Source organism: Mycoplasma sp. P36-A1, assembly GCF_049478495.1.
In the GTDB taxonomy this organism is placed as follows: domain Bacteria; phylum Bacillota_I; class Bacilli_A; order JAJDGJ01; family JAJDGJ01; genus P36-A1.
The window spans coordinates 1,384,116-1,499,458 of record NZ_CP168083.1 but is presented as its reverse complement, the minus strand read 5'-3'; the positions used below and the strand labels follow the sequence as shown (position 1 = coordinate 1,499,458).

Annotated in this window: 117 protein-coding genes, 1 tRNA gene, 1 other RNA gene, 2 pseudogenes, 1 riboswitch and 2 other annotated features (2 of these 124 cut by a window edge); of the genes and pseudogenes, 87 read left to right on the top strand and 34 right to left on the bottom strand. The window is 27.6% G+C overall.

Going from position 1 to position 115,343, the window contains the following annotated elements; all coding sequences use genetic code 4:
* From ACD762_RS07330 to recU, 10 genes are all read right to left on the bottom strand, one after another.
* Positions 1-239, bottom strand: partial view of an amidohydrolase gene (locus ACD762_RS07330; protein ID WP_423363327.1) — the 5' end (the start) only. Its footprint begins 1,081 nt before the window's first position; 239 of the gene's 1,320 nt are visible here — the first part of the coding sequence; its start codon is at positions 237-239; its stop codon lies off the left edge, out of view.
* A 21-nt stretch (positions 240-260) separates the two neighbouring features.
* Positions 261-731 carry a hypothetical protein gene (locus tag ACD762_RS07325; RefSeq protein WP_423363326.1) on the bottom strand — a complete coding sequence of 157 codons (471 nt, stop codon included), beginning with the start codon at positions 729-731 and terminating at the stop codon, positions 261-263.
* Positions 724-1,590 carry a DUF3100 domain-containing protein gene (locus tag ACD762_RS07320; protein WP_423363325.1) on the bottom strand — a complete coding sequence of 289 codons (867 nt, stop codon included), beginning with the start codon at positions 1,588-1,590 and terminating at the stop codon, positions 724-726. Before ACD762_RS07320 ends, ACD762_RS07325 begins: the two co-directional genes overlap by 8 nt.
* 381 nt (positions 1,591-1,971) lie before the next feature.
* Positions 1,972-3,057, bottom strand: a complete 1,086-nt coding sequence (locus ACD762_RS07315) for an ABC transporter substrate-binding protein (RefSeq protein ID WP_423363324.1) — start codon at positions 3,055-3,057, stop codon at positions 1,972-1,974.
* Complete coding sequence (locus ACD762_RS07310; protein ID WP_423363323.1) at positions 3,044-3,835, bottom strand: ABC transporter permease; 792 nt, start codon at positions 3,833-3,835, stop codon at positions 3,044-3,046. Before ACD762_RS07310 ends, ACD762_RS07315 begins: the two co-directional genes overlap by 14 nt.
* Entirely contained in the window at positions 3,829-4,647 is an 819-nt protein-coding gene (locus tag ACD762_RS07305; RefSeq protein ID WP_423363322.1) for an ABC transporter permease, read from the bottom strand. The genes ACD762_RS07310 and ACD762_RS07305 overlap by 7 nt, the downstream gene beginning before the upstream one ends.
* Positions 4,634-5,692 (bottom strand): ABC transporter ATP-binding protein, encoded by a 1,059-nt coding sequence (locus ACD762_RS07300; protein WP_423363321.1) that lies wholly within the window; start codon positions 5,690-5,692, stop codon positions 4,634-4,636. The genes ACD762_RS07305 and ACD762_RS07300 overlap by 14 nt, the downstream gene beginning before the upstream one ends.
* A 257-nt stretch (positions 5,693-5,949) precedes the next feature.
* On the bottom strand, positions 5,950-7,965 hold the full coding sequence (locus ACD762_RS07295) for a transglycosylase domain-containing protein (RefSeq protein WP_423363320.1): 2,016 nt from the start codon (positions 7,963-7,965) through the stop codon (positions 5,950-5,952).
* Between the two features lie 173 nt (positions 7,966-8,138).
* Positions 8,139-11,198, bottom strand: coding sequence for a transglycosylase domain-containing protein (locus ACD762_RS07290; RefSeq protein WP_423363319.1), 3,060 nt, complete (start codon positions 11,196-11,198; stop codon positions 8,139-8,141).
* Positions 11,191-11,781, bottom strand: a complete 591-nt coding sequence (gene recU, locus ACD762_RS07285; RefSeq protein ID WP_423363318.1) for a Holliday junction resolvase RecU — start codon at positions 11,779-11,781, stop codon at positions 11,191-11,193. Before recU ends, ACD762_RS07290 begins: the two co-directional genes overlap by 8 nt.
* 113 nt (positions 11,782-11,894) lie before the next feature.
* On the opposite strand from recU, the gene ACD762_RS07280 reads away from it, so the two are divergent.
* The 6 genes from ACD762_RS07280 (at position 11,895) to recA (ending at position 17,088) form a co-directional block, all read left to right on the top strand.
* The gene (locus ACD762_RS07280) at positions 11,895-12,218 is read left to right on the top strand and encodes a DivIVA domain-containing protein (protein ID WP_423363317.1); all 324 of its coding nucleotides are present in this window, start codon (positions 11,895-11,897) and stop codon (positions 12,216-12,218) included.
* 28 nt (positions 12,219-12,246) lie between these two features.
* Positions 12,247-12,598: RNase P RNA component class B (gene rnpB / locus ACD762_RS07275), an RNA gene on the top strand.
* Between the two features lie 33 nt (positions 12,599-12,631).
* Positions 12,632-13,570, top strand: coding sequence for a magnesium transporter CorA family protein (locus ACD762_RS07270; protein ID WP_423363316.1), 939 nt, complete (start codon positions 12,632-12,634; stop codon positions 13,568-13,570).
* Positions 13,571-13,822: 252 nt separating this feature from the next.
* On the top strand, positions 13,823-15,397 hold the full coding sequence (locus tag ACD762_RS07265; RefSeq protein ID WP_423363315.1) for a helix-turn-helix domain-containing protein: 1,575 nt from the start codon (positions 13,823-13,825) through the stop codon (positions 15,395-15,397).
* Between the two features lie 50 nt (positions 15,398-15,447).
* On the top strand, positions 15,448-16,020 hold the full coding sequence (gene pgsA / locus ACD762_RS07260; RefSeq protein ID WP_423363314.1) for a CDP-diacylglycerol--glycerol-3-phosphate 3-phosphatidyltransferase: 573 nt from the start codon (positions 15,448-15,450) through the stop codon (positions 16,018-16,020).
* 42 nt (positions 16,021-16,062) lie between these two features.
* Positions 16,063-17,088, top strand: a complete 1,026-nt coding sequence (gene recA / locus ACD762_RS07255) for a recombinase RecA (protein WP_423363313.1) — start codon at positions 16,063-16,065, stop codon at positions 17,086-17,088.
* Positions 17,089-17,195: 107 nt separating this feature from the next.
* Here recA and rpmB read toward each other — a convergent pair whose 3' ends face one another.
* The gene (gene rpmB, locus ACD762_RS07250; RefSeq protein ID WP_423363312.1) at positions 17,196-17,384 is read right to left on the bottom strand and encodes a 50S ribosomal protein L28; all 189 of its coding nucleotides are present in this window, start codon (positions 17,382-17,384) and stop codon (positions 17,196-17,198) included.
* Positions 17,385-17,824: 440 nt separating this feature from the next.
* Between rpmB and ACD762_RS07245 the strand changes: the two genes are divergently transcribed.
* The 7 genes from ACD762_RS07245 to ACD762_RS07215 all read left to right on the top strand — a co-directional run bounded on the left by ACD762_RS07245 (position 17,825) and on the right by ACD762_RS07215 (position 23,236).
* Positions 17,825-18,187, top strand: a complete 363-nt coding sequence (locus ACD762_RS07245) for an Asp23/Gls24 family envelope stress response protein (protein WP_423363311.1) — start codon at positions 17,825-17,827, stop codon at positions 18,185-18,187.
* 12 nt (positions 18,188-18,199) lie between these two features.
* Positions 18,200-19,813, top strand: a complete 1,614-nt coding sequence (locus ACD762_RS07240; protein WP_423363310.1) for a DAK2 domain-containing protein — start codon at positions 18,200-18,202, stop codon at positions 19,811-19,813.
* 289 nt (positions 19,814-20,102) lie between these two features.
* Complete coding sequence (locus ACD762_RS07235; protein WP_423363309.1) at positions 20,103-20,276, top strand: 4Fe-4S dicluster-binding protein; 174 nt, start codon at positions 20,103-20,105, stop codon at positions 20,274-20,276.
* A gap of 139 nt (positions 20,277-20,415) precedes the next feature.
* A complete protein-coding gene (gene miaB / locus ACD762_RS07230; RefSeq protein ID WP_423363308.1) occupies positions 20,416-21,843 on the top strand; it encodes a tRNA (N6-isopentenyl adenosine(37)-C2)-methylthiotransferase MiaB in 1,428 nt (475 codons plus the stop codon).
* Positions 21,836-22,174 (top strand): YlbF family regulator, encoded by a 339-nt coding sequence (locus ACD762_RS07225; protein ID WP_423363307.1) that lies wholly within the window; start codon positions 21,836-21,838, stop codon positions 22,172-22,174. Before miaB ends, ACD762_RS07225 begins: the two co-directional genes overlap by 8 nt.
* An 80-nt stretch (positions 22,175-22,254) precedes the next feature.
* A complete protein-coding gene (locus ACD762_RS07220) occupies positions 22,255-22,788 on the top strand; it encodes a transposase (RefSeq protein WP_423363306.1) in 534 nt (177 codons plus the stop codon).
* 136 nt (positions 22,789-22,924) lie between these two features.
* Positions 22,925-23,236, top strand: coding sequence for a hypothetical protein (locus ACD762_RS07215; RefSeq protein WP_423363305.1), 312 nt, complete (start codon positions 22,925-22,927; stop codon positions 23,234-23,236).
* Between the two features lie 19 nt (positions 23,237-23,255).
* Here ACD762_RS07215 and ACD762_RS07210 read toward each other — a convergent pair whose 3' ends face one another.
* Positions 23,256-23,525 carry a hypothetical protein gene (locus tag ACD762_RS07210; protein ID WP_423363304.1) on the bottom strand — a complete coding sequence of 90 codons (270 nt, stop codon included), beginning with the start codon at positions 23,523-23,525 and terminating at the stop codon, positions 23,256-23,258.
* Between the two features lie 156 nt (positions 23,526-23,681).
* Between ACD762_RS07210 and ACD762_RS07205 the strand changes: the two genes are divergently transcribed.
* The 5 genes from ACD762_RS07205 to ACD762_RS07185 all read left to right on the top strand — a co-directional run bounded on the left by ACD762_RS07205 (position 23,682) and on the right by ACD762_RS07185 (position 27,258).
* Positions 23,682-24,845, top strand: a complete 1,164-nt coding sequence (locus tag ACD762_RS07205; RefSeq protein WP_423363303.1) for an iron-containing alcohol dehydrogenase — start codon at positions 23,682-23,684, stop codon at positions 24,843-24,845.
* 9 nt (positions 24,846-24,854) lie between these two features.
* A complete protein-coding gene (locus ACD762_RS07200) occupies positions 24,855-25,370 on the top strand; it encodes a GNAT family N-acetyltransferase (protein ID WP_423363301.1) in 516 nt (171 codons plus the stop codon).
* A gap of 64 nt (positions 25,371-25,434) precedes the next feature.
* Positions 25,435-26,379, top strand: coding sequence for an AEC family transporter (locus ACD762_RS07195; RefSeq protein ID WP_423363300.1), 945 nt, complete (start codon positions 25,435-25,437; stop codon positions 26,377-26,379).
* A 266-nt stretch (positions 26,380-26,645) separates the two neighbouring features.
* Complete coding sequence (locus ACD762_RS07190) at positions 26,646-27,119, top strand: Rrf2 family transcriptional regulator (RefSeq protein WP_423363299.1); 474 nt, start codon at positions 26,646-26,648, stop codon at positions 27,117-27,119.
* Positions 27,120-27,172: 53 nt separating this feature from the next.
* Positions 27,173-27,258, top strand: a tRNA-Leu gene (locus ACD762_RS07185).
* A 186-nt stretch (positions 27,259-27,444) separates the two neighbouring features.
* Here the strand turns inward: ACD762_RS07185 and trpB are convergent.
* On the bottom strand, positions 27,445-28,635 hold the full coding sequence (gene trpB / locus ACD762_RS07180; protein WP_423363298.1) for a tryptophan synthase subunit beta: 1,191 nt from the start codon (positions 28,633-28,635) through the stop codon (positions 27,445-27,447).
* Between the two features lie 119 nt (positions 28,636-28,754).
* Positions 28,755-29,002: a binding site (T-box leader), on the bottom strand.
* A 571-nt stretch (positions 29,003-29,573) separates the two neighbouring features.
* On the opposite strand from trpB, the gene ACD762_RS07175 reads away from it, so the two are divergent.
* The 17 genes from ACD762_RS07175 (at position 29,574) to rpsR (ending at position 45,958) form a co-directional block, all read left to right on the top strand.
* Positions 29,574-30,371, top strand: a complete 798-nt coding sequence (locus tag ACD762_RS07175) for a lysozyme family protein (protein WP_423363297.1) — start codon at positions 29,574-29,576, stop codon at positions 30,369-30,371.
* 114 nt (positions 30,372-30,485) lie between these two features.
* Complete coding sequence (locus ACD762_RS07170) at positions 30,486-30,698, top strand: zinc ribbon domain-containing protein (protein WP_423363296.1); 213 nt, start codon at positions 30,486-30,488, stop codon at positions 30,696-30,698.
* A gap of 385 nt (positions 30,699-31,083) precedes the next feature.
* Positions 31,084-32,748, top strand: a complete 1,665-nt coding sequence (gene ilvD, locus ACD762_RS07165) for a dihydroxy-acid dehydratase (protein WP_423363295.1) — start codon at positions 31,084-31,086, stop codon at positions 32,746-32,748.
* Complete coding sequence (locus ACD762_RS07160) at positions 32,732-33,856, top strand: pyridoxal-phosphate dependent enzyme (protein ID WP_423363294.1); 1,125 nt, start codon at positions 32,732-32,734, stop codon at positions 33,854-33,856. Before ilvD ends, ACD762_RS07160 begins: the two co-directional genes overlap by 17 nt.
* Positions 33,849-35,519, top strand: a complete 1,671-nt coding sequence (ilvB, locus tag ACD762_RS07155; protein WP_423363293.1) for a biosynthetic-type acetolactate synthase large subunit — start codon at positions 33,849-33,851, stop codon at positions 35,517-35,519. The genes ACD762_RS07160 and ilvB overlap by 8 nt, the downstream gene beginning before the upstream one ends.
* Positions 35,520-35,540: 21 nt before the next feature.
* Positions 35,541-36,521, top strand: coding sequence for a ketol-acid reductoisomerase (gene ilvC / locus ACD762_RS07150; RefSeq protein ID WP_423363292.1), 981 nt, complete (start codon positions 35,541-35,543; stop codon positions 36,519-36,521).
* 23 nt (positions 36,522-36,544) lie between these two features.
* Positions 36,545-37,594: a branched-chain amino acid aminotransferase gene (locus tag ACD762_RS07145; RefSeq protein WP_423363291.1), complete on the top strand. Its 1,050-nt coding sequence runs from the start codon at positions 36,545-36,547 to the stop codon at positions 37,592-37,594.
* A gap of 122 nt (positions 37,595-37,716) precedes the next feature.
* Positions 37,717-38,961: a hypothetical protein gene (locus ACD762_RS07140; RefSeq protein ID WP_423363290.1), complete on the top strand. Its 1,245-nt coding sequence runs from the start codon at positions 37,717-37,719 to the stop codon at positions 38,959-38,961.
* A 146-nt stretch (positions 38,962-39,107) separates the two neighbouring features.
* On the top strand, positions 39,108-39,710 hold the full coding sequence (locus ACD762_RS07135; protein WP_423363289.1) for a TetR/AcrR family transcriptional regulator: 603 nt from the start codon (positions 39,108-39,110) through the stop codon (positions 39,708-39,710).
* Positions 39,711-40,166: 456 nt separating this feature from the next.
* Positions 40,167-41,021 (top strand): polysaccharide deacetylase family protein, encoded by an 855-nt coding sequence (locus tag ACD762_RS07130; RefSeq protein ID WP_423363288.1) that lies wholly within the window; start codon positions 40,167-40,169, stop codon positions 41,019-41,021.
* Positions 41,022-41,190: 169 nt separating this feature from the next.
* Positions 41,191-41,853 (top strand): hypothetical protein, encoded by a 663-nt coding sequence (locus ACD762_RS07125; RefSeq protein ID WP_423363287.1) that lies wholly within the window; start codon positions 41,191-41,193, stop codon positions 41,851-41,853.
* Complete coding sequence (locus ACD762_RS07120) at positions 41,834-42,514, top strand: hypothetical protein (RefSeq protein WP_423363286.1); 681 nt, start codon at positions 41,834-41,836, stop codon at positions 42,512-42,514. Before ACD762_RS07125 ends, ACD762_RS07120 begins: the two co-directional genes overlap by 20 nt.
* A 15-nt stretch (positions 42,515-42,529) precedes the next feature.
* On the top strand, positions 42,530-43,801 hold the full coding sequence (locus ACD762_RS07115) for a hypothetical protein (protein WP_423363285.1): 1,272 nt from the start codon (positions 42,530-42,532) through the stop codon (positions 43,799-43,801).
* The gene (locus tag ACD762_RS07110; protein ID WP_423363284.1) at positions 43,785-44,717 is read left to right on the top strand and encodes a DnaA ATPase domain-containing protein; all 933 of its coding nucleotides are present in this window, start codon (positions 43,785-43,787) and stop codon (positions 44,715-44,717) included. Before ACD762_RS07115 ends, ACD762_RS07110 begins: the two co-directional genes overlap by 17 nt.
* A gap of 192 nt (positions 44,718-44,909) precedes the next feature.
* Positions 44,910-45,197: a 30S ribosomal protein S6 gene (rpsF, locus tag ACD762_RS07105; RefSeq protein WP_423363283.1), complete on the top strand. Its 288-nt coding sequence runs from the start codon at positions 44,910-44,912 to the stop codon at positions 45,195-45,197.
* Positions 45,198-45,217: 20 nt separating this feature from the next.
* Positions 45,218-45,715 carry a single-stranded DNA-binding protein gene (gene ssb / locus ACD762_RS07100; RefSeq protein ID WP_423363282.1) on the top strand — a complete coding sequence of 166 codons (498 nt, stop codon included), beginning with the start codon at positions 45,218-45,220 and terminating at the stop codon, positions 45,713-45,715.
* 15 nt (positions 45,716-45,730) lie between these two features.
* The gene (gene rpsR / locus ACD762_RS07095) at positions 45,731-45,958 is read left to right on the top strand and encodes a 30S ribosomal protein S18 (RefSeq protein ID WP_423363281.1); all 228 of its coding nucleotides are present in this window, start codon (positions 45,731-45,733) and stop codon (positions 45,956-45,958) included.
* A gap of 102 nt (positions 45,959-46,060) precedes the next feature.
* Here rpsR and ACD762_RS07090 read toward each other — a convergent pair whose 3' ends face one another.
* Positions 46,061-47,341, bottom strand: a complete 1,281-nt coding sequence (locus ACD762_RS07090) for an ISL3 family transposase (protein WP_423363280.1) — start codon at positions 47,339-47,341, stop codon at positions 46,061-46,063.
* Between the two features lie 273 nt (positions 47,342-47,614).
* On the opposite strand from ACD762_RS07090, the gene ACD762_RS07085 reads away from it, so the two are divergent.
* From ACD762_RS07085 to rlmH, 6 genes are all read left to right on the top strand, one after another.
* Positions 47,615-48,823 carry a M20 metallopeptidase family protein gene (locus tag ACD762_RS07085; RefSeq protein WP_423363279.1) on the top strand — a complete coding sequence of 403 codons (1,209 nt, stop codon included), beginning with the start codon at positions 47,615-47,617 and terminating at the stop codon, positions 48,821-48,823.
* Positions 48,824-48,900: 77 nt separating this feature from the next.
* Positions 48,901-50,838: a DHH family phosphoesterase gene (locus ACD762_RS07080; protein ID WP_423363278.1), complete on the top strand. Its 1,938-nt coding sequence runs from the start codon at positions 48,901-48,903 to the stop codon at positions 50,836-50,838.
* Between the two features lie 5 nt (positions 50,839-50,843).
* Complete coding sequence (gene rplI, locus ACD762_RS07075; RefSeq protein WP_423363277.1) at positions 50,844-51,290, top strand: 50S ribosomal protein L9; 447 nt, start codon at positions 50,844-50,846, stop codon at positions 51,288-51,290.
* Between the two features lie 163 nt (positions 51,291-51,453).
* Positions 51,454-52,782 carry a replicative DNA helicase gene (gene dnaB / locus ACD762_RS07070; RefSeq protein ID WP_423363276.1) on the top strand — a complete coding sequence of 443 codons (1,329 nt, stop codon included), beginning with the start codon at positions 51,454-51,456 and terminating at the stop codon, positions 52,780-52,782.
* On the top strand, positions 52,782-53,522 hold the full coding sequence (locus tag ACD762_RS07065) for an MBL fold metallo-hydrolase (protein WP_423363274.1): 741 nt from the start codon (positions 52,782-52,784) through the stop codon (positions 53,520-53,522). The genes dnaB and ACD762_RS07065 overlap by 1 nt, the downstream gene beginning before the upstream one ends.
* Complete coding sequence (gene rlmH, locus ACD762_RS07060; RefSeq protein WP_423363273.1) at positions 53,512-53,991, top strand: 23S rRNA (pseudouridine(1915)-N(3))-methyltransferase RlmH; 480 nt, start codon at positions 53,512-53,514, stop codon at positions 53,989-53,991. The genes ACD762_RS07065 and rlmH overlap by 11 nt, the downstream gene beginning before the upstream one ends.
* Before the next feature lie 54 nt (positions 53,992-54,045).
* On the opposite strand, the gene ACD762_RS07055 is transcribed toward rlmH, so the two are convergent.
* Positions 54,046-56,478 (bottom strand): copper-translocating P-type ATPase, encoded by a 2,433-nt coding sequence (locus tag ACD762_RS07055; RefSeq protein WP_423363272.1) that lies wholly within the window; start codon positions 56,476-56,478, stop codon positions 54,046-54,048.
* Positions 56,479-56,702: 224 nt separating this feature from the next.
* On the opposite strand from ACD762_RS07055, the gene ACD762_RS07050 reads away from it, so the two are divergent.
* The 8 genes from ACD762_RS07050 to ACD762_RS07015 all read left to right on the top strand — a co-directional run bounded on the left by ACD762_RS07050 (position 56,703) and on the right by ACD762_RS07015 (position 64,075).
* A complete protein-coding gene (locus ACD762_RS07050; RefSeq protein ID WP_423363271.1) occupies positions 56,703-57,449 on the top strand; it encodes an alpha/beta fold hydrolase in 747 nt (248 codons plus the stop codon).
* A gap of 17 nt (positions 57,450-57,466) precedes the next feature.
* Positions 57,467-58,477 carry an alpha/beta hydrolase gene (locus ACD762_RS07045; protein ID WP_423363270.1) on the top strand — a complete coding sequence of 337 codons (1,011 nt, stop codon included), beginning with the start codon at positions 57,467-57,469 and terminating at the stop codon, positions 58,475-58,477.
* A gap of 88 nt (positions 58,478-58,565) precedes the next feature.
* Positions 58,566-59,111, top strand: coding sequence for a phosphodiesterase (yfcE, locus tag ACD762_RS07040; RefSeq protein WP_423363269.1), 546 nt, complete (start codon positions 58,566-58,568; stop codon positions 59,109-59,111).
* 75 nt (positions 59,112-59,186) lie between these two features.
* Entirely contained in the window at positions 59,187-61,892 is a 2,706-nt protein-coding gene (locus tag ACD762_RS07035) for a YhgE/Pip family protein (protein WP_423363268.1), read from the top strand.
* Positions 61,893-61,966: 74 nt separating this feature from the next.
* Complete coding sequence (locus ACD762_RS07030) at positions 61,967-62,248, top strand: hypothetical protein (protein WP_423363267.1); 282 nt, start codon at positions 61,967-61,969, stop codon at positions 62,246-62,248.
* Positions 62,248-62,517, top strand: a complete 270-nt coding sequence (locus tag ACD762_RS07025; RefSeq protein ID WP_423363266.1) for a hypothetical protein — start codon at positions 62,248-62,250, stop codon at positions 62,515-62,517. Before ACD762_RS07030 ends, ACD762_RS07025 begins: the two co-directional genes overlap by 1 nt.
* A 78-nt stretch (positions 62,518-62,595) precedes the next feature.
* Complete coding sequence (locus ACD762_RS07020; protein ID WP_423363265.1) at positions 62,596-63,063, top strand: GNAT family N-acetyltransferase; 468 nt, start codon at positions 62,596-62,598, stop codon at positions 63,061-63,063.
* Between the two features lies 1 nt (position 63,064).
* On the top strand, positions 63,065-64,075 hold the full coding sequence (locus ACD762_RS07015; protein ID WP_423363264.1) for an alpha/beta hydrolase: 1,011 nt from the start codon (positions 63,065-63,067) through the stop codon (positions 64,073-64,075).
* Between the two features lie 20 nt (positions 64,076-64,095).
* Here the strand turns inward: ACD762_RS07015 and ACD762_RS07010 are convergent, their stop codons facing one another.
* Positions 64,096-64,797 carry an MBL fold metallo-hydrolase gene (locus ACD762_RS07010; RefSeq protein ID WP_423363263.1) on the bottom strand — a complete coding sequence of 234 codons (702 nt, stop codon included), beginning with the start codon at positions 64,795-64,797 and terminating at the stop codon, positions 64,096-64,098.
* Positions 64,797-65,735: an aminoglycoside phosphotransferase family protein gene (locus ACD762_RS07005; protein ID WP_423363262.1), complete on the bottom strand. Its 939-nt coding sequence runs from the start codon at positions 65,733-65,735 to the stop codon at positions 64,797-64,799. The genes ACD762_RS07010 and ACD762_RS07005 overlap by 1 nt, the downstream gene beginning before the upstream one ends.
* 212 nt (positions 65,736-65,947) lie before the next feature.
* Between ACD762_RS07005 and ACD762_RS07000 the strand changes: the two genes are divergently transcribed.
* The 3 genes from ACD762_RS07000 to ACD762_RS06990 are packed head-to-tail and all read left to right on the top strand — an operon-like array spanning position 65,948 to position 67,386.
* On the top strand, positions 65,948-66,133 hold the full coding sequence (locus ACD762_RS07000) for a hypothetical protein (protein ID WP_423363261.1): 186 nt from the start codon (positions 65,948-65,950) through the stop codon (positions 66,131-66,133).
* 24 nt (positions 66,134-66,157) lie between these two features.
* Positions 66,158-66,727 carry a hypothetical protein gene (locus ACD762_RS06995; protein WP_423363260.1) on the top strand — a complete coding sequence of 190 codons (570 nt, stop codon included), beginning with the start codon at positions 66,158-66,160 and terminating at the stop codon, positions 66,725-66,727.
* Positions 66,712-67,386, top strand: coding sequence for an alpha/beta fold hydrolase (locus tag ACD762_RS06990; protein WP_423363259.1), 675 nt, complete (start codon positions 66,712-66,714; stop codon positions 67,384-67,386). Before ACD762_RS06995 ends, ACD762_RS06990 begins: the two co-directional genes overlap by 16 nt.
* Positions 67,387-67,447: 61 nt before the next feature.
* On the opposite strand, the gene ACD762_RS06985 is transcribed toward ACD762_RS06990, so the two are convergent.
* From ACD762_RS06985 to ACD762_RS06945, 9 genes are all read right to left on the bottom strand, one after another.
* A complete protein-coding gene (locus ACD762_RS06985) occupies positions 67,448-67,657 on the bottom strand; it encodes a hypothetical protein (RefSeq protein WP_423363258.1) in 210 nt (69 codons plus the stop codon).
* 152 nt (positions 67,658-67,809) lie between these two features.
* Positions 67,810-67,974 (bottom strand): hypothetical protein, encoded by a 165-nt coding sequence (locus ACD762_RS06980; RefSeq protein WP_423363257.1) that lies wholly within the window; start codon positions 67,972-67,974, stop codon positions 67,810-67,812.
* Between the two features lie 198 nt (positions 67,975-68,172).
* Positions 68,173-68,331 carry a hypothetical protein gene (locus ACD762_RS06975; protein WP_423363256.1) on the bottom strand — a complete coding sequence of 53 codons (159 nt, stop codon included), beginning with the start codon at positions 68,329-68,331 and terminating at the stop codon, positions 68,173-68,175.
* 178 nt (positions 68,332-68,509) lie between these two features.
* Complete coding sequence (locus tag ACD762_RS06970; RefSeq protein WP_423363255.1) at positions 68,510-68,668, bottom strand: hypothetical protein; 159 nt, start codon at positions 68,666-68,668, stop codon at positions 68,510-68,512.
* Positions 68,669-68,792: 124 nt separating this feature from the next.
* Positions 68,793-69,263, bottom strand: a complete 471-nt coding sequence (gene ribE, locus ACD762_RS06965) for a 6,7-dimethyl-8-ribityllumazine synthase (protein ID WP_423364722.1) — start codon at positions 69,261-69,263, stop codon at positions 68,793-68,795.
* A complete protein-coding gene (gene ribB / locus ACD762_RS06960) occupies positions 69,257-70,468 on the bottom strand; it encodes a 3,4-dihydroxy-2-butanone-4-phosphate synthase (protein WP_423363254.1) in 1,212 nt (403 codons plus the stop codon). Before ribB ends, ribE (ACD762_RS06965) begins: the two co-directional genes overlap by 7 nt.
* Before the next feature lie 11 nt (positions 70,469-70,479).
* The gene (gene ribE / locus ACD762_RS06955; RefSeq protein WP_423363253.1) at positions 70,480-71,109 is read right to left on the bottom strand and encodes a riboflavin synthase; all 630 of its coding nucleotides are present in this window, start codon (positions 71,107-71,109) and stop codon (positions 70,480-70,482) included.
* Positions 71,109-72,197 (bottom strand): bifunctional diaminohydroxyphosphoribosylaminopyrimidine deaminase/5-amino-6-(5-phosphoribosylamino)uracil reductase RibD, encoded by a 1,089-nt coding sequence (gene ribD, locus ACD762_RS06950; protein ID WP_423363252.1) that lies wholly within the window; start codon positions 72,195-72,197, stop codon positions 71,109-71,111. The genes ribE (ACD762_RS06955) and ribD overlap by 1 nt, the downstream gene beginning before the upstream one ends.
* Before the next feature lie 123 nt (positions 72,198-72,320).
* Positions 72,321-72,436, bottom strand: a riboswitch (FMN riboswitch).
* Positions 72,437-72,620: 184 nt separating this feature from the next.
* On the bottom strand, positions 72,621-72,953 hold the full coding sequence (locus ACD762_RS06945) for a hypothetical protein (RefSeq protein WP_423363251.1): 333 nt from the start codon (positions 72,951-72,953) through the stop codon (positions 72,621-72,623).
* 224 nt (positions 72,954-73,177) lie between these two features.
* On the opposite strand from ACD762_RS06945, the gene ACD762_RS06940 reads away from it, so the two are divergent.
* From ACD762_RS06940 to ACD762_RS06930, 3 genes are all read left to right on the top strand, one after another.
* Complete coding sequence (locus ACD762_RS06940) at positions 73,178-73,714, top strand: GNAT family N-acetyltransferase (RefSeq protein WP_423363250.1); 537 nt, start codon at positions 73,178-73,180, stop codon at positions 73,712-73,714.
* Between the two features lie 137 nt (positions 73,715-73,851).
* Entirely contained in the window at positions 73,852-74,547 is a 696-nt protein-coding gene (locus ACD762_RS06935) for a thermonuclease family protein (protein WP_423363249.1), read from the top strand.
* 2 nt (positions 74,548-74,549) lie between these two features.
* Positions 74,550-75,101, top strand: coding sequence for a hypothetical protein (locus ACD762_RS06930; protein ID WP_423363248.1), 552 nt, complete (start codon positions 74,550-74,552; stop codon positions 75,099-75,101).
* Between the two features lie 45 nt (positions 75,102-75,146).
* Here ACD762_RS06930 and ACD762_RS06925 read toward each other — a convergent pair whose 3' ends face one another.
* From ACD762_RS06925 to ACD762_RS06915, 3 genes are read right to left on the bottom strand one after another with little or no spacing between them, the layout of a single operon-like run.
* The gene (locus ACD762_RS06925; protein ID WP_423363247.1) at positions 75,147-77,036 is read right to left on the bottom strand and encodes an ABC transporter ATP-binding protein; all 1,890 of its coding nucleotides are present in this window, start codon (positions 77,034-77,036) and stop codon (positions 75,147-75,149) included.
* Entirely contained in the window at positions 77,029-78,771 is a 1,743-nt protein-coding gene (locus tag ACD762_RS06920) for an ABC transporter ATP-binding protein (RefSeq protein WP_423363246.1), read from the bottom strand. The genes ACD762_RS06925 and ACD762_RS06920 overlap by 8 nt, the downstream gene beginning before the upstream one ends.
* 10 nt (positions 78,772-78,781) lie before the next feature.
* Complete coding sequence (locus ACD762_RS06915) at positions 78,782-79,237, bottom strand: MarR family winged helix-turn-helix transcriptional regulator (protein WP_423363245.1); 456 nt, start codon at positions 79,235-79,237, stop codon at positions 78,782-78,784.
* Positions 79,238-79,352: 115 nt separating this feature from the next.
* On the opposite strand from ACD762_RS06915, the gene ACD762_RS06910 reads away from it, so the two are divergent.
* The 5 genes and pseudogenes from ACD762_RS06910 (at position 79,353) to ACD762_RS06890 (ending at position 83,155) form a co-directional block, all read left to right on the top strand.
* A complete protein-coding gene (locus tag ACD762_RS06910; RefSeq protein ID WP_423363244.1) occupies positions 79,353-80,720 on the top strand; it encodes an MATE family efflux transporter in 1,368 nt (455 codons plus the stop codon).
* Between the two features lie 1,165 nt (positions 80,721-81,885).
* Positions 81,886-82,035, top strand: a pseudogene (locus tag ACD762_RS06905) (leucine-rich repeat domain-containing protein); the annotation flags it as partial.
* A gap of 39 nt (positions 82,036-82,074) precedes the next feature.
* The gene (locus ACD762_RS06900) at positions 82,075-82,317 is read left to right on the top strand and encodes a hypothetical protein (protein WP_423363243.1); all 243 of its coding nucleotides are present in this window, start codon (positions 82,075-82,077) and stop codon (positions 82,315-82,317) included.
* Positions 82,318-82,386: 69 nt separating this feature from the next.
* A complete protein-coding gene (locus tag ACD762_RS06895) occupies positions 82,387-82,722 on the top strand; it encodes a hypothetical protein (RefSeq protein ID WP_423363242.1) in 336 nt (111 codons plus the stop codon).
* The gene (locus ACD762_RS06890; protein ID WP_423363241.1) at positions 82,706-83,155 is read left to right on the top strand and encodes a hypothetical protein; all 450 of its coding nucleotides are present in this window, start codon (positions 82,706-82,708) and stop codon (positions 83,153-83,155) included. The genes ACD762_RS06895 and ACD762_RS06890 overlap by 17 nt, the downstream gene beginning before the upstream one ends.
* A gap of 379 nt (positions 83,156-83,534) precedes the next feature.
* On the opposite strand, the gene ACD762_RS06885 is transcribed toward ACD762_RS06890, so the two are convergent.
* A complete protein-coding gene (locus tag ACD762_RS06885; protein WP_423363240.1) occupies positions 83,535-84,521 on the bottom strand; it encodes an alpha/beta hydrolase in 987 nt (328 codons plus the stop codon).
* Between the two features lie 65 nt (positions 84,522-84,586).
* Complete coding sequence (locus tag ACD762_RS06880; RefSeq protein WP_423363239.1) at positions 84,587-85,672, bottom strand: alpha/beta hydrolase fold domain-containing protein; 1,086 nt, start codon at positions 85,670-85,672, stop codon at positions 84,587-84,589.
* Between the two features lie 255 nt (positions 85,673-85,927).
* Here ACD762_RS06880 and ACD762_RS06875 point away from each other — a divergent pair, with 255 nt between their 5' ends.
* Genes ACD762_RS06875 through ACD762_RS06860 form a run of 4 tightly spaced genes read left to right on the top strand, consistent with a single transcriptional unit; the run spans position 85,928 to position 89,635 of the window.
* Entirely contained in the window at positions 85,928-86,629 is a 702-nt protein-coding gene (locus ACD762_RS06875) for a uracil-DNA glycosylase (RefSeq protein WP_423363238.1), read from the top strand.
* Positions 86,616-87,878 (top strand): bifunctional folylpolyglutamate synthase/dihydrofolate synthase, encoded by a 1,263-nt coding sequence (locus ACD762_RS06870; protein ID WP_423363237.1) that lies wholly within the window; start codon positions 86,616-86,618, stop codon positions 87,876-87,878. The genes ACD762_RS06875 and ACD762_RS06870 overlap by 14 nt, the downstream gene beginning before the upstream one ends.
* 27 nt (positions 87,879-87,905) lie before the next feature.
* Positions 87,906-88,877: a phosphate acetyltransferase gene (pta, locus tag ACD762_RS06865; protein WP_423363236.1), complete on the top strand. Its 972-nt coding sequence runs from the start codon at positions 87,906-87,908 to the stop codon at positions 88,875-88,877.
* A gap of 2 nt (positions 88,878-88,879) precedes the next feature.
* Positions 88,880-89,635, top strand: coding sequence for an SDR family NAD(P)-dependent oxidoreductase (locus ACD762_RS06860; protein ID WP_423363235.1), 756 nt, complete (start codon positions 88,880-88,882; stop codon positions 89,633-89,635).
* A 338-nt stretch (positions 89,636-89,973) separates the two neighbouring features.
* On the opposite strand, the gene ACD762_RS06855 is transcribed toward ACD762_RS06860, so the two are convergent.
* Positions 89,974-90,105, bottom strand: coding sequence for an ATP-binding protein (locus tag ACD762_RS06855; RefSeq protein WP_423364721.1), 132 nt, complete (start codon positions 90,103-90,105; stop codon positions 89,974-89,976).
* A gap of 580 nt (positions 90,106-90,685) precedes the next feature.
* Between ACD762_RS06855 and ACD762_RS06850 the strand changes: the two genes are divergently transcribed.
* The 22 genes and pseudogenes from ACD762_RS06850 to ACD762_RS06745 all read left to right on the top strand — a co-directional run bounded on the left by ACD762_RS06850 (position 90,686) and on the right by ACD762_RS06745 (position 112,206).
* Positions 90,686-91,186: a hypothetical protein gene (locus ACD762_RS06850; RefSeq protein WP_423363234.1), complete on the top strand. Its 501-nt coding sequence runs from the start codon at positions 90,686-90,688 to the stop codon at positions 91,184-91,186.
* Positions 91,126-91,755 carry a hypothetical protein gene (locus tag ACD762_RS06845; protein ID WP_423363233.1) on the top strand — a complete coding sequence of 210 codons (630 nt, stop codon included), beginning with the start codon at positions 91,126-91,128 and terminating at the stop codon, positions 91,753-91,755. Before ACD762_RS06850 ends, ACD762_RS06845 begins: the two co-directional genes overlap by 61 nt.
* A 408-nt stretch (positions 91,756-92,163) precedes the next feature.
* The gene (gene cysS / locus ACD762_RS06840; protein WP_423363232.1) at positions 92,164-93,495 is read left to right on the top strand and encodes a cysteine--tRNA ligase; all 1,332 of its coding nucleotides are present in this window, start codon (positions 92,164-92,166) and stop codon (positions 93,493-93,495) included.
* Entirely contained in the window at positions 93,495-93,869 is a 375-nt protein-coding gene (locus tag ACD762_RS06835; protein WP_423363231.1) for a Mini-ribonuclease 3, read from the top strand. Before cysS ends, ACD762_RS06835 begins: the two co-directional genes overlap by 1 nt.
* Positions 93,869-94,585, top strand: coding sequence for a 23S rRNA (guanosine(2251)-2'-O)-methyltransferase RlmB (gene rlmB, locus ACD762_RS06830; RefSeq protein ID WP_423363230.1), 717 nt, complete (start codon positions 93,869-93,871; stop codon positions 94,583-94,585). The genes ACD762_RS06835 and rlmB overlap by 1 nt, the downstream gene beginning before the upstream one ends.
* Positions 94,586-94,599: 14 nt before the next feature.
* A complete protein-coding gene (locus ACD762_RS06825; RefSeq protein ID WP_423363229.1) occupies positions 94,600-95,193 on the top strand; it encodes a sigma factor in 594 nt (197 codons plus the stop codon).
* A 75-nt stretch (positions 95,194-95,268) separates the two neighbouring features.
* A complete protein-coding gene (locus ACD762_RS06820) occupies positions 95,269-96,615 on the top strand; it encodes a hypothetical protein (protein ID WP_423363228.1) in 1,347 nt (448 codons plus the stop codon).
* A 106-nt stretch (positions 96,616-96,721) separates the two neighbouring features.
* Positions 96,722-96,871 (top strand): 50S ribosomal protein L33, encoded by a 150-nt coding sequence (rpmG, locus tag ACD762_RS06815; protein WP_423363227.1) that lies wholly within the window; start codon positions 96,722-96,724, stop codon positions 96,869-96,871.
* Positions 96,872-96,893: 22 nt separating this feature from the next.
* Positions 96,894-97,064, top strand: a complete 171-nt coding sequence (secE, locus tag ACD762_RS06810) for a preprotein translocase subunit SecE (protein WP_423363226.1) — start codon at positions 96,894-96,896, stop codon at positions 97,062-97,064.
* 1 nt (position 97,065) lies between these two features.
* The gene (gene nusG, locus ACD762_RS06805) at positions 97,066-97,593 is read left to right on the top strand and encodes a transcription termination/antitermination protein NusG (protein WP_423363225.1); all 528 of its coding nucleotides are present in this window, start codon (positions 97,066-97,068) and stop codon (positions 97,591-97,593) included.
* 24 nt (positions 97,594-97,617) lie between these two features.
* Positions 97,618-98,115 (top strand): hypothetical protein, encoded by a 498-nt coding sequence (locus tag ACD762_RS06800; protein WP_423363224.1) that lies wholly within the window; start codon positions 97,618-97,620, stop codon positions 98,113-98,115.
* Between the two features lie 143 nt (positions 98,116-98,258).
* A complete protein-coding gene (gene rplK / locus ACD762_RS06795; RefSeq protein WP_423363223.1) occupies positions 98,259-98,675 on the top strand; it encodes a 50S ribosomal protein L11 in 417 nt (138 codons plus the stop codon).
* A 68-nt stretch (positions 98,676-98,743) separates the two neighbouring features.
* On the top strand, positions 98,744-99,439 hold the full coding sequence (rplA, locus tag ACD762_RS06790; RefSeq protein WP_423363222.1) for a 50S ribosomal protein L1: 696 nt from the start codon (positions 98,744-98,746) through the stop codon (positions 99,437-99,439).
* Positions 99,440-99,465: 26 nt separating this feature from the next.
* Positions 99,466-99,582 (top strand) — a sequence feature (ribosomal protein L10 leader region).
* Positions 99,583-99,613: 31 nt separating this feature from the next.
* A pseudogene (gene rplJ / locus ACD762_RS06785) lies at positions 99,614-100,114 on the top strand (50S ribosomal protein L10); the annotation flags it as partial.
* 114 nt (positions 100,115-100,228) lie between these two features.
* Entirely contained in the window at positions 100,229-100,585 is a 357-nt protein-coding gene (gene rplL / locus ACD762_RS06780; protein ID WP_423364720.1) for a 50S ribosomal protein L7/L12, read from the top strand.
* Between the two features lie 51 nt (positions 100,586-100,636).
* Positions 100,637-101,227, top strand: coding sequence for a class I SAM-dependent methyltransferase (locus ACD762_RS06775; protein WP_423363221.1), 591 nt, complete (start codon positions 100,637-100,639; stop codon positions 101,225-101,227).
* Between the two features lie 143 nt (positions 101,228-101,370).
* Positions 101,371-105,648, top strand: coding sequence for a DNA-directed RNA polymerase subunit beta (locus ACD762_RS06770; RefSeq protein WP_423363220.1), 4,278 nt, complete (start codon positions 101,371-101,373; stop codon positions 105,646-105,648).
* A 20-nt stretch (positions 105,649-105,668) separates the two neighbouring features.
* Positions 105,669-109,328, top strand: a complete 3,660-nt coding sequence (gene rpoC, locus ACD762_RS06765) for a DNA-directed RNA polymerase subunit beta' (protein WP_423363218.1) — start codon at positions 105,669-105,671, stop codon at positions 109,326-109,328.
* Between the two features lie 299 nt (positions 109,329-109,627).
* Positions 109,628-110,197: an ECF transporter S component gene (locus ACD762_RS06760; protein WP_423363217.1), complete on the top strand. Its 570-nt coding sequence runs from the start codon at positions 109,628-109,630 to the stop codon at positions 110,195-110,197.
* Positions 110,197-110,946, top strand: a complete 750-nt coding sequence (locus ACD762_RS06755; protein WP_423363216.1) for a phosphopantothenoylcysteine decarboxylase — start codon at positions 110,197-110,199, stop codon at positions 110,944-110,946. The genes ACD762_RS06760 and ACD762_RS06755 overlap by 1 nt, the downstream gene beginning before the upstream one ends.
* Before the next feature lie 2 nt (positions 110,947-110,948).
* Complete coding sequence (locus ACD762_RS06750) at positions 110,949-111,500, top strand: flavoprotein (protein ID WP_423363215.1); 552 nt, start codon at positions 110,949-110,951, stop codon at positions 111,498-111,500.
* Complete coding sequence (locus ACD762_RS06745; RefSeq protein WP_423363214.1) at positions 111,484-112,206, top strand: type III pantothenate kinase; 723 nt, start codon at positions 111,484-111,486, stop codon at positions 112,204-112,206. The genes ACD762_RS06750 and ACD762_RS06745 overlap by 17 nt, the downstream gene beginning before the upstream one ends.
* A 64-nt stretch (positions 112,207-112,270) precedes the next feature.
* Here ACD762_RS06745 and ACD762_RS06740 read toward each other — a convergent pair whose 3' ends face one another.
* Entirely contained in the window at positions 112,271-113,074 is an 804-nt protein-coding gene (locus tag ACD762_RS06740) for a gamma-glutamyl-gamma-aminobutyrate hydrolase family protein (protein ID WP_423363213.1), read from the bottom strand.
* Between the two features lie 296 nt (positions 113,075-113,370).
* Between ACD762_RS06740 and ACD762_RS06735 the strand changes: the two genes are divergently transcribed.
* Positions 113,371-114,324, top strand: coding sequence for a D-2-hydroxyacid dehydrogenase (locus ACD762_RS06735; protein ID WP_423363212.1), 954 nt, complete (start codon positions 113,371-113,373; stop codon positions 114,322-114,324).
* 382 nt (positions 114,325-114,706) lie between these two features.
* Here the strand turns inward: ACD762_RS06735 and ACD762_RS06730 are convergent, their stop codons facing one another.
* Positions 114,707-115,343, bottom strand: the 3' portion of a protein-coding gene (locus ACD762_RS06730) for a LysR family transcriptional regulator (RefSeq protein WP_423363211.1). The gene runs 293 nt beyond the window's last position; only the last 637 of its 930 coding nucleotides appear in the window; its start codon lies off the right edge, out of view — the gene reads right to left on this strand; the stop codon is at positions 114,707-114,709.

The window sequence follows — 115,343 nt, the reverse complement described above, 5'->3', positions numbered from 1 at the left end:
GCGATGTTTGGACCATCAACATTTTCATTTGCAACTGCTTTGGCACCTGTTACAACGATTTCTTTTTCGGCATTTAGTTTTAATTCAGTTTTAAAGAAATCATATACTGCATTAGTAGTTTTAACTTCTTTGTATCCAAACTCTGGATTTTTATATATTTCTCTTCCTACATTAATAATTTTTTCTTTATTATCATCTATTGTTTTAATTATTTGTTCTTTTATTTGTTCTTTATTCATAGTAATTCTCCTTTGATATTTTTAGATTGCTCCTTGAAGTGTTAATACTACATGAGCAATAGTAGCACAGGCAAAGAAAATAGTTGTAAAAACTAATATTGATATAACTACTATTTTCCATGACATTTCTTTTAGTTGTTCTATTTTATTTCCGACTGATAATCCAGCAAATGCTAATAATGGTGTTGTTACTGCCATAAAATTAACATTGTTTGTATTTTCAAGAAAGATATCAGCTACTGGCGAAGCTGGCATACTTAATAATAATCCAATTATAGTTGCAAACCCAAAAGCAGGAAAGATTGATTTTGGAAATAGATCTTTTAATAATATTGCTAACATTGCAGTAACAATTATCATTATCATACCTGGAGTTGCAAGTATAATTGATGTTCCAGAACTAATTCTTTGACCAATTAAGATTGTAATTCCAATACAACACATAACTAATAATTGATAAGAAGTTCTTTTTAAATCGATATTTTTAAACATTGTCTGTCTCCTTTTCCACTGTTATTTTCTTTTCTTTTCTTTGTTTATGAAATTTTGCAAAGAATGGTTCAAATCTTGCATATAAGAAATTAGTAAATGGTAATGATACAAATACTAAGAAGATGATACCAGTAATACTTGACATCATATTACTTGTAGCAGCATAGGATAATATTGTATCTTCCATACCTGGTGGAAGGGATGCTGATAATGATGCAGCAGCAGCTGTCATCATACTACCACTACCAACTCCACATGCCATTGCTAATGCATAGGGATGTAATCCAGTAAATACTGCAACAGAACCAAGTAAAGAAAAATAAATTGTTCCTAATACTGTTCCCATTAGATATGTTCCTAAAACACCACTTCCTTCAGGTGAATTAATACCATATTTTTCTGAAATAACTCCTAGTGATGGCTCACGCGAAATACTTGCTGTAGCACCAACTGCTTCTCTTTTCATACCAAATAGTAATGCAAGTGGTAAAGCAACAATAGGGGCTAAGATATGCCCAAACTCTTGAGCTATAAATGCTGGTCCTGCTTGAATAATGTTTTCAATATTTGGACCAACGGTTGTACCATATTTAATACCTAGCATTACAAGTGCAATACCTACTACATCACCTGCAATATCTATTTCTTTTTCGTTGATATATTTTTTTAAAATCGTTATCTTGGATCCTAATAGATCTGGGGTAATACATAATGCAATTAATACAGCATATAGCATTGGGAAAAATGCAATATTGAATTTACCTAAAGTTAATGTTCTTGGTCCGATAAATTCACAAATAACGACTATTATTAATACGCAAGCAAAGGCATTAATAAAATTTTTCTTTTGAACTTTCATAAGATCCTCCATCTATTTTTTATTTAAGGACATGTCACAAAATGTCCTTTATCATATAATACTCATTTTTTTGACTTAGTCAATATATATTAACTAAATTATAACTAAATTATGGATATTTTATGAATATTAAGGCTTTTATAAGTCTATGAGTAAAAATTATAACTATTTATATAATATTTCTTTATCTTTAATTACTGATAAGGTATTGCATCTAATTATACTTACTATATTAAATTATAATATTATTTGACTTTTAATTTCCTAGGCAATATTTTAAAGATATATTATCAACATCTTTTAGATATTGCCGTAATTAATATATGAAATAGGGCACAAAAAAAGGTAACAAAATTTGTTACCTTGAGTAATTGATTAATATTATTTACTTTTTGATTGTGTAAACATTTCTTCTAGTTTCACCATGTAATCTAATCCTAAGAAATGATATGCTTGTGGTTTTAAACCTTTGATAGTACTTGCATCATAAAATGGATCTTCAAACAAGTAAGCTGTTTCTTCATCTTTTTTTAGTGCATCCATTACATTAACAAAAGGTGAAGCATAACCAATATAGCTTGCATTTTCAACTGCATTATCCTGTTTTAGCATAAAGTTTAAAAATTTATGTGCAAGTTCTGGATTTTTACTTGTAGATGGAATTACTAGACCATCAACCCAATAATTTGTACTTTTTGGTGTGTAAAAGTGAAAGTCTAAATCTCGACCATCTTCTTCTGCTGCAAACATCTCATCATAATAATCACCAGAGTATACTAGTGCTAAATCTAAATTACCTATTCCAACACTTTTTTTAAGATTATCATCACCATATACATCATAGTTCATTGATTTTAAAGCATCATATGCTTTGTTAAGTTCTTTTTCATTAGTTGCATTAACATCTTTGTTCTGATTTAATAAAGCAGCAGCAAAAGCATCACGACTTGAGTTATACATACCGATTTTTGCATTTGGTAGCAATGTATGATCAAATAAAACATTCCATCCATTTTTTTCGATAACATCTTTAATATTTGAAATATTTTTTGTACTATACATTATACCAATTGTTCCATTAAAGTAAGGAACATAATTTTTAGAATCAGGTCCATTTTCTTTAACTAGTTTATTTAAATTTTTGGTATCATAGTTACTAAGTTTTGAATAATCTATATCAGTTAGTAAATTTTCATCTTGTAGTTGTTCAATCATGTAATCACTTGGAACTGCAATGTCATAACTTGTTCTATTATTTTTAATTTGTTCATACATTGCTTCATTTGACTCAACTTCACTTAAGACAACAGTTACTTTATATTCATCTTCGAATTTTTTAATTACATCTTCACTTATATAATCTCCCCAGTTCATTAAGTATAGTGTATTTTCATTTCCACCTGAACCACTACAGGCACTTAAAACTACTGCAAATATTGCTACAAGTAATATTTTAATTTTTTTCATTATTTTTTGTTCCTTTCTTAGAAAACATATTTATATATATAAGTACCCCAAGAATTCCTAGTGTAATTATTGTATTGTATGCATAAGCTGCAGGAGAAAATGATCTTCTATTCATTCTTGAATATATCCAAGTTGAGAAATTTGAAAATCCATCTCCGGTTGTATAGTATGAGATGATAAAGTCATCTATACTCATAGTGAAAGCAATTAAAGCACCAGAGATGATTCCTGTTTTTATTGCTGGTATTATTACTTTTCTAATAGCTTGATAGTGTGTGCAGCCTAAATCTCTAGCTGCATCATATGTATTATTATCTATTTGTTTAAGTTTAGGCATTACACTTAAGACAACAAATGGTATACAGAAAAAGACGTGTGCTGTTAACATTGTGTATGGTCCAAAAGTAAACCCTAAAATTGAAAATACTAGCATTAAACTAATACCAGTTACAATATCGGCATTTAATATAGGCATATTATTTAAGAATAAAACAATATTACGGTATTTTCTTTTTAAACTATTAATTCCGATTGCAATTAATGTACCAGCTACTGTAGCAATTGCAGTTGCTGCAATTGCTATTGCCCAGGTATTCATTATTGCAGTAAATAAAGATTTATCGGTGAATATTTCAATATACCACTTAAGGGTAAAACCATTAAATTCATAAGGTCTTAATGAATCGTTTATTGATAGAAATGAAAATATTGCAATTGGTATATAAAGTAATAAAAGTGCTATTATAAAGATTAGTACTTTTGAGATCTTTTTTATCATAATAATAAGTCACCATCCTTGTCTTTACTGTTTATGAATATCATTACAACAAAGATAATGATTATTAGTATTACTGATAACAAACTACCAAAACTATAATTGAAAGATTTTCCAAAATTTGAGTTGATTAAATTACCAATTAAATTTATTTTTCCACCACTTAATCTTTCTGGTAAGGCAAAATTAGTTGCACTTGGCAAAAATGTCATGGTAATTCCACTATATACACCAGGAAGTGATAATGGCCAAATAACTTTGGTAAAAGTTTGAATTGTGGTAGCTCCTAAATCTTTACTAGCTTCAACTAATGAATTGTCTAGTTTATTTAAAGAAGTATAAATTGGGAAAATCATTAATGGCAAATAGGTTGAGACCATACCAATAATAATGGCAATTGGACTTCCTATTAAATCTAGGCTTATACCAAACATGTTTAAGATGCTTGAAGGACTAAATAGTATTTCCCATCCAATTATTCTAAGTAGCATATTTGACCACATAGGTAAAATCAGTAAGGCAAACATTAAGTTTCTTTTTCTTCCTTCCATCTTTGAAAGAAAGTATGCTACTGGATACCCAATCAACAAGCATAGTAATGATGCAATAGATGATAAGGTAATTGAGTTTATATATGCTTGTAAATAAATACTTGATGTTAAATTTTTAAAATTATTTAATGAAAAATGTATGTTATTAAAATCTAGTCCAATTGCATTGGTAAATGTTAAAAATACCATTAATAAAAAAGGTATTAGTACTAATACAAATAACCATATCATGTAAATTGGAATGATTAATCTAGACTTTTTCATTATCTTTTACCTTCATTAAATGAATTTCAAATGGATCAACACTTAATCCTATTTTAGTTCCTATTTCTTTATCTTCATAAGCGTTTACTACTAATTCTTTGTCTTTAATATTATCAAGTTCAATAATGAATTCGTAGTGGACACCCTTAAATACTTTATCAGTTATTGTACCGATCAGTTTAGCATTATCTAAATCAACAACATCAAAATCTTCTGGTCTAATTACAATATCACAAGGTTCAGATACTATAAAATTATCATCAACACAATCAAGAAGGGTGTTTGCAAATTCTACTACTCTATTACCTTTATATACACCTCTAATTATGTTAGATTCACCAATGAAATTTGCAACAAATCTATTTTTAGGCTCATTATAAATATCTTCTGGTGTACCGATTTGTTGAATTTCTCCGTGGTTTAAAACAACTACAGTATCTGACATTGTTAAAGCTTCTTCTTGATCATGAGTTACAAATATAAATGTTATACCTAAGTTTTTTTGCAATTCTTTCAATTCATATTGAAGTTCTTGTCTAAGTTTTAGATCTAAAGCACCAAGTGGTTCATCTAATAAAAGTACTTTTGGTTTGTTAACAATAGCTCTTGCAATAGCAACTCGTTGTTGTTGCCCACCACTAAGCTTTTCAATTTTTCTTTGTTTCATTTTTTCTAAATCAACTAGTTTTAAAGCCCAATTTACTAGTTCTTCAATTTCTTGTTCGGTTTTTTTCTTCATTCTTAGTCCAAATGCGATATTTTCATAAACATTTAGATGAGGGAATAAAGCATATTTTTGGAATACAGTATTTATTTGTCTTTCATTTGGTTGAATATGAGCAATATCTTTACCATCAAAAATAATACTCCCACTGTTTAATTCCTCAAAACCACCAATTAGTCTCAACAGTGTAGTTTTACCACAACCTGATGGACCAACAAGGGTTATAAATTCATTCTCGTTTATATATAGATTAAAGTCATTTAAAACTTCTGTTTCATCATAACTTTTAAAAACATTTTTAAGTTCAATTAGTTTTTTCATTGTAACCTCCTTGTTTATATTATAAAACTTTTTGTTTACTTACTAGTTAATTATAAAAGAATTTCTTCTTCTATTCAATGAGAATTTTGTTAGTATATAGTTAGTTTGTTATTTTTAAGTTAAGAACATAAAATATTTTTATATATCTAAATGGATGATATTTAAAAATAAAAATAATACTTTTAATAAAAAAGAGTGAGAATAAATCTCACTCTAATAATATAAATTGTCTAAGGGTTTTAATATTAACTTATTTGTTATTTATAGACCCAAGCACCGTTTGAACCGCGAACAATTCCACTTGGAGCCTTTTGATCCATATAACTAGTTTCATCGCCTGTAACCATTTTTCTCATTACTGCACCCCAAATTGTTGCAGCATAATCATGTTGGCTACCCCATTGTGGCCATTTACCTTTTTCAATACCTTTAGTATCATATCCTGTCCAAACTGACATAGTGTAAACAGATGTATACCCTGTATACCATGAATCTTTTGCTGATAAGTTAGGTATTCCATATCTAGCACCTTCTTTACCCCAGTTTGAAGTACCAGTTTTAGCTACATATGGAGCTTGAGAGAAGTTTGCAGCACTTAATAAGCCAGAGCTATTACCTTTTGTTGCTCTCTCTAATGAGTTTGACATCATAAATGCCGTTCTTTCATCTACAGCTCTTTCTTTTTTAATAGTTTTTTCTGTTTTCTTATTTGTCGTTTGATCAACAAATGAAGTAACTGTATGAGGTTCTATATAATAACCACCGTTTCCAAATGCTTGGTAAGCACCATTCATTTGTTTTGGTGATACTCCAGTTTGAGTTCCACCTAATGCATAAGCATATGTTAGTTCGGAAGTTTTGAAATTAAACCCAAGTTTTGTTAGATATTTATTAAGTCCTTTAAAACCAACTTTGTTAACAACAGCTTCTAAAGCACGAACTGCTGTTAGATTTCTAGATGATTCAAGAGCTTTATCCATAGTTAATGTTCCACCACTTTTTCCATCGAAGTTTCTGATTGATGTATTAGTTCCAGGATAATTCATAGCAGCATTAGAAATAGGTTGTCGATCTGACCAGTGTAAAAATTCAAAGGTTGGTGCATAATCTATTATTGGTTTAAATGCAGATCCAGGTTGATTTTGGAGGTCGATAGCATTATTTAATAATGATATACCACCATTTTTATATTGTTTCCCACCACCAACAGCTTGTATTTCACCTGTTTGTGTTTTTGTTAACATAAATCCAAAGTTCATATCTTTATCTGGTAAGGCTAATATTTCACCTTTTTGAATTTTATTTGCATATTTTTGAGCTTTTTTGTCCATTGTTGTATATATTTTATAAGAGTTATTTTTGAAGTCAGCTTTATAAGTGTCTTCCATTTCTCTTTTAACAACATCTATATATGATCCATACTCAGTTGTTCGAGATTGATTATTTATTTTTACAGTATTTTCAACTTGAACTTGTTGTAATAGATAAAATTCAGGTTCAGACAAATAGCCTTGGTTTTTTGATGCTAATAAAACATTGTTTAGTCTGTTTTTTGAATTGTTGATATATGTTCCATCTTTTTCATCATGGTATCCTAGTGGATTGTATGTTGATGGAGAGTTTAGAGTACCTACCATTAATGCAGATTGAACAGCATCTAATTGGTAAGCCTTTTTATCAAAAAAGTATTCTGAAGCTCTTTCTATACCATGAATATTGTTTTTACCATAAAAGAAATAATTAAAATAAAGTTCCATTATTTCTGTTTTATCTATTTCTTTTTCAGCTTTAATTGCTAACATAATTTCTTTTACTTTACGAGTAACACTTTTTTCATTACGATCCAAGTGTGTCCAACCAATTATTTGTTGAGTAATAGATGAACCACCACTTTTAGAGTCACTGTTTAAAATAATAGATTTAAAACCACTTTCTAAAGTATTAATTACATCAATTCCACCATGGGTGAAGTAAGATGAATCTTCTGTACCAACTAGAATATTGATTAAACTTTGATTTAATGCACTGTATTTTACATTTTCTTGATTTTCTTCTTTTCTTGATATAGTTCCTATTAGTTTTTTATTATTATCATAAACATAGCTATCATTTGGCCTTACCATACTTGCTATTTCTAAATCTGGTAAGTTTGAGTACATGTATATTGATAATACGCCAACAGCAATCATTCCGACAAAACTTAGGTTTAAAAATACATCAAAAACCTTTAGAATCGTGCTTTTATTTTTCTTATTTTTCTTATCCTTCGACATGCTTTCACCCTTTTTCAATTTTTTATAATTATAACATGATTTAAACCAAATTTAAACAAATATAAAAGACAAGACTGCCAATTTAGAATCTCTTCAGATAATAACTACATGGCTGTCCTTGTCTTTTTTCTAATTGCTTAAGTAAGGTATAAACATAAATCAAATAGTACTAATTAATTTGTATTATTTGGATTTCTTGTGTTGTTTTGATCATTGTTTTCATTGTTATTCTCATTGTTATTTTCATTATTGTCTTCAGTATTATCTTCAGACTCATTTGAATCTTGATTATTATCATTATTATTGCCATTTTCTGGAGTTTGAGTAGTGTTATTATCATTGCTATTATCTGTTTCAGGCTCTTGAGCAGGGCAAGTATTATACAGCTTTGAATTGTAGTAACACTTTGAAACTGTTGCATATTTTTTTCCGTTATAAAGAATATATGCTGAAATAGTATCATAATCACTTACACTAAGTGTTAATGAATTCTTCGAGGTTGAAGTTTCATTTCCACCTATAGATAATACACCTTCATAATCTTCAGGTCTTTTATTAAATGTTGCAGTTATACTTCCTTTTGCTACAGATAATTTTACACTTAAATCATCTGTATCTACTGAACTTGAGTAACCACTTGGAGCATTTGTTTTATAGAAGTATGCTGTTTGGTTACTTGAATATCCAATTTTATAAGGAGGTTCAGTAGTAGGATCAAATGTTGCTTCAATAATTCCATCTGGTAAATCCATAGCTAACCATGATTTTTCTTTTCCATTTACCATTTTTTTCATCATTGCTCCCCATATTCTAGCTGAGTAATCATGAGTACCATTATAGAAGTTAGGATATTTACCTTTTTTAATTTGATCTGCATCATAACCACCCCATGATGACATTGTATATTCAGTGGTATATCCTACAAACCAAGTATCTTTTGGTGCTAAATCTGGTATTCCATACTTAGCTCCTGCATCATCCCAGTTTGATGTACCAGTTTTTGCAGCATATGGAGTTTCATTATAATTTGCAGTTGATATGTATGCACCAGAAATCTTTGTTGATCTTTCAAGAGTTGTAGAAGTCATAAAGGCCGTTTTTTCATCTATTACTCTTTCCTTTTTAGTAGTATTTTTAATTTCGTTTTTATCTTCATCATCTGTATAAGAATTAATAGTAAACGGTTCTATATAATAACCACCATTACCAAATGTTTGATAAGCACCATTCATTTCTTTTGGTGTAACCCCATGTTTAAGACCACCTAAACTATATGCAGGAACAACTTCATTTGAACTAAAGCTAAAGCCTAATTTATTTAAGTAGGTTGTTAAACCATCAAAACCAATTTTATCAGTAACTGCATCCATTGCTCGTGCGGCAGTTAGGTTTCGAGATAAAGCAATAGCTCGATCCATTGTTAAGATACCACCACTTGTTTGATCGACATTGAATACTTCAGTTCCATTGTCCCAATAGTATCTAGCATTACTAATTGGAGTTCTATCAGACCACTGCAAGAATTCAAAAGTAGGGGAGTAATCAATAATTGGTTTAAAAGCAGAGCCAGGTTGCTGTTTGTTTTGAGTAGCATTATTAAACAAGGATGCTCCACCATTTCGATATTGTTTACCACCACTTAATGCTACAATAGCACCGGTTTGAGTTTTAGTAACCATAAAACCAAAGTTTAGTTGCGAATCAGGTACACTTACATGTTTCTTAGTTGTAAGTCCATGGGCATATTTTTGAGCTGTTCTATCCATTGTTGTATAAACCTTTAAAGATTTTGTATATGGATCAACATTGTATTTACTTTCTAATTCTTCAGCTACAACATCAATATAATCTTGATATGGATTAGCACTAACAACACTCTTATTTAAATCAATAACATTTTGAATGTTAACTTGTTGAAGTAAATAGTATTCAGGATTATCTAAATAGCCTTGGTTTTTATTTGAAAGTAAAACATTGTTTAATCTTCTTTGTGAATTATTTACATAAGTATCGCCAATATAACCACCTAAAGGATTATAGGCAGTTGGAGCATTTAAAGTTCCTACTAAAATTGATGATTGAACATAATCGGCATTACTAACACTTGTATCAAAGAAGTATTTAGATGCAAGCTCAACACCACGAACATTTCCTTGTCCAAAATCAAAGTAATTTAGATATGAAGTCAATATAGTTGATTTATCTAATTGAGTCTCAGCAATACCAGATAAGAATATTTCACGTATTTTTCTAGTAATTGAAGAGTTACCAATTCTACCAACATGAGTTTGACCTATAATTTGTTGCGTTATTGAAGATCCACCAGCACTTCCACTTCGTAGTAAAACAGATTTTACTCCATTTTCTACCGTATTAATAATATCAAATCCATGGTGTGAAAAGAATGTTGCATCTTCTGTACCAACTACTGAGTTTATAATTCCTTGGTTAAGTTGATTATAATGAATATTCTCAACATTAGCTCCATCCTCACGTCGCTGAATAATTTTACCAATCAATTTTTTATTGTTGTCATAAACCATTGTATCATTTGGTCGATAAATAAGTTCTTTTGTAAATTGATTAGGACTTGAAATAATTACAGCAGATACTCCAATAAAACCTATTATAAATAAAGCAAATGAAGCTCTTAAAAAATAATCAAATATTCTTAAAGGTTTAGATTTAATTTTAGTTCCAAAAAAGGCAAACCAAATATTATCAATAAATTTATTTTTAAATTTTCTTGGACGATTGTTGTTATCATCATTGTTATTACCACCACCACTAGCAAGTGGTTCTGGTTTATATTCATAATTTACATCAAGTTCATCATCATGAAATGGAATGTTACTAGTTTTTTGTACAGTAGAAGCTAAAGCGTTTTTATCAACTACAACCTTTTCATTTTGCATTGATTCAGGCTGTATAGCTTTAGTTTGCTGAGAACGTAGTTTACTTGCAATTTCATGAGTGCTAGGTTTAGTCGATCTAGTATTAGTTAAATCTTGAACATTACGTTGATGCAACTGATTACTCTGATTAGAAGAAGGAAAAATTTCCTTGCTATTCTTTTTATCTAATGGAGCAGCCTTAACTTTATCACTCAAGGATGACCTTGCTTTATTTGGGTTTATTGAAGAAGTTTTTCGATTAAGTGGTATATTAGTAGTATCACTGTTATCATTAACCTTATCGATTAAGGAACTTCTTGGATTTTTTTTATTATTCAAATTTTGACACCTCTTTATTTATAATATTATCTACACATTGCAGATAATCAATTCTTGGATTATATTTTTGACTAACGATGTAGCCATTAGCTTTTATTATATCATATTGTAGACTTTTATGACCATCATTTCTTGCTTTAATAATTATTTTAGCATCGATGACATATATTTCATCAAAGGGTATGAATCTTATAATAAAAAAGGCGATTCCACCATGCTTAATAACACTTTCTAAGTGGTTGAATTGATGTTGATGAATATTAGCAAATTTAAAAATAGTAGAATTTCTAGTCTCTTTAGCTTCAAAATCAATATAAAAGCCTTTATATACACCATTATAATCAGTTGTAGATGGTGTTTTGTAATATGCTTCAGTTATTCTAGCTTTTGATCTTTGTGGATAGTCAACTGAAACTACTTGAATTGGTGTAGGTTTTTTATGTATATTGGCTATTTCTTGAGCTAAATAAAATTTATTTGTACTGTCTAAATCTTTTTCTAAAGTCATACCTCTATTAGAAGCACTCTTTTTTGAATCTTTATGTACTGCTCTAAAATTCTTACCATTTGGATACTTAATCATGTAATCACACCTTCAATTGTAATTATATAATATCTTATATTACTTGAAAAGTATGAACATAAAATGTATAATAAATTAGATTATATATACAAAATTGAGAGGTGAGTCAATTTATGGAGAAACTTAAATTAAATAGTGAAATAATTTTAGACAAAGAATTTGATATAGATATTAAAGGATACAGTGCTAAACAAGTAGATATGTTTTTAGATATTGTATTTGAAGATTATCAGTCTTTTGAAAAGATTATTGATGGCTATGAAGCTCAAATAAAAGAGTTAAATGGGGAATTATCTAAAACTAAAGCAGATTTAGAAAGTACTCTTAAAAGTCAAGTTGTATCAAATGAAATGGTTCAAACTGAGAAAATTAATACTTTAGATATCTTGAAAAGATTATCTAAACTTGAACAAGAAGTTTATAACAATTTGAAATAAAGTGTAATATAAAGTTATAATAAAACTGAATATCAGGCAATCGCTGCAGATTTAGTCTGTAGAGGAAAGTCCATGCTCTTACAAGCTGCAATGCTTGTAGTGTTTGTGCTAGAGGAAAAAATAACTCTAGTCAGTATCGATGATATTGAAGGCTGCGCAAAGACCTAAGTCAAATGATATGGTTAATGCCTTTAAAAGTGCCACAGTGACGTAGCTGACTTTGAAAAAAGCCAGGTGGAACGAGGTAAACCCCACAAAAGAGAAACCCAAATTACGGTAGGGGAACTAGTATAAGCAAACTAAAGCTAAATACTGGATGTGTTATGCACATAGATAAATGGTTGCCACTCTGAATTAGAGAACAGAACATGGCTTACGATATTCAGTTTAATTTATAATAAGTAGGTGATTGAGTGTTAAAAATATTTAAAAACAATGGAATCAAATTAGCAGAATTAGAACAAATAGACAAAGAGTGTTGGATTCATTTAGAAAATCCTACTAAGGAAGAAATGATGTATGTCTATAAACAAACTAACTGCCACTTTGATTTTTTAAGTGCCCCTCTAGACTTAGAGGAAATGCCACGTATAGAAAGAGAAGATGATCAATTTCTTACTGTAGTAAATGTTGTAAACGAATCATTTGATGAAGAGTTAAATCTTTACTATGATACTATACCAGTTGGAATTGTAATGTTAGATGATTATATAATCACAATTGCACCACAAAGTGTTAGTTGTATAAATACTTTAATAAATCGTAATATTAGGATTGTCTCTACATTAAGAAGGAACAAATTATTAATTCAAATTTTATATTTTATGGCAGGCGACTACTTAAAAGCCCTTCAAAAAATAGATAAAATTTCATTGAAAATTGAATCCGATATGAAAAAGGCACCAGATAATAAGGCAATTGTAGAGTTATTATCATTAGAAAAAACATTAGTTTATTTTAAATCAGCACTTAGAGCAAATGAAAGTGTTATAAAAAAATTAAACAGATTTCAATGGATTCACAGATTTGAAGCTGATACAGACTTATTAGAAGATACAATTATTGAAATTAACCAAGCTACTGATATGACTGATATTAATATTAGTATCATCATTGGTTTAAGAGAAGCTTTTTCAAGCTTAATTTCAAATAATTTAAATATAACTATGAGAATTTTAGCAAGTATTACAATTTTGCTAACAGTTCCAACCATGATTTTTAGCTTTTATGGTATAAATACAAATTTAAGTGAGTTGCCTAAATTAATGCAATCAACTACCTTTGTATCTATTACTGCAGTATCGATAACGGCTCTAATATATATAATACTAAAAAAGAAAGATTTATTATAATGGTTTCAAAAGAAATCATTTTTTAATTAAAATTTAAATCTTCACAAATAAAACAGTCGATTTTATATTACATAAATAGTGTCTACTAGCAAATACAGTATATCAAATAGTCTATTTAAATGCCCATTTTAGCCATGTTTCAGGTTTATGAGCAATAGTTTATGTCTTTTTATTGTATAGGTTTAAAATGGTGTGATATAATCACACTATATAAAATATGTGACGTTTTGTAGAAATTAAAGAGGTGATTGAATGAGTAAAGTAGGGAATCAACTTAGGGAGAAAAGAGAATCTCTTGGATTATCAATAGATGATGTGGTAAACCAAACAAAAATTCAAAAGGTATATGTTGATGCAATTGAGAGTAATGATTTTTCATTTTTTCAAAATCAGGATTTTTATCAACAAGTCTTTGTTGGAAGATACGCAGACTTCCTAAGTATGGATAAGAATGCAATTTTGTCTGCATTACAGGATGATCGAAATGATTATACTGCAATGAAAGAGAAAAAAGCTAAAGAAATTAAGGAAAAACAAAACATTAGTGCAGATGAACTTCTACCAAAAGAACCGCTAATACCAAAGCAGTTTAAAAGAAGTAGTACTATTGAAGATGTGCAAGATGTACAAAATCTTACTAATGAAGAAGTTAGTGTAGAACCACAAGCAGAATTACATGATTCAAATGTTCTTTATGAAGCAGAAGAAGAGCTACTAGAAGAACCTATACTTCCAGAAACAGAGAAAGTAGAAGAAGTTGATGAACAATTTAATCAACTGCTTGAAGAAATCAACCAAAACGTTAATGTAGACAATAAAGATTATTTTGATGAATATGATAATCAAGAAATATATCCTGAAGATGAAGCTGAATCAGAGTTTTTAGCAGAGTCAGATGAGATTGATCAAGAAAGTACTCATTATGAGAATGATCTAATGGAAAGTGATTCATCAAATGAGGATGTTGAAGAAACAACATATGAAAAACAGGTTGAAGATTTAACACAGCCACTTGATGATGGAAGTGAACTTGAAATAGAAGTACTAGAAAATCAAACAACTGAACCACATGAACAAGTTGAAGTAAGCGCTGAAGATGAATATGAAAATAACTTAATGAATGATTCAATTTTTGCTGAGATAGACAAAATAAATCAAGATGTTGAAGCTACTAGAATTGCTAAAGAGGAAGAAAACCGCAAAGCAAAAGAAGAAGCTGAAATAGCAAGTTATAGCCATAATGAACCAGAAGCATTTGATTTTGATAAAATAAGTAATGAATTACAAAATACTCAAGTAATTGATTTAACAAAAGGGATCGACCTTGAAACAATAAATCAACCAAATACAGTAGTTGAAGATACAGTAGGAATTGTTGCAGAAGATGCACAACCTGTTACTGAACCTGCAACAGTAGTTGAAGAAAAAAATCTTGAAGTAGAAAATATTAGTACTAAACAAGTTACTAATCCAACTATTTCAGATCTAGAAAATAGAATGAATCAAAGTAGTGATAAAGCTGATGCTTTAGAAGAAACTACAAAATTAGATGATTTAGTTGCAGAAAAAGGACTTAATCAAAGTAATAATACAGAATTAGAACAAGTTTTAAATTTAAAAACTAGACCAAGAAAAAATGAAGATGCCCAAGAAGAAACTAAGCAAATGAAAGTTGCTAAAGCTTTAGGGGATAACAATGGTGTAGTAGATGAAGCAGAAGAAGCTAAAATAAAAAGAGCTAAAATTATTGATGCTGTTTTAATAGTATTGATAATCTTATTACTATGTTATTTGTTCTACTTATTGTTAACTAATAAAATATTTTAAAAGTAAAACTCAACTAGTTAAGTTGAGTTTTTATAAATAGGAGAACTTTTATGAAAATAAATACCGCAACAAAAATAACTATATTAAGAGTATTGCTAATACCAATAATACTGCTAGTGTTGCTAGTGTTAGCACCAAACAGTGTTGAATTTGTAGGACATAATTTTTACATACCTTATTTGATAGCTTTGATAATATATATAGTAGCGTCAGTTTCTGATACAGTAGATGGACACATAGCAAGAAGTACTAATACAATTACCAATTTAGGTAAGTTTTTAGACCCTGTAGCCGATAAATTATTAGTAAACACACTGTTGATATATTTCACAGCAACAGGGCATATACCGCCTTTAGTGACTATATTAATGATTGGTAGAGATACAATGGTTGATGCGCTTAGAATGATAAGTGTTGAAAATAATGTTGTAATTGCAGCAAGTAAATATGGTAAGTTAAAGACTATATTTCAAATGGTATCATTAGGCTTAATATTAATTTTTGCTTATCCTGGTATTGAGTTACCAAACTTGTTAAATTATCTTATCTATTTAACAACAATAATATCTGTTTTTTCAGGTTTAGATTATTTTATAAAAAATAAGGATTCTTTACTTAAATAGCATATTATATAATATAAAAAGCTTAAACATGCGGAGGTAAAAATGGCAAAAGAAGTTAAAAAAAACGAAGAGAATAAGTTAGAAGCATCACTTAAACAAATAAAAAAACAATATGGAGAAGGAGCCATCATGGTTCTTGGAGATCGTGCAAGCGTAAATGTTGATGCAATCCCAAGTGGATCATTGACTTTAGATTTAGCTTTAGGTATAGGTGGATATCCTAAAGGTAGAATAATTGAAATTTATGGACCAGAGTCTAGTGGGAAAACAACATTCTCATTACATGCGATTGCCGAAGTTCAGAAAAAAGGTAAAAAAGCTGCATTTATTGATGCAGAACATGCAATCGATCCAGTGTATGCTAAAAATTTAGGTGTAGATATTGATGAATTAATCTTGTCACAACCTGATAGTGGTGAACAGGCATTAGATATTGTTGAAATACTTGTTAGCTCTGGAGCAATTGACTTAGTTGTAGTTGACTCAGTAGCAGCACTTGTACCACAAGCTGAGTTAGATGGTGAAATGAAAGATGCTACAATTGGTTTACAAGCACGTTTGATGTCAAAAGCAATGCGTAAACTAAGTGGTATAATGAATAAATCAGAAACAACAGTTATTTTTATTAACCAACTAAGAGAAAAAGTAGGAATAATGTTTGGTAATCCAGAAACAACACCAGGTGGTAGAGCTTTAAAATTTTATTCTTCAGTTAGATTAGAAGTAAGAAGAAGTGAAGCGATAAAAAATGGTACAGAATTAATAGGTAATAGAACAAATGTTAAAGTTGTTAAAAATAAGGTGGCACCTCCTTTTAAAACAGCTTCAGTGGATATAATGTATGGTGAGGGAATATCTAAAACAGGAGAAATGGTAGATGTTGGTACCGATTTAGAAATTATTGATAAATCTGGTGCATGGTATTCTTATCAAGGTGAAAAAATAGGTCAAGGAAGAGAAAATGTAAAAAAATATTTAAAAGAAAACCCTGACTTTGCTAATATGCTAAGTGATAAAATTAGAGATAAACTAATGAATAAAGAAGAAGAAAAAGAAGAAACTAAATAATAAAAAGCGAGTTACTATGCATTTGTTGCAGATAACTCGCTTTTTCTAATATATATTTAAAAACAAAAAAAGTACCAAAAGGTACTTTGATTAGTTAATTTTAAAAATTAAACGTTTGCTTTTCTTAAAGATCTAATTTCTCTTGCACTAGCAATGATTTTTGTTGGTTTTCCATCAATCATAACAGTTGCTTTTTGTAAATTTACATTCCATTTTCTTTTAGATGTATTTAACGCGTGAGATCTTTTATTTCCAGATAAAGCTTTTTTTACACTGATGTTTTTAATTCTAGCCATCTCTTCTTACCTCCATAGTAATTTTTTACTTGCCTAGTAATTTTATCATTTTTTTATCACGATGTCAAACAGACATGAGTATTAATGCTAACAAAAAATAAACCTAGTTTACAATAAGCAATTGTTTAAGCTATCATGAAATATAGAAGCATTCTTAGATAATAACTCTTTACATTAATAGTTACTGCAATGGTTCATAATTAAAAAATAATAATATACTACTATGATATAATAACATATAATCAATGGTGGATACAATAAAAAATATGCTTATTAATTTAAATAGGAATAGAAAATTGTCATAATATAATTATATTACAATTTTGTTAAAAGAAATTATACTATTTGCTAAATATTATTTTGTTTTTCTAATGAAATTTAACACCTATTACGGTATTTATAGTATAATATAATAGTTTAAGATTGGAGGAATGTTTATAATGGCTTTTGAAAGAGAAAATAAACTAGGGAAACTGAATATAACAAAACAAGTGATTGCTGAAATTGCTGGTTCTGCTGCAGTAGAATGTTATGGAGTAGTCGGTATGGCTTCACAAAATGTGTTTATAGATGGAATTGCTGAATTATTGAATAAAGATAATTACACAAAAGGAATAGAAGTAGCTCAAACTCAAGATGGTGAGTTAATAATTGATATATATATAGTAATAGCTTACGGTGTTAAAATAAGTGAAGTTGCATGTGAGGTTCAAAAGAAAATTAAATATGTACTTGAATCAGCAATAGATGGATGTGTTCAAAGCGTTAATGTTCACGTTCAGGACATTAAGGTTATAGGATAAGGATGGTAATCAATGAAAAGAATTAATGGTAGTGAATTTAAATCAATGTTAATCAGTGGGGGTAATAATTTATATAATCATTATCCAGAAGTTGATGCATTAAATGTTTTTCCTGTGCCTGATGGTGATACAGGTACTAATATGAATTTGACATTTTCTAGTGGTATAAAAGAAATTGCAAATCATCATTCAAATAGTATTGGTGAAATTGCTAAGCTGTTTTCGCGTGGACTTTTAATGGGTGCAAGAGGTAACTCAGGTGTTATCTTATCACAAATATTTAAAGGTATCTCTAATGAACTTGAAGGTAAAGATAGTGTTGGTGCTGTTGATTTAGCTAAAGCGTTCAATATGGGGCGTAAAATAGCATATAAAGCAGTATTAAAACCAGTAGAAGGTACAATTTTAACAGTAATAAGAGAATCAAGTGAAAAAGTATTAAAAGAAGTGAAACATTCGCATACAATTAATGATGTATTAAAAAATATTTGTAAGTATGCTAATATATCTTTAGAAAATACTCCTGAATTATTACCAGTTTTAAAAGAAGCTGGAGTAGTAGATAGTGGAGGTTTTGGTTTAGTTAAAGTATTTGAGGGTATGCTAGCATATCTAGAAAACAAACCTGTTGTTAAAAAAGTAACTTCAGAAATAAATGCTAACTTTGCTATTGAACCAGAAGTGTTTATAGATAATCATGAAGGACAATATGGATATTGCACTGAATTTATAATAAAACTTAAAGAAGAAGATAAATTTAATGAACAAGAACTAAAAGATATGCTAGATGGAATTGGTAATTCTATTGTTGTTGTTAATGATGATGATATAGTAAAAGTACACGTTCATACATTAGATCCAGGTAAAGCTTTGTCAAAAGCAGTTGAGTTAGGTGACATGGTAAATATAAAAATTGAAAACATGCAAGAACAAGCAGATTCAAATGAGAATTTCAAAAAACCAGAACTTAAAGAAATAGCAATTATTGCAGTTTCAAGTGGTGAAGGTATTGATAATATGTTTTATGATTTAAGAGTTGACTCTATTATTGGTGGAGGACAAACAATGAATCCTTCAACAAATGATTTTATTGAAGCAATTAACAAAATAAATGCTAAGCGTGTAATTCTTTTACCTAATAATTCAAATATCATTTTAGCTGCAAACCAAGCTAAAGATGTAATTGAAGGTGTAGAAGTTGAAGTAATAGAATCAAAATCAGTAATTCAAGGAATGGTAGCTTGTATTAATTACAACCCAGAAGTATCATTTGAAGATAATGTTGCAGAGATGTCAAACGCTATTAAAGATGTAAAAGATGGTGAAGTAACATATGCTGTAAAAAATACTATCTTTGGTGGAAGAAAAATAGATAAAAATGATTTTATGGGGATCTTTGGTAAAGATGTTATTGCAAATGGTAAAAAAAGAATTGAAGTTGCACAAACATTAGCAAATTCAATGATCGATGAAGAAAGTGAATTAGTTACAATTATTTATGGTGTTGATGTTAAAGCAGATGAAGTTGCAACATTAACAGGATATATTGAAAATAATTGGGATGTAGAAGTAGAAATAGTAAATGGAAAACAACCATTATATTCATTTTACATTGGTGTAGAATAAATAAACTCAACGATAACTTTATAGTTATCGTTTTTTAATAAAGAATATACATTATAAATATATAATTAAAATAAATATAACAAAACTTATAACCATTATAAATAGAGTTGCGTTAAATTATAACAACTCTAAATTGAAGGCTAAAATACACAAAAAAGGCCTATTTAATCAGTTTTTATTAAGTTATTTTATTGCCTTTTTTAACTACTAATTGTATAATGTAGTTACTTAATCAAAGAGCTAGATTAAAGTGAAATTATAAAAAAACATTATAAAGGAGGTCTTTTAAATGCCAGCAGTAGTTAGAGAAGAAGAATGCATCGGATGTGCAGCATGCGTTAGTACTTGTCCAGTTTCAGTTATTGAAATGAATGATGAAGGAAAAGCACATGTAAACGAAGGATGTATCGATTGTGGTGCTTGCGTAGGAGTTTGTCCTGTAAGCTGCATCGATATGGTGTAATCTTTAAAAAATAAAATGAAAAACTAGATAGTTACTGCTATCTAGTTTTTTTTAGATCTTAAAATGTCTATTTGTAATTATTAGTTATCAACTAGATGTATATATGATATAATTAATTAGTTTAGGAGGTGCATAAACAATGATTAAAAATATGCCAGACTTAAAAAAGGCTCAAATAAGAAAAAAACATGATGTTCAAATAATAGAAGATTCAATTAGTATTCCAAATGTTATGCAAAATATAGGAAATGGGAAAACATATAACATAGTAACTTATGGTTGCCAAGCCAATGAAAGAGATTCTGAAACAATGAATGGTATCCTAGAATTAATGGGTTATACTCATAATGATGATGTTATGTCTAGTGATGTCATTTTACTTAATACTTGTGCAATTAGAGAAAATGCAGAACAAAAAGTATTTGGTAAAGTTGGTGCAATAAAAACGCTTAAAAAGACTAATCCTGATATTATCTTTGGTGTATGTGGATGTATGGCTCAAGAAGAAAGTGTAGTTAATGAGATATTAACTAAATATCCACATATTGACTTAGTGTTTGGAACTCATAATATAAACCAACTTCCAAGTCTTCTTTTAGAAGCAATGCAAGAAAAGACTACAATAGTTGATGTTTTATCTCAAGAAGGTGATGTAATAGAAAACATGCCATCTAGAAGAGAAAATCCATATAAAGCTTGGGTAAATACAATGTATGGTTGTGATAAGTTTTGTACATATTGTATAGTACCTTATACTAGAGGAAAAGAAAGATCAAGACTACTTGAACATATTATGGTTGAAGTTAATGAACTTAAAGAAAGTGGCTATCAAGAAATTACTTTATTAGGTCAAAATGTAAATGCTTATGGTAAAGATTTAAACAATGGTAGTGATTTTGCACTTTTACTAGAATTGGTTGCTCAAAGTGGTATTCCAAGAGTAAGATTTATGACATCACACCCATGGGATTTTACAGATGATATGATAGATGTTATATCAAAATATGATAATATAATGCCATTTATACATCTTCCAGTACAAGCTGGGAGTAATGAAGTATTGAAAATAATGAATCGACAATATACAATTGAAGAATACATAAAACTGTTTGATAAATTAAAAAGTAAAAAAGTTAATGCAAGTTTTTCAACTGATATTATTGTAGGGTTTCCAAATGAAACAGAATCGCAATTTCAACAAACTTTAGATATTGCTAAGCATTGTCAATTTGATAATGCATTTACATTTGTTTATTCACCTAGAAAAGGAACTCCTGCTGCAAAAATGGAAGATAATGTACCTTTAGATAAAAAGAAGGAAAGACTACAAAGACTAAATAAAATAATAAATAAATATATGCATGAAAGAAATGAAAGATTTGCAAATCAAATTGTAGAAGTATTAGTTGATGGTCCATCTAAAAAAGATGAAAATGTCTTATCAGGATATAGCGAACATAACAAATTAGTTAATTTTAAAGGATCTAGAGATTTAATTGGGAAAATAATTAAAGTAAAAATTATACAAGTAAAAACATGGTCTTTAGAAGGAGAAATAATTGAATAATTTAAATGAACAAGCAAAGCTAATCAATGACATGATAAAAGACTCTATAGAATATAAAGAATATATAGCTTTTAAAAACGCTTTAACAAACAACATAAAATTAGAACAAGAGCAAATCTACGAATTACAAAAAAAGATAGTAAACAATACTTATAAACTAGAATTAAATAATGATGTACTAAAAGATGAGTACAATACTAAAATAAATGATTTTATTACAAACGATTTTGTAATAGCATACCAAAATGCATATGACCAATTAGAAGAGCTAATAACCGAAATTACTGATTTTTTAGAAAATATAATTTGATTATCAAGTAATACGAGTTAAGTGCACTCAATAAGTTAGATTAATATGTAATGCACTCCAAAAGTTAGACCAAAAAATCTAACTTTAAGGGGTGTTTTTATATGGCTAAATATAGCCTAGAATTAAAACTGAAATTAAAAAATGAATGCAAAAATAAACGAAAAAGTATAACTAATATTGCTAAATCCAATAATATAGATAGATTAATGCTTCGTAAATGGATTAGACATTTTGAAGGAAAAGGTGTGAATTCATTAAAAAAATCAAGAACTAATAAAATATATGATCAAGATTTTAAATTTATGGTTGTTAAAGAATATTTAACTTCGAGTATTACTTATTTAGATTTAGCAATGAAATATGATATCAATAACTATGCAATGATAGCTAAATGGAAAATAGACTACGAAAAAGATGGTATAATAGGTCTACAAACAAAAAAGAAAGGTAGACCTACAACAATGCCAATAGATAAACCAAAGACTGATAATATAACAAAACAAGAAAAATTAGATGATAAACAAAAAATTAAAGAATTAGAATTGAAACTTGAGATAGTTAGTGCTGAAAATGCGTTGTTAAAAAAATTCCATGCCCTAGGGATACCAATACCAGAAGAAATGTTAAAGAAATAGTAAAAATAATAATAGAGTTAATGTCATTTAAAATGCAAGTGGTATAACTACTAGGTAAGACTGTTATTGAAAAAATGCCAAGACAAACATAACAGAAAGAAGATTCTGTACATATACAGCTAATAAAGCTAATCAAATGCATGAAAAAAGACTATACTTTAAATCAGTCACACTTGCAAGAAAAAGAGAGTATCGAAATACTAATACTACAACAACAGCACAAATATATAATAAATGGTTAACAGGGATTATAGATATGCAACAAGAAATTAATACATTAAGGCTGTTCTTAATGGAAATATTTATTTTAGCTTTATTTTTTAATGTTATTAGCAATTATATACCTGTATCATTAACAGGAAATATGATGATAAAATATACAAATAAATTAAATATAAGAAAAAGATTATATATTAACTATAATCCTTTTCTTAAAATAATTATTTAATTTTAGTAAAGCAAATAATCTATAAATAAACTAATTCATAATACTCAGCAATGACTTCTTCTAAATCTTCATATAGATTAGATGGAGCATTTTTATTTATAAGTAGTTCATGTAAGACAAGTAAATATTCTTCTAAATTATCAGGGCCATCAAATAGATTTTGTTGTTTTCTGTCAAAAAGAATATGATCACTATTACATAAAATAGTATATAAATCTTGATGATACATTGCATATTCTTTGTTAGTACTCAAATCTAGGCGATAAAGTATTTCATAATAACAATCCATGTACTTCCTCCTTTTTAATAAAAACCTAATATTAGTATATGAAAAAAGAGTAACTATTAACAGTTTAGTACATAAGATGTTAATAATAACTTAGTATAAATAGATTTTTAGAAAATGATAATATGGTATAATATAGATAATGGAGGCGATAAAATAATGAATAATTTTATATATCACAATCCAACAAAAATAATTTTTGGTAGAGATACACAAAAACATGTTGGAGAAGAAGTTAAATATTATGGAACTAAGGTTTTAATACATTATGGAAGCAGTAGAATCAAAGCAAATGGGCTATTTGATGATGTGGTTTCTAGCTTAAAAGAGAACGGTTTAGAAATATTTGAATTAGGTGGTGTTATCCCTAATCCAAGACTTTCTTTAATAGAACAAGGAATTAAAATATGTAGAGATGAAAAAATTGACTTTGTACTTGCAATTGGTGGAGGTTCGGTTATGGACTCTGCAAAAGCAATTGCAGGAGGTGCAATCAGTGATACACCTATATGGGATTACTTTGAAAAAAGACTTGCTGTTGAAAAATCATTACCAGTTGGAAATGTAGTAACTTTACCAGCAACTGGAAGTGAAATGAATGGTCGTTGTGTAATAACAAAAGATGATACTTTAGAAAAAAGAGGAACGACTTTTCCTAACCCAGTATTCTCAGTACTTAATGCAGAACTAATGGCATCATTACCAAAAAATCAAGTTGCCAATGGAGCGGTTGATATGTTTTCTCACTGCTTTGAAAGATATTTTACTAATACAGAAAATGTAGAGATAACTGATAGACTACTTGAAGGGAATATGAAAGCTATTGTTTCATTAGCTAAAGATGTTTATGAAGATCCAAGTAACTATGATAAATTTTCACAACTAGCATGGGCTGGAACTATGGCACATAACTTTATTTTAGATGTTGGTCGTGTTATGGATTTTGCATCACATCAAATAGAACATGAAATTAGTGGTATGTATGATGTTGCTCATGGGGCTGGACTTTCAGTAGTAATGCCTGCATGGATGAAATATACATATAAACATGATATGGCTAGAGTTGCTCAATTTGGAGTTAATGTTTTTGGAATAACTGCAGATTACATGGATATTGAACGTACTGCTTTAAAAGCTATTGCTGCTATGGAGGAATGGTTTAAAACTTTAGAAATGCCTTTAACTTTAAATGAAATAGGGGTTCCTGAAAGCGCAATAAAAGAGTTAGCAAGTAATACAACTCGTAATGATAAATTAATACAAGGTAACTTTGTTAAGTTGGATGCTCAAGCAGTTGAACAAATCCTTATACTTGCATTATAGGACATAAACATGAACATAAAAATAATTAAAGATAGTGAAGAATATGAAGGTGACATAGATAAAGTTATAAAAGAAACTTTTGAACAAGATGATGAAGCTAATCTTGTAAAACAAATTAGAAAAATAAGTAATTTTTATCTTTCATATATAGCTATAGATTTAGATGCTAAAAATAAAGTAGTTGGACATATTATGGTTTCAGAAATGTTACTTAACAATGAATCAATTATCTTATCTTTAGCTCCAGTAAGTGTAGCAAAAGAATACCAAAATTATGGAGTAGGATCAAAATTAATAAAGTGTGTTATTAAAGAAACTATGAAATACCAAGATAAATATAAATTATTAAGTGTATTAGGTAGTGAACATTATTATCAAAGATTTGGCTTTGAAAGTTTTGATTTAAAAAAATTCAGCATTCCATTTGAAGTAGAACCAAGATTTTTTCAACTTCTAGAATTAGAAAAAGATTGCTTGAAATATCTTTCAGGTAAATTTGACTACCCAGAATATTATAAAGACTAAAACCTTTTAAAGGTTTTTTTCTTTTTGACTATATGATATACTTATAGTCAGGAGTTGAATTAAATTGAATGATGTTATGGTTTTGATGTCAAGATTGGCATCTATTATTTTTATTGCCGCGATTGGTTATGTAGTTTCATATCGAAAGATAGTAAATGCAAATCAAAAAGGCGGAATTTCGCTAATTTTAAATAGATTAGCACTACCGATGTTAATAGTTACATCAATTGGAAAAATGCAATTAAGTGCAGAAACATTGTATAACTCAGGTATTATTATTGTAGGTACCTGCTTAATATATGCGATGTGTTATTTATACTCACATTTCATTTCAAAAAAATGGGATATGCCAAATAAAGAACGCTCGGTGTTTGTAAATGCTTCAGTTCATGGTAATGTTGCCTTTTTAGGATTTCCCTTATTATTAGCAGTATATGGAGAAGAAGGATTGTTTTATGGATCAATATTCTTTATGTGCGATAATGTATTAATGTTTACAGCAGGAATGAGAAGATTAATGAGAGATTATCCAAAGAAAAAAGAGTTAGCACCAGTAACAATAGCATTAATAGCTGGGTTAGCTATTATGTTAGTAAGTAATATAACAGGACTTAACTTAACAGATAATCCATTATTTACAGGTATGAGTGATCTAGGAACAGTAACAACCCCTCTAGCCTTTTTATTCATTGGATTTACAGTCCATGAAAATAATATAATGCCACTTTTAAAAGATAAGAGAGCATTAGTATTATTGTTAGGAAAGATGGTAGTAATACCATTAATTTTAATGTTTATTTTATTACCTTTTAAAACAATGATTCCAATATTGCTTTTAAAAGTAATTATTGTTGAGGCTTTAATGCCACCATATGCATCATTATTGTCAATGGCATATGAATATCAACAAGATATGAAACTTGCAGCTTCATTAGTTGTTGTTGGACATATTGCAGTAATTGTTACAATACCAATACTGTTTACTTTAATGAACTTTATGTATGTATAATTGAACAAAAAACAATTTTAAGCAATATTAAAGTGTAATTAAGGCATAAAATCAACAAGAAAAAAGTTTAAAGCACAAATTATAAATATAGATATAACATATCGAGTATAAATGTAATGTATATAAAGGAGCTATTTATTATAAGTAGCTCTTTTTATATACATAAAAATACTAAATATTTAGCTAGTGTTAACACAATTTAAATAGTAATATTTTATCTGAAACTGTATAATTATTTAAAATAGAAGTTTGAAAGGTGATAAAAAATGAAATTAACTAAAGGTTTTGAAAAAGTTTTAGTTATCATGGCAATTTTTGCGTCTCAAAAACCTGGGGTACCTATAAGTGCAGATATAATTAACCTCAAGGTAGGTGGGTCAGCAACTTACATGAAAAAATTGATGAGAAAGCTAGTAATTGCAGACATAGTTTATGCAACTACTGGTAACAGCGGTGGTTTTATGCTAAAGAAACCATTGAATGAGATTACTATTTATGAAGTGTTTGTTGCGATTGAAGGAGAATTACAATCTTATAGTAAAGAAAATATTTTAAAAGCGACATTTCCAAATTTAGAAAACTCAGAAAAGGGCGTTGAAGCAATAAGTGCTGCTTTTATAGCAGCAGACAAATTATGGGCAGATTCATTAAAAGGTATTACATGTCAGGATATCCTTGATCAATCACTAGGCACAGACTATATCAAGGTTCAAGACTGGAATGAAATACTAAGAGGCTAACTATACATTAATATTGCATTGTACATTAAATATGTGTATAATATTAATGTAATGCCTGTGTGGCGGAATTGGTAGACGCAACGGATTCAAAATCCGTCGGGTTTGACTCGTGCCGGTTCGACTCCGGCCACAGGTACCATATACAAACAAAACACCTTATCTAAGGTGTTTTTTTAATGCGAGTTTTTTTAATCACCTTAAAATCGTTAGTTATTTTATTGTTTAAACTTTATTACTTAATAAAAAAGTAGAACATAACATAATAATGTTGTTCTACTTTTATAATTATTCTTATGAATAATATAATTTATTTATTAATGTTATATTATAAAGCTAAATTGAATATTTGATCTAAGTCTTTATCACCTCTACCAGATAAGTTTACAATTACAATCTGATCTTTAGTATAGTTTGCTGCTGTTTTGATAATATAAGCTAAAGCATGAGAACTTTCAAGTGCTGGTATTATACCTTCTGTTTTACACAGTAAATAAAATGCATCTAATGCCTCTTTATCAGTGACACTATCATATGTTACTCTTTGAGATTCTTTTAAACTTGCATGTTCTGGTCCAACTCCAGGGTAATCTAAACCAGCAGATATTGAATAAGCTGGCATAGGCTGATCATTATCATCAGTAAATACATAAGTTTTCATTCCATGGATAATCGCAATTTTATCTTTTGCAAAAGCACTGGCATGTTTACCTGTTTCAATACCCATACCAGCACCTTCTACGCCATATATCTTAACTGATTCATCATTTAAGAAATCATAGAATAATCCAATTGCATTGCTACCTCCACCAACACTAGCAATCAAAGCATCAGGTAATACACCTTCTTTTTCAAGAATTTGTGCCTTTGCCTCTTCACCAATTATTTTTTGAAATTCTCTAACCATTTGAGGATAAGGAGCTGGGCCAACAGCAGAACCTAGTAAATAAAATACCTCATCAATATGTTCTATATAATATTCTAAAGCAACATCAACAGCTTCTTTTAAAGTTGCTAGACCTCTAGTAACTGGAACTACAGTTGCTCCTAACATTTCCATTCTTTTAACATTAGGGCTTTGTCTAGCAACATCTTCAGCACCCATAAAAACAGTACATTTCATATCAAATAAAGCTGCTACTGTAGCAGTTGCAACTCCGTGTTGACCAGCTCCTGTTTCTGCTATTAAATGATCTTTATTCATATACTTAGCAAGTAAAGCTTGCCCTATAGCATTATTAATTTTATGTGCACCAGTATGATTTAAGTCTTCTCTTTTTAAATATACCTTAGGTCCATTAATATATTTACTAAAATTCTTAGCATAATATAAAGAGCTTGGTCTACCAACATAATCCTTTAATAATCCAAGATATTCTTTGCTGAAAGCTTCTGTTGTACAATACTCATTAAATTTTTCAGTTAGTTCATCTAATATAGGTATCATTACATCTGGTACATAAGCATCTCCAAATCCATTAAAATTTTTCTCTGTGATTGCATTAATTTTTGTTTCCATAAGTTGTTCCTCTTTCGTTTTATATTTATATTATTATTACTACTCCACCACTCAATATCCATGTAATCACATCCTTTCAAAAAAAACTCTTGTCCTTAAGTGTAGATAAAAATCATACACTTAAGGACAAGAGTTGAATATACTCCTGCGGTACCACCTTAATTAGCTAAAAAGCTCACTTTATTCATGTACTATCATACATGTCTACTTTTTACAGGTTAGACTCCTGTCAACATCTACTAAGCTAACTGCTTTTCAAGTTGCCCTCTTCAGTCCATTCGCATAATCATAAATACAGCTTTTCACCAAACAACTGCTCTCTAGAATTTAAGAATTAATACTACTTACTCTGAATCAACGGTTTACATATTTAAATGATAATACCACTAGAATAAATATTAAGCAAGAAAATATAATAAACTTACTATATTATAATTAAAATGTTATTAATAATAAACTCTTAAATAAATTTTTAATTAAACAAAAAGATAATATACATAAACAACATACAACAATACTCATGGTTGAATATATTCAATTGTAATAAAACTATTTTAAAATATGACTTTAGACAAAAATAGATGATTATATAAAATTTTTATAGAAGTACAAATAATAAACACGATTATCTATAAAAAGTGTATGAAAAAAATGTAGATATTTGAACACAAGTATAATATATAAAAAAAGATATATTAAGCTAATATTAAGAAATTACTAACTGAAAAGTAAAAATACAAATTAGTTAATATTTAAACTAATCAAATAATAAAACAAATAATGTAAATTAGCTTACACTAGGAATTCACAATAATAATGATAATAAATATCTTCATAAAATAGACTAATAATAAACTTGAACTCATTATCTTTTAAATGTTAGAATGGACTTGTTTTCAATAAGAACAATAAATAAAAGAAAGAGTGCAGGTGGATATATGAATACATTTACAAAAAAGCTAAGTGTTATAGCTCTAGCAATAGTAAGTATATGTTTAAGTCTTAATGTTAAAGCTGAAACTAAAGAAACAGTAACAATTGATAAAAATGTACATGCTACACTAACAAATAAGTACAAGAAATCACAAGTTATCGTTCCTCAAGAAGTAGGTCGTTTTATTCTTACAGGCAGTTTAGTAGATTCATTAGATGTCAAAACAGAAGAACCTAAGCCTAAAAAAGTAGTAAAAAAATATAAAACAATAACAAAAATCACAAATGTGAATCTAACAGCAAATATAAATGATATGAAAGCAGATATAAAGAAGGCAATGAAGAAATATAAAGTAAATAGTAAGTATGAAGAGTGGATTTTTGCAATGGTTAGACAAGAGTCAGGTGGAAGTGGTAGTGATCCTTTTCAAGTAAGTGAAGCAGTATGTGGATCAATCGGTTGTATAAGTGATAGAACAGTATCAATTGATAAAGGTATTAAAGTTTTTAAACAAAGACTAAAAACTACTAAAAAAGTATTAGGTTATGAAGATATAGAAATAACACTTCAAACATACAATTATGGAACAAACTTTTTGCAATGGCTAAAAAAACAAGATGCAAAAAAATATAGTGTTAAACTAGCAAAAAAATATTCTAAAAAGATGTGTGGTCAAGCAGGTACAAGTGTTTCAACAGCAGTAAATAGTGATACATCAGCTTGTTATGGAGATTATAACTATGTTAATCACTTAAAAAGATATATTAAAGTTACAACAAAGAAAGTGCTAATAGAATCATAATGAGAAATATAGAGACATTAAATGACTAAAAATTGACTATATAATAATAATTATGAAAGTTGTTATAAATATATGGTAATATGTTTATAATAATAAAAAGAGGAGGAATATAAAATGGAAAAACAACAATATGTCTGTCCTAAATGTGGAAATAAAGAATTTACTCAAGATTCTTTTCAAGCAACTGGAGGAGGTTTTGCAAAAGTATTTGATGTGCAAAACAAAAAATTTCGTACAATTTCATGTACAAACTGCGGTTATACAGAAATTTATAAAGATATAACAAGTAAAGGAATGAATGTTATTGACTTCTTAATAGGAGGATAATAACCAAAAATAATACTTAATAAAAAAATATCACTTTAATTAGTGATATTTTTTTTAGTTAAAGCTTATACCTATCATATTTTTATATATGTATAAAAAATTGGTATAAAAAATTTAAATAAAAAGCTTTCTTTTATCAAAACTATAATGTATACTAGTGTGTATAAAAATAACGAAAGGTGAGTGATTAACATGACAACTCATAATAATAAACTTAATTACTCAATATTAATTATCATTATTTAGTGAAGAGACTTTTATTGGATGTGCCAAACACACTGTTCAAGAAGGTCTATTTGTTGTTCCTTCATAGAATAGTGAAAAAAGCTTTCTACTATTCTTTGAAGAATAGTAGAAAGCTTTTTTATATTAGGAGGAAACCAAAATGAGATCAGATAAAGTAAAAAAAGGAATATTAAGAGCACCTCATCGCTCTTTACTATATGCATTAGGCTTAGAAAAAGAAGATTTAGACAAACCATTCATAGGTATTGTTAATAGCTATAATGAAACAGTGCCAGGGCACAAACATTTAAGAAGTGTTGTAGAAAATATCAAAGAAGGAATATATAAGAATGGTGGAATACCCTTTGAGTTTAATACAATAGCAATATGTGATGGTCTAGCGATGAATCATGAAGGAATGTCGTATTCATTTGTATCTAGAAATCTAATATGCGATAGTATTATAGTTCAAAGTAAAGGATTTCCCTTTGATGGTTTAGTATTTGTTCCAAATTGTGATAAAGTTGTTCCAGGAATGCTTATGGCAGCAGCACAGTTGAACTTACCAAGTATATTTGTAAGTGGTGGACCAATGCTTTCAAAAAAAATGAATGGTACAAATAAAACATTAACAAGTGTATTTGAAGCAACAGGTGCATATCAAAATGGTGATTTAAGTTCAGAACAATTAGAAGAAATTGAAAAAATGGCATGTCCAACATGCGGATCTTGTTCAGGGATGTATACAGCAAATACAATGAACTGTTTATGTGAAGTATTAGGAATTGCACTAGCTGGTAATGGTACTATTCCAGCAGTATATAGTGAAAGAAATAGACTATACAAAAAAGTTGGCCGTCTAAGTGTTGATTTAGTAAACAATGATGTTAAATTTAGAGACATTGTCAAAAAAGAAAATTATGAAAATGCAATAGTTGCAGATATGGCAATGTCAGGATCAACAAATACAATATTACACTTGTTAGCAGTTGCTAAATCATCAGATATACAATTGACATTAACAGATTTTAGTAATAAATCAAAGATGACACCACAATTAGTGAAGTTAAGTCCTGCAAGTGATTACACAATTCAAGATTTTGATGAAGCTGGAGGTATGATGGCTTTATTAAAAGAGTTAGGTAGTAGTTATTTAAAGGATACTAAAACACTAACAAGTGATAGTTTATTTAAACAAATAGCAGAATATACTAATAAAAATAAAGAAGTAATACACTCAGTAAAAGATGCTTACTTTAAGGCAGGCGGATTAAGTATTTTAAAAGGTAATCTAGCAAGTCAAGGTGCAGTAGTTAAATCAGGAGCAGTTAAAGATAAAATGAGAAACTTTACTGGAAAAGCACTAGTGTTTGAAAATGAGCAACAATGTGTTAATTATTTAGAAGAGTTCAGAATCCAAGAAGACAATGAAAACAGAGTGCTAGTAATTAGAAATATGGGAATTAAAAGTGGTAATGGAATACCTGAAATGTTAACACCAACTTCATTAATTAAAGGAAAGAAAATGTCAGAGTTTACAGCATTAGTAACAGATGGAAGATTTTCAGGAGGATCAAATGGTCTAGTTGTTGGGCATGTTAGTCCAGAAGCAGCAGAAGATGGTTTAATTGCTTATGTAGAAAATGATGATTTAATTACCATCAACATTGATGAAGAAAAACTAACACTTAATGTAGAAGATAAAATTATCAAGAAAAGAAAAGCTAATATAAAGTTCAATAAAACAAATGATTATCTAGAATACTTTAGTGATAATGCATTGAACTCAAGTAAAGGAGGGGTATACAATGGATGATTTAGTTAGAAAAACAATGCTTGTAAAAAATGATAAATATACAAAATATACAGCAAATAATATCTATCTGAAATGTGAGAATTTACAAAGAGGAGGATCAGTTAAATTAAGACTATTACAACCAGTAGTACAAAGTTTATTAAAAAAAGGAATCAATAAAATAGCCATTCAATCTAATCAAAATTCAGCATTAGCAATAGCTATCTTAAAACAAGCATATCAATTTGAATGTGTAGTAATTTTACCAGAAAAAGCAAGTTTTGATACCCTTTCAACCTTAGCAAATCAAAATATAAAGATTATCTTTAAAAAACAAAACGAAACAGCCAAAAACTTATTAAAAGAAAATAATTATAGTGATTACTACTTAATAAGTGAAAAAGAAGAAGTGATAATGAAAGAAGCAACCTTTGAATTAGTAGAAGAGATAATAGCAGATTGTAAAGATGTTAATACAATTTTAGTACCAGTTGCCAATGGTTTTCTAACAAATATCATCAAAGAATATCTCTTAAAAAAGAACTATGATATTGATGTGATAGGAGTAAGATCAAATAACTATACTAAACTATCAGATGAAAATGAAATAGCTGAAGAAAACTATGCAGAGCAATTTATCAGAAATAATACTAATGATATTTTTATTGTTAGTGATGATGAGTTAATTGATACTTTTATAGATGTTATGCAAGAACATAAAATACTAGTAGATTATAGTGGGTTACAATCACTAGCAGGTTCAAAGTATTTAAAAAGTAAAAATAAAAATATCGTATGTTTATTAACATCAGGTAATATAGATACTACAACACTAAGTACAACCGTAATTACCGGATTAAAAAATAAAGGTAGGCTATTTACATTTTCAGCAATGTTGTCTGATAAACCTGGAGAATTATTAGAAATAGCACAAGTTATAGCAAACCATAAGGGAAATGTAGTCGAAATATCACATAATCAATTTAAATCAGTATCTAGAAAAAGTGAAGTAGAATTAGTGATAACAGTAGAAAGCATAGACTTAAATCATAAATTTGAGATATGCAGTAACCTTGAAGAATTAGGCTATTCAATTAATCTTTTAGATGATCATTTAGGAGGTGGAAGGTATGTCTAGTAATTTAGCAAATGTCTTACTAGATATGCTTATAGAAGCTAAAATAGTGAAGTCATTTGGCTATCCAGGAGGTGCTGTAATCCCACTGTTTGATGAAATATATAAACATAAGTGTTTTGAAAACATCTTAGTTAGACATGAGCAATCAGCAGCTCATGCAGCTGAAGCATATGGCAAAGTAAAAAAACATATTGGAGTATGTATTGCTTCATCAGGACCAGGAGCAACAAATTTAGTTACAGGTATTGCAAATGCCTATATGGATTCAAATCCTTTATTAGTAATAACTGGACAAGTGAATACTAAAGCACTAAATAAAAACTCATTTCAAGAAGTAGATATAGTAAGTATTGTGAAACCAATAACCAAAAAAGCTATCCATTTAAAAGAATCTTCACAATTGCCTTATGTATTAGCCGATTTATTAAAAACAGCATTAAGTGGAAGACAAGGACCAGTGTTATTAGACTTAAGCAAAGATCTATCCACAGAAATTGTTGATAAAAACCAACTAATGAAAATATTTAAAGAAGAATATAAAACAAAAATAACAAGAGAAGAAAACTATCAAGATAGTATAAATGAATTATTAAACTTACTTTCTAAATCATATAAACCAGTTTTTTTAATAGGAGCAGGAATAAAGAAAGCAATGGTAGAAGAAGAAATAGAAAGAATAATAAGATATTTCAAAATACCTACAGTAACTAGCTTACATGGATTAGGAGTAGCATCAAGTACACCATATTATATGGGTATGGCAGGAATGCATGGTAGTGTATTAGCTAATCAAGCATTATACAATGCTGATTTAGTAATATCATTTGGTGCTAGATTTGATGATAGAATAGTAGGAAATAAAAATAAATTTGCTAAAGACAGTATAAAAGTACATATAGATATAGATCCAACAAACTTCAATAAACTACTTAAAACAGATCTGAATATTCATGCAGACTTAAAAGACTTTATGAAATTACTATATAAAGAAAAAATTAATGTAAATACACAAAGTTGGCTCTTACAATTAAACAATTACAAGAAATACCTTGAAAAAGAGCAAATAGAAAATAATGAATTAATACAACCAAAAGAAGTCTTTGATAATTTAGATAATAACAATAATCAAAATGTAATATATGTAACAGATGTAGGTCAGCATCAAATGTGGAGTGCTCAGTATTTGAAAACCACAAGTAAAGATATATTTATTAGCTCTGGTAGTGCAGGAACAATGGGCTTTGGATTACCAGCAGCAATAGGTGCAGCAATAGCTTCACCAAATGCATTAGTGATATTAGTTGTAGGAGATGGTGGATTTCAAATGAATATTCAAGAACTAATATTATTAAAACAATACAATTTGAATATTAAAATATTGCTATTTAATAATCAAAGATTAGGAATGGTTAGACAATGGCAAGATATCTTTTTTGAGAATAGAAGAAGCAACACAGTTTTAAATTGTAATCCAGACTTTAAATATGTGGCTAGAGCCAATAGTCTTTATTACTTAAATATAAAAAATAAACAAGAATTAAAGAAAATAAATAGTGTTTTAAAAAATAAAGAACCATTTATTATTGAAATAAATATTGATCCAGATGCTAATGTATTACCAATGATACCAGCAGATCAATCATTTGAAGAAATAATATTTTAAATAAGAGAGGAAGAAAGTAAAATGAAAGAAGTATTATTAGATAAAGATATAAATAGTGAAGTATTAAAAGGTAAAAGAATAGCCGTAATCGGTTATGGTTCACAAGGACATGCTCATTCACTGAATTTAAAAGAAAGTGGATTTGATGTAGTCGTTGGTTTAAAAGAAACATCAAAATCAGTAAAGGTAGCTCAAGAAAATGGCTTAGAAGTTAAAAGTGTAGCAAATGCAGTTAAAGATGCTGACATTGTAATGATGTTAGTACCAGATGAAGTGTTACCAGAACTATATGAAAATGAAATTAAAGATAACTTAAAAAATAATGCAACATTAGCAGTAGCACACGGTTTTAATATTCACTTTAAACAATTAGATATCAAACAAGGAATGCAAGTATTTATGGTTGCACCAAAATCTCCAGGTCATCTAGTTAGAAGACAATATCAAAATAACAAAGGTGTACCATCATTATATGCAGCTACTAATGAAGATCCACAAACTTTAGAACTAGCAAAAGCATATGCAAAAGCAATTGGAAGTGGAAGATCTGGAATATTACATACAACCTTTCAAGAGGAAGTAGAAACAGATTTATTTGGTGAACAAGCAGTTTTATGTGGAGGCGTTGTCGATTTAATGTTAACTGGATTTGAAGTGTTAACAGAAGCTGGATACTCTGAAGAAATGGCATATTTTGAATGTATGAATGAAATGAAATTAATCGTTGATTTAATATATGAGGGCGGAATCCAAAAAATGAATGAATCAATTTCAAATACAGCTGAATATGGTGAATATGTAAGTGGTCCAAGAGTTATAACAAGTGAAACTAAAAAAGCAATGAAAGAAGTATTAAAAGATATTCAAACAGGTGAATTTGCCAAAGATTTCATTTTAGAAAACAAAGCAAATAATGTAAAACTATATGCCTGCCGAAATAAAACTAAAAATCATCCTGCTGAAAAAGTAGGCGCTAAACTAAGATCACTAATGCAATTTTAAAAATAAGAAACGAGGAAACAAACATGAATATACAATTTATAGAAAATACCAATAAAAGAACAAGACCTAAGCAGCATCCAAAATTTGGAGAGGTATTTACAAACTATATGTTTGAGGCAAAGTATGATAGAGATCAAGGAGGATGGATAAGTGCTACAGTAAAACCCTTTCAAGAGTTTAGTATGAGTCCAGCTGCACTTTGTTTACACTATGGTCAAACGATATTTGAAGGAATGAAATGCTATAAATACAACAATAGAAGAGTTCTATTTCGTCCTGATAGAAATATTGCTAGATTCAATAAATCAGCAATTAGAATGGGTATGCCTACAATAGATGAAAAATTATTTATGAATGGTCTAACTGAATTAATTAAAGCAGAACAAGACGAGTTTTTCTATCCTGAGTTAGAAAATTGCTATTATATTAGACCATTTATGTTTGCTAATCAAGCAATATTAGGAGCAAACGAAAGTAGTACCTATACTTTTTTAATTATACTTAGCCCAATGCAAAGCTATTATTCTGGCGAAGTATCACTAATAACAGAAAAGTTTTATTCAAGAGTAGCCTTTAATGGTACAGGAGAGGCTAAGAATGGTGGAAACTATGGAGCATCTTTTTATCCAACAGCAAAGGCAGAAGAAAAAGGGTATACTCAAGTGCTATGGCTTGATCCAAGAGAACATAAATATATTGAAGAAGCAGGAACAATGAATGTTTTCTTTGTTGTAGATAATAAAGTAGTTACACCAAAAGCTAATGGATCAATTTTACAAGGTGTTACAAGAGCTAGTGTACTTGAAATTGCTCCAGAATTAGGCTATGAATCAGAAGAACAAGTAATGTCAATTGATGATTTAGTAGAAAAGTATAAAGATGGTCGTGTTAGTGAAGCCTTTAGTGCTGGAACTGCTGCAAGCATTCAACCAATTACATCAATAACACATAATGACTTTAAAATGGAATTTAAATATGATGATAATAGCGCTTGTAATAAAATATTTAATTACCTAGATTCAGTAAGAAAAGGAACAATAGAAGATAAATATGGCTATATAGTTGAAGTGTAAACACAATAGTCTATATAAAAAGCACAATATCATGTTATTATTATCAAAGTTGCATAATAAATTAAAAACAGTAAACTTTATGTTATAATTTTTAATGAAAGAAAACGAAAAGGGGTAATAATATGATAGAAACAATTAAAGGATTATTGAATAAAACCAATAGTTCTGTATCAAATCAAAGGTTAAAAATACTAAGTATTTATATAATTCCAACAATAATATTTAGTTTAATAACTTTTGCATTTTTAACACTAGTAGTTATAACAGCTGCATCTATTTTCATTAACTCACAAGGCAGTTCAGCAACACTTAATACTGTAATGATATTTTTAATGTTTATAGCAATATTCATAGTGTCTTTATATTTCTCAGCCTCATTAGAGTTTGCACTAACATCTAGAACAAGAGATATTTATAGAAATCCAGATACTAAAATAAATGGTTTTCAAGACTTCTTCTTATTAACAAGATCAGACTATTTATTCCAATTTTTAATGATGTATTTTGTTAGAAGTGTATTTATAGTACTGTGGACATGTTTATTGTTATTTCCAGGTATATATAAATCAATATCATATTCACAATCAACATTTATCTTTCTAGATAAAATGGAAAAACAAAAAGAAATATCTGCAACAGAATGTATTACACAATCAAGAAAAATGATGAATGGTTACTTCCTAGTAGGCTTTGTTTGGATGCTTATACTTGGATTAATATTAAATGCAGTAAGTATTTTATTCTCATTAATCTTTAGAGAACAAAGCATGACTTCAATGTCAGGTATGAGTGGATCAGCTTATCAAGTATACGAATATATTACGATGATATTACCATCTGGAGCAGTAGGGTTATTAACAGACTTTTCAAGTACCTTTTCAATAATAAACCTAGTTTGGGTGTTATTTATGTATCCTTTCTATTATATGGGACTAGTTGTCTTTAATGAATATCTAATCTATTATGGTTTAAAAGATGATAATGGAAATCCAATTAAAAAAGAAAATGAAAAGCATGCAAATACTGAAAATGTCAATGAAGTGAAAGAGAAACAAACAATAGTAGATGATGTTATAATACCACCATTTACAGGTAACTCAGAATATACAACAAGTACTTCAGACAAAAATGAAGCAAACTATCATGAAGATATGTATCAAAAAGATCCAATGACAGAAGAAAAAACAGAAATTATTACACCAGAAGTTATGGACTTACAAACTCACACAAATGAAGAAGCTGCACTTGCAGATGATACCATAGTAGATGTAGATACAGATATTTCTACAGCTGATGATAGTAATACTATTAAAGATACTGATATACCAACAGAAGAAGATAGTGAAAATAAAGAAGAAACTTTATAAAAAATAATACAATAAAAACTAAGCAAATTTTTAAAATAAATGCTTAGTTTTTTTGTTGTTCAAAAATAAATAATCATTGTACATTAAAATGAAATTTGTGTAATATAAATTAGTTTGCTAAAATATAAATATAGGGAGTGACTACAATGAAAAAAACAACTAGAGATATCATATTAGAAAAAGGAATTAAATTATTAAAAAAAGAAGGATACAATAACCTCTCAATGAGAGATATTGCTAAAGAGGCCAATATAAGTGTAGGAAACCTTACATACTACTATAAAACTAAAGAAGAGATCCTTTTAGCATTTATAGAAAAAGATGAAGATAAAATAATAAAGTTTAAAAATCCAACCACTATGTTAGAACTAGATAATCTATTCACTACCATTGCATATAATCTAAGCACACATTTATATGAGTTTAATAGCTATGATCGATTAAAAGAAGAGTATCCCATTTTATATACAAAAGCAAATGAAAGATTAGATAAACTAAAAGAACTATTTAAACATTCATTAAATAATTTGTGTAATAACAAAGAATTAAAAAAAATACCAAATCCAAATGTAATAGATAATATTGTAAGTGTACTAGTTGCTATAAGTGTCTATAAAATCCCTTTTGATAAAGATAATGAAGAAAGCTATAGTGAAAAAGTGCGTTTTTGTCTATGGTCAATTATATATCCATACTTAACATTAAGTGGTTGGGAACAATACAAAAAAATCAATCAAGAAAATATTTAATCAAAAATTAACATAAGTTTAATTTTATATACATTTAAAGTCTATTATTAATATTATCAAACTGTTTATCATGATTATAATTATCAATATCCATATTTATTATTATTATTTAAAAAGAAATGTTATTAATATGTTAAAAAATAGTTTGACTTATAATAAATAAAATGTAATAATGTTTATGGGGAAGAAATATAGTTATAATAACATAATTTATTAGGGGGAAATATTATAGCTATACAAGGATGATTGTAAGTATCTATATTAAACATAATAATGAGAACTTCTTATTCTTTAAAAAAGTAGTGCTAATATTAGCACTACTTTTAATATGCCTAAGCAATAAAAAACAAAAAATAGTTGAATAATAAAAACAAATATAATTAAGACACAAAGAATTGTTCAAAATATATAGTCTATATGTTAAAATTTATTTAATAAAATAAGAGGGGTGGAAATTTGAGTAAAAATAATAATAATAGAATATTTATGGTAATTGCATTACTTTTAGTAGTAGTAAATGTAGCACTAGGTGTATTGCTATGGAATTCAAACAAAGAAAAAGCTATATACTTAAAACAATACAATGAAGTTAGTCAAAAATTTGATGAACTTGAAAAAGAAAATAAAACTAATAAAGAAGAAATGGATAAGTTGAAAAAAGATTACGATTCTTTATTAAAAACTAAAACAAATGCTAAAAAAAGAATTATATATCTAACATTTGATGATGGACCATCAGTTAACACACCAAAAATAGTGAATATTTTAAAAGAAAAAAATGTCAAAGCGACATTTTTTGTTGTGAATTCAGACAATTCAAATGGTTATAAACAAATATTGAATAGCAATAATCAATTAGCATTACATACATACACACACAATTATTCTAAAATTTATAAAAGTGCAAACGCTTTTATAGAAGATATTAAAAAAATTCATAATAAAGTAAAAAATGAGACAGGCATTGATGTTAAAAATATTAGATTTGCAGGTGGTAGTTCTAATAGTTACATGAGTGAAAAAGAGTTTGAACAAATTGCAAAACAACTTAAAAATGATGGTTATGATTACTTTGACTGGAATTGTGATAGTGGTGATGCATCCGGAATACAAATTAGTGAAAAGTATATATTAAAACAAGCAACAGCTTGTAAGATGAATAATATTAATTTGTTAATGCATGATGGTGGGGGACATAATAATACAGTTAAAGCTTTACCTAAAATTATTGAACACTATCAAAAAGAAGGTTATACATTTAAATTAATAGACCAAAATGCAACAGAAGTAAAACATAAAATTCTAAAATAAAATACTTATAATCAAGATAAAACGTCTGAAATGCACAATTTAGACGTTTTTATTATCAACATTAAAAAGACCTATAAAAATAAATTATTACTAACATATAACTGCAATAAATGTATAAAGAATATGCTATAATATTAATGCAAGACTTTTAATAAATAGGGGGATAATCATGAATAAAAAAGTCTCATATATTCAGTTATTAGTAATACCATTATTGGTGTTTGCACTTTACTATATATTTATGCAACAACAAGATACTATCAAACCAATAGATACATTATTCAAAAAGGGGATTATGAATGATTGTTATCATAATATTGAAACTAATGAAAAGATGGTCTTTGTAAATTTAGATGAAACTAAATTAACAAAAGCAAATAATAAAATAGTTGATGAATACCAATATAATAAGTGTGTTAAAAAAACTGCATATAATTATGAAGAAAAAATAATTTTAAATGATGTTGTAATTAAACATCAAAAAGGAACAAACAATACTAGATATCAATATTCTTATGTTAAACTATTAGAGCTATTAAAAAATTCACAAAACAAAACCAACTTAAGTAAAAAAATAATAAATGTTATAGAATATTTAAATGATAGCAATCAAGATAAAATCTTTGTACCAGTATCAGATGATCATTTTATGTATCATAAAGATATTATAGGTGCAAGTAACGATGATACTAGTGGTAATTATTATTTAACCTTAAATACTATATTGATAAAAAACGATATTTATGAGCTTAAGAATAATGAAAAAGTATTTAAAAATACGGTTTATACTTTTGATTCAATTGAACAAACTTATGAAAAGGCTGGTAAATAAAATGAAACCATTAAAATTACTATTTATCATATTTTTAATATTTTGTTTAAAAGGTTTATTAGATGGAAGTATTTTTGATAATAGTAGCGCTGAAAAAATTAATTATACATATAATAATACATATATATTTTCATTTAGAAATAATGCAATATATAACTATTGTCATTATGAAGATGTTCAAAATTTAACAAAAAATTACAATTTGAATAATACAGCTTCTGAGTTTAGTAATAAAAATATACTTAATAAAACATATGAAAAACAGAAAACACATTATATTAAAGATAATGAGTATGGAAATAATTGTGATTATGATTTGTATTATTATGATTATATAAGTGTTGAGAATGCTGTAAATATTGGAACTATAGATTTAAAAGCAAATGAAAATATTCATGGAAAAGATTTATTTGAACAAGGATATATAGATGAATTTATGAAAAAAGAACACGAATCAATAGATGAATTATTAGTGCATACTTTAATAAATAATCAAGGTAACAATAGTACATTGAATGAAAAAATAGTTAAAAAGACTAGTAATAACTATATAATAAAAGCAAGCCCAATATTTAGAATGTATTATTTTAAAGATAAAGATAATATTTTCAATCATTCATTTAGTGGAGTTTATGCTTTGGATATAGCATTAACAAATTAAAAAAGAGGTGATAGTTTGAAAAAAAATGATTTATATACATTAACAAGCGATACTGTAATAGATTTTCATGATTATAAAGTAATCAATCAATTATATCAACCAATTATGGGGATGATGGCAACAAATATTTATATGTTGTTATGGAGTGAGGTAGAGTTTAATAAAATATTGAATAAACCAATTTCATTAGTAGATAGACTTTGTAAAATAACTAACTTAGCAGATATAGATATCACTAAGGCAATTGATATACTTAGCTCATTAGATTTAGTAAATATATATATGAAAAGTACAGATACAAAATCTCATTATCATTTAATACTTAAAGCACCTATGAGTCCTAATTCATTTTATAAAACTATAGCACTACGCAATCAGTTATACTTATATTTAGGTAAAGATAATTATGAAAAAACAAAATTGTTATTTAAAATAAATACTGTAGATATAGAAGACTATAAAAATGTATCAAAGAAGTATTCTGATATTTTTGATTTAGGAAAAGTAAATTTTAATATTAATGATAATATTAAAACTGAAAAAGAAATAAGACCTCATTTACAAGGAAAGACAGATCTCAATTTAATAGCAATAGCCTTAAAACCATATAATATGGATAAATTACTAACCAATCACTTATATAAACAACACATAGAAATGGTAGATCTAGCTTATAAAGTAAGTATAGATCAACTTGTAGATGCAATCGTTGAAAGTGTTGATGGTCAAAATTTAGATGTTAATTTATTAGAACAAAAAGTAAAAAATAAAAGTGAAAATAATAAAAATAACAAGCCATTAAATTTAGTATATGTAAATCCTAAATCATCACAAGATGAATATGGAAACAATTCAGTATTAGAATTTATGAATAAACATTATAGTAGATTTAAATTAACAATCGATAAACTTAAAGAATTAGAACAAATTATGCAAGTATCAAGGTTAAAACCATCTATGATGAACATGCTATTAGAATATACTATAAATACTCAAAAATTCATTAATATTAAATGGATTAGTTTAGTAGCTAATACAATAAAGGAATATTCATTTGAAACTGATTTAGAAGTAGCAGATTATTTAAAAAGTTTAAGTAATAAAGAAAATAAATCCAAAGATAAGGCTAAGAAAAATTATCAAAAGAAAAACTATTATGAAAAAGAAACACTTGGAATAGATGATAATTTATATACAGATAATATAGAAAAGCCAGATGATCATGCTGTTAAAGAGGTTTTAGAAAGAATGAGAAAGGAGCGAGCTAACAATGAAAGAAACCACTAATGAATTAAATTTCATAAACTATAATAAAAGTGACTTAGAACTAGAAAAAATTAGAAAAAAAATTCAAATAGATAATCAAAATGATCCAACTTATAAAATGTTGATAAGTTATTTTACAGAAAAAAATATTAAAATGGACTTTATCGACTTTTTTGAAATATATCAAAATAGAAAACTTTGTCTTGATTGTAAATCATTAAATGATTGTAAACAAGCAAATCATGGCTTAAGAATGGATTATGAAAAAAATCAAATAGTATATGTTGTTTGTAATTTTCAAAAAGAAAAAGAACAATTAAAAAAATCATTAAATAATTTAGTTTATACAACGATTTCATTTGAGCAGAAACTGCCAAACATTATGGAAGATGTTGATATAGATAGCAATGAAAAATTTGATGCTTTAAATCAATACAATAAAATTAAAACAAATGATACAACACAAGGTTTATACATTTATGGATCACCAGGAGTAGGAAAAACCTATTTTCTAGAAGCTTTATTAGAGGATTGGTTAAGTACAGGTAAAAAGGCAGCCTATATTAAAATGAATGAATTCTACAATTCTATAAATAAATTATTATATAGTTTTGATAGTGATGATAATAACACACTTCAAAAATTATTTTTAAAACTGAAAAATGTAGATGCTTTGTTTATAGATGATTTAGGTGTTGAAAAAACTGATACGACTTTTAGAGATAATTTTATTTTAAGAATACTTGAAGCAAGAATGACAAATAAAAAAGTTACCTTTTTCACATCTAATATTCCAGTTGATAGTTTAAAAGATCATTATAAGCAAAACTCAGGAAACATTCCTAATAATTTAATTAAAGGACGCTTTGTAGAAGAAAGAATAAAAGCACTTGCAAAACCAATAAAATTTGAAGGTGAAAAATCTAAGAGATATTAAAATATAGCATTATTTTTTATCAAATTAATAAAGAGATTTAGGCTTTTTATACAACTTAATAGTTGAACTTAAAGTTGAATAAACTAATGACAATTGTAGTCATTTGTGATATAATAACAAAGCGAATGTTATAATTCGCCTTCGCTCAAGACTTGATTTTGGGCCATATAGACCAAGAAGGAGGTGCCTAGGATGCGTAAATACGAAATTATGTACATCATCAATCCTAGCTTAGATGACGCTGGAAGAGCTGAAGTTATCGAGAAATATGCAACAATCATTGCAGATAACGGTTCTAAAGTGTTAGAAACTAAGGATTGGGGATTAAGAGATCTTGCTTATGAAATTAATAAAATAAACAAGGGACACTACATGATTCTTCAAGTAGAAGCTAACAATGAAACTATTAGTGAATTTGAACGTTTAGCTTTAATTGATGCAAACATTATCAGACATATTATAATTAAAGAAGAAGCTTAATTTTTAAAGGAGGCATTTGCATGAATAGAACTGTTTTATCTGGTAGAATAACTAGAGACTTAGAACTTAAAAAGACACAATCTGGAAGAAGTTTTATTAACTTTACTATTGCAGTAAATAGAACTTTTACAAATCAAAGTGGCGAACGTGAAGCGGATTTTATCAGCTGTATAGCTTGGGGTAAACCTGCAGAAACAATGGCGACTTATCTTGCAAAAGGATCTCTAATTGGTGTTGATGGAAGAATTCAAACTAGAAACTATGATGATGCTAATGGACGTCGTGTCTATATTACAGAAGTAGTTGTAGAAAATTTTGAATTTTTGGAATCTCGTGCAGCTAGTGCTAATAATAGAACTAGTTCATATAGTAACCAACAACAACCACAACAATCAACTAGACCTGCTCCTGCAGCAAGTGCACCACAAAATGACTTCTTTGCTGATTTTGAAAACAGCAATTCATCTAATGACATATTGAGTAGTCTTGATATTTCTGATGATGAACTACCATTCTAGAAAGGAGACATAATTATGAACTACAAAAAACGTGGTGGAAGACGTAAAGTTTGTTATTTCACTAAAAACAACATTACGCACATCGATTACAAAGACACTGAGTTACTTAAAAGATTCATTTCTGAAAGAGGAAAAATCCTTCCAAGACGTGTAACTGGAACTAGTGCAAAATACCAAAGACAATTAGCAACAGCTATTAAAAGATCTCGTCAAATGGCGTTATTACCTTACGTTGCTGAATAATATATTTAGGCTCTTTGTCAAATAGGGTGGAATTTTACAATTTGATATATGAGTTAGTACAGGATATAACAGAAATGTTGTATCCTTTTTTTTATGCTTTTTCTATACAATTAATAATTCTTGTATCATTATTCTAGTTTTTAATCTTTCAAATCTTCTAAACCCGCAAGATATTGTTTTTAACTTCTTGAATTTAGATATTGTACCTTCTATTATTCCATTATTATACTCAACATCGAAACTATCTTTAATATATTCAAAATACTTAATAAAGGTAGATATACAAGTTTTAATTTTATCTGAAGCTAATTTATTAGGCTGATCAATTGTTTTCTTAAACATTTCCATATTATTGTATTTTAAAGAAAATAGTAAATCTTGATATATTTCATAATTATTTTTAAAGTCCTCATTATTTTCGATTAAATAATTTAGAATTGCTTTATTGTTTGTGAACTTATAATTAAAGGTTGCATGCTTAAACATCACTTCTGAAAGATTCTCTTTTAACTGTAATATAGGTTTCCAAAAATTTTTGAACTTATTTCTGTTTTTTTCATCTGCATTCATAATTGCAACTCTAGTTTTATTAAAGGCTCTAGTTAAATTCTGATAAATATGAAATCTATCTAATATTATTTTAGCATTAGTAAAGACATTTTTAATGATTTCAATATAAGGTGTATACATATCAATTACAATATATTCAACATTATCAATAGCTTCTTTTGTATAGTAGCTAAAATAGTTCTCTAAGTAAGCTTTTTGTCTGTTTTCTACGATATCTAGTAGCTTTCTTTTTTCACCATCCATAATAACAAAGGACATATTGCCATCAGCATCTTTAGTAGATTTAAACTCATCAAAATGAAGTACTTTTGGTAAATAGGATTTAATAGTAGTAGATTTAGCAGCCTCTGCATAAGTATCTAATACTCTAAAAACAGAATGTGTAGATACATTATGATCTTTAGCAATATAAGTACAAGTAAGCATATCAGTTAATTTAAGAGCAATAAGATATTTAACTTTATTAGAAATAAAACATCCAGGATTAGTTAGGGTATTAGCAGGAATAAAAGTTTTATTACATTCCATACATTTATAACGAGTTTTAGTAAGTTTTAAATAAGCATCAAAACCAGAAACCATAGGTAATTTAATAAGAGATACTTTTTTATTATGTACATAAAATTTATTATGAACTTTATTACATTTAGGGCAAACATTATCATTAAAAAATAGAATTCCATAAAATACTTTAGAAATATTATCTTTAATTTTTTCATCTTGAAATTTATATATATTAATATTGGAATCATTAATTCCAATAATTTCTTTTAATTCTTTATTGTTTTTATTAATTATGTTATTATTAATCATGACATTTATCTCCTTAATTTATTTTAGTCGCTTAAATTATAACAAAGATAAATGTCTTTTTCTTTATATTAACAATTTAAGGGTGGATAACATTTCAAGTAATACTTGAATTTGTTATTCCACCCTATAAATTATAGAACCTATATTTAACACCGATTAATTCGGTGTTTTTTTATGCTTATAAATATTTTTCATAAATCTATTATAAATTAATATCATTATTTTTTTAAAGATGCTATAGTGTTATTAAAATAATACGTGGAGGAATTATCTATGATTGATTATATTGAAATAGAAGTTGAAAATATATATGAAGAAGTAAAAGAATTACGACATCACTTACATAAGCATCCTGAAACTTCATTTAATGAGTTTAAAACTGCAAAATACATAGTAAATTATTTAAGCCAATTTAAAGAACTAAAAGTAAGACAATTAACAAATACAAGTGTAGTTGCTGATTTGAATGTTTCAAATACTAATGCTGCACAAATATTGTTAAGAGCAGATATTGATGCTTTAAAAATGCAAGAAGACAATGACTTAAGTTACAAATCAGTAAACGATAATGTAATGCATGCCTGTGGACATGATATGCATACAGCTGCTCTGTTAGGAACTATCAAAATACTAGTTAATAATATTGCTAAAATAAATAATAATATTAGATTTATCTTTCAACATGCAGAAGAAACGCCACCAGGTGGAGCAATTGAATTGATTGAAAAAGAAGTTCTTAAAAATGCTGATTATATATTTGCACTACATGTTTTCCCAGAATATCCTACAGGAGTAGTTGCATTAAAAAAAGGAGTAATGTTTGCAAGTAGTGATACATTTAAAGTAACAATTGATGGCAAAGGTGCTCATGCAGCACAACCAAATTGTGCAAAAGATCCCGTTACTATTGCAGCTTTAATGATATTAAACATGCAAACTATAGTATCAAGAAGAACCAATCCACTATATTCTCCAATAATATCAACGACAATGATTAATGGAGGAAGTGCTGTTAATGTTATTCCATCTCAAGTAATAATGCAAGGCTCAATAAGAAATTTAGATAATACAACAAGAGAAGAAACAAAACAATTATTTTATGAAACGCTTAAGGGGATTGCAGATGCTAATCAAGTAAGTGTTACAATTGAATATAATATGGGTTATCCAATTGGAATAAACAATGATGAATGTTATCATATAAGTAAAAATGCAGCTAGTAAATTTTTAAAACCTCAAGATATCATTGAATTAGATTATCCGTTAATGGGTAGTGAAGATTTCAATTATTACTTAAGAAAAGTAAAAGGCAATTTTGCAATTATAGGCATGGGTAATGATATCAATAAAAATACTAATTTACATAATTCAAACATGGTAAGTGATGATAATGCATTAAAAATAGCAATGAAATTACATTTGTATACCGTAATGGAACTTAATGATATTAACAATAATATTAGTAATAAAAGAGAATTATAAATTTGAGTTATAACTGTTTTTTATTAACTTACTATATTTTTTTCTTTTTATAGGATATAATTATAACAGGTGATAATATGTATCAAAAAATAAATATTTTACAAAACATAGCAATTGTACTAATTGGAGCAGTTTTATTCAGTATTGCTTTTACATTATTGAATTTTCCAGCTATTGCTATTATTTCAGTATTATTAGGAGTAATTGTAATTTGTACAATAATAATATTAAGAACATTAACTCAATTTAAAGAGACAATATCTCATACTCAAAATGTAGTTGCTAACTCAGTAAAACAAGCAGTAGAGTTAGAAAAGTTAAGTGTTTTTATGGTCGATGAGAAAACAAATAAAGTAAGTTGGCAAAATGAGTATACTACTTCTAATTTTGGAGATTTATTAAACAAAGATATTAATGAATTGTTTAATGGAAAATTACTAATAAAAGAAGAAACAGATACAAATAATACAACAATTAGTTGTAATAACAAATGTTATTCAATAATAAAAGATCAAGATGCTTATGTACTAAAAGATATTACAAGTATTGTAGAATCAAAAGAGAAGTATATAAATAATAAAGATTGTTTAATTTACTTACGAATAGACAGTATTGATGAAATTAGTGAAACATTAGAAGAAATTACATACTTAAACATTATTCAAGGTATTAGAAGTTTAATTAGTGATTTTGCAAATGAATTTGATAGTTTATTAAGACGTTATAAATCCGATTCATATATAATGGTAGTAAAACAAAAAGAAATTGATAAAGTAATAGAAAAAGCTAAAATTGTATTAGAAAAAGCAAAGGATGAAAATCCTGATTTTGAAGATAAAATCACAATCTCAATGGGAATTGCTTATGATTTTGATACCTTAAAAGATACACAGTATGAAGCTGGTGCTGCATTAGATATGGCTCTAGCACGAGGTGGAGATCAAATAGTAGTAAAAAGAAAAAATGAAAGTTATGAATTTTTAGGCGGTAATTCAGAAGCAACAGAAAAAAGAAATCGAGTAAAAGTTAAAATGATTGCTAGTAGTTTAGAAGTATTAATAAGTGCTGCAAGTAATGTTGTAATCATGCCACATAGAAATGCTGATATGGATGCATTAGGTGCAGCGTATGGATTTGCTAAATTTGTTAGAATTAATAATAAAAAAGCCTATATAGTAGCAGATATTAATACATTAGAAATAAATACCCAAAATGCATATGATACTTTAGATTTAAGTGAAGAACACTTAATGTTTAAAGAAAATGAAATATTAGAAATAGTAGACAAAGATACATTACTAGTTATAGTAGATACATCTAATGCTGATTTACTTGAATCAACTAAGGTATATCAAGCAATTGATAAAAGAGTAGTAATTGATCATCATAGAAGAGGCGAAAACTTCATTGATAAACCACTGTTAGTTTATATTGAATCATATGCCTCATCAGCAGTAGAACTTGTTACAGAAATACTTAGATTTCAAACAAAATCATATAAGCTAAATTCAAATGTAGCAACATTAATGCTAGCAGGTATGATGATAGATACATCTTACTTTACAGTTAGAACAGGAGTAAGAACCTTTGATGCAGCAGCAATGTTAAGAGATAGAGGTGCTAATCCTCTAGATGCAAAAGAATTGCTTCAAGTTAATATTGATACATATCAAAAAAGGTTAGCTATAGTAAGTGATGCACAATTTTATGAAGATAAAATCGCAATATCAACATATGATAAAGAACCAGTAAGTAGAGCATTGTTAGCTCAATCAGCAGTAGAACTTTTAAATGTTAAAGATATTGTAGCAACATTTGTTATAGGTAAAATAAATGATGATAGTATAGGAATCTCAGCAAGATCAAATGGAGATTTCAATGTTCAACATATATTAGAATATTTTGGTGGTGGAGGTCATTTTTCAATGGCTGCAGCCCAAATAAATAATAAAAGTATTGAAGAAATTAAAACAGAATTGTTAGAACAATTAAAAGAAAAAGAAGAAGGGAAGTAACGAATATGAAAGTTATTTTATTACAGGATATAAATGGAAAAGGTAAAAAAGATGATATTATAGAAGTAGCAGCAGGTTTTGCAAATCATTTAATAAGAGAAAATAAAGCAGTAGATGCTAATAAAGATAGTGTACACAAATTAGATAAACAAAAAAAAGAAAAACAAAAAGAAAGAGAAGCACTAAAAGAACAAGCAGAAAAAAACAAAAAAATTATTGAAGCTAAACCATTAGAATTTATGCTTAAAGTTGGAGAAGGTGGACGTGTTTTTAAAAGTATTTCTCATAAACAAATTATGGAAAAACTTAGAGAACAATACAGCATTAAATTAGATAAAAAGAAATTTTTAAATAAAGAAAATATAAATAGTTTAGGAACTTACAATGTTGAATTAGAATTATTCAAGGGTGTAAAAGCTACTTTAAAAGTTCATGTTTCTGAATTGAAATAAAAATATAAAACCTAATTAAAGTAAAGGATATGATCAATGAATCATATCCTTTTTATTACTAAGTGATTAATACATATATACTTAAAGTGCTTTTTATAGATATATATTTTATTTAATGTATATGTTATTATATATAAAGAGTTTAAAGTGAAAGGAAGATAAAATGAGAACTTTGCCACACAATTTAGAAGCAGAACAAGCAGTCATTGGAGCAATGCTATTAAGTAAAAAAGCAATAGAAGATGGATTAGGAAAACTTAATACTGATTCATTTTATTCAATAGAACATCAAATAATATATAATGCAATTGTGAAATTGTTTGAAAATAATACTGAAGTAGATATAACTACAATAACAACATTTTTAGTAGATCAAGATCAACTTAGTAATGTAGGTGGAGTTGAATATATTAATAGAATTACAGAAGCAGTGTTTACTAGCTCTAATGCTAACTATTATATAAATCAAGTATATGATAAAGCACTTTCTAGAAAATTAATTGAAACAACAGAAAAACTTGCTTCAGCAGGATATGAAAGTGGCATAAGCGCCCAAGATTACTTACAAGAAGCTGAAAAAAGCATTTTAGAAGTTACTAGAAATCAAAATGCATCAGATTTTCAAACTACTCCAGCAATACTAGAATACATACAACAAAACTTAGAAAAATTAGCGCAACACAGTGATGGTATAACAGGAACACCAACAGGATTTGTTGATGTTGATAATTTAACAAACGGTTTTCAACCTGGAGACTTAATTATACTTGCAGCTAGACCAGCAGTAGGGAAAACCGCCTTTGCTTTAAATCTAGCAAAAAATGCTGCTCATTTAAGTAAAAAAGCAGTAGCTTTATTTTCACTAGAAATGGGAGCTGATCAATTATTAAACCGTATGATTTCAGCTACTGGAAGAATAGAAGGACAAAAATTACGAACTGGTCGATTTGAACAAGAAGATTGGTTGAAATTTTCTAAAGCATCAAGTGAATTAAAAAAAGATCCAATATTTATTGATGATAATTCAACTATAAGAGTTGCTGAAATTGCAAGTAAATGTCGTAAATTAGAAAGAGAACAAGATGGACTTTCATTAATTGTTATTGATTATTTACAATTAATATCTGGAAGTGATAATTCTAAAGAGAGTAGACAAAATGAAGTTGCAGAAATATCAAGATCATTAAAAGGATTAGCAAGAGAATTAAAAGTACCTGTAGTTGCATTATCACAATTATCACGTGGAGTTGAACAAAGACAAGATAAAAGACCAATGATGTCTGATTTAAGAGAATCTGGAGCAATTGAACAGGATGCTGATATTGTGTGTTTCTTATATCGAGATGATTATTACAATCAAGAAGATAGTGAAGCACCAGGAATTGTTGAACTGATATTTGGTAAACATCGTAATGGTGCTACAGGAACTGTAGAACTAGCATTTGAAAAAGAAATAAACAAATTTAATACAATAGATCGAGTAAGAGAATAATGAAAATATATAATTTATCAAGTGGTTCTAAAGGTAATGTTAGTTTAGTAGTTTGTGGAAGCTATAAAATACTAATTGATGCAGGAACTACAAAAAAATATTTAGTAAGTAGTTTAAATGAAATAGGCTATACACTTGAAGATATCGATTTAGTGCTTGTAACTCACTATCACAGTGATCATGCTAAAGCATTAAATGCCTTTAAAACAAATAAAATAATGTCAAATAAAGAAGAAGATATGCATTGTTTATTAAAAGTAAATGAACTTAATCAATACGATAAGGTATGCATAAGACCATTTTTATTAAGTCATGATTCACTATGTTATGGATATCAAATAAAGTATAATGATGAAACATTAACATATATAACAGATACAGGTTATGTAAAAAAAGTCTATGAGACATATATAAGTGAAGCCGATTATTTATATCTAGAATTTAATCATGATATAGTGAAATTAAATCAAACCTCAAGACCACCATATTTAAAACAAAGAATACTATCTGATTTAGGACACATGAACAATCATGATGCAGCATTAATAGTATGTAAAAGTGCTTCAAGTAAATTAAAACAATTAATCGTTGCACACATATCAGATGAAGCAAATACAGTAGAACTAATTCAAAATGAGATTGAAAATGTCTACTCAGCATTTAAAAAAGATATAAATTTTGATATCTTTTACACTGCACATGAAACAATAGTAAAAGCAGGTAGTAGCAATGAAGATTAATATTGTTTGTATTGGTAAAATTAAAGAGAAATATTTAAATTTAGGTATAGATGAGTTCTTAAAAAGACTTAAACCATATGCTAAAATAAATATAATCGAAAAAAGTGAATCAAAAATAAATGATAATCCTTCAACTGCACAAATACAACAAGTTATTGACATAGAAGGTCAAAGTATCTTAAAAGAAATAAAAAATGATGATTTTGTAATTCTATTAGATCTACATGGAAAAATGATAGATAACTATGAATATGTTAATCTAATAGAAAAAGCAATGGTTCAAGGTTTTTCAACTTTTACCTTTGTTATTGGAGGTAGTTATGGTGTAAGCCCGGAATTAAGAAATAGAGCAAATTTTAAATGGGCTTTTTCAAAACTAACATTTACACATCAAATGATTAGATTACTTCTACTAGAACAAATATATCGAGGGTTTAGAATTAAGAATAATGAACCTTATCATAAATAAAAGCTAAGACAATATGTCCTAGCTTTTTTTTATCTTAAACTAATATAACTTATTCTAATCTATTTTAAGTAACATGGCATTAATTGCAACAATTACAGTGCTTAATGACATAAACACTGCCCCAATAGCAGGACTTAATATAATACCCCAATGAGCTAATATACCAGCAGCTAATGGAATGAAAATAATATTATAACCAGCACCCCACCATAAATTTTGAACCATCTTTTTATGTGTATTTTTAGCTAATGATAGGAAATGTAAAATATCATAAGGATTATTTTTTACAAGAATAACATCAGCAGAATCAATGGCAACATCAGTCCCTGCACCAATGGCAACACCAACACTAGCTTGAGCTAAACTTGGAGCATCATTTACACCATCTCCAACCATTAAAACATTTAAGCCTTTTTCTCTAAAATTCTTAACAATAGTTACTTTATCCTCTGGCATTAATTGAGCATAGATTTCATCAATACCAAGAAGACTACCAACTTTATTAGCTACCTGCTTATTATCACCAGTCATCATAACAGTTTTAATTCCCAATTTTTTAAGTTGAGTAATCATACTTTTAGATTCAGGTTTAACTTGATCTCCTTGAGCAATCAAACCAACACTATTTTCATTAACTAATAAAAAGCTAATAGTATAACCTTGATTAGACAGTTCATTAAAAAGATCTTTGTCATAAAAAATATTATTATTCTCTAAATAAGAAACACTGACAATTTTTAGTTTATCTTTATTTAACTCACCTTCAAGTCCAATACCAGGTATATTTTTAACATTTATAGCACTAGTAATATTTATATTTAATTCATTTACTTTTTTAATTACTCCTACAGATAAAGGATGATTTGAATTAAGCTCTAAAGATGCAATCTTAGTTAAGATATCATTTTCAGTATAATTTTTGTCAAAAGAAAGGAATTTAACAACAACAAAGTCACCTTCAGTTAAGGTTCCTGTTTTATCCATTAAAACAACATCAATATTATTAGCAGACTCTAATGCTTGTCTATTTTTAATAAGTAAGCCATTCTTAGCTCCAAGAGATGTAGATTTAGCAGCAACCAAAGGAATAGCAAGTCCCAGTGCATGAGGACAAGCAATTATAAATACAGTAACCATTCTTAATAAAGCTGTATTTATATCCTTAGTAATTAAATACCAGATGATAAATGCAGCAATCCCAACAACTAAAGCTACATAAAACAATAGTTTAGCAACTTTATCAGATAAAGATTCAACTTTAGATTTCTCATTTTGAGCATTGCTTACTAATTCCATAACCTGATGTAAATAACCAGATTCTCCAGTTCCAGTTACTTTTATATTAACGATTCCAGATCCATTTAAAGAACCACCAATAACCTTATCATTAACTGCTTTTTGAACATCTTTAGATTCACCAGTAACCATAGACTCATTTACCAAAGACATACCACTTACAATTATTCCATCAGTCGGAATTTTTTCACCAGCTTTAACCAAAACTATATCATTTATTTTTACATTTACTAAAGCTACTTCTTTTATATTTCCATCACTTTCAATAACTTTAGCCGTACTTGGTAATAATTCTGCCATTTTTTGTAAGGCATTACCAGCATTACTGACAGCATTCATTTCAATCCAATGTCCTAATAACATAATTAGAATTAATGTAGCAAGTTCCCAAAAGAAATCCATTACATGAGTACTAGAATGCGCAAAATTATTAATATAGAAGGCATAAACACTATAAATATAAGCTACACTTATCCCCATTGATATTAAAGTCATCATCGCTGGATTCTTCATTTCAAGTTCCATTTTAGCACCACTTAGAAAAGGTTTACCGCCATAGAAAAATAAGATTGTAGCAAATATTAAAACAACCCAATCAGAACCATTAAAACTGAATTGAAATGGTAAATCTACCCCCATCATTGGAGAAAGCAAGATTATTGGAATTGATAATAACAAAGATACAAAAAATTTAATTTTTAAACTTCCCATATGCATCGAATGATCCATAGTACCATTATTACTCATATGCATCGAATGATTCATAGAATCATTATCATTACTCATATGCATCGAATGATCCATAGAATCACTACCATTACTCATATGCATTGAATGATCCATAGAATCATTATCATTACTCATATGCATCGAATGATCCATAGAATCATTATCCTTATTCATATGCATCGAATGATCCATAGAATTATCATCCTTACTCATATGCATTGAATGATCCATAGAATCACTATCATTACTCATATGCATCGAATGATCCATAGAATCATTATCCTTACTCATATGCATTGAATGATCCATAGAATCATTATCATTACTCATATGCATTGAATGATTCATAGAATCACTATCATTACTCATAGGCATTGAATTATTATTGTCTTCACCATCTTTGTTTATATGTATCGAATGATCTATAAAATCATCATTTTTCAATTTATTTTTGTTATTCATAATATTTCCTCCTTTAACATAAATATTCTATCTTTATTATATATTTCATACTAATTTATTAATAGTAATAAGCATTAAAGCAATTTACAATGGTAAATATTTATATAAATTAATAATTATTAATAAAAGTTACATATAGTCTAATTGCATAATTATTCAAAAAGAGGTAAAAATGTTGTATTATTATTATATGAGAAAAAGATTATAGATAGGATAGATAAAAAATGGAAATAAAGAATAAAAAATTTAAATATCAGGATATGACTGGACAAATATTTTATACCGAAAGTGATCAAGAACTGCCAGTGGTTTTCTTTTATCATGGATGGTCACAAAGTAGCAATTCTAAAAGAATAGTATTACTAGCAGAAAAATTAGCCGAAAATGACTTTATAGTAGTTCTTCCAGATGCATTAATGCATGGAGGTAGAGATGAAGGTAAAAAAAGAAAAGGAATCCATCTTTGGCCAATTATAACTAAAAGCAATGATGAATTTAATGATTTATGTAAGTATATTAGTAGTGAATTTAAAGTTAACAAGCAAAAAATAAATATTGCTGGTTTTTCAATGGGCGCAATTACTAGTCTTGCAATATTTAAAAATTACGATTTTATTAATTCTTGTATTCCAATAGCTGCAACAGCAAGTCCAATTGGTTATTCAACATATTTAATAAAAAATGACTTATTAACATACAAACAGAAAAAAACATATGATAATCAGTGTCATCATCTTCCTAATATTGACATTACTTATGATCTAGAAGTTATAAATAAAAGACATTTACACTTTATACATGGAAAAGATGATGGTATGGTTAATTATCATGAAGATTATGATTATTATTTAAAAATGAAAGATGAAGATTATGCATCGAAGACAACTTATGACTTATTAGAAAATACCAAACATGAATTGAATGATCAAGTATTAGAACTAGTAATATCTTACTTAAAAAAGGATAATTAGTATTTAGGAGGGGTAATATGAAGGATGTTATTAAATTTATTAAAACACATGTAATAGCTAGTATAATTATACTAATAATTACATATATAGGTATAAATGTTATCTTCTACATAAGAACTCCAAATCCAGTTGTTTACATGATCAGAAATAATGCATTTCCAATAAATGTAGATAAAAGAAATAAACAGTTTGTCTTTGATGGTAATAATAAAGCCTATATAGATTTAGAATACCCATCAGAACATACAGAAAATAAATTTGATTTGTTTGTCCCAGAAAATCCAAAGAAAAATAATCCAACAATAATTTGGGTGCATGGTGGAGGTTTTGTAGGTGGAGATAAATTAAGTATTAATGATTATGGTAAAAGACTAGCAAAAGAAGGATATTACTTTATCGCAATGAATTATGAATTAGCACCAGAATCAAAATACCCAACTCCAATTATTCAATTATCAGAACTAGTTAAATATCTACAAACATATAAAGATCATAATATAAATATGAATAATCTATTTTTAGCTGGCGATTCTGCTGGTGCTCAAATATCAGCTCAATTTGCAACCATACAGGCAAGTGCTTCGTATTCAGAATTAACAAAGATAAATTCAGTTATAAATATTAGTAAAATAAAAGGTGTATTATTGTATAGTGGAGTATATGATATAAAAGCAATGGCAACAACTAACTTTTTACCTTTAGATTATGTTTATGATAAAATAGGATGGTCATATCTAGGAAATAAAGATTGGAAAGATTCTTTAGAGGCTGTACAAATTAATTTTTTACCATATATAAATAACAACTTTCCTAATACCTTTATAACGGATGGAAACTATGTAACCTATACAGATCAAGCAAAAGCATTGGTCAATTTATTAGAAAAACAAAAAGTAAATGTAAGACCATTATTCTTTTCATATAATAATATAATTTCACATGTTTACATGTTTAATTTAAAAACCGATGCTGGAAAAGAAGCGCTAGCTAAAAGCTTAGAATTTATTGAAGAATATAGATTACAATAAAGTAACTTTACAAATAGACATTAAAGAGTTATATTAATAGATATTAAAAAGAAAGGGTATTATATTTCATAATATAATAGTGATATAAATGAAGATACTAATTGCAAGTGATATTCATGGAAGTGCTTTTTATACAAATAAATTAATCCAATGTATTTTAAAAGAAAAACCTGATAAGATCGTCTTATTAGGAGATTTACTCTACCATGGTCCACGAAATGATTTACCTAAAGAATATAATCCAAAATTAGTAATAGAACAATTAAATAAGTATAAAGATATAATATTAGCTGTAAGAGGTAATTGTGATAGTGAAGTAGATCAAATGGTATTAGAATTTCCAATGATGTCTGACTATTTAGAGTTATATATAAACAATCAACTATATTTATTTACACATGGACATTTATTTGAAAAAAATATACTACCCTCATTTAATAGGGGCTCAATAGTCATTTCAGGGCACACACATATTTCACAAAATAAATTAATAAATGGTGTATACTATTTAAATCCAGGTTCAATATCTATTCCTAAAAATAATACTGAGAATAGCTATATGATTATAAATAACAATATACTATATTGGAAAAATTTAGATGGAATAATATTTGATGAATTAAAGATTATGTAATGAACTAATTTATGCATCATAATTTAAAGGTGCATTTTTTTATGTTTAATAGCTTTTACAATATGGAGGGATATAATGAAAAAGCTTAAAAAAATAGCAAAATTATACAAACAGGATTGGAAAAGATTGACTAAAGCACCTTTAGCACTAATCCTTGTTATAGCATTAATGATAATACCATCATTATATGCTTGGTTTAATATAGAAGCCTTATGGGATCCATATGCTAATACTGGTAATTTAAAAGTTGCAGTGTACAGTGATGATTCAGGTAGTAATTTTAAAAAGATAAAAGTAAATATTGGTGATATGGTCAAAGAGGAATTACAAAGTAACAAATCATTAGATTGGCAGTTTACTTCATCAAAAGAACAACTTGATGAAGGAGTAAAAAGTGGTGAATACTATGCAGGAATATATATACCACAAAACTTTTCTAAAGATTTATTAAGCTTTACAAAAGGTGTTATAAATAAACCTGAATTAGAATATAGTGTCAATCAAAAGATAAATGCTATTGCACCTAAAATTACTGATAAAGGTGCTTCAAGTATTCAAGAGACAATTACACAAGAATTTATCAAAACATCTAGTACAAAAGTGATAGAAGTACTAAATGATGTTGGTTTTGAACTAGATGAAAATATCAATTCAATTACAAAAGTAAAAGAATTAGTACTATATATGGATGAGAACATGTCTAGTTTAGATGGGTATACTAAACAACTAAAAAATATTAATAAACAATTTCCTAAAATAGAAGCAAAATATCAAAAAGCAAAAGAATTATTTGATTATATGCCTGAAATAGATGCAGCTGGTAATAAGATTGTCTCTTTAAATAAAGATTATCCAGAGTACTTAAAAAAGGCTAGTGTTATCTTACAAGTTCAAAAAGATATACCATTAATAGAAAAGACAGGACAACAAATACATACCGTTAACAAAGATTTTGATAAAATTGCAAGTACAATGACTAATGGACTAAAACTTGCAGAACAATCATTAGAAATACTAGATGATTTAGAAAAAATTATTCCAGATATTAATAAATTAGTAGATAGTAGTAATGCAATGCTTGCACTATCTGATGAACAGGTGTCACAAATAAAGGAAGCTTTACCTATATTTGAAAAAAATACTAAATCAATGTTAGAAATACTTAGTGCTTCATTAGATAATGGAAGTAGTATTGTTAAAAGTTTACTTGTAATAATCAATGAAGATAATTTATATGCAAGTAAAGATAGAATTATAAAAGCATTAGATAGCTTAGAAGATTTAACAAATAAAAATATTAAATTAGTTGATAATAATATAGAGGCATTACAAGTTTGGGATGATGCAACTGATTCAGTAAGTTTAGCTAATTCGATTAACGAGCTTAAAACTATAAAAAAACAATTACAACAAACAAGTAAAGATGTTAGTAATGCAAAAACAAGTGTTAAAAATGCAAGTAATGCTACACAAATAAAAAATGCTATAAATACATTAGCAGATCAATATCAAGACTTGTCTAATGCTATTGATAATTTTAATGTAAATAGCATAATTAAAGATTTAGATAAAGTTTTAGATAAACTAAGTAGTGATATTAATAGTGCTCAAAATATTGTAGGAACAATCAAGAATATTGATTTAACCAAATTAATAAAAAATACTAAAACAACAATTTCTAGTGGTGTAAAAATATTAAAAGAGTATGAGAAACAATTACCAATACTAAAAAAACAGGTAGCTGAAGCAGATAAAATACTAAATAATAATATGAAAGATATCATAAAAGGGATTAATAAAGCATCAGCATTATATACAGATAAGGGAAAAGTAGTTCAAGATAAACTAAGTCTTGCCTCAACATTTATTTTAAATGATTGGCCTAAAGTTAAAACTGAGCTTTATAATGCAAGTGATAAAATAGATGCAAACCTTCCTCTTGCTAAAGAAGCTTTACACCTTGCAGATAATGTTATTGATGAAAACTGGGATGATGTTAAAACAGGAGTAAAAAAAGCCGCAAAAGCAATAAAAGCAGGTGAAAAGGATTATGATTTAAGCGAAGTTATTAAACTTTTAAAAAGTGATGCTACTAAAGAAAGCGACTTTTTATCTTCACCAGTAGAATTAAATACCAAAGAATTATATGCAATACCAAACTATGGTTCTGCCTCAACTCCATTTTATACCGCATTATGTTTGTGGGTAGGAGCGTTACTATTTTCATCTATTGCAACAACAAGAGTGCATATAGATAAAAAAGACAAAACAAAATATTCAAATAGAGAAAAATTTACAGCAAGAGGCCTAACCTTTATAACAGTAGGTGTAGTTCAGGCATTAGTTGCTAGTATAGGAGATATGATATTCTTAAATGTATATGTTTACAATCCTATCTGGTTTGTAGTATTCTCTATCCTAATATCTTTAGTATTTATGTCAATTATATACTCACTGGTTGCATTATTTGGAAATGTAGGTAAAGGAATAGCAATTATAATATTAGTTCTATCAATTTCAGGAGGAGGAGGAAACTTTCCAATTGAATTGTCAGGTGGTTTCTTTACATTTATCAATCCATTACTACCATTTACCTATGCAGTAAACTTACTCAGAGAAGCAGTTGGTGGAATCCTATGGACAGTAGCAATAAAAAATATAATAATTTTAATAATTTTTGGTTTAATATTCTTATTAGCTGCAGTTTTACTTTATCCAAAGATTACCAAAAAAGTTGCAAACTTAAGTAAGAAAGTAGCAGCAAGTCATTTATTACACTAGATATTAGGCAAAAAAACATCTTCTTTTATATAGTATATGGTATAATATCAAAAATAAACTATGGAGGTAAAAATATGAATTTTACAGATGTATTTCAAGAAATATTCTTAAAAAACAATGGGAATAAATACAATGAATATAACATGTATTTAGTTACAGCAATAGATCATGCTGATGATGAATATAAAGAAATTAACAATGAAGAAATAATAGATAAAAATAGAAAAAATGAGTTATGGTTAAATAGTTTTATAAAATTTTTAAAAGATAACAATGTAAGTGAAGATGCAATTAACAGTGCTAAAACAGCCGTGTTAGATGCAGTAGATTATTTACGTGTTATTGAGGTATCTTAGTGGAATACCAACATATTGAAGAATATTATTACTATTATAATGAACATGCAAAAGAGGGATTTGAACTGTATAAAGATGATATAAACGATACATTCAGTGCAGTAGATGATGTTTATGATAAACTATTAAAAAACAATAAAAAAATAAATAAAAAAGACTTTCAAAAAGCATTTGAAGCCGAATTATTTCATAAACATCTACCACATGATGTTTATGATTTAGCAGTAGAATCATTAGAACACATGATAAGACTAATTGAAAGATCATAAATATTAGAGCAAATGAGTAATACTTTTTAGTATTACTTTTTTATTTGTTATAATAAAGATAATAATGGAGGGATTAATATGAACATAAAAGAAAGTAGAGATGCTAATCTATTAGCTAAATTAAATGAACCAATACATAAATTACACTATGATATAGCACCAGATCTATTTAAACCATATGATGTAAATAGTATCGAAAAATGGTTTAAAGAAGAATTAAAAAAAGATAATACTTATTGCTTTATTGCATATGATGATAATGAATTTCCAGTAGGTTTTTTATTAGCTTATGAATTAGAAGAAAAAGAAGATGTTTTTCAATATAAAAGAAGTAAAATGCAAATTGAACAAATTTCAATATTAGGAGCATTTCAAAGCAAGGGCTATGGAAGTGCATTGATAGCTAGAATTGAACAATTAGCAAGTGAAAAAGGAATACGAGAAGTAGAAATAAATTATTGGTCAACAAACATAAGAGGAAAATTCTTTTATAAATGCAATGGTTATGAAATATATAGAGAAACAGTTAAAAAAAGAGTAATCTAAAATGAAAGAAGATACTAAAAGAAAAATACCTTATTTTCTCTTTATTTTATCTACCATTGTTTCAGCAATTGTAACCTTACTATTGAAAATATCACCATATCCAGTAACCTATTTAGCAAGATCTAAAGTAAAACCACATGCAAGACCAGATAGAAGCTATAAAAAAAATAAAAAAAGAGTAAAAGTGATTGAAGATGTTGGTTATGTATCTATTCACAAATTTAATCTATTAGATTTGTATTTACCTAAAAACACTCAAAAAAAACAACCTATACTACTTTTTATACATGGAGGTTGTTACATCTTTGGAGATAAAAGTGAATCAAAGTATTTAGCAACAACATTTGCTGCAAAAGGATATAATGCCGTAAGTATGAATTATCAAATTGCTCCAGAAGGACAATACCCAGCTCCACTTGAACAAATAAATGAAGTAATATTACAATTAAAAAAATTAGAGGAAATACATCCAACACTAGATACAAATAATATTGTATTAGTTGGTGATTCAGCCGGGGCACAATTAGTAGCTCAATACTCAGCCTTAGCTACTAATAAGAAATATCAAGAATTTTTAAATATCAAAACCATAATTAGTGAAAAAGAATTAAAGGGTGCTATGATGCTTTGTGGAATCTTTGACTTTGACTCACTATTTGAACAAATAACTAGTTATGAGAAAGTCTACTTTAAAGTTATTGGTTGGGCATATACAAAGAATCGTAATTGGTATAAGTCAGATTTTCCATCACAAGTTTCTATTTATAATCAAATAAGCAATAAATTTCCACCAAGTTTTTTAACTGATGGTAATACAAGAACTTATCAAAAACAAACTACTAAAATGATTTACAATTTAAATAAAAATCATGTACCTAATGAATCATTGATTTTCTCAGAAGGAATGGGAACAGTTTATCATAATTATTTCTTTGTACAATTTATTCCAGAATCAAGAATTTGTATCAATAGAATGTTTCAATTTTTAGAAACATATGCACCATTAAAATAAGCAACAAAAAAACTGAGAAATTACTTCTCAGTTTTATTAATGTAATCTGCTTTAAATACTTCAAGTAAATCCTTAGCTACAATAATATCAGCATCACTATGACTTAGAGTCATAATATTAGGATTTATTTTTTTAACAAGAGAAACACTGTTTAACAAACTTAGGTTATAGTTTTCACTAAATTGATTACGTGGAGGTAACAATCTCATATTTTCATAGTTAAATAAATCTCCAGCAATTAATACATCATCATCAACATGATAAAAGGCCATATAACCTTCAGTATGTCCTGGAACATGATATGGTTTTAAAGGACCAATCATTTCATAATTATCAATAGATATAGTTGGTAAAGCAGCAAGATCACTAGCTAATACATTTACATATTTATGCACTAGTCTAAACTTGTTAGCATCTGCAGTATAATTTACAACATTACTAATATAGGGAATTTCTAATATATTAGCATATATTAACACAGGAGATGCATTATAAATACTTTTTAATCCTGATATGTGATCTGCATGCCCATGAGTAATTAATATTGCCTTTAGTTTACCAAGTTTATTAATTTCATTAAGTATATTCTTACTTTGTGTTTGAAGTAAAGTATCAATTAAATAAACATCATTATCATCTTTTATAAGCCAACAAGAAAATACCTGATTTCCAATAAAATCCTCTATTTTATAAATGTGTCTACTTATTTGTCTAATTTTCATTATATTTTTCCATCCTCTTTTAAAACATTAATATTTTGTTGATACCATTTAGGAATCATTGAATTAAAACAATTATAATAATCAATACTTTTATAGCCAATAAGTTTTACCTTATGTCTAAAAGTACTCTTAAAATTAACAGCCCAATTTTGTAAAGTTAGAATATTGTGTGCAATATTCAAAGCATGAATATTCCAAAAAGCTGTAGGGGGTTGTCCATCAAAATAACCTATTAAAACACCAGTAGTAAAAATATGATTAAAACTAGTATCAAATAGTTCAAGTTTACAGAAATCTTCATATGGTTCAGAGATTGTTAGTCGATCAAAGTCAATTATATATAACTCATTATCTTTGAAAATCATTTTATCTTGATAAAAATCATTATGGATATAAGTTATTGGAGAATTTTCATAATAAAATAAGTTATTTTTAATAAACTCAATTATAGGTTGATCATTTTCAAGCCTTTGTTCAGAATTTTCATAATAAATAAGTTCAAATGTTTTACTAGTTTTAATAGTTTGAACACTTACACCTCTAGTATCATTAGCAGGTATAGCATGAATTTCTTTCAAAAGTTTACCAGTTTTGATACCAAGTGTATAGATATCATCAAATTCTAATCTTTCTATTACTTGATCAAAAGGACTACCTTCAATCCAATCTAATAATAAATAAACACTTTTATTATTATTACATGTTCCAAAACTAAGTAGTTTTGGTATATTAGAAACAGCTTTATTATTTAATTGTTGTATAGCTAAAGCTTGTTGTTTTTTTTCTTGATATAGTTGAATAGGGCTAACTCTTAATAACATTTTATTATTAAACTCATCCTCTATATAATATTTTTTATCATTACCAAATCCTAAATTCAGCAAGACAATCTCTTTCCAAGTACTAAAACCTGGAATATTTACAAATCCAGTAAACATAATATCAACTCCCTTAATTATCTATTATATTATAGCTTAAATATGTGTTATTCAGTTGAAAATACGCTTAATTTTATACAATCTTAAAGAAAAGTACATTTATAACTCATTAAAATAGCCTTTTTTAATAAATAATTACTATAACACAGGCAATTAGCTTATTTATATACATTTATCATGTTATAATTTAAAAATAAGAAAGAGAGGATATTATGAAAATAAAAATACTAATTGCATTATTGTTATGCATTTCATTTAGTTTAGGAGTATTTAAAAGCACTAAATCCTCAAAGACACCATTTAACATAAATCTAAATACTAATAACAATAATAAAGATTTAAATAGTGTAGAAGACTTATTAATTACTCATGGGAAAGAGATAATAAGTTTAAAGTAATACTGAAAGTATAGAGGGAATAAAATGGGAATGAAAAATAAAAAAACAAGAAGGGTAGTACTAGCATTTTCATTATTTATAGGGCTAGTATTAGTATTTAATGTAGGAGTACAAATTGGCTATTTAGTAGCGGATAAGAGTGAAAATAGTAGCATTAATGAAGCAGAAAGCACTAAAGATGAAAACAGTAGTGAAGACTCTTTACTTAGTGATGAAAACTTTATTTCAACATTGAAAAAGACATTAAGCAATCAAGCAGATGTAAAACATGTTCCAGAAGATGAATCTGTGCATGTAATACCTACAGATGAAGATCTAATAGATGCTTTAAATAATGTTGCTTATAATCAAGATAATCTTGAGTTTTGGGAAGAAATCAATTTAACATTTTTAGAACTTAGTAATTATACTGATATGAACATTATAATGGTTAATCCAGTAAATCAAGAATATATGTTACTTTGGGTAGTTCAAGGTTTAGTGAAGTATGATTTTGTACAAGAGTTAAATACTAATAGTCAAGATGCTACTCAAATTGTTAATGTTTTGAATAATTGATACTATAGGAGTGGTATAAAATGTATGCAGCAGTAAATAAAATTAATCTTTATTATAAAAAAAATGGTTACAACAGTGATACAATCATTTTTCTACATGGAAATGGAGAAGATCACACAATTTTTGATAAACTTGCCTTAAAATTTAAAGATGAATATCGCTTAATTCAAGTAGATTCTCGTAGTCATGGACAAAGTGATACAGTAGGTAATTTAAGTTATTATGATATGGCACAAGATATATATGAGTTAATAAAAACTCTAAATCTAAGAAGAGTAATCATAATAGGCTATAGCGATGGAGCTAACACTGCTTTACTACTAGCAAGTAAATATCCTTTCTTAATAAAAAAACTAGTGTTGTGTAGCCCAAATAGTTGTTTAGAAGGACTTAAAAAGACTGAAATAATAAAGATGAAAGCTAGTTACTTATTAAATAGAAGTGATAAGTTAAGATTAATGCTTCAACAAGAAGAAGTAACTAAAGAACAACTAAATAAAATTAGTTGTCCAACTTTAATATTAGGTGGAAGTAATGACTTAATTAAACAAGATCATTTTAAATATTTAAACAAAGAGATTATAAAATCACTTTTAAAAATATACAAAAATAAAGACCATTATGATTATTTAATTAATTCAGATTTTATTTATAAAGATGTAGACTATTTTTTAAGAAAAAATATTTTATTATAAAACAAAAAGTAGTAATGATACTTAAATCATTACTACTTTTATTTAGCTATTTTAATTAAAATTATTTATCTATTCTAGTACGAGTATTTGAATAGTAATCATAATCATAAATACAATTACTAAAATCAATCTTAACAATCATACGTGATTTACATTTAGGACATAAAGTCTCAAAATTTTCAACATTATCAATAAAAGAACAATCTTTATTAAGACATCTTCTTTCTAAAATCTTTGAAAATTTTTTAATTTGATTTCTTGTTGGATTCATTTACATTTCCTCCTGTATTAGTATTATAATTTATATATATAATATCATAAATTATAAAAATAAGGTAAGAATTGTATTTTTTTTATCAGTTTAATATGTGTTAAAATTTTTGATATAAAAAAACAACTAAATTAATAGTTGATGTTTATTTTTTATTTTGATAAAGCATTATCTACTAATCCAATGATATACTCACTTCTAGTAGTTTTAGATGCACCTTTATTACTTGAAATTGGGAAGGCTTCTTCTACCATATCAATTATATAATTTTTTGTTTCTGTTTTAAATGCTGAAATACCTTTTACTATTTTTGCCATATTAATTACCTCCTATTTCTTACTCTTATATTATAAAATAATTCTATCGATTTTACTTTGTTCTATAAATAAAATTATTATCATCCTTTTGTAAAAAAACACAAAAAGGTTTTATATAAACATATAATAAAGATTGATATATAGTATAAAATTTATATATCTATAAAAAATAACTACAAAACTGTAGTTATTAAAGGATTATTTAGACAATGCATTATCGATTAAAGATATAATGTGTATTGTGTTTTGTTTTTTAGTTATACTCTTTCTATTTGAAAAGGCATTATCAATTGTTGAAATAATAAAATTTTTGTTTGCACCTTTTTTAGATGAAATACTTGCTAATAATTTATTCATAATAATTTACCTCCTATTTATTTTATACTTATATTATAAATTATATATATAAGTAATTATTTGTTTATTTAAAAAATAATTTAATAGTTATTTGTGAAAATTTACAAATATTTTTTTATAAGTCTATAATTGAATATTAAGTATAATAAAGCAACTACATTAAGCAGTTGCTTTATTATTATTTAGATAAGGCATTATCTATTAGTGAGATAATGTGATTTACTTGTTGTTTTCTACCTAAACTCTTTTTATTTGAAAAGGCATTATCAATAGTAGAAATTATATAGTTTTTATTTGCACCTTTGTTTGAAGTGATGCTTTGTAATAGTCTTGCCATAATAGTATACCTCCTGTTTATTTTTATACTTATATTATAAATTATATATATAAGATATATTTTGTTTTATAAGAAAATATACTAACTGTTTTTTGTGATTTTCTACAAATTGTTGTATTACCAACTACGAGATTTGTTCTATTAAGTTGATCATTTCAATTGCACCTTGTGCACAATCAAAACCTTTATTGCCTGCTTTTGTTCCAGCTCTTTCAATTGCTTGCTCGATATTTTCAGTAGTTAATACACCAAACATTACTGGAATTTTATATTCTAAACTTACATGTGCTATTCCTTTAGATACCTCACTACAAACATAATCATAGTGTGATGTACTACCTCTTATTACTGTTCCTAAACATATTATTGCATTATATTTTTTTAGTTGTGCTAATTTATCAGCAATAAGTGGTATCTCAAAAGCTCCAGGTACCCATATTATATCAATATTATCATCTTTTATATTATGTCTTGTTAAGCAGTCTAAAGCTCCATTCAACAATTTTGTATTGATAAATTCATTAAATCGTGCAACAACAATTCCTATTTTGTGGTTAGATGCTTCAAAATTTCCTTCAATTATTTTCATTATAATTCCTCCATTTTTATATTTAAGATATGATTCATTTTATTTTTTTTGGTTTTAAGATATTCTAAATCGTATATTGTTGCTTTGACTTCAATAGGTATTCTTTTATTTATATGTATATCAAATTCTTCTAATTGATATACTTTATCTAGATTATTAGTTAATAAGTTGATATTTTTAATCTTTAAATCCTTTAGTATTTGAGCACCAATATAATATTCTCTTTCATCTGCTTTGAAACCTAATGCTAGATTGGCTTCTAAAGTATCTAAACCTTCTTCTTGTAGCTGATATGCTTTCAGTTTATTTACAAGACCTATACCTCTACCTTCTTGACGCATATACAATAAAACACCTGAATTATTATCATTAATTATTTTCATAGATTGTTCTAATTGTGCTCCACAATCACATCTTAAAGAATGAAAAACATCACCAGTTAAACATTCAGAATGAACACGGCATAAAACATTTTTTTCATTGCTAATATCGCCTTTAACAAGTGCAATATGATGTTCATTGTTCAATATATTTATATAGGTATGAGCTTTAAAATTACCATATTTTGTAGGCATATCTACAATTGAAACACATTCTACTAGCTTATCATGAACTTTTTTATAATGTTGAAGTTCTTGAATTGTGATTGATGTTAAATTGAATTTTTTAGCAAAATCATCTAATTGCTTACCTTTTTTCATACTTCCATCATCATCCATTATTTCACAACACAATCCACACTCTTTAAGGTTTGCTAGTTTCATTAAATCAACAGTTGCTTCGGTATGACCATTTCTAATTAAAACACCACCATCTTTTGCAACTAAAGGAAACATATGACCTGGTTTTCTAAAGTCATCTGCTTTAACATTATCCTGTGCACACATTTTAGCTGTTAATGCTCTTTCATAGGCACTAATTCCAGTTGTTACATCTTTATAGTCAATAGAAACAGTAAAAGCAGTCTCATGGTTATCAGTATTGTTTAAAACCATTTGTTCTAGTTGTAACCTTGTAGCATTTTCTTTTGACATTGGAAGGCATATTAAACCTTTAGCATAAGTGGCCATAAAATTCATGTTTTCTACACTAATATTCTCAGCACTACAAACAATGTCTCCTTCATTTTCACGGTCTTCATCATCCATGACTAAGATCATTTTTCCTTCTTTTAAATCTTTTATTGCTTTTTCTATATTTTCATATTTCATAATTGATCTCCTTAAAAATCATTTTTTAATAAATATTCTTTAGATATTATTCTTTCTTTTAAAATATATTTCTCTATATATTTTGCTAAATAATCATTTTCAATATTGACAATACTATTTATTCTTAAATTATTTAAAATACTATTGCTTAAAGTATGTGGAATTATTGAAACACTAAAATTATTTTTTTCTACTGAAGCAACTGTTAAACTTATTCCATCAATACAAATAGAACCCTTTTCAACAATGTAATTCATTAATTTATTATCACATTTAAATTTAAACCATTTAGCATTAACATCCATTCTAGTACTGATAAGTGTTGCTGTTCCATCTATGTGTCCTGTAACTATATGGCCACCAAAACGTGAGTTAAGGCTCATAGCTCTTTCTAAATTAACTTTAGAATTATGCTTGATATTAGATAGGGAAGTTCTAGTAATAGTTTCAGGCATTACATCTACTTTAAAACTATAATTATTGAATGAAGTGACAGTTAAACAAATACCATTAACAGCAACACTATCACCAACTTCCATATCCTTTATTATTATTTTTGCTTCTATTTCTAAAGAATAGATGTTATTACCTTTTATAACTGATTTAATATTACCCATCTCTTCTACTATTCCAGTAAACATTATTTAAGCACCTCATACATTAATAAAATATCATCTTCAAAAATCTTTGTTTTAGGTTTTGATAAGTGTAATGTATCTTTAATCTTTTCAAAGCCTCTTCCACCTACAGGTGCTAATGAATTTTTCCCACCAATAATCAAGCTACCAATATAAACATGAATTTCATTAACTATTTCTTGATTAATTGCACTCCAATTTAATGTTGAACCACCTTCAAGTAAAATACTATCAATCTTCATCAGTGCTAGTTTTGACATTAAATCATGTAGATCAACTAAGTTATGTAACTGCTTAACTTTTAAAATGATACAACCATATTTTTCTAAATTCTTAATTTTAGCTATGTCACTAGAACAAGTTGCAATGATTGTTTTAATAGATGATGAAGTTTGAACAATTAAAGAATTAATTGGTATTTTTAAAGTAGTGTCAACAATAATTCTTATTGGATCTCTACCACCTTCTATTCTACAATTTAAAAGGGGATTATCATTAATAATAGTGTTGATACCTACCATAATTGCAGAATTCATTGACCTTGTTTTATGAACATCTAAACGTGATAGTTCATTACTGATCCATTTAGAATCATTTGTGTATGTAGCAATTTTTCCATCAATACTCATAGCATACTTTAAAGTTAAGTAGGGTAGGTTATTAATAGTAAAATAGTTGTATACCTTATTTAAGGCTTGAGCTTGAGCTTCTAATACACCAACAGTAACTTTAATATTATTTGCTTTTAGTATCGCAACACCTTTACCGCTAACATTTAAATTAACATCTAATGTTGCAATGACAACCATTGAAATTTTTGCCTTAATAATAGCATCAACACATGGTGGGGTATTACCATAGTGTGTGCAAGGTTCTAAAGTAACATACATAGTGGCATTTTCTAAACTTTCACTAGCACTATTTATGGCATTTACTTCAGCATGATTCTCTTTGTATTTCATATGATAACCTTTTCCAATTATCTTATCATCTTTAACAATAATCGCACCAACCATTGGATTTGGACTAACATACCCTTGTCCTTTAGCTGCAAGTAATAGAGCTTTTTGCATATAATCAATATCTTTCATTTTATCACCTCAAAAAAAATACATGCCTTGATATAAATTCAGGGCATACAAAATATATTAATTAATATAAAAAACTCTGAAACGATAAATCATTTCAGAGCATAGATATACTAAAAAAGTATAATTGTTCTTCTTTCATCCAGACTATACTGTCGGCTTTGGAATTTCACCAAATCAACCATAAAGGTTCGTGGGCTTTAACCACCGGTAGGGAATTGCACCCTGCCCCGAAGATATTCAATTGACTTAATTATAGTCTCATAACAATATTTTTGTCAACAAAAAATATTATAAAATTTGTAAAAATACGATTTAAGTTTTATACACTTTCAAATAAAAAAGTAGTTTTTTAAAAAAAATGGCTACATTGTTATGTTAAATAATAGTTGCTGATATATAAAAAAACTACGATAAAATCGTAGTTTATTTCTTATAAAATTTTTTGTAGTAGTAGGCAGTTAAGCAACCACCAAAGAAAATTGAGACAGTTACAAAAAATAAAATATACTGTCTAAAATAAATCATACCTCTTGGAGCAAAAGTTATAAAAAACGATAACAAAAGCAATAAAAATATATACATTGATCTAAATACTTTTAATAAAATAAAATTATTTTCAGCATTTGCTGGTCCCATCATTGCTGAATATTTTACCAACATAAAACAGCCAACAATTGTAATTATCATTGTAAATAAAATAAAGGCATAGAAGTGCATTTCACTACTTCCTACCCAATTATCAATATCATCAAACATCTAATCCCTCAATTCTAAAAACTCTCTAGTAACACTCAACTTTATAACTATTATTTTACCAAATTTTCCTCGATTTGTAAATATACAGTTAATATTTTTTAAAAATTTGATAAGTATTAGGACTATTATACATAATTATTCATTAATCAATGTATTGCACTTTAACTTATATACTTAATTTGTTAGAATAAAAGTGTTAGAATTTTAAGTAAGGGGTGTTGACTATGTTTTTAGAAACTAAAAGATTATATCTTCGTAAAATGACATTAGAAGACCAAGATGATCTGGATTTATTGTTAAAGGATACTGGTATTACTTATGCTTATGAACATGATTTTACCGATGAAGATGTTGTGAAGTGGATAGAAGATAATATTCAAACTTATGAGGAATCTGGTTATGGATTAATGGCTGTTATTTTAAAAGAAAATGATAGATTCATTGGTCAAGCGGGATTAGTTAAAGTTAAAGAAGAAGAAGATGATTTAACTGAGGTGTTCTATTTATTGAAAAGAGAATACTGGCACAATGGTTATGCTATAGAAGCAGCTAGAGCACTATCAAATTATGCATTTGATTATCTAAATCAAGATAAGGTATATGCACAAATAAGATTTGATAACTACCCATCAAAAAATGTTGCAAAAAGATTAGGTATGAAACCAATTAAACTTTTTAATGTTAAAGTTTATGGAACAGATATTATGCATGATCTATATGAGATAAACAAAACAACATTTGATAAAAATAATAATATTTAAGATGATGACTCCTTTGTATGTAAGGAGTTTTTATTTTACAAATAGCTAGGAATTACATCATTTAAAGCAAATTATATAAAACTAGTTTGAAACATTAAAACAAATAGTTTAATATATAAGAGTAAAGGGTGAAAAGAATGGCAAAAAATAATTTAAATAATAATGAGATAAAAAAATTAGTAGAACAAGGAAGAAGAGACTTTAAAAAATATGGTAAGTCTTCTAAAAAGAACAGAGTATTATATATTATTGGTTGGATAATAATTGCGATATTTATAATCACACAATATGATATTTTTAATTTTAATACAGTAAAAGGTAATATTAATGTAGTTAAAGATGAAAAATTTATTCCTAAAAGTAGAGATAATACTTTAATAAAAGAAAAAATCAATATTAAAGATTATCATGTAGTAGATGGAGATACTTTTACTAATACAAAAACAAAACAAAGTTATCGTTTGTATTATGTTGATACTCCTGAATCTTGTATTTTGAAAAATAATGTATCAAGTTCTAAAAATAGTGATAATACCTGTAAGGATAGTAAATTAGAAGAAAAAAATGGTAAAGAAGCATCTTTGTTTATGCAGGATATATTTAATGAGGCTGATAGTCTAACGATAGAATATAGTAAAAATAAAAAAGATCGTTATGATCGTTATTTAGTTTGGCTATTCTTAGATGATAAGTATTTAGTACAATCAATGATAAGCAATAATAATCTGATAGATGGTTTTTACGATTATAATGGAAGATTTGATAAAGATGGAAAAAAAACTAATGGCTTTTTTAAAAAGTATACTGATTTAGTTTTAGAATTAGGAGTGTAAAAATGAAAATAGAAAAAACATGGATTGAAAATATAAACAATATGAGATTTATTGGTATTAGATATGAAGATAGTGATCGCAATGAAGCAAATAATAGCTTTGATTACTTGTGGAAAGAGTGGTTTGAAACTAAACGATTTGAACAGTTAAGTAATAATAGAAATCCTTATTTTAATAAAGCTTATATAGGATTTACTAACACATTAGACAATAACTCATATTGGATAGGTATGTTTTTTGATAAAGATGAATTTATCCCTGCAGGTTTTGATTTCTTTGATTTTGTAGCAAGTGAGGTAGTTTGCTCTGAAATATCAGACACCTATGAAAGTAGTGAGTTATTTGGTTTGGAGGCTATCAATGAAAGCATAGATGCTTTTATTGACAAAGGTTATTTTAAAAAATATAAGATATCTCAAGATTGGTTTTTTGAATTATATGATCAAAATAAATACAATAATAAAAATGAAACTTCTTCTATTAAATATTATTTCAAGCTTCGTGTTGCAACAGCTGAAGATGAACAGTTTTTAAAAGAAGTTAGTAGTAAATAAGATAATAAAAAAATGGATGTTAGTAAGATTAACATCCATTTTTATTTATTCTAATTCTAGTGATCCAGTATATAATTGATTATAAATACCATGTTGTTTAATTAAATCATCATGATCTCCACGTTCAACTATTCTACCTTGATCCATAACCATAATAGCATCAGCATTTTTAATGGTAGAAAGTCTGTGTGCAATAACAAATACAGTTCTATTGAACATTAATTTATCCATTCCACTTTGAACTATTTGTTCAGTTCTAGTATCAATAGATGAAGTTGCTTCATCTAATATCATTACTGGTGGATTGTTTATAGCTGCTCTAGCTATCGATAATAGCTGCATTTGTCCTTGTGATAATGAACCACCTAAACCATCAATTATTGTATCATAACCTAGAGGTAAGGTATTAATAAAGTCATGTGCATTTGCAAGTTTAGCAGCTTTAATTACATCTTCATCACTTGCTTGTAAGCTACCAAATTTAATGTTTTCTTTAATAGTTCCAGTAAACATATTAGTATCTTGTAAGACAATTCCTAATGATTTTCTTAAAGAACTCTTTTTAATGTTTTTAATATTAATCCCATCATATGTTATTCTACCTTCTTGAATATCATAAAAACGATTTATTAAGTTAGTAATAGTTGTTTTACCTGCTCCAGTTGCTCCAACAAAAGCAATTTTTTCACCTGGTTTAGCATATAAGCTTACATCATGTAAAATTTGTTTATTTTTATTGTAATAAAAGTCAACATCAAAGAATCTAACATCACCTTTAAGTTCAATATATTCAAATTTATTATTAGCTTGAGGTACTTTCCAAGCCCAGTTTGCCGTTTTTTCACTACACTCAACTATTAAATTATCTTTTATCGTTTCAACATTAACTAAAGTTACTTCTCCTTCATCTGTTTCAACATTTTCATCCATTAATTCAAATATTCTACTTGCACCAGCTAGAGCCATTATAATAAAGTTGATCTGTTGTCCAATTTGAGTTACAGGATTAATTAATGATCGGCTTAATGATAAGAAGGAAATAATTAAACCTACACTAAACATTGAATGTACAATTGCATAATAAGTTCCAATACCACCAATCAATACATACATTAAGTTCATTAAAGCTAGCATTGAAGGCATCATTAAATTACCCCAAGCATTAGCTTTAAATGAACTTTGATATAGCTCATAGTTTAATTTATCAAAGTCTTCTATTGCAACTTTTTCATGATTAAAGATTTTAACTACTTTTTGTCCTTTTAACATTTCTTCAATGTATCCATTAACACTACCAATATTTTTTTGTTGTGATTGAAAATATTTTTTTGAATTATTAGCAATTGTTTTTGAAATTAAGTAAGTAAATGCTATTACAATAAGTACAATTAAAGTTAATCTAAAGCTCATTATAAACATGGTAACTATTATACTTGTCATAGTTACAACACTTTGTAGTGTTTGAGGAATACTTTGTGAAATCATTTGTCTTAAGGCATCAATATCATTAGTAAAGTGTGACATAATATCACCATGTTGATGAGTATCAAAATATGATATTGGTAATTGTTGCATATGTTCAAACATTTCATCTCTGATTCGTTTTTGAACTCCTTGACCAATCATTACCATTAATCTAGCATAGATTAAGTTACAGAAAGCACCAACTAGATAAATAAGTCCCATTGTTAGGATTGCCTTTAGTAATGGAGCATAATCAGCACCATTATTTTGAATAAGTGGTGTTATATAATCATCTACTAATGTTTTGATAAAGACAGAGCCAATTACATTTGCTAAAGCAGATATTATAATAAATACTAAAACTAAAAAGAATCTAAATTTATATGTTGATGTTACATAAGCTAATAGTCGAAGTGCTGTATTACTCTTATTAAAGCGATTTTTTTCATTTTGAATACTTTTATTACTCATTATCTTGACCTCCTCTAGTTTGCGTATAATATGTTTGTGAATATATTTCATTTGAATCTAGAAGTGTTTCATGTGTGCCAATAGCATCAATAGATCCATTTTTCATAATAATAATTTTATCAGCATCTTCAATTGATGAAATTCTTTGAGCAATAATAATTTTTGTTACATCAGGAATTTTTGTTTTGAATGCTTGTCTGATTAAAGTATCTGTTTTAGTATCAACAGCACTTGTTGAATCATCAAATATCAGTATTTTAGGATCCATTAACAATGCTCTTGCAATGCATAATCTTTGTTTTTGACCACCAGAGACATTAGATCCACCTTGTTCAATATAAGTGTCATAACCATCTGGCATTTTAGATACAAATTCATCTGCTTGAGCAATCTTACACGCTTCAATTATTTGTTCCATTGTGGCATGTTCATTTCCCCAACGTAAGTTTTGTGCTATTGTTCCAGAGAATAAAACATTTTTTTGTAGAACCATAGCTACTTTTGCTCTTAAAGAGTGTAGATCATATTCTTTAACATTATGACCACCAACACTAACTATTCCACTAGTTGCATCATATAATCTAGGTATAAGTGATACTAATGTTGATTTACCACTTCCTGTTTCTCCTAAGATTCCAACCGTTTCACCTGAATTTATAGTGAAATTAGTAGGTTTCAAAGCACATTTATTTATATCATTAATATATGAGAAAGCTACATTATCAAATTTAATGCTACCATCTTTAACTTCTGTTAGTGGATTTTCTTGGTTAGTTAAATCAGATTTTTCATCTAATACTTCAACTATTCTAACTGCTGATTTAGAGGCAATAAGTAATAATACATATCCAAAAGATAACATAGTTAAAGCGATTAATATTTGAATAGCATAAGTAATCATCGTACTTAATTGTCCAATTTGTAACTGTGAATTAACTATTTGATGTGCTCCAAACCATGAAATAAGTAATATAGTAGAATACATTGCTAATTGCATTAATGGACCATTTAAAGCAACAATTTTTTCTGCTTTAGTAAATAATCTAAAAATATTTGCAGATAGTTTATGAAATAATGAAATTTGTTGGTCTTCTCTTACATAAGATTTTACAACTCTAATACCTGCAACATTTTCTTGAACCATCTCATTTAAACCATCATAGCTTTGCATTACCTTTTCAAAGATAGGGTGTGCAAAGTGTGTGATTAAGTATAATGCTAAACCAATTATTGGTACATTAGCTAAATAAATTAAAGCTAATGAAGGGTTAATACTAAAGGCCATAATTAATGCAAAAATCATCATTAATGGTCCTTTTACTAATATTCTTAAACATTGATGAAAGGCATTTTGAACATTTGTAACATCAGTGCTCATTCTAGTAATTAAAGATGAACTATGAAATTTGTCTATGTTACTAAATGAATAGTCTTGTATGTTTTCAAACATGTCATGTCTTATATTTTTTGAAAGGCCTGCAGCAGCTTTAGCAGTATATCTTCCAGCAATTGCACCAAAGACAAAATAGGCTATTGAGGCTAGAACAGCTAATGCTCCATAATAAATAACAGCATTCATATCTTTTTGCATTAAACCTTTATCTAAGATAAAAGTCATTAAAAAAGGTATTAATACTTCCATAACAGTTTCTATTGTAACTAATATTGGTCCAATAATCGCATCTTTTTTATATTCTTTTAAAGATTTAAGTAGTGTTTTTACAATTTTTATCATTTTTTTCCTCCTATTTTATTTTGACATTTTCTTTTATTTGATCTAATACCTCAAAGAAAACATCTAACTTTTTTGAATCTATATCTTTTAATATAGCTTTATCTAGTTGCTTAATACTAGCATTTCTTTTAATGCCAATTTCCATACCCTTATCACTTAGGACAAGTTGTTTTTTACGAGCATCATTTTCATCTGGAATTCTAGTTAGTAATTTTTCATTTTCCATATGCTTTAAGATTTGAGAGGCAGTGGCAGCAACTATACCAAATTCTCTTTCTAAATCTTTTTGATAACAAGGATTATGATTGCTTATGTAAGAAGCAAATATCATTTGCATCTTAGTAGCATCAGGGTTTTCAGAAAACAATGTATTTTGATTTATATATCTTAATATTTGATTTCCAATTTTTTTTATATAAATGCCAGCACTTATAGAATAGTGCTGAGAATTTATTTCTTTTTCCATCTTTATTCCTCTTTTCAAGTATGATATAATTATATAGTTAGGAAACTAACTATTATATTTTACATATAACAACATTATATGTCAATGATAATAATAAAAAAGAAAAGGTGATAATATGAAACAAGAAGCAAACCCGCTTGGTTTTGAAAATATTAATAAACTAATTATTAAATACTCAATTCCAAGCATTTTAGCCCTTTTAGTAGGTGCAGTATATAATATAGTAGATCAAATTTTTATCGGTCAAATTATGGGAACAACAGCAATGGCTGCAACTAATGTAGCATTTCCTTTAACACCAATTGCCATCTCAATGGCTTTGTTATTTGGAATTGGTGGTGCCTCAAATTATAATTTGTTTTCTGGGCAAAAGAAAGTTAAAGAAGCAAATGAAGTAGTGGGTGACTCACTATCTTTAATGATGTTAAGTGGAATTATTATTGGAGTGTTAACTTTCTTTTTCGCAAAAGATATGTTGTATTTTTTTGGAGCTACAGATGCCATTATGGAGTATGCATTACCTTATACTAGAATAATTGCTATTGGCTTACCTATGATGTTGTTTTCAACAGGTGGTGCTAACATTGTTAGAGCTGATGGTTCACCAACTTATTCAATGATAGCTATGATGAGTGGAGCATTATTTAACATCATTTTTGATCCAATATTTATGATTGTTTTTAATCTTGGTATTGAAGGTGCAGCACTGGCAACTACTTTAGGTCAAGCAATTACCTTTTTAATGCTAATGTATTATTTTGTAAAGAAGACTAAAAGTATCAAGCTTGATAAATCAGTCTTTAAAATACAATTTAGATATGTGAAAATCATTGCAGCATTAGGTATGGCATCTTGCTTTAATCAATTAGCAATGACTGTAGCTCAAATTGTAATGAATAACTCTTTAAGATATTGGGGAAGCTTATCAGTGTATGGAAGTGAAATACCAATTGCTGTAGTAGGTGTAATAACAAAACTAAATATGATTTTTATGGCTTTTGCAATTGGTCTATCACAAGGAACACAACCAATTTATGGTTATAATTATGGTGCTAAAAACTATGAAAGAGTCCAACAGACATTAAAAAAAGCAATTAAAATAGTACTAGCAATTTCAATTACCTTCTTTTTATTATTTCAAGTATTTACTTCACAAATTATTGGTATCTTTGGACAAGGAAGTGCTGAATATAATGAACTTGCAACTAAATTTATGAGAATATTTATGTTCATGACTTGTGTAAATGGGTTATTACCAGTATGTTCAAATTTCTATACTTCAATTGGTAAGGCAGCAATTGGATTATGGGTTTCATTAACTAGGCAAATCATCTTTTTAATTCCTTTAATAATAATTATTCCTATGTCTTTTGGTATTGATGGTATCGTATATGCAGGTCCAATAGCTGATGGAATGGCCTTTGCTTTAACAATTTATTTTATTGTTAAAGAATGGAAAGAATTAAATGTTTTAAAAAAATAATTTGGACCTAAATAGTATTGCTGATTTTAGACTTAGCTAAACTGTTGTAATGTATTTTATTATATCAGTTTTGAAGTGATTAATGTGAGATAAGAAGAATTAGAAATTTTACTAAGTAATAGTAACAATCAACTGTAACTTTATTTAAAGTACTCACAAAAGAACATTTAGTTACAGATATTAAATCCTAAATAGATCAACTAATCACTATTTATGTATTCTTTTGATTTGACTCCACTAGTAATATGACTGTAAAAAATGGAAAAATGCTACAAGGAGTTTAGAAGATAAAGTTGAAAACTTGAAAATATAAGAAAGCTCACAGCAAACCTAGTTGTATATGTTAATATAAAAATGCACACTTTTAATTATATAACAATGTACAACAAGCTAGTCTTCAATCACCGAGTCTGTTCAGAACATTGTGTAAAGTGCTATCTTAAAGATAGTAGAATTTTAGAGTAGATACTTTTAAAAAAGAGGTATCTACTTTTTCTTATATAGTATTATATAAGTTGATGTTATCAAAGAAGTATTATATTCTACTTTAAGGCATAAACCTCAGTACAATATAAATAAAATATGTGTTTATTAAAATTGTCTACTAAAACACTACCAATCAAACTTTCTTGAATGCATTTGAATGCAAAGCTAAATCTTCTGCTGATTTTAATGTAGCTAACACTAATTCTATCATTATAAACACTTTAAAATGATTATAACAAAAAAGAGCACCCACATGCATAATAGGTAGATAGTTACATGCATGTGGGTGCTCTTTTTTAACTACTTATAACTGCTAATATCTATCCATTAAATATTAAAATTATAGAAATTTTATTATAATTAAAATCCTATCTCCATAAGACATAAAGTATTTAAGGCTTAAATAATTCTGTTATCTTTATATGATTGTTTTCACGCTTTGTTTACAATGTATATATAAAATGATATTATAGTTATATAAATTTAATATAAAGGGGAATTAAAATGAAAAAAATTATTGTATTATTAACAGTATTAACTAACTTATTAATAATGAGTAATGCTAAAGTAATGAAATATAATCTTTAAGGCAAAAAGAATTAGATTACAGTTCTCAAGAAAATGATCATGATTTTGAAAAGTATTTCTTTAGCGAACTAGCTGAAGGTAAAAATGCTTTATCGAAACAGCAGAAGGAATAAAATGTATACTAAACTTAGAATCATTAGCTATACAATATAATAAAATAGAAAGTATACCAACAGATATACAATATTTAAACAATCTAGAAGAAATAAATTTAAGCAATAATCAAATAAGTTCACTAGAAAATATTGAAAATAATAATAACAATATTAACTCTTTAATATTGAATAATAATCAACTAGAGACAATATTAGATATAAATAACTACCAAAAACTTAAAAACATAGAGCTTTATAATAATGAGCTAAACTATATATATAAAAGTATCTTAGCAAATGAAGAAGTAATGAATGATTTAATAAATAGCGAAATATCATTATATCAATGTGATGATGAGTGTACTTTAATATACACTAAACCGCTAAACTTAGATAACTCTAAAATAGCTATTGATGATACAAAATAATTAACTAGTTATAAAGTAATAGTAAACTATAATAAAGAAGTATTCAATGAAGAAACTGGATTAAATGTAATGATAGATGAGGATAAAATAAATATTGGTATTAAAATACTTAAAATTAATAATAGATTTGTTTATTTAGAGAATGCTACTTATAACATTGAATATACTCGTATCTGCCCAAAGAAAGGTGCTCCTTATTTCAATGTTAAAGTTGCAAAACCTAAAATTTTAATAAGCGGCTTTAGGAAATTAAAATTATTAAATTATAATTCATCTGCAATCAATAGCAGAATTAAAAATGCCTACTCTTACTTATTTACATCATACAATGTAAGCTATTTTTACAATAATAATAAATTCACAAGCTGGCTGACAGGAGATATTAAATATGAACCGAGAAATTAATAAATATAAATATGTTATGTTTATAGTACTACTTATTTTTTGTAGTAGTTGTAGCGTAGAACATAATTTTTTAAATCAAAAATTTAAAAGTGCAGTTGGAAGTATTAATATTGATAATAATGATGAGAATAGATCGTTAAAACAAAGTGTTATAAATGATATTTCACAGTTAAATACATTAGATAATTCTAGTGATTTCTTTTCTGGTTTTAATGAATATCAAGTAATTATCAAATATGCAAAACTAGAAGATGATAAATATAATTTGAAATTAATAAATATGAATGATGGAGAGAAAAAAATAAATGCTTTTAATAATATCTCTAATCCTGCTGCAATTTGTTTAGTAGATAACTCTAACCAAATATTTGAATGCGAAGATTTTAAACAAGATGAGTATGTAAGTTTATTTATTAAAGAACTTGTAAAATAGAAAATACATTTTAATAGGAGTATTTTACTACTTTAATTGTTTATTTCATAATATTGTCTTATATATTAAAAAAACCGGTGCATTACAATCATCGGTTTTTTTTTGTATCTAATAGAGAAAGCTTATTAACTCTTAATTACAATTATGAATAATAATTAATAAAAAAATAAGCTAAATGAATTAGCTTAAATCTTTGTCTTTTGCAGTGGTTAATGTTAAGAAAAAATGTATTAGTAAGCATACGAATATTCTTTTGAATAATTCAAAATTAAATGTAAAGTTAGTTGAAATTAATGATACTACAATTAGAATAAACACAAAGAATGTTAAGATGTAGTATGCTCTTTTTTTAGTTCTTAAATATTTATGAAACATACTTTTATTCCTTTGTTTCTAAAGGTTTTTGTATATTAGAGTTAAATACATCACATAATTTATTTAAGACTTCTTTAGTTTCAGATAAAGGAAAGAATTGAAAGTTATGAATCATGTGATCATAGTTCCATAATTCAATATCCTTTTTATAGTAAACTTGTTTATTGTAAAAATTAATAATGTCTTTATTTAGGGTGTCTTTGCCTCCTGAAATAATTATAGTATCTGGCATATCTTTTAATTTCATGTGATATGGACTATGTAACATGGCTTTTTCATAATCTTTGTTAAAAAAGTATTCAGTTTGTACTTTTAAAGAATAGCTATCAATAACAGGGTCTTCTTTATTAATAATTGTTGTATCAAAATCTAGATTTATGATTGGAGAAAATAAAATCATTTTATCTATGTTTGAAACATCTTCTTGATTGTTTAATAGATTATAAAGCAATGTAGCACCACTACCATCTGCTGCAACATAATTAATTTTACTTTTGTAGTCTTTGTATAAATTATCTAAGTCTTCAATTACTTGATAATAATCATAATATGGTGCAAATTTTTGATTTAAAACTATTATATTAACTTCTAAATTATCAGCAAGTGTTCTTAAAAAATACCATTGGAAATTACTTATTTCTTGCCAAAATCCACTTCCATAAACATAAAGCATTGTTTTAGCATTTTCTTTATTACATTTTAAATAATAGTTATTATCCTCTAATTTTTCAATATTAAGAATATTAGCTATTTTATTATTAAGTATATATGTCTTTGCACTTTTTCGATAATTTTTTTCATATAATTTAACATTTTGTTTGAAGTTTGTTCTTGAAAATTTATATTTAGGATAGTTTTTATTTAAAAAATCTTCTACCATCTTACTTCTTAAACTTCTTTGTTCCCAGTATTTTGCTTTTAATACATACATTCCATAACCCATCATATCAAGGGTGCCTTGTAATTTTAGTGCTTTATTAATTATTTTCATTTTATATCCTATATGTTATTTATATAAATAATCATACTTTTCCTTTCATATACTTTTATTATGCTTTATCCTTTTTTAATCGCTACTTTTAAGTTATCTATAAACTTTTTATCATTAACTATTTTTAATTCATTTGGTTTTACTCTAGGTCTAGTTATGACTTTCAAAAGATCATCATAAAATTTATTAGACTCTAAAGTGCTATCAAACATAAATTGGTACTGCATATTAGGATATTCAAAATAATCTAGATGTAGACCTTGTTTGGTTATTTTCCTTTGTAGGTTTAAGCTATCTATATTTAAAATACTTGATGTGGAATTGAAAATACTAATTTTAGTACCGATATCTAAATCATTATAATATGGATTTATTATTGGATTATTTAACTTTAAATCATCAGCATAATAATTTACTTGTTTTTTCAATGAGTGTAAATCAATCTTAAAATCACTTGAATCTGCTTTTTTCAATCTTTTATCTTGTAAGGTAACATCACTTAAGGGTGTTAATAAAATCATTTCTTTAACAGGTTCAATACCATCATGTCGTGCTTTACAAGCAAGCTCAAGAGCTAAAGTTGCACCAGCTTCTTCAGCTATTACTATTACTTTTTCAGCAGTAAACCTTGTTATTGTATCTGTATATATTTGATATAAAAAATGGTACATCTCTTTATGAGAATAGGCTGGTGCTTTTGGATAAATAGGCATAATAACCTTAGCGTTTGCTTTATTTGCAAGCTTTCTTATAAATAATAGATGTTGAGATGTTGGATTAAAAAAGAAACCACCACCATGAATAAATAATATTATATAATCTAAACCAATTTTTCGGTTGTTAAAGTATTTGTCACTAGCTGCATAGTAAGTATTGTTGTAATCTAAGGCTTTTACAATATCTAAATTTTTTGCGACAGTCTTTGGTATAGGATAATTATTACTTTGTGAATATTTAAAAGCTTTTTTTAAATGTAGTTCATTTAATTTAGGATTATCTTCAAAGAAATATTTTTTTCGATAGTTTAAATAGTAATAATCATTTATCAGTTTTGATTTAATACTTTGGTTTTTCACAAATCTTATATATAAAGCTGAAAATGTTAGTATTTTAAGTGGCAAAACATTTTTTACTAGTTTCTTAAATTTCATAATTTGTAACCTCCATAATAATATAATATTCTATGTTTATGTGGGTTGCAAATTATTAGAGTATTTATAAGTATATTATGTTATTAGTAGACAAAAACAATAAGTTAGTTCATTAATTATGTACTATATATATAAGATTGTTTTAATACTATCTTTTATAATATTTAATTTACTAGTTTTTTATTTAGATTAGTAAAAATAGGTTTATTGTTATAAATAATATATGCTATACTAAGGTTAAAGGAGGGATTTTTAATGAAGAATGTTATGGATATTGAGCAGTTTAAAAAAGAACTTTTTTCTGGTATAGATTGTAGTTGGAATGATTTTTTTCAAGAACAATTTAGTTTAACTTACTTTCAAGATTTATTAGATAATCTTTTAAATGAATGTAATACTAAAACTGTTTATCCTAGTATTAATAATATATTTAGAGTTTTTAAAGATAATTCCTTAAATATGATCAAGGTTGTTATTTTAGGACAAGATCCTTATCATACTCCACTAGTAGCCGATGGATTAGCATTTAGTAGTAAGAGTCTAAAAATACCACCAAGTTTAAAAAATATTTTTAAAGAATTGAATAATGATTTAGGAATAGTTAATAGTACTGCTGATTTAAGCAAGTGGTCTATGCAAGGTATAATGTTGTTGAATACAGTACTTAGTGTAGAAGAACATAAAGCTAATTCACATAGTAAGTTAGGTTGGAATGAATTTGTTGTTAATACCATAAAATATTTAGATTTACATAATAAAGTAGTATTTGTTTTATGGGGAAATAAAGCTAAATTATTCAATAAATATATTATGAATAGTGAAATCATTGAAGGTTATCATCCTTCACCTCTTGCAGGTAATAAGTTTTTTAATCAACATTATTTTTCAAGAATTAATCGTTTTTTAAATGAAAATAATTTACAAGAAATAGATTGGAGTCTACATGAAAAAATTTAATAATATAAAAGATGTCTTAGCATATATTGAAAATAAAACTAATTTTCAATTAGGTTTATTAAGAGTTGAAAAATTTTTAGAAGAAGCTAATATTGAATATGAAAAGATAAAGTTTATTCATATTGCAGGAACAAATGGAAAAGGTAGTGTATCTAATTACTTAAGTAACATTTTAATTAATGAAGGTTATAAAACAGGTTTCTTTTCTAGTCCAAGTATTCAAGGTCATAATGATAGAATACGTATTAATAATGAGTTTATAAGTGATGATTCTATAATACAGTTTGTGAATGAGTATTATGATCTAATAGAAGAAACTAAAGTAACAATGTTTGAAATTGATGTTTTAATGGCCTTAGATTACTTCAGTAAGAATAATGTTGAATATGGTGTAATTGAAGTTGGTATGGGTGGTCGTTTTGATGGTACTAATGTTATTGTTCCTTTATTAAGCATCATTACTAATATTGGTATGGATCATACAAATTACTTAGGTACTACATTAGAAGAGATTGCTTATAATAAAGCCGGGATAATTAAAAATTGTAGTTTTGTAGTTACTGCTGAACAAAATGATATAGCTTATAATGTTATCAAAAAGTGTGCTAATATAATGAACTCACAAGTATTTAAAGTAAAAGATGCTCAAATAGTAAGTTCTAATCCCTTTGTTTTTAACTATAAGAGTCATGAAAATATTATATTGAAAAGTAAGGCCTATTATCAAATTAGAAATGCTTGTACTGTCTTAGAAGCAATAGATGTATTAAGAAATCAGTTAAGTATAAATATAAGTGAAAAAAGTGTAAGAGATAGTTTAGAAAATATTACTTGGCCAGGGCGTTTTGAAGTAATGTCTACAAATCCATTAATTATTATTGATGGTGCTCATAATTTAGAAGGTATAGAAGCACTTTCTAAGTCTTTATCATACTTTGAAGATTATCAAAAAACAGTATTATTTACTGCCTTAGAAGATAAAGATACTTCACATATGTTAGAAACATTAAATGGTATTAGTCATAATTTAGTATTAACTACTTTTGATTTTTATCGAGCTGCAAACTTTGAACAACTAGATCCAAATAATAAATATAAACATATCAATAATTATGAAATATACATTGATGATATGATAACTAAAATGCAACAAGATGATATGCTAATTATTACAGGTTCATTATATTTTATAACAGAAATAAGAAACTACTTATTAAATACTTTAAAAATTGATAAAAAAAGTTTATAATTATAAAGAAAGCGAGGTTTTATTAAAATGATATTAGATAACATGAAAAACCAAATTAAAGGTAAAGGTATTCGTATCGTATTAACAGAAGGACATGATGCACGTGTATTAGGTGCTGCAATTGATTTGAAAAAAGATGATATGATTCATCCAGTACTTACAGGGAGTAAAGCTGATATTGAAGCTTTAGCTGCTCAAAAGGGTTGGGATATCTCAGATTTAGAAATCATTGATATAGAAACTTATCCAAAATTTGATGAATTAGTAGAAAAATTCGTTGAACTTAGAAAAGGTAAAGCTACTGCTGAACAAGCAGCCAAAATGTTAAAATCTTCTAACTATTTTGGAACAATGCTTGTGAAATTAAACGAAGCAGATGGACTTATTGGTGGAGCTACTTATTCTACAGCTGATACTGTAAGACCAGCACTTCAATTAGTTAAAACAAAACCAGGAGCAAAAACTGTTTCTAGTTCATTTGTAATCTTCAATGACACTAAAAAATTTATAATGGGAGACTGTGCAATTATTGTAGAACCAACTAGTGGTGATTTAGTAGAAATAGCTAAAGAATCTGCAGTAACTGCAAGAACTTTTGGAATTGATCCTAAAGTAGCCTTCTTAACTTATTCTACAAAAGGTTCAGGTAAAGGAGCTTCAGTTGATAAAGTAGTTGAAGCTGTTAATTTAATGAAAAATGAAAATGTAGATTTTGAATATGATGGAGAATTCCAATTTGATGCTGCAATTGATCCTACTGTAGGAAAATTAAAAGCACCTGAATCTAAAGTTGCTGGTGAAGCAAATGTCTTTGTTTTCCCAACATTAGAAGCTGGAAATATTGGTTACAAAATTGCACAAAGATTAGGTGGATATAATGCTTTAGGTCCTATCCTTCAAGGATTAAATGCTCCAATCAATGATTTATCTCGTGGAGCTTCACAAAATGATGTTTATGAATTAAGCATTGTTACTGCTGCTCAACATTTAAATAAATAATTATGAATAATTATAAAATTGCCCTAGTTACAGGGGCTACTGGTGGAATCGGTGGAGCAATTGCTAGAAACCTAGCAAATAATGGAATGAAACTTGTTTTAACTGGAAGAAATTCTAAAAAACTTGCAGCCATTACATCAGAATTAAAAGATGCTGTTTTATACTCTGAAGCAATTGATATGAGTGATTATAAGCAAATTGAAGCATTTGTTTCTAATATATATAATGAAGGAATAAACATTGATACACTTGTAAATAATGCAGGACTTGCTTTAGGATTATCATCTATTGATCAATCAGATCTAAGTGATATTATGACTATGGTAGATGTTAATGTGAAATCATTAATGATTTTAACTACTCTAATTAGTTCAAAACTTAAAGAACAAAACCATGGTATTATTATTAACATAGGTTCTACAGCTGGACAAGTTGCCTATGCAAATGGTGCAGTTTACTGTGCTACTAAAGCTGCAGTAAAAACTTTTGCAGATGGTGTACGTGTTGATTTAATGGAATCAGATGTAAAGGTTACTACAATAATGCCTGGAATGGTTGAAACTGACTTTTCATTGGCAAGATTTAAAGGTGATCAAGAAAAAGCAGATAATGTTTATAAAGGAATTGATGCATTACAAGCAATAGATGTAGCTGAAGCTGTATGGTTTGTAATAAATCAACCAAAACGTTGTGTTATTTCTGAACTTGCATTACTTGCAAATCAACAAGGAAATGGTTTTACTTCTTTTAAGAAGTAATATTTATATAAAATATTTAGCGATTAATGCTATAAAACGTAATTTTAAAATTATGCTTTATAGCATTTTTTAGTATAATAAGTACATCAGTGCTATATAAACATAGTGTATAAAAAATATTCATTTATAAAATTGCAATTAACAAAAAAATCACTTAATGAAAATTAATTATATCAAGTAATTAATGTTTAGGTTTTTTGCTAGTTGATAAATTATTAATATTTAGATTTTTTATTAATTTTAAATATACATAACTACGGTAATATGCATTGTTATATTAGTTATGAAGTGATTAAATATGAAATTAGAAGAATTAGTATCCATCAATTTACTTACATCTAATTATCTTTGATTCGATATGAAAGTCTTGTTATATTGAACGTATATGAATGATGTTGTATTCTGTCTAGTATAGGTATGGTTATCATTTCATCTTGACTCAATATATCAGGTCTTTTATCAAAAGTAATATTACTTTGTTATTATTGTAGATTTCTTTGTATATCTTATATCTATGAGTTGAATGAATAGCTTAACTCTAGTGGTGATATTTCATTAAAGCCAACTCAATCTATTATTAATAACTTATATTTAAAATATAGTTTTAACTTTTTATCAATAACACCATCGTTATAATCCTGTCTTAGATTACTGTGTAAAAACTCTAAAATTAACTAAAAATTAAGTCCCTTATTTAGCTAGTATAATATTTAATAGGATTAACTATAATTCTTGAGTTTAGTTCACACAACCAATCATAAATATAAATAATATGTCTATAAATGATAGTTAAACATCAAATAAGCTAATATTAATATTTAGTTAGCACTATTTAAAAATAATAAACAATGTACTATCATAATATGTAACAAATACGTATTTGATTATAGCTTTATCCATTCTAATATGAAAGAAGATATGATCATGAAATAGAAAATTATATACATAGTTATCCTATTAAATGTATTACTATTCAATGGGATTAATGCTGCAGAAGAAAACACCTATGCTAGACCGTATACAGATTATACTCAACCAGAGTATGATCAGATGCTTGATCAGTATAGTAATGAATCAAAAGCTGATCCAAGAATAAGATCAAGTAACAAGTTATGTGATAGTACAAGTACTAGAACTGATAAGTATAATAGTGCTGGTAGACTAATACAAAGAACATGTTACACTGCATCAACCAAAAAAATTAAATCAGAAGAGCGATGGTATGCTTTTGATGGGCAAGTATCGCAAATGAATCGTAAACAAACATTTTATACGAAAGGAAGTAATGTAAGAGAATACGAAAGAACCTACAAATGGGAAAAGAAAGGAACAGTAGATACAAAGTATTTACTACAAACTTATACTACAAGATATCGCCAAGATAAAACAGTAGATTATAAACTAGATTACAATGGTAATACATTTAAAAAACCAAATACATGTATGACTATAAAAGGTTTCGTAAAATCAAATAAAGGAGGTCTTAGAAAATGAAAGATTATCGTTTTACTTTTTTCTCAGCTATATTTAGTTTCTTTATTATGATTTTAGAAAATTTATTTTTTATGTTAGCATTAAATGAGTTTACTTATTTAGATGATTATTACTATGATATACCAATTGAAAAGATACATACTAATATTCTAGGGATAATATCTTTTGTCCCGTTTTTTAAAGAAGATGGACCTAACCTTTATTTATGGAATTTAAATACTATATTATTAATTATTATTCCACTTTTATTATTTGTAATATATAAAATTGAAAAAAATATTATTGTAAAAAAGCAAAATAAAAAATGGAAGCTAAATATTAGAAATCATAAATATACTTTAATTAGCTTATTACTTGCTTATATAATTCTACTAGGCTATAATCTATTTTTTATGTGGCAATTTAATAATGTTAATTATATTGCTGAAAATAATAGCTTTGAAAAAATAGCTCCTATACATACACAATTACCTGATGTAATTGCGTTAAATGGCTATGGAGATTATAATTATAATGTAATTTATTTACATAATTATAATTTGCATTTATGGTTTATACTTCCTCTTATTATATTGTTAGTGTATATTATTGAAAAGTATATAAATAAATATAAAAAGAAAAGATAATAACTTTTGTGATATGATGCCTTTTAATCTTCATTTTTAATTTAAAAGGTATTTTTTTTTGTAAGTCTTAATATCAGAGTTAAAAGGATTAAGTTGCGTTTTTATACACAATTTCAAGTGCAAGGCTATTGTAAAAAATAAGTAAATTTGTTATCATATATTTAATAAATGGACAAATTATAAATATGACTAGTATGTTATCAGTTTAATTGTAGAGAGAATCTGTATGCTGAAAAGGTTCATTAATAGATAATTGAATGCACATGTTTGAGTTTTTGTGAATTAGTAGTAGCAAAAGACGTATTTCTTGCGTTAAAAGAATAAAGATGAAGCAATTCAAGCAAAGTGGAACCGCGCTAAGGCGCCTTTGTATGGAATTGCTTTTTGTAATAACAGGAGGAAAGTTATATGAAATTACATAATAGTATGTCAAACAAAAAAGAAGAGTTTGTACCAATTAAATCAGGTGAAGTAAGTATGTATATTTGTGGACCTACAGTCTATAATTATATACATATTGGTAATGCTAGACCAATGGTAGTTTTTGATACAATGAGAAGATTTTTTGAATATTTAGGTTATAAAGTAACCTTTATATCTAACTACACTGATGTTGATGATAAAATTATAAACGCTGCAAAAGAACAAGGTAAATCAGAAGCTGAAATTGCTCAAAGATTTATTGATGCTTATGAATACGATCGTAAAACATTAAATACAATCATGCCTGATTTTAGACCAAGAGTTACAGAGTATATGAATGAAATAATAGAATTTATAGCAGATTTAATCGATAAAGGATATGCTTATGAATCTGATGGAGATGTTTATTTTAGAGTAAATAAACTAGAAGAATATGGTAAACTATCACATGTTAACAAAGATGATTTAATAATAGGTGCTAGAGTTGAAGAAAATGAAAAGAAAGAAAGTCCAATTGATTTTACTTTATGGAAAAAAACAGATGCTGGTATTAACTGGGATTCAAAATGGTCAACTGGAAGACCGGGTTGGCATACTGAGTGTGTTGTTATGATTAATTCAATTAATGATGGTGGTATGATTGATATTCATGGTGGTGGAATGGATTTGAAATTCCCTCATCATGATAATGAGATTGCTCAAGCAAATGGACATTCTCATAATGATATAGCAAGATATTGGGTTCATAATGGTTTTATAAATATTGATGATGAAAAAATGTCTAAATCAATTGGGAATGTAGTATGGACTAAAGATGTCGTGAAAGAGATTGGTCCTAATGCCTTTAGATTAGCAATGCTTTCAACACATTACCGTGCACCATTAAATTTTAATGAAGATTTAATTGAGACTACAAAAAAAGAATTAGTTAAAATGGAAACAGCTTTAAAACAAGCTAATCTAGAATTAGCTTTAGCAAAATATAGTAGTGATGAATATCAAGATGAAATAATGTTAGAATATAAAACATATATGGAAGACGATTTAAACACTGCTAATGCAATTACTGTAATATTTGATGCAGTTAAAAAATTAAATTCTGAAGTTAGAAAAAAAGAAAAAAATATTGCAGAAATTTCAAAATTAAAAAACAGTATTGAAAAAATGTTAGAAATTTTAGGGATTTTTATTAATTTACGCATAATACAAGATGAGGACCTTAATCTTTATAGTAATTGGAATAAAGCTAAACAAGATAAGGATTTTCAATTAGCAGATAAGTATCGAGATCAATTGTTAGAAATAGGAATATTGTAATGAATTATCCTAGTTTAACACTAGCTTTTATTGGTGATAGTGTTTTAGAATTAATAATCAGAATGCATTATGTAAATAAAGGAATTGTAAAAGTAAATAAATTACAAACATTGACTAGTTCTTTAGCATCAGCCAAAGCTCATAAAGAAATAATGGACTACCTATTTGAAAATGAAATTTTAACTGAAGATGAAATTCGTGTTTACAAAAGAGGTAGAAATGCTAAAGTAAATCAAAGAAGAAAGAATTTTAATTCAGAGAACTATCACGCATCTACAGGCTTTGAAGCGTTAATTGGCTTTTTGTATTTAAATGAAGAACATGATAGAATAGAAGAAATTGTTAAAATTATCATTGAAAGGTTTGATAAATAATGTATTATTATGGAAAAAACACAATAAAAGGTCTAATTGAATCAAAAACTCAATTAGAAACAGTATTTATTAGTGATAAGTTTAATGATACTCAATTTCTTAACTATTTAGACAAAAAAAGGATTAAGTATATTATTGTCTCTTTAGCAAAAATTGAGAGCATGTCAAATAATGCTAATCATCAAGGAGTTGTAGCTAAATCTTTTGATTTTGAATACAAAAGTTTAGAAACTATAATAGCTAAAACTAAGGATAAAGAAAATTCTACAGTATTGATTTTAGATGGTTTAGAAGACCCACAAAATTTTGGGTCTTTGATAAGAACATCTGAAGCCTTGGCTGTTGATGGTATCGTTATTACAAAGAATAGAAGTGTCAAAGTCACTCCTACAGTTGCTAGAGTAGCAACTGGTGCAATTAATGGTGTTGACATTTGCATGGTTACAAACTTAAAACAAACAGTTGATAAGTTGAAAAAAGCGGGATACTGGGTTGTTTGTGCTCATATGAATACTGATGTATTGTATGATCAAGTTGACTATAAAGGGAAAATGGCTTTAGTTGTTGGCTCAGAAGGTAAAGGTGTGTCTACAACTATGTTAAAAGAAAGCGACTTTGTAGTTAAACTTCCAATGTATGGTGAAGTTTCTAGTTTAAATGCTGCCGTAAGTGGGGCAATAATTATGTATGAAATGGATAGTAACCGTAGAAAGTAGGTATGAGATAATCAATGTACAATGAATATGAATTGTTGTACTATTGTCACATGGGGTGTGATAAATCTTTTACATTATTAGCACAAAAATATCACAGAATGATTTATTCTCAAATAAATTATTTCAAAAAGAATTACTACTTTTTTGCTTTAGATGAAGCAGACTTGTATAATGAAGCATTAATTTTACTTTATGATTGTACACATAGTTTTGATGAAAATAAAAAAGTTAAGTTTTCTAGTTATTTTATAGCTTGTTTAAGAAATAGATATATTTATATGATTAGAAACTTATCATCAAGTAAACATTTGATGCATGCTAGAGCCTTATCTTTGGATAAGAGCATGCCAGATAATGAATCCACTATGTATAGTTTCATAGAAAACGGTGAAATTTGTGTAAGTGAGAAAGTTATGAATGATTATCAATTAGAAAAATCATTCAAAGATTTGAATAATAATCTTAGTGAAATAGAGATGAAAATTGTCTATTTACATATATTAGGATATTCTTATCAAGAAATTAGTGATAAAACTAATTATAAATTAAAAAAAGTAGATTATGTAATTCAAAAGTATAAAAAAATATTACATGATTCAAAGATTTAAAAATGAAGGGGAAATAATTCCCCTTCTATTTTTTAGCGATTATCTATAATTAAGAAAATAAAAGGAGGATTTACGTTGGACAAGCTCAGTAGTTCAAGTTTTTTATTTGCATTAAGAAATACAGTACAATATTTACCTTATTTATTATTTATGATTGTATCATTAACAACAGATGTTAGTGATTTAGATAAAATATTACCATTTATTTTATATTATTGTGTTAAATCAAGTGGGATATATTTACTGAAACCATTACATACTAAAAACAATACCTATCGTATTTTAAAGATTTCTCTACTTTTAGGATTGATAGCATGTATACTAGGTATGTTTGGTGATGTACAACATATTTTTTATGAGATAAGTGCAGTGCTTTTAGGACTGTGTGAATCATTTTATATTCCAAGCTATATAAGTATGCTGCAGTATGAAAGAAGTCATGACAGGCAAATGCAAAACAAATATGAAAAACTGCTTGGGACAATACTAATACTTATCTTTTTTGTCTTATGTTTTACAATGATGAAAGCTCCAAACTTTATCATTTTTGTATATTTTTCATTTCTTTTTTTAATACCGCTTTTAAGTATTAGCAAATATAAATCATATAAATTAGAAGATCATGAATATTTAAGTAATGTTATGTATTCAAAAGAATTATCTGTATTTGTAGTTATGCTTTTATTAATAATTGGACTTAGAGTTGCTAGATCATTTTATATTGGTGATATTTTTATAATTGCTTTAGTAATATTATGCTTAATTTTATTAATAATTAGCTTGTTTTTATATTTTAAAAAACCGCAATTAACGTTAACATTTAAAATGATTTACAAAATATTATTTGTAGGTGCAGCTATAAATTTAGTTATTTATACTGGTATGTTGACGGCAATAGTTACATATCATAGTATAGAAGCAATTGTGTTAATGTATGCTTGTTATGTAATAGGATCTGTTCTTTCAGAATATTATACTATTCCATTTGTTAATTGGTTAAAAGGAGATAAAGTAAATAAAGTAATCACACTATGTTTATTTGGAATCTTATTGTTAAACTTTCCAGTGCTTACAGGCATAAGCATGATTGCAACAACATTTATGCTTTTTACACTTTCAAAGATGTCAGAAACAACCGTTTATAAACATGATGGTGTACCTAAAGATGTTAGAATGGTTGCAAAGTATAAAGTTCAAACTTTTGGTGGTGTAATTATGCAGTTTATTTTTACATTTACATTACTATTAATCGCTCATTATAATCATGAAAGTATAAATGGTATACTTGAAGGTATTAGTTTAAGTAACTTAAACTTTAACATGTTTGAAACAACAATAAGTAGCAAAGCTGTGGCATCAGTGGTTTTAATAATCTTTGGGCTTACATTAATTGCATATAATAAAAAAACGAAAAGTTTATAATTTGTTAAAATTAATATAAAGTTGCATATTTATATTTTTATATGGTATAATTTTAAAGAAGAAGGCAAAATTAGTCTTTTTTATTTTGTCAAAAGGAAGTGCAAATATGAGAGAAAAAGTAATACTAGTTTGTTCAAAATGTTATTCGCGTAATTATTCAACATATAAGAATAATACAACACACAACACTCGTTTAGAAATGAAGAAATTTTGTAAACGTTGTAATGAACACACTGTACATAAAGAAAGTAAATAATTAAAAACTGGGTGGTGTAGATATGAGTTATTTTAAAGGCGTAATTGCTGAAGCAAAAAGAGTAGAGTGGCCTAAAGGGAAAGAATTAACAAAGATGGTTTTTTCTGTAACAGAAATTTGTGCATTTTTTGCAATTATTTTCATTGTTATGGACCTACTTATTAATTTAATAATGAAAGCGATGGGTATCTAGTATGGCTGAAAAAAAATGGTATGTAGTAACTACTTATTCTGGTTATGAAAATAAAGTTAAAGAATATCTTGAAAGACGAATTGAATCTATGGGTCTTCAAGAAATTATTGAACAAGTAATTGTTCCTGAAGTTGAAGAGACTACAGCAGATGGAAAAAAGAAAATGAAAAAAATATTTCCTGGATATGTCCTAATTCAAATGGATATAACAGATGAAGCTTGGTATATTGTTCGTAACACACCAAATGTTACTGGATTTGTTGGTTCAAGTGGTGGTGGTGCTAAACCTATTCCTTTAATGGATGAAGAAATAGATGATATTTTATCACAAATGGGATTAAGTCAAATTAATGTTGACTATGCAATTGGTGATCGAGTTGAAGTTATTGAAGGTTCATTCATTGGCACAGAAGGTGTCGTTCAATCAATCGATTTGAAAAATTCTACTGTTGAAGTTTTACTACCGTTTTTTGGTCGTGAAACAAATACTGAATTAAAACTTAATCAAGTTAGAAAGGTTCAAGTCTAGTTTTACTAGGCTTTTTTTCTAATTATGATTTTTCATTATAACGAAAGAGACTTTGATGATGTTGCTAGATATAAAGAAGAAATGGCAGCACGTGAAAGTTTAGTAGTTAAAGACAAACGATTTGAAAGAAGAAATGATTTCAATCTTGAAACCAATGCAACTTATCAAACAATTACAAACACCAATACAAATCCTAAACATAAAAAGAAAAAGGTAGGACTTGTTGAATCAATAAAACTTGAAATTGCTAAAGCAGAGGCTGAAGAAAAAGCAAAATCTATTTCAAAAGAAAATAATAAAACAAAATTAAATAATGTTGATGTTAGTAGATTTCCAGATAGATCAAAACAAGTTTCAAAAAAAGCAAAACCAAAAGGAAATGCATGGGGCTTATTAATACCTATTCTAATATTCGGCTATGGTTTTATCTCAGAGTTTGGATTTAGCTTTGAGAAAATAATAGATTGGATTATGAATGGAATTAATGGAATAGTTATTAGTCTTGAATCATTCTTAGGATAAATGTTTTTTACAATATACTATTGCAATAAAAACATATATATAGTAAAATAGTATAGTGCGAATTGTGCATAATTTACGTGGGAGAACACACACATAGTGTTTGAGAACCACAATACAACCAATATTTCAGGAGGTGTGTATATATGAAAAAGAAAATTTTTATGATTAAAAAAATCCAGTTTCCAGCTATGCAAGCGAAACCAGGACCAGCCCTAGCGTCTGCAGGGATTAATATGCCTGAATTTACAATGGCTTTTAATGAAAAAACTAAAAGTAGAGCAGGAGAAATAGTACCTGTTGTCTTAACAGTTTTTGAAGACAAATCATTTGAATTCGTTCTTAAATCTGAACCAGCTGCTAATTTAATTTTAAAAGCTGCAGGAATTAAGAAAGGTTCAGGGAGTGCTTTAACTGAAAAAGTAGGAAAAATTACTTTAGATCAAGCTAAAGAAATCGCTGAAAAGAAAATGGAAGATTTAAATGCTCATGATATTGATGCAGCTGCAAAAATTATTTGTGGTACAGCAAGAAACATGGGTATCGAAGTAGAAGGATTATAATAACAACAAAAGTGATAATCTTTTGATGTGGGAGAAAAATTCACTTAACCACTAAGGAGGACAAAAAGATGGCTAACAAATCAAAAAGATATAATGAAGCTGCAGCACTTGTTGAAAAAGGTAGACACTACGATATCCAAGAAGCAGTTGAATTATTAAAAAAAGCAACAACTACAAAGTTTGATGAAACTGTAGAAGTAGCTTTCAGACTTGGAGTAGATCCAAGACATGCTGATCAACAAATTAGAGCAGCAATGGTATTACCTCATGGTACAGGTAAAACTCAAAAAGTTTTAGTTGTAACTCAAGGTGAAAAAATAAAAGAAGCAGAGGAAGCAGGAGCTGACTTTGTTGGTGGAAAAGAATTACTTGAAAAAATCAAAGACGAAAATTGGTTCGAATTTGATGTAATTGTTGCTACACCAGACATGATGGCTGAATTAGGAAAATTAGGACGTGTTTTAGGACCTAAAGGTTTAATGCCTAATCCAAAAACAGGAACTGTTACAATGGACCTTAAAAAAGCTGTAGGAGAAATAAAAGCCGGTAAAGTAGAATACCGTGTTGATAAAGAAGGAAATGTGCATGTAGGTATTGCTAAAATCTCATTTGAAGCATCACAAATCGTTGATAACTTCACTGCAATTTTTGAAGCAATTCTTAAAGCAAAACCATCATCATCAAAAGGAACGTACATGAAAAATGTAGTAATTACTACTACAATGGGTCCTGGTGTTAAAATTAACACTGAAACTGTACTTTAGTTATAACACGCAAGGCGTGGTATAATATAAATTGAATCAATATACCATAGACAGCAACGGAGTAATCTTAATAATGTTGCCGAGGTAAAGTTATATTACAACTTTAACTTGGCATATCTATGCCAAGTTTTTTAATTGATATATTGATCTTATTATTTTATAGGAGGTGCCAATATGAATCAAAACATTTTAGACTCAAAAAAAGCCGTAATTGATGAAATCAGTTCAAAAATTACTAATGCAGAAGCAGTAGTTGTATTTGAATATCAAGGTTTAACAGTATCTGAATTCGAAAGTTTAAGAAACGAATTAAGAGCTGAGGATGTTGAAGTAAAAGTATACAAAAACAACCTATCTAAAAAAGCTGTTGAAAATGGAGACTTTGCTAAATTAAGCGAAGGATTAGTTGGACCAAATGCTATTGCATTCTCAAATGGAGATGCTGTTGCTGGTGCAAGAATTATTTCTAAGTTTGCTAAAGACCACGAAATGATCCAAATGAAAACAGGTATTATTGAAGGTAGTGTTATTAGTGTAGAAACACTTAATGAAATTGCTCAATTACCATCAAGAGACGGACTTCTTTCAATGTTACTAAGCGTGCTACAAGCACCAGTAAGAGATCTTGCTATGATTACAGATGCTGTAGCTATCAAGATGGAAGAAACTCAAGCGGAAACTGCTGCGGCAATTATCCCAGAAAAAACAGAAGTTGTTGCTGAAGAAGCAGCTGCTGAATAATCAAAAAAAATTAAAACTATATTATAGGAGGAAATTAAAATGGCTAAATTAACTGCAACTGAAATCATTGGATCATTAAAAGAAATGACAATGTTAGAAATTAACGAATTAGTTAAAGGAATTGAAGAGGAGTTTGGTGTAACTGCTGCTGCTCCTGTAGCTGCTGCTGCTGCAACTGAAGAAGCTGCTGGACCATCAGAAGTAACTGTAACACTTACTGCAATCGGTGGATCAAAAGTAGGAGTAATCAAAGCTGTAAGAGAAATCACTGGGTTAGGACTTGTTGATGCTAAAGGATTAGTAGACAAAGCTCCAAACGCTGTAAAAGAAAACATTTCTCCAGAAGAAGCTGAAGAAATCAAAGCTAAACTTGAAGCTGCCGGAGCTTCAGTTGAAATTGCTTAATTAACTTTAAACTTTTTAAAGAAGCCAACCATCGGTTGGCTTTCTTTTTGTATGGAAAATCAATACTTTCAAGATGATGCAAAATTAATCGATGATCCTCATATTCTTACTTACTTTGGTAAGGACAAAGAGCTAACATTCAAAACAAATTCCGGTTTGTTTGCAAAGGAAAAACTTGATTTCTTTAGTATTGTGTTGAGTGAAACAATAAATAAACAAAATGTTGAATCGTATTTAGACTTAGGATGCGGGTATGGATTTATCGGCATATCATTAGCAACTAAATATCCAAATGCAAAAAAATATTTTATAGATATAACTCAAAGAGCTATAGACTATACAAAAGAAAATATAGCTATTAATAATATTAGTGATACTACTGTTATTAAAAGCGATGGTATTCAAATCGAAGATAAATTTGATTTAATTGCCTTAAATCCACCAGTTCATGCAGGTAAAGAAACTATGTATAAATTATACAAGCAAGCTGCTGAACATTTAACTGATAATGGATCGTTTTATGTAGTTTTACATAAAAAACATGGTGCATTATCAACTATCAAAGACATGCAAAGTGTCTTTAGTATTATTGAGACGGTCTATAAGAAAAAAGGACTGTATGTGTTAGAAATGAAAAAGTAATCGTTTTGGATTACTTTTTGTACTCTTATAATGAGTTAATGTATACATAAAATAAATTTGACATTAACTGTATAATATGATAGTATAATATAATGTCTAATGCTATGTAGATGACAAGCAAATATATATAATGAGGTGATTGTGTGGCATATAAAATAGAAGATTTTGGTAAGCTAGCGCAAAGAAGAAACTATTCAAAAATTGATAGTTCATTAGCACTACCACCACTTGTTGAGATTCAAACATCATCGTTTGATTGGTTTTTAAAAGAAGGATTAAGAGAAGTTTATGCTGATATTTATCCTATCAAAAACCACAATTCAAACTTGGTACTGGATTTTGTAGATTTTAAATTTGAAAAACCTAAGTATAATACAAGAGAATGTAAAGAAAGAGATGCAACATATGCAGCTCCATTAGCTGTTACCCTAAGATTACAAAACAATGAAACTGGGGAAGTTAATGAACAAGAAGTATTCATGGGTGATTTCCCATTGATGACTCAAAGTGGAACTTTTATTATTAACGGTGCAGAACGAGTTATCGTATCGCAGTTAGTAAGATCTCCAGGAGCTTATTTCAAAAAAGAAAATGAAGGTGGAAAAGTTAATTACTTAGCATCTTTAATTCCTTCAAGAGGAACTTGGTTAGAAATTGAAACTGGAGTATATAAAGATAAAGAAAAAGAAGACAAATTATATGCAAATGTAAGAATTGATAGAACTAAAAAAATGCCTATCACTATTTTACTTCGTGCATTAGGATTAACTAATGGAGCGGATACATTAGCATTTTTTGGAGACTCAGAAATTCTAGAAAATACGATTAATGATAAAGATACTGTTGAACAAATCGACCGCGGATATGTTGAAATCATAAGTAAACTTTATGCAGATCGTGAAGACAAGTCTATTCAAGCAAATGAAGGACTTTCATTACTACAATCAACATATTTCAACTCAGATAATATTCACTTGTCTGACTATTATAAAGAAGTTACTAATGATAATGAGGCAGAATTATTACCTCTACAACAATTAGTAAACATTGTAAGTGCTGGTGGATTTAAGCACGTTAATGATAAAAACTTAAGAATTATTTTAAATGTTTTAGAAAATAGATTCAACGATGTTGCAACTGTTTTAAACAGAGATACTATTGATGAGTTAAGAAAAGAACTTTTAGATTTACTAAAAGAACTTAAAGATGGTAAAACTATTAGAGCATCAGATAATGTTCAATTATTAGTTACTATTTATTTTGAAAACAAATTACAATCATTTATTAAATCTGGAAGAATACAAGTTTCTGACTTGTTGAAACAAGAATTAGTAAACCTAGATTATTTATTTGGTTTTGAAACATTTAAAAATATGTATGATAATAAACCAACAATTGATGAAAGCAACTTTAATAAATTTGATATAAACCATTTATCAAGTGAAATTAAAACTGCATTTGCTTTAATTGAAATTTATGAAAAATTAAAACCAGGTGAACCAGCAACACTTGAAGGAGCTGTTTCATTATTAGCTGCTAAGTTCTTTGATAACAAACGTTATGATTTAACTAAAGCTGGTCGTTTTAAATTAGGAAAAAAATTAAATGTAATGGATCGTTTATTTGAAAAAACTATTGCCGAAGACATTATTGATGTTAATGGAGATGTAATAGTTGAAAAAGGAACATTTATTTCAAAAGAGATTTATAACAGAATTAGACCTGCTATGGAAGCAGGAGCTAACATGGTTGAAGTACCAACTAATTTAGAATTATATAGAGAAGAAGATATGATTTCTAAACCTACTAGAGTACAAAAAGTTGCAATCTATGTAGATAATGAAGAAAAAAGAATTGTTAATATTATCGGTACAGATACTACAAGTGATAATAAATATGTAACAATTTCTGATATGTTAGCAACAGTATCTTACTTGCTTACATTTATTGATGGAATTGGTGATGAAGATGATATTGACCACTTAGGAAATCGTAGAATTAAATCTGTAGGAGAACTTATTCAAAACCAATGCCGTATTGGATTATCTCGTATGGAAAGAGTAGTTAAAGATAAAATGTCAACTATTGATATTGCTGAAGCTACACCAAAAAAATTAACTAATAATAGACCGTTTACAGCTTCAATAAAAGAATTCTTTGCAAGCTCACAACTGTCACAGTTCATGGACCAAACAAATCCATTAGCTGAACTTGCTAACAAACGTCGTTTATCTGCACTTGGACCTGGTGGTCTTGCACGTGATCGCGCTGGTATGGAAGTTCGTGACGTTCACCACTCTCACTATGGTCGTATGTGTCCAATTGAGACTCCTGAAGGTCCAAACATTGGTTTAATTAACTCACTTGCAACTTATGCAAAAATTAATATGTATGGTTTTATTGAAACTCCATACTTAAAAGTTGTTGATAATTTTGTTACTGATGAAGTACATTATTTAACAGCAGATGAAGAATACAATTATGCAATTGCTCAAGCTAACATTGATTTATCAGCAGATAGAGAAATAATAGATGAACATGTTGTTGCTCGTTTCCGTGGTGAAAATAAAATGGAACGTAAAGAATTAATTGACTTCATTGATGTATCACCTAAACAAATTGTTTCTGTAGCCACATCATGTATACCTTTCTTAGAAAACGATGATGCTAACCGTGCCTTAATGGGTGCCAACATGCAACGTCAAGCTGTTCCTTTATTAAAACCAACTTCTCCTATTGTAGGAACTGGTATGGAACATGTTATTGCTAAGGATAGTGGAGTAGCTGTAATCTGTGAAGAAGATGGAATTGTTAAGTATATTGATGCTAGAAGTATTATTGTTAGCACTAATAAAGGTGATATGAAATATATTCTAGATAAATTTACTATTTCAAATCAAGGGACATGTTTTGATCAAAACCCAATCGTTAGAATTGGTGAGACTGTAAACAAAGGTCAAATATTAGCTAATGGTCCAGCAATGGATAAAGGTGAATTAGCACTTGGTCAAAATGTTGTTGTTGCCTTCATGACATGGAATGGTTATAACTATGAAGATGCTATCATTATGTCTGAAAGATTAGTAAAAGAAGATGTTTATACATCAATACATATAGATGAATATACTATTGAATGTCGTGATACTAAATTAGGTCCTGAAGAAATTACTAGAGATATACCTAATATTAGTGATGATGCTAGAAAAGATTTAGATATTGATGGTATTATCAGAATTGGTGCTGAAGTTAAAGAAGGTGACATTTTAGTTGGTAAAGTAACTCCTAAAGGTCAATCTGAATTAAGTGCTGAAGAAAAATTATTACTTGCCATTTTTGGTGAAAAATCAAGAGAAGTAAAAGACAATTCATTACGAGTTCCTCATGGTGGAGCTGGTATAATCTTAGATATAAAAAGATTTACTAAAGAAAATTCAGATGAATTACCACCTGCAGTAAATGAAGTAATAAGAGTATATGTTGCTCAAAAACGTAAAATCTCAGAAGGAGATAAAATGGCAGGACGTCACGGTAATAAAGGGATTATCTCTAAAATATTACCTATTGAAGATATGCCTTACTTACCAGATGGTACTCCAGTAGATATTATGTTAAATCCTCTTGGTGTTCCTTCTCGTATGAACATTGGACAATTAATGGAAGTACATTTAGGAATGGCTGCTAAATTGTTAGGAGTAAAAGTTGCAACACCAGTATTTGATGGTGTAACTGAAGCAAACCTAGAAGAGATTATTGCTGAAGCAGGTATGGATGAAGATGCTAAAACAGAATTATATGATGGGCAAACTGGTAAGAAATTTGATGAAAAAATTTCTGTTGGGGTAATGTATATGATTAAACTTGCCCACATGGTTGATGATAAACTTCATGCTCGTTCTGTTGGACCATACTCATTAGTAACACAACAACCACTTGGTGGAAAAGCACAAAATGGTGGACAAAGATTTGGAGAAATGGAAGTTTGGGCTCTTGAAGCATATGGAGCTGCACACACACTTCAAGAAATTTTAACAGTTAAATCAGATGATGTAATTGGTCGTGTTAAAACTTATGAAGCAATAGTAAAAGGTAATAAAATTCCTGAACCAGGAATTCCTGAATCATTTAGAGTACTTCAAAAAGAGTTACAATCTCTTGCAATTGATGTTAAGATGCTAGATGATACTTATCAAGAAATTGATATGAAAGAACAAAGTAAAATTGATTCTCAATTTGAGCAAAGCTTTAGATCAATAATGAATGATGAATCAAATATAGATAAGAATGTTATTGTAAAAGAAAGTATGTTAGAAGAAGAAGACAATCCATCTCTAGATGGAATGCCAGAAGATGATACATACGAAATCAAAGCAGAAAATGAACTTGAAAATGAAGTTCAAGCTATTGATTTGGAAAGAGAATAATACTAAAGGAGGAATAATAGATGGATGTAAACCAATTTAGCGCAATTCAGGTAGGTTTAGCCTCTCCGGAAAAAATACTTGAATGGTCTTATGGGGAAGTCACTAAGCCAGAAACAATTAATTATCGTTCACAAAAACCAGAAAAAGATGGTCTATTCTGTGAGAAAATATTTGGCCCATCAAAAGACTGGGAATGTTACTGTGGTAAATACAAAAAAGTACGTTTCAAAGGTGTGGTATGTGATCGTTGTGGTGTTGAAATTACAAAATCTAGTGTGAGACGTGAAAGAATGGGTCACATTAAATTAGCAGCATCAGTAGCACATATCTGGTATTTAAAAGGAATCCCTTCAAAAATGGGACTTGTATTAGATGTTAAACCAAAGAAACTTGAAGAAGTAATATATTTTGTATCTTATATAGTAGTAGATCCAGGAGATACTCCTTTACAAAAGAAACAAATTCTTTCTGAAAGAGATTATCGCGAATTAAAAGGTGAATATGGAAATCGTTTTGATGCAGCAACAGGAGCAGAAGCAATCAAAAGACTTCTTGCTGCAATTAACCTTCCATTAGAAATAGAAGAAGTAAGAAAAGAATTAAAAGAGTCTCAAGGTGGACAACAAAGAACTAGATTGATGAAAAAGCTTGAAACTTTAGATGCATTTGCATCATCAAACAATAGACCTGAGTGGATGATTATGGATGTACTTCCAGTAATCCCACCAGATTTAAGACCAATGTTACAACTTGATGGTGGTCGTTTTGCAACAAGTGATTTAAATGATTTATATCGTCGTGTTATTACTAGAAATAACCGTCTAAAAAAATTACTTGAAATGAAAACACCTCCAGCTATCATTGTTCAAAATGAAAAACGTATGTTACAAGAAGCAGTTGATGCTTTGATTGATAATGGTAAAAGATCTAAACCAATAACTGGTGCAGGTGGAAGACCACTAAAATCTTTATCACATACACTAAAAGGGAAACAAGGACGTTTCCGTCAAAACCTTTTAGGAAAACGTGTTGACTATTCTGGACGTTCAGTAATTGCAGTTGGACCAGACTTAAAAATGTACCAATGCGGACTTCCAAAAGAAATGGCAATTGAATTGTTTAAACCATTTATAATTGCTGAGCTAGTAGAACAAGAAATTACTCCAAATATCAAATCTGCAGAAAAACTGATTGATAAAATGGACGAATCTGTATGGCCAGTAGTAGAACAAATTATCAAAAACCATCCAGTATTATTAAATCGTGCACCAACACTTCACCGTCTAGGAATTCAAGCATTTGAACCTAAACTAGTTGAAGGACGTGCAATCAGATTACACCCACTAGTTACTCCAGCCTTTAATGCCGACTTTGATGGAGATCAAATGGCAGTACACATTCCATTAAGTTTAGAAGCAAGAGCAGAAGCAAGACAAATGATGCTTGGTTCAAATAATATTCTTGGTCCTAAAGATGGTAAGCCAATTGTTACACCTTCTCAAGATATGGTATTAGGAAACTACTACTTAACACAAGAAAAAGTAGGAGTAAAAGGTGAAGGAAAAGCTTATAAAAATATAAATGAAGCTATTATGGCAATGGAAAATAATGTTCTAGACTTACATGCAAGAATTGCAATTAAAGCTAGCACACTACATAAAACAAGTTTCACTGAAGAACAAAATAAAGGATATTTAATTACTACATTAGGTAAACTTATCTTCAATGAAATTTTTGATAAATCATTCCCATTCTTAAATGAACAAACTTTAGAAAACTTAGAAGTAATTCCAACTAAATATTTTGTACCAATGGGAACAGATATAAAAGAATATGTTGTAACTTTAGATAAAAATCAACCATTTAAGAAAAAATACTTAGGACAAATAATTGCTGAAGTATTTAAAAGATATAAAACACTTGAAACTTCTAGAATGTTAGATGAAATGAAAAACTTAGGTTTTTCATACTCTACTAAAGCTGGAGTTACCGTTTCAATTGCTGATATTGAAGTATCAGATCATAAATATGCATTAATTGAAGAAGCAGAAGGACATGCAATACCTAAGGTTGAAAATTGGTATCGTAAAGGATTAATCACAGATCCTGAAAGACATGCAAAAGTCATTGCTATTTGGACAGATGTACGACGTAAAGTAGAGGCTGAATTAGCAGGAATACTAGATGAAGACAATCCAATTAACATGATGATGGACTCTGGTGCTCGTGGTAACATCTCAAACTTCCTTCAATTATCAGGTATGCGTGGTTTAATGGCTAAACCAAATGGTGAAACTATTGAAATCCCAGTTATTCACTCATTCCGTGAAGGTCTAACAGTGTCTGAATTCTTTACCTCTACACACGGTGCTCGTAAAGGTCTTGCCGATACAGCCCTTAAAACAGCAAACTCAGGTTACTTAACTAGACGTTTAGTAGATGTTGCTCAAGATGTAATCGTACAAGAAGAAGATTGTCATACTGATACAGGATTTACAGTAAAAACAATAATGGATATAAAAGCTAACACAGTTATTGAACCATTATTTGATAGACTTGTAGGTCGTTATAGTAAAAATACTATTCTACATCCAGAAACTAACGAACTTATTGTTGCTGAAAATGAAACAATAACAGAAGATATCGCAAAAAATATTGTAGATGCTGGAATAGAAGAAGTAGAGATACGCTCTATCTTTGGATGTAAATCTAAAAATGGTGTATGTAAAAAATGTTATGGTAGAAACCTTGCAACAGGACTAGATGTAGAAGTTGGAGAATCAGTAGGTATTATGGCAGCCCAATCAATTGGTGAACCAGGTACACAGCTGACAATGCGTACATTCCACACCGGTGGAGTTGCAACTGATGATGACATAACACAAGGTCTTCCTCGTATTGCCCAACTATTTGAAGCACGTGCTCCAAAAGTTGAAGCAAATATTTCAGAAATAGAAGGAACAGTAGAAAGTATTGAACAATTAAATAGCCGTTATATTGTAAAAATAAATAACCCACTTGAAGCTGCACCAAAAGAATATGTAACACAATATTCTGCAGTGTTAAGAGTAGGAATTGGAGATACAGTAAAAGCAGGAGATAAAATAACAGAAGGTGTTATTAATCCAAAAAGATTATTAAATTACACTGGAGTTAAAAACGTTCAAAACTATATCTTAAAAGAAGTACAAAAAGTATACCGTTTACAAGGTATTGAAATATCTGACAAACACATCGAAGTAGTTATTAGACAGATGTTAAGAAAATTAAAAATTGTAGATGGTGGACATACTCCACTACTACCTGGTACATTAGTAAGCGTTAATGAATTTACAGACATTAATCATGATGTTTTATTAGCTGGTGGTAATCCAGCAGTTGCACAACCTGCACTTCTTGGAATTACTAAAGCTTCACTAGAAACAGAATCATTCTTATCAGCAGCAAGTTTCCAAGAAACGACAAAAGTTTTAACAGATGCTGCAATAAAAGGTAAAACTGATGAATTAATCGGATTAAAAGAAAATGTAATTATTGGTAAACTAATACCAGCAGGAACTGGATTAAACAAAGATCATAAAGTATTTGATGGACTATATCCAGAACCAGAAGAAGTAGAAGATGATGTAATTTCGAAAAGTATTATACCTTCAACTATTGAAAGTGTAGTAGCACAATAGATTTTACACTATTAAAGGCAAGAGTTAATTCTTGCCTTTTTTTATGCATTCAATTAGATAAATATATCTATTTAAGATTAAATAGTCTTGTCTTAACATATATTTTTAAAACTTCTATTTATAGATAATAAACATATAAGTTATAATTTGGTAATAAATATTTAATAAAATTTAAATAGATAACAAAATTAAGTTTAAAGCCTAGCTAGTACTTACATAATGATTTATACTAGTATTATCAAACATTTTGTTTGAAAAACATATACATTGTACCTTAAAGGACAATAGTAGGAGGAAACATGAAAACAAAAGATTTAACAGTCGGGGCATTTATCATAGCAATAATTGCAATGATGACATTTATCCCTCAACTAGGTTTTATCACAATATTTGGCGTAGCGAGTGTAACATTGATACACATCCCAGTATTAATTAGCGCCATTACATTTGATAAAATAACAAACAGTATTATAGCAGGTAGTGCATTTGGATTATGTTCATTATTGAATGCTTTTTTAAGACCAACAACAATAACAGCACCATTATTTCAAAATCCACTTATAAGTGTATTACCAAGAATAATTTTTGCATTATTTGCATACTATTTATTTAGATTTCTAATAAAACATACAAACAAAAAGACTGCAGCTATAGCGACAGCAATAATAGCACCATTATTTCACACAGTAATGGTAGTTGGCTTAATGTTTGTATTTGGAAAAAGTATCTTTAATACATCATTTATAGCACTATTAAGCTCAATCGTTCTGTCAAATGGAATCATTGAACTAGCATTAGCCGTTTTACTAGTACCAACAATTGGACTAGCATTACGTAAAAGTTTAAATCAATCAAGAAGGTTAGCATAATGAGAATATTAGTAACAAGTGGTGGAACATCAGAAAAAATAGATGAAGTAAGAAAAATAACTAACACATCAACAGGAAAACTTGCAAAAGAAATTATAAAAGCTTTTCAGGATAGTTTTGATGATATTATAATCGATTTGATTTCAACTAAAAAAGCAGTCAAGCCAACTAATGTAAACTTATTTTTAATCGAAAATGTTAAAGATTTACAACATGCAATGTTAGATTGTCTAGAAAATAATACATATGATGTAATAATTCATTGTATGGCAGTTAGTGATTATGCAGTAACAAAGGTTTATAATGAACAAAAACTAATTGAAGATATCTATGAGCAATTAAAAGGTAAAACAATAGATGATCCTACAATTATAAAAAAATCAATAGAAAATGTTTCATTCTTAGATAATTCAAAAAAATTATCATCTGATATTGAAGCAATGTATGTAAAGTTAGAAAAGACACCAAAAATTATTTCATTAATAAGAAAAAATGCTGCAAACTCAATTATATTTGGCTTTAAACTTTTAGAAAATGTATCTGATGAAGAATTAATAACAGTAGCAAAAAAACAAATAAAAACAAATGATACAGATTTTTGTGTTGCTAATGATCAAGTCAATATAAATAATGAACAGCATAAAGCAATAATAATATCAAAAGAAAACAATATTGTTGCATCAGCAAACACTAAGCAAGAAGTAGCATCAGCTATAGTTGATATAGTAATTAACAAATTGGAGAATTAAATATGAGTAATATAATTATAGGAATAACAGGTAGTGTTGCAGCTTACAAAGCAGCTGATTTAGTTTCACAACTAAAGAAAAAAGGACATACAATTAATGTATGCATGAGTCAAAATTCAACCAATTTTATAGCAAAAGATACTTTTGTGAATTTAAGCAAAAATAATGTGTTAATAGATACATTTGAAGAAAATGATCCAACAATTGTAAAACATATAGAATTAGCTAAAAATGCAGATTTAATAGTAATCGCACCAGCATCAGCTAATACAATTGCTAAAATAGCAAATGGGATTGCAGATAATATGCTTACAAATGTAGTATTAGCTGCATATGATAAACCATTAATAATTGCTCCAGCTATGAATACTAAAATGTATGAAAACCCTATAACACAAGAAAATATTAATAAGTTAAAAAAACTAAATGCTATAGAAGTAGAACCTAAAACCGCACTATTAGCTTGTAATGATGTTGGAAAAGGTGCTTTAGCAAATATCACAGATATAATTTTAGAAATTGAAAAGGTACTACAAAGTGAAACTAGCAATTAATATTGGAAATTCATATACTAAAATAGCATATCAATATCAAAATGAAAATATAATACTTTCAATTGATAATACAAGCAATTTTAACTTAACAATTAATGATGAATTTTTAAAAGAAAATAAAATAACAGAAGTAGTAATATGTAGTGTTGTTGAAAGTGTTTTAACTAGAATAGTAACATTAATAAATAGAATCGCTTTTGATATAGAAATAAATATTGTAAATAGAGAATCTAGTATTTTAGATTATTCTAAATATCATAATATGCAGTTAGGACTAGATAGAATAATAGCTTGTGATGCTGTTAATAACATCTATCAAAAGGATACATTTCTTTTAATTGATTTTGGTACTGCAACTACTATAAATTTAGTAATTAATAAAGTATATGAAGGTGGACTAATTATTCCTGGTGTTAAAACACAATATAATAGTTTAATAGAACATACAACTTTAAGACCGGAAATAACACTTAATAATAAGAATAATAGTCTTTTAGGATTATCAACCCAATCTAATATAGATTTAGGAATAAAGAATATGATAAATTTAGCAATTGAAAACCTCATAAATAAACTAAAAATTAAATATGAGATTGATATTCCAATATATGTGATTGGTGGTAATAACCAAATTATTGATAGCCAATATATTAATAATTATACTCTGCATCAAAATATTGTAATCGATTATTTATTAAATATGTAAAAAAAGCCATTAAAACATAAATTTTTGTTTTAATGGCTTTTAATTATATTTAAATTGACAAAAGTTATTCTTTTCTAATCTCTTCAGTCAACATTTCAATTTTATTCTTCTTTTCTTCATAGCAAGCTTCTACAAATCCTTTGAAAATAGGTTCTAACTTATCATCTCCATGATTTACCATTATTTCAGGATGAAATTGCATTCCGATAAAAAAATGATCAGCATTTTTAAGTTCCACTATTTCTACAACATCATCTGCAGATTTACCAACAACCTTAAACATAGGTGCAATATCCTTAATAGCTTGATGATGAATAGAATTAACATAAACAGTTTCTGTTTTTCCAACTAATTTAGAAAACATTGAATTATGATCTAAGACATTTACCTTATGAACATACAAATTTCCCTGCTTAGGAGCATTATGTTTAACATATACATTTTCTTTTTCAGTGTATAAGTCTTGATATAATGTTCCACCAAATACTATATTAGCAATTTGTAGACCACGACAAACACAAATAATTGGTATTTTTCTTCTAAAAGCTTCCTTTACCAAGTGAATATCAAAACGATCAGTCATAGGATGAGAGTTACCTCCATCAATATGCATGTCTTCACCATAAATATACGGTAAAATGTCATACCCTCCTGTAACAAAGAGTCCATCAATTATATCAAAGTACTGATTTATATGCTTTTCATTAGGCATAGCAGGAATAATAATCGGAGTTCCACCAACCTTATCTATAACATGAGAAGCATCAGCACGACAAGTATGCATATGAAAAGTTTCAAACCATCCATCAAAATTTCCTATTTCTATTGATGAAACACCAATAATAGGTTTATCTTGTTCAAAATTCATAATATTACCTCCTATTATTAATAGTCTATTTTAGTATATCATATTTACTATTTGCGAATAAATTAAATACAATATTTATAACACAAACAATAGATCATGCTTATATATTAATATTATATTATTATTAAGTAGAGTATTACATTATTTATATATACATAGTATTATCTTAAAATCTAATTAGTAAATAACAAAAAATAAAATTTAAATAAATATTATAAAAAATCAAATTAGACAGTTATACAAGTAAATGCTAAAATATTGAAAATTATTAATAATATAAAAAAAGGAGAAATAAAATGAATATCTTAGTAACAATACCATTTAATGAAAAACAAAAGAACTTGATAGAAAACAGTGCTCAAGATTGTAAATTTATCTATGTAGAACAAAATCTAGCAAATTATGAACAAGTACAAAATGCTGATATTATTATAGGAACAGTTGATCCACTTTTAATTAACAAATCAAAACGATTAAAACTATTACAAGTAAACTCAGCTGGCGTTGATAGATATGTAGGTAATGATGTACTAGCAGAAGCTACTATTTTAACTAATGCTAGAGGTGCATATGGTAAAAGTGTTTCAGAACATATGTTTGCAATGTTATTAACATTAATGAAAAAAATTAACTTATATCGAGATGATCAGTTTGCAGCAAGATGGAAAGACTATAAAGAAGTAAGTTCATTAACAAATAAAAGAGTATTAATAGTAGGATTAGGAAATATTGGACAACACTTTGCTAAATTAGTTAAAGCTTTTGATGCATATGTAATAGGTTTGGAAAAAGAAGATAAAAAACCGCCAAAATATGTTGATGAAATAAAAACATGGAATGAAATTGATAAATTATTACCAACAATTGACATAGTTGCTTCATTTTTACCTAGCAGTCCAAATACTTATAAAATATATGATAGTGATTTTTTTGATAAACTATCAAATAAAGCAATATTTTTAAATGGTGGAAGGGGAAATGCACTAAATCAAGAAGCTTTAGTTGAAGCACTAAAAAATAATGATATATATGCTGCAGGACTAGATGTCACAGATCCAGAACCATTAACTAAAAATCATCCACTATGGCAACAAAAAAATGTTTTAATTACACCTCATGTATCAGGTGGTTACCATTTAGATGATACACTAGATAAGATATCAGAAATTGCAGCAATCAACTTATATAACTATCTAAACGATAAACCTTTAATAAATATTATGGATGTTTCAACAGGATTATCAAAATAAATAAAAAAGTAATTCTATTGATTTAGAATTACTTTTTTTAATAAAATAAGTGCAATAAATATTAATAATACATTAAGTACAGTAGTTATAAACTAAACAAATGAATATTATTGTAATAGTAAATAATAAGCGTATGCAAAGGAATTTAAATAGTAACTACTTCGTAAATTTCTACTAAAAAATAAAGACTATTATGTTAATATTTCATTAAATATTAACATGTTTCATTTGTGAAAAAAATAACATACGTAAAACTTTTTATTTGTTTTATATTATTTATTAGATTTAAAAGATACATAAATATATCAATAAACCCAACTTATAAAACTATAATAATAATTACTAATAATTATAGAATAAATTCAATAATTATAATACATTATTATAGATTTTTAGGAATTGCTTTTTGCCAATACTTAGCAGCAAGAGTAGTAAATTGTTTTGCAGCTTTAGTTTTATATCTATTCTTTTTAAAAGCGGCACACATAAATGTTGAAGGTTTACCTTCAATAGAGTAGTAACGAACTTTATCATTTGTTAAATCAACATAGTATGCTGGTAAAAAACCACAACCAATATTGTTTTCAATCATAGTAATTACAGTTGCATTATTTTCTGTTTCAAACAATATATTAGGCTTTATTTTAGCTTTTTTAAAGCATTCATCTTGTAGATTTCTTAAGGTTGAATTTTTATTCATAAGAATAAATTCTTCATCGTTGAACAGCGATAAATCAATTGTACCAACTCCATTAGCACTTATTGACTTTGCCTTACTATTAATAGAATTGTCTTTTGGAACTGCTAATAACATTTCATCTTCGGCAAAAACAACGTATTCTATGCTTGATTTTTGATCTGTTTCCTTAACATTAACAAAAGCTATATCAATTTCTCCTAGTTGAACTAACTCTAATTGCTTATAAACACCTAATTCGTGTAATGTAAGTTTAATATCGGGAAATAGTTTATGGAATGAAGGATAAACACCTGAAAACATAGCAATTCCTCTAGCTGGT